This window comes from Streptomyces sp. SP18BB07 (assembly GCF_036322545.1).
Lineage (GTDB): Bacteria > Actinomycetota > Actinomycetes > Streptomycetales > Streptomycetaceae > Streptomyces > Streptomyces deccanensis.
Map to the genome: position 1 here is coordinate 1 of NZ_JAQYWT010000215.1, position 115,343 is coordinate 115,343.

Consider the following 115,343-nt stretch of genomic DNA (forward strand, 5'->3'; position numbering starts at 1 on the left):
CCGCCGGCCACACGAGGCGCGGCCGCCGGCCACACGAGGCGCGGCCGCCGGCCACACGAGGCGCGGCCGCCGGCCACACGAGGCGCGGCCGCCGGCCACACGAGGCGCGGCCGCCGGCCACACGAGGCGCGGCCGCCGGCCGCACCCGCTTGTGGCTCCGGGCGGCTAGACCCACGTATCCATCCACATCCGCGACCGCCAGCTGTCGATCGGGATGGGCTGGCCTGTGTAGAGGGGCCAGAAGTAGATGAAGACTCCGTTCTTCAGGAGTTCATGGCGTTGACCAGGGCGAATCGTTGCCTGTGCGGGCCGGGTAGGGCCTCTGGGCCGTCCTTGGGCCGTGATCTTGCTAAGTGTGCGTTCCGAGCGTATGGCGAGCTGCCTCGACGAAGGTGGATCTGGCCGCCGCTACGGTCGCGGTTGCGGTCCTGAGCCTGTCGCGGTGCCTGTGCATGGCGGTCGGATCATCCGAAGTGCGCACTGTGGGCCATTCCATCACTATTGTGTAAGTATTCCTGGCCTCTGTGGATAGCGTTGTAGCGCGCTCTACCAAGATCCTTGGGCCCCACAGCTCGGGTTGGGCAGCAGCCGCCTGCAGGGCATTGAGATGGCTCACCAGGCCCTTAACGTCATCAGGTGATATGGCTTGGCCATGCGCCATGCGCTTCTGGCAATGGTGGATGCTTGCCCAAAACGAGGTGTAGGCGTCGATCACGCTGCTGCATGCCTCGCGTCGGCGCTCTCGCACCCACTGCGTGTGCTCAGCTGCGGACTGATGTTGGACCTGGGTTTGGGCCGCTTCGATCGTCTTTTGCGCACCTATTCGCGCGCCGTAGGCGGTCGCGAAACCACCAATCCCGGCTCCGGCAAGTCCAACAATGCCAGCGACCAGTCCCGCGATCCCCTCGTCCATCACGTCATTCTCGCGACCAAGTGACGGCTCCGGAAGCAGGCTAGATGATGAAAACTGCGCCTATGTCATGTACAGGCTGTCTACTGCCTTCCGGGTACGGCCCTCACTACTTGGCATGAGGTGCGTGTATGTGCGCAGGGTGAACCCCGGATCGCTGTGCCCCAGGTACTGACTCAGGGCGCGGATGTTCTCGCCCGCGTCCAGCAGCACGGACGCGTAGAAGTGCCTGAGCGCGTGCATGCCGTCCTCGGGGGCCGACGCGTACGGTTCGCCGCGTTCGGGCTTCGGGATGACTCCTGCGCTTGCTAGGGCGGGCTTCCAGTAGCGAGCATTGAAGTGGCTGACGCGGACGTGATTGCCTTCGAACCCACTGAACAGGAGTCGTTTCGTCACGAGCGGGCCGTCTGGCGTGCGCCAGGGAAGCGTCACGTCGACCGGGGCGAACTCTTCGGAGTGGTCCCGCAGGGCGGTGGCCACAGCCTTCGGGAGGGGTACGTCACGAACCTTGCCGCCTTTTGGCAAGGCGAAGACGTACTTCCCGCGAATGCGCTTGAGCTGGTGGCCGACGGTCAACCAGCCTCCCTCGTAGTTGAGTTCGTCGACTGACAGGCCGAAGATCTCGCCCTGTCGCAAACCGCACCCCGCTCCGGGGTCGACGGTGGCCCGGTAGCGCAGCGGGAGGGCGGCCCGTACGCCGAAGACGTGCGCGGATGTCCACGGGACCACACGGGGCTTGCCAGGCTTCGGGAGTTGTACCGTGCGGGCCCGGCAGGGGTTCTTACTGAGTAGCCCGTCGTCCACCGCCGCACTGAGCGCTGCGGAGACGGTGCCGACGATGATGCGGCGGTGCGACTCGGCCGGCACGGTGTCTTCGAGGGCCGCGATCCAGGCTCGGATGTGTTCAGGCTTGAACGAGCCGAGCGGGCGCGTCCCGATGTGGGGATAGGCGTGCAGCCGAAGCCTACGCTCGGCAGCCTCACGGCTGTTGATCTCGCCCGTGTGGGAGTTGACCCAACGTTCCGCGTACTGCCGGAACGTGGTCCGTGCCGTGCGCGGGTCGATGTACTCCCCGCGCGCCATGTCCGCCTCAGTCTGGGCGAGCCACTGTTCAGCGAGTCGCTTCTGTCGGTCGGGGAAGCTCTTGGACTTTTCGGTGCCGTCGGGGCCGATGTACCGGGCCCGGTAGCGCATGCCGGTGCCGTGGCGGTCGGTCTTGACGCGGACGGTCTTGCCGCTGGTGTTCGTCTCGGTCTTGAACCAGCGGTCTTGGATGTGGCCTGCCATGTGGCGGCGGTCCTCTCGACATGCAGCAGGGAGAGCCGCCGGATGGCGGCTCTCCCTGCTGTCGCGGTGGGTGTGGTTAGGCGGCGTCCTGGTCGGTGCTCTTGCGTTCTGCTACGTGGGCGAGCACGTCGGCGGGGTCGTAGCGGATGTACTTGCCGATGCGGAATCCGGGCGGACCGATCCGCTTCTTTCGCCACTGATAGACGGTCTCTTTCGGCACCTCGAAGATCTCGGCGATGTCGTCGGTGGTGAGGTAGCGGTCTGGCAACCCGCTACGGAGTGTGGCGCGCGGGTCCGGCTGTTCACGTGGGGTGTTCATGGCGTCTCCTCCGTGCGGGTGCGAAGGGACATGCGTCGGGACGCGTCTGTCCGAGGTGGGGGATTTCTGCGTCACGGCGTCACGTGCGTCATGCAGGGGGTCTGACCTGCTGGTTTGTGGTGACGCAGAAGGTTGGGGGTGCGTCACCGGTGACGCAGGCGGTGCGTCACCGGTGACGCGGGTGACGCGGCGTGACGCAGCCGATGCCGTCTGCGTCACGGGCTGTTTGCGCAGGTCACCCGCTGTTTCCGGGGGGCCTTGTGACGCTGTGACGCAGCGCTTCCCTACTTAGGAAAAAAGGAGGGGGTGTCTGTGGTGGTGCGGTGCCGCTCAGAGCGTGAAGAAGGTGCCGCTTCGCGGCGCGTCCATCGCAGGGCGGCGCCGCCGCCGAACAGCAAGAAGAGCACGCTGCGGCGCGGGTGCTCTTCTTGCTTGTGCGGTCGGTCGGTGGCGGTCAGAACGTCTGCTGCTCGTGCAGGGTCAGGGCGGGTACGCGGGTCATCTCGATGTAGCGGCCCTCCCTGGTGCGGCCGGAGTCGATGAGGACGCCCCGTGCGGCGAGGGTGGGCTGTAGGCGCTTGAGCCGGTCGGAGAGCACCTTGCCGGTCGTCGGCCAGCCCTTGGGCAGTTGGCGGCAGTCCTCGCCGCTGTAGAGGCGGGTGAGGCAGTGCAGCCACTCCGTCGAGGTCATCCGCTGCTCGCCGCCCGGTTCGAGGTCGGCGGCATGCCGGAGCACGGTCTGCGCCAACAGGTCCCCCTCGATCACGTCGTCATTGAGGTCGTCCAGGCTGGCCCGGTAGGCGGTGAGAGCCCCGAGACCAGTGGCCGCGTCGAGCTGCGCACACAGGTGCGCAAAGTCCGCCATCCGCAGATCGGTCGGCGTCTCCGCCTGCACCGCGCGAACCTTGACCGTGAGGTCCAGGAGCGAGCCGAGGACGACGGGCAGCACCTCCGCGTACTCCGCCCACAACTCTGCCTCAGTCCGCCGCACACGGGGCCTGACGAGACGAAGCGGGAGGAGACGCTCGGCGAGGTCGGGCCGGATCACGCCGACGTCGATCCCAGTCAGCAGCATGGGGCGCCGATAGCGGGACCGGACGACGTCGCCGTCGGTGAACAGCGCGCGTTTGATGCTCTCGGCCCCGGTGACGATGCAGCACATGAGGTCGGACAGATCCGGGGGCAGATGGGAGAGGTTGTCCAGGGCCGTGACCCACCCGGCGGCCACGGCCGTGATCATGTTCTCCTCGTCCTTCGGTGCCCGGCGCAGGTCGCCGCTCATGCCCTCGATGATCCGCACGAGCATCCGGCCACCGGTGGACTTCCCCGCACCCTGCGGCCCGGTAAGGAACGGGGCCGGCACGGGCACGGACGGCTCCAGGCAGCCGATCAGCCAGGCGAGGGCCAGGCACTCGCTCTCGGCGTTGGCGAAGTTGCACAGCCTGAGCAGGAGGTCGATGCCCTTGCCGTCGGTGTCCTTGGCCGGCAGGGGCAGTTCACCGGTGAGCTGAGTCCGCCGCCAGCAGACTTCGCGGGGGTCGGGAATGCGCACGTCCCATCCGGTGGGGTGGATACGGACGGACTTGCCGTCATCACGACCCAGGTCGAGCCACGTCGCGCCGTCGAACCCGGGGGCCACGCGGATATGGGTGGGCTGGACGTCCTCGGTCAGCGCGAGTGCTTCGATCAAGTCCAAAGCCTCCTTGAGGGCGGTCCCGTTGAACACGCCATGCCCGTCCCTGAACAGTCCGACCATGAGTTCCTGGCGGTGACTGCCGGTGGTGCCCTGCGAGCGGATGGGGCGGGCGACGGGGTGGCCGTTGCGCTGCGCGTACACGGTCCCGTCGACGGTGCGGAAGTAGCGGAAGTGCGCTTGCGCGTAGTCGGTGATGACCTCGCGCGCCGGTGTCTTCTCCTCGTCGGACATGGTCACAGTCCCAACCGGGTCGCGGCGTTGGTCCACGCGTCGGTGCAGTGCCGCAGCGTTTCGCCCTTGGCCTGAGCGGCGGTGAACAGCCTGGTGACGTGGGTGTCGGTGAGGCAGCCGCACCGGCCATGGGCGGACAACACGGCCAGGAACGTCCGGTAGACGGTCGCGTGCACCGCGCTGGAGGCTTCGGTGATCCGCTGCTCGGCCATGGCGATGCCACGGTCCAAGTACGTGCGCGTGCGGTGCGGGCATCGCCCCTGGCCGCCCCTCAGAGGCGCTGTGAGCGTCTGTGGCGCCCTGCGGGGCGGGGAGGGTTCCTTTACTGCCAGCGCGCGCACAGCGTCCGGGAGGGCGGCCATGTCGCCGATGCCCGGTGAGAGCCAACGGGCGTACGACATAAGGGACTTGATGTCGACGCCCTCGCGGACGCCGTTCACGGACCGCATGGCGCCCCGGTAGATCCAGTGCTCACCGCGTGTGGTGGTCACAGTGCGGGTGGCGGGCAGCGTCCGTCGGGCCCACGCGACGGCGTCCGGGTTGTCGAGGTCGACGACGGTCAGGCCGGCGCCGCCGGGGTGGTAGGCGACGGCGGCGGCCCTGCGCCACGCGGACGCCCACGGCAGGGAGTTGAGGACACCGGGGTCGGTGGTGGCGGCGGCCCAGCCGTGGCACGGGTGCGGGCAGGTGCAGGGTCCGGGGGTCTTCATGTTCGGCCGGCCGCCGCACGTGTTGTCGGCGCAGTGGGGGCAGTTGCCGAACGGGACCTTTCCTGCCCGCAGGGGCAGCACGGGCACGCCGTGCGCGGCGAGCATGAGCGCGGTGTCCAGCAGCTCGGTTACGGCGGCCGCGCGGCCGCGCGGCTCTCGCCGGATGTCGGTGGGTTGCGTCATGCTGGGAGATCTCCAGTTCCTTGATGGGTGACTGGCTGGACAAGGGTGGCCCCGGATTCTTTGGCGAGATGCGGGGGCCGCCCTTGGCGTAGCTAGAAGGGGGGTTCGTTGCTGTAGCCGCCGGGGGCCCACGGGTCGCGGCCGGTGTGGCGGCGGCGCAGCCACCGGGGGCGGTGCGGGAGCGGCAGCAGGATCCTGCACCGGTTTTCGTCCCAGCAGGGGCAGGAGATCCATTCGGTGCCGGCGTACTCGCCGTTGTGGTCGCCGTAGTCGTGGTGGTGACCGCCCTCGCCCTGGCACTGCGGGCAGTTGGGGCGTGGGGTGTCGGTCAGGGCCAGCGCGGGGCGCGACCAGCAGACGACCTTGATACGGAGTCGGATCACGGGTGTTGGCTCCTTCTCAGCCGTAGAACTTGTTGCGCTTGATCACGGCCTTGCGGATGTTGACCGTTGTCCCGCCCTTGTCGCCGCTTCCGCTGAACACCTGGACGGCGATCCAGCCGCCGAAGATGACGGCGGCAAGGGTGATGAGCTGGGTGATGAGCGCCGTGAGCGCGGTGATGAACGTGGTGAGGATCAGCAGTCCGCCGCAGACGGCAAGGAACCCCACGCCGCCGAGCGCGACGTTCACGGCCGCGCGGGAGACGGGCGGTTTGGGCGCGGGCGGTTCGGTCTTGGCCGGCTCGATGGCGTAGCCGGTGACGACCCGCCCGTCCGGGAGGACGACGGACGCGACGGCCGGGACGGTGCCCGGCTGGACCGGCACGATCGGCGCCGCGTGGGGCGCGGTGGGGGTGATGGGGGTGGGGTGGTGGACTTCCACGGCCCGCTGTACGGGCGCGTGGTGGCCGTTCTCGGGGAACATGCGGAATCCCTTCCGGCGGTAGGCCAGGGAGGCGGAGACACCCCCTTGCCGGGGGCGTGTGGAGGGGGTTTCGAGGGCCTGACCTGGAGTGCCTCCCTGCCTCCCTGACTGATCATTTACGCAGGTCAGGTGCAGGGAGGCGGGTCAGGGAGGGGTTCAGGGAGTTCTCCCTGCCTCCCTGACCCGTCCGGGGTCGGCTCCCTGCTCTCACGCGGCAGAAGCGGAACCCTCGTCATCGCGATTGGCGAGGGCGCGAGTGAGGCGATCGCGGCCGACGACCATGCGGCCGTCGGACTTGTAGACGATCTCCGGACCGGCCGCGTCCAGCACCCGCTTGAGGTCGCTGTTCGTCCAGGCGCCGTAGGCGTCCTCGTTCAGCAGCGCGAGCCGCTTGAGGACGTCGGCGGTGAGCACCCGGGCAGCGTCCCCGAGGACGGACGCGATGTCCGCGAGGGGGTCGCGGTCCTCACTGGGCTCGATGGCGTGCAGGGTGGTGACGCCGTCCCGGAGCGCCTTGGCGCGGTCGGTGATGGCGATGGCCGCGTCGTCGTCGATGTAGTGCGTGCGCACCGTGATGGACGACTGACCCTTGGGGATCTTGATCCCCGAGGAGGCGACGACCAGGGTTCCCTGGTCGAGGCCGGGGCGCAGGAGGTTGGGGGCGGCGCCGCCGTCGACGGCCTTGTCCCCGAGCGCCATGCGGGCCTGTGACTCGGTGCCCAGGGCGAGGGATGCGCGGGTGTGGGCGCCCTCGCGGACGAGCTTGGGGAGGTTCTGGTCGGTGGGGTCCTGGGTGCCCTGCCACAGCAGCACGTCCACCGCGCGGCCTTGGTTGTGGAGTTTGCGGGCGGCGGTGAAGTACCGCGACTTGGCCTTGGACCCGCCGTAGGGGCGCTTGTCCTCGTCCACGGCCGGGCACATGAACGCCACCTGCGCCTCGTCCACGATCACGATCAGCGGCGGGAACGTCGTGCCGGGCGGGGCCTGGAGACGGCGGTTCATCTCCTCAACCGCCCCCTCCACCATCTCCGTCACCTGGATCACGTGCTCATCCGTGGGCCCTTGGATGAGGGTGGTGGCAAGGCCGTCGAACATGGCCCAGTCACCCGCGCCCTTGAGGTCGCCCATCAGGAACTGCACCGACTTGTCGAGTGCGACCCACAGCGCCAGGGAGCGCAGGGCCACGGTCTTGCCCTGGTTCGACAGACCGGTGATGAGCAGGTGGCGCTGGTAGAGGCTCAGGGCGGCGGCATCGCCGCGCAGGTCCTGGCCCCACGGGGCCTTGCCCTTGGCGTAGTCGGCGGTCATCGTCTCGTCGGTGACCAGCGGGGACGGGCCGATCGGCTCATCCAGCGCACCCGAGTCCGCGATCCACAGGCGCACGGTGCGGGCGGCTTCGGGGAGGGTGATGAAGACTTCGTGCTCGTGCCGGGTGAGGTTCTCGGCGAGCTTGCGGCGCCTGCTCTGGACTTCGTTGGTCGACACCCCGGAGGGAAGGGTGACGTCGACCTCGACGCCGCATCCGGCGATGGTGATGGGGCCCAGCATGGACGCGCCCGCGTCCCCCATCTCCTTGATGGCCTTACGCAGGGCAGAAATGCCCAGGTCGCGTAGGGCCTTGACCACGATCGAGGGGGTGATCGGCTCGCCCTCGCCGTTGCGGACGGTCGCCGGGAGCGCCCACTGGGGTGCGGCCTGCTGGTGGCGGCCGACGGTCCACATGCCCAGCAGGGCGAGGAACGGGCCGATGGTGACCAGCGGCCCCCACACCACAGACACGATGTAGATGAGCAGGCCGATGAACTCGATGGTGGCCGCGAGCGGGGTGATGACGTCCTTGATCTCGCCGTTGTTGATGGCCATCACCACACCGAGACCGATCAGGGTGCCGATGCTCATGCCGGTGCCCACGGCCATGCCCTTGGCGACCTCCACGGGGGAGTGCAGCAGGTCCATGCGGCGGCGGTGGCGGGCGTCGCGGAAGCGCTGCAAGCGCTCTTCCCACTCCTCGGCCGCTTCCAGGTTCCCCGCGGCTTCGGCCGTGCGCATCATCCGCTCGTAGCGCGAGGCGGTACGGCCGTCCCAGGTGCGGCGGGCCACGATCCGGGCCCCGCCCACGACGTAGGCGCCGTGGCGGACGACGACACGGCCGGCAGTCTTGGTGCGCTCGTCGGTGGCCACCCGCTTCACCGCGAGGCCGGAGCGCACCCACAGCGGCACCGGCCGCGCCGGCGGGGTGTCCGGGGTCTCGGGGACGACGGCCAGCACCGTAGGCGCCGCGCCGTCGGCGGGCGGGTCGGTGGGCTTGTGGAGGTTGACGACGTTCTCAGACATGCTGGAAGCGCTCCTGACTGCCCCTTCGGGGGCGGGTGTTGAGGGAGTGACGCCGGGGTGGCCGGGTCCGTGGCAGGGGCGGCCACCCCGGTGCGGCTGGTCAGAACCAGCCGGACTTCTTCTTGGGCGTGATGTACGGGCAGCCGTTGCGCATGTGGTCCACGCACTGCGGGCAGTCCTCACGGGGCCGCAGCTTGCGGTGGACGCGCGGGTCGTGGGCGTGCTGCCAGCACTGCGGGCACTGGCCCGGCGGCGTGGTCGCGGCCATGCTCACCACCACCCCGACGACTTCTTGGCCGCCTTGGCGCGCGCGGCCTCGGTGATCAGCCGCTGACGCTCCCCGTGCAGCGCCGTCAGCTCGGCGTTCAGCCGCGTCTCGACGGCGGAGCCGACGGAGTCCATGCGGTCCTCGGCGCCGCTCGTGCTGCGGCCCTTGTGGACGCTGCGCGCACCGCTCGCCATGGCGCGGGTCATCGACAGGCGCTCACGGCTGGTCAGCGGCCACCACTCGCCCCGGCGGACCGCTTCCAGCTTCTTCGTCGTCCGCTCGATCTCGCGGTCCAGACGGCGTATGTCGGAGTTGCCCATGGTCAGTGGCTCCCTTCCGGCCCGTGCGGGCCGGGGTAGGCGCAGGGCACGCAGGTGCCGAGCGAGGTGGGGATGCAGTAGCTGTAGGTGATCCGGCAGGCCGGGCAGGTGCGGCGGGCGAGCATCGCCAGCGCGAGGGCGCCCCACTTGCGCGACGTCATCGGCCGCACGGGCTTGGCGAGGTCGATGCGGTAGAGGTGGGCGACCAGCGGGCCGCGCCGGTAGCGCGGGCGCAGGAGCTGCGCGGCCACCGGCTGACCGCCCGGCCGCAACCCCTTGGCCCGGAGCTGACGGCGGGTGGCGTAGCCGTCGGGGGCGTAGCGCCACGGGAAGGTGGGGATGCCGTAGCGGGCACCGGTGGGGTCGTAGCACTTGCCGAACGAGTGCCCCATCACGCGGCCCTGCCGGCACGCTCGGCGAGCAACGTGTCCCGCAGCATGCGGGCGTTGGCCGGCGAGGTGCGCAGGGCCCGGCGGATGCCCTCCCCGGTCACCTCAGCGTCCGTCCATTCGGCCGTTGTCTTCCGCGCTTCCGCCATGAGTTGAGCTGCCGTACGGCGGGGCCGCTTGGGTCGGGCCACTTCCGGGAGTCGACCGGTCGCCCGGCGCGGGCGGGGCGAGTCGGCCGCCACCACGATCGGTGTGACCGGCTCGATCGGCCGCTCGATCGCCGGGATCGGCTTGAGCGGGAGAGTCGCCTTCACGTGGTCGACGGCCACCGGATCGGGCACTCGCACGAGGTTCGCGGTGATCGGCGTCAGGGTCGATTCCCGCAGGTCAGCCATAGACCGTTTCCTCACGGTCCCGGTGGATTCATCCGCATTCGCGGTCGGGGCGGGGATGGGGATAGTGCCGCCGAACATCGAGGCGAGCGCGGCGTTCGCACCGGCGGTGACCCGCTCGCGCTGGACGTCCAGCAGCCTCGATCCGAGCGCGGTGTCCCCGACCCCGACCTTGCGGGCCAGCCGCCACGACTTGCGCTCCGACCACTTCTTGACCCGGTTGCTGGGGTGGGCGGCGGCGCGGGCCTGGTGGTAGGCGAGGGCCTGCACGATGTCGGCGTTACGGCGCTCCGTCTCCGCGTCCCGGCCGTCGATGTGGACCACGATCCGGCGGGCGAGGAACGCCATGCCCTCCGCCGAGACGGACATGCCCATGGGGGTGAGGGCGTAGATGATCGTGCGGCCCAGGTCGGGGGCAGCCATGGCGCCCATGACCGACGCGGCAGCCGGCAACGCCCACAACCCCATGCGCACGACGTGCGGGGAGGACTGACCCAGCATCGTCAGACCCAGCAGCACGAGCGCGAGGACGGCGGTCGCACCCTCACCGGCGGCCAGCGCTCCGAGCGCGGTGCCCTTGCCGTAGGAATGGCCGATGTTGCTGTAGGTGCCGATACCGCCGATCACCCCGGTGGCCAGCATCGGCACGAACGCGGCCGTCAGCACACCGATCTGAGGCTTGGTCAAAGGCTTGCGGTTCACCGGGCACCGCCCCTCAGGGCGCGCAGCCGACGGCCGTGCAGCAGCCAACCGGCGACCTGGACGGCGCCACCGGCCGCGACCACGACCTTCCACACGTGCTCGTGCGTGACCGTCGAGGCGATGGTGGCGGTCAGCATGACCAGCCCACCCAGCACGATCAGCAGCAGGGCGAACCCCTGCGGCAACGGGTTGGCGCTCATGCCGCACCCCCCACCACAGCAACCAGCACCGCGACGGCCAGCAGGGCGCCGCCGACGCAGGTGAGGTCGATGGCGCGACGCAGACCGGTGAACTTGACGACCGCCAGCCGGGACAGACCCGCGATGTCCGCGCTCAGGTCGACCTCGGCGAGCGTGGCCGTGATCTCCTCGGCGGTCAGCGTCGCCCACAGCGGGAAACCGTGACGGCCCTTGAGGTTCGGCCGCACCGACCGCAGCAGCACACCGGCCGCCACGACCAGCACCACCATGCCGACCCCGCCGATGATGTAGGCGGGCAGGTTGAGCGGGGCGTCCTTGGCGATGGTCCACGCACCGGCCAGCACAGCGCCGATGAACGCCAGCAGCAGACCGGTCTTCGTGTCGGTCCGCGCGATCTCCGCCTTCACCTCGGCGTGCGCGGCGGTCAGGTTCCGCTCGGCGGCGCTCACGCGGCACCGCCCGCCGTGCGCTCGTCGGCGGTGCGGTTGGCCAGCGTCCGCCGCTCGTGCAGCACCTTGCCGAACGCCCGGCGCACCCGCTTGGCGTCCACCTCGTTCGGCGTGTGGTTGAGCGCGATGATCTGCGCGTCGAGCAGGTCGACCTCCGCCAGGATCGCGGGAATCTCCTGCTCGATCGCGTCCAGCTCGGCGTTCGTCGGCTCCATGAAGTCGGCGAACGCGGTAACAGCGTCCTGAACAGTCACGATGGGACTCATTGGGTCGTGTTCCTTCCACAGGTGGAACGGCCCGTCGCGGTCCCTGGGGTGCCACCTGGGGACCGCTCGCCGTTGGAGGAAACCGCGCATCACGCACGGCGCGACCGCAGAACAGCGGCCGGAGCGCCCCGGGCGGAATTCGATCCCGCGCCCTTCACGGCTGAGTGCCGGGGCTGAGTCTTGCGGTAGTGCAGATGTCTCCTTCGGGAACACGAGCTCCCGTTTGCAGGCGTATGGAGACGGTGGCCTTTCGGCCTTAGCCATCCGGTTGACCAGGGATCCGGTGCCCTCAGCCCGCTCTATCCCGGGCCCCTAGCCGCACGCGGAAGGGCAACCCGAAGAGGGCCCTTCCGCTCGCTGTCCTAGGACTGCGAGCGGCCTGAGATGAAGATGGCATGCAGTCCCAGGACTGTCAACAGTCCTGGGACTGTGCTTCACTGGGACGCGTCGGAGGGAGATCGGCTGTGGCACCGAAGTGGCGCGAGCTGGCAGATCGGCTCGGGGAGCAGATCAGGAACGGCGACTACGCGCCGGGGGCTCAGTTGCCCCAGATCAGGGACCTTGTCGATGCCGGGGAAGGCTCCAAGTCCACCGTTCATCAGGCGTACAAGGCGCTGGAGGCTGAGGGGCTGGTGACGTCGGTACGCGGGCGCGGCACGGTCGTGCGCCCGCGCACCCCGCTGAAGCGTCTGGGTATCGCCAGGTACGACAAGGCGAAGTGGCGTGACGGCGATGAAGTCGCGTTCATCGCGGACCGCGTGGCGTCAGGGCGGGAGTACAAGCGCAACGAGCAAACGCAGACCGTGAGCCGCGTCGAGGCAAGCGACGTCGTCGCTGATGGGCTCGGCATTCCGGTCGGCTCCGAGGTGTATGCGCGCGCCCGCTTGGTGAAGGAGGGTGCGCAGCCCACGCATACCCTGACCAGCTACTACCGGCCCGAGCACGTCGAGGGGACGCGCATTGTGGACCCCACGCCGGGCCCGGCCGGCCGTGGCGGCGGTTACCGGGTGCTGTATGACGCGGGGTACGAGATCGACCACATGAGAGAGGCGCTATTCGCCCGTGTCCCCACGGCGGACGAAGCGAAGCTCTTGCAGTTGCCGCCGGGAGAGCCGGTTGTGGAGCTGCATCGCACGACCTACACCGCCGATGGCACGGTGGTTGAGTACGCCATCGGCCTCCACGCCGCATCGCGCTTTGCGTGGGAGTACGACTTCAAGGTTCCGGACTCGGCAGACGATGAGGGGCAGGAATGATCTCGGCACAGGCGTGGGCGGACGCCCGGCTTCTCTGGGAGTACCACCGAATGCATCACGACCCACGGCCCTGTTCGGTCGCTATCGGTCTGGGCAGCCATGACCTTGGCGTCGCTGACGTGGCGGCTGGCTTGTACCACCAGGGCATGGCTCCGACCATCGTGTTCACCGGGGCCACTAGCCCTACGACCCGAGCGCGCATGCCGCGTGGGGAGGCTGTCCACTACCGCGAGCGCGCGCTTGAACTGGGAGTCCCCGACTCAGCCATTCTGCTGGAGACACGAGCGACCAATACCGGGGAGAACATCGACTTCAGCAAGTCCGTACTTGCGGAAGCGGGCATTTCGGTCTCGTCTGTCCTGCTCGTGAGCAAGCCCTACGAGGAGCGGCGCTCGTACGCGATGGTGCGGAAGCTCTGGTCGGAAGTGGACGTCGTATGTGCGTCCACGCCCATGGAGCTGGAGGAGTACGCCGACTTCATTGGGGACGCACGCATGGTGATCGACATGACCGTGGGCGCGCTGCAACGGGTTTCGGTTTTTCCCCGCTTGGGGCTGGCCATCGCACAGGGCGTATCTTCCGACTTGGTCGAAGCGTATGAGCGGCTGTGCCGGCAGGGATTCACCAGTCGACTTCTACCGAGTGAAGTGACGTCCGCACCTACTTCGTGAGCATCGGGTTCTCCACTTGAACCACAAGGCTCTCCTGGCGGCTGATGCGTGCATTTTTGAGTGGGGTGGCAAGAGAATCAGGAGCCGTGAAGCTCGAATCTCGGTTCCTTCCGTCGCGCGACCGACACTCATGCAGCCCTGCCGTAATCATCCAGATGGTGTGGTTTTCGTATTGCAACAAGTGTGCGCAGGAAACCCCGAAAGAGTGAACCGGTAGGCAATTCCGTACTGTTACTACTGCGTAGGCCGTTGTTACCGGACAGAGACACCTGCGCGCTCACTGGGGACAGCACGCCTAGCCTGCTCCCTCTTGTGGGAGCAGGCTAGGAAATGAATCTTCCTGAAGGAGGTCCTGGTGCTACTTCTTGCGACGCTTCCAGGGCTTCCCTGTGGCCGTAGACACCCTCACCGCTACTCCAGCGCTAACCATCATGACTACGGATGTCGCAATGGCCGCGATGAGACCTTGCCCTCCTGCGGTGATGGCGATCGCCAGAGTGGCAGGGCCCGAAGACACGATCGCGCCAGCGGTCCCTGCAGATCCACTACTGCCCAATCCACCGCTAAGGGGCATTTCCCGGCGAGGCGCGTTTTCCGTGCTTCTGACCCCGTTGTTCTCGTGTCCGCCGCAGGAATCGCGCCCTTCGGGGCGCCCCATTTCGCGGCCAGTAACAGGCTGGCCGTCGGGGGTTTGCGTCATGCATACCTCCGGTCTGGGGTATCTGAAACCGCCACGAAGCCGGGAGATCCGGCAAGATGTGTCCGACTTCGCAGCGATTCATTTACCAGTAACTGGTTCACGCGGATTATCCACGCTTCCTAGGTAACGAGTGCTGCAAGTCTGTTGATACTGATGAGACTTGGGGTGCCACGCTAAAGAGTGGTGGAGGCGCAAAGGTTGACACCAGTCGGCTTGCGCGCCGTGGTCCCGTAACCATGGCTGAAGCCCCGACCTTTGGGTCGGGGCTTCAGTCGTACTGCCCTTGTCTGAAGTAGCTGCCCCGCCTGGACGTGTGGTACCCGCATGGGGCATGGGTCTCAGTCGTGGTCCCACTTGCTGTGCGGTCCTCGATGATCCGTCGACGGCCCCGCTGGCACCATGGCTGTAGAGCAGCGCTCACCTGCACAGACGCCGTGGTGGCTGGGCCGTCGTCGGGCCGTCCGAGGGTGGCCAGTGACGACCACTGACGACCAGCAACGACCACCATGGCCCGGCGTTGTCGCCGGGCCATCAGGCTGTCTGCCCCAGCTAGACCCACGTGTCCAGCCACATCCGCGACCGCCAGCTGTCGATCGGGATGGGCTGGCCTGTGTAGAGGGGCCAGAAGTAGATGAAGTTCCAGGTGATGAGGAGGATCAGGACGCCGGCGGCTGCCGCGCCGGCTACTCGGCGGCGTTCCGGGGCGCCCGGGGGGCCGAGGATCGCGCCGATCATCATCGTGACCGCGAGGCAGAGGAAGGGGAGGAAGACGACGGCGTAGAAGAAGAAGATCGTGCGTTCCTGGTAGAGGAACCAGGGGAGGTAGCCGGCGGCGATGCCGCAGGCGATCGCGCCGGCGCGCCAGTCGCGGCGGAAGAACCAGCGCCACAGGACGTAGAGGACGGCGAAGGCGGCGGCCCACCAGAGGAGCGGCGTGCCGATGGCCAGGACCTCGCGGGCGCACTTGTCGACGGTGTCCGCCGCGCAGCCGTCGTTGCCGGGGGACGGGGACTCGTAGAAGTACGAGACCGGGCGGCCGAGGACGATCCAGCTCCACGGGTTCGACTGGTACGTGTGGGGCGAGGACAGGCCGACGTGGAACTCGTAGACCGCGTGCTCGTAGTGCCACAGGCTGCGCAGCCAGTCCGGCAGCCAGCTGAACCAGCCGCCCCTGCCCTCGGTCGCGGCCCAGTCGCGGTAGTAGCCGCCGTTGCCGTCGTCCGGGGAGAGGATCCAGCCCGTCCAGGAGACCAGATACGTGACGATCATGACCGGGACCGTGGAGAGGAACGCCAGGCCCAGGTCGCGTTGCATCGTCGCGATCAGCGGCTGGCGGGCGCCGGCGACCTTGCGGGCCGCGTAGTCCCAGAGCACCGTCATGATCCCGAAGAACACCATGAAGTACAGGGCGTTCCACTTGGTGCCGAGCGCCAGGCCCAGGCAGAGTCCGGCCAGCCAGCGGTACGGGCGCCAGCCCAGGCGGGTGGTCTCGGCGATGAGGGAGTTGGGGCGTACGACCCCGTCGCCGTCCGGGGGGAGGGCCGCGGCCAGGCGCCTGCGTGCCTTGTCGCGGTCGATGACCAGACAGCCGAACGCCGCCAGGACGAAGAACATCAGCACCTGGTCCAGCAGCGCGGTACGGCTCATCACGAAGTGCAGGCCGTCGACCGCCATCAGGCCGCCCGCGAGGCAGCCGAGGAACGTCGAGCGGAAGATACGGCGGCCGATACGGCACAGCATGAGGACGGAGAGCGTGCCGAGCAGGGCGGTCATGAACCGCCAGCCGAACGGGTCGAAGCCGAACATCAGCTCGCCCAGGCCGATCACGTACTTGCCGACGGGTGGGTGCACCACGTACGCCGGGTCCGTCGGGATCGGGACGTTCCCGTTGTTCTGGAGGATCAGCTCGTTGGCGTTCTTGGCCCAGTTGACCTCGTAGCCGCGGTGGACGATCGCCCACGCGTCCTTGGCGTAGTACGTCTCGTCGAATATCACCGCCTTGGGGCTGCCCAGGTTGTAGAACCGCATCAGCCCGGCGACCAGCGTGACCAGCAGGGGGCCGCCCCAGGACGACCAGCGCACGAGGCGGGTCGCGACCTCCTCGCGCAGCCCGAGGACGGCCCAGAAGCGCGGGCTGGGGCGGGTGTACGGGGGCACCAGCCGGCCGCTTACGTCGCTTCTCGGCGGTGCCGTGTAGCCGAAACGGCGCAGGCGGTGCTGCCACGACGGCCGCGGGTCTTGGGTGGCCTGGTCCTGCCGGGTGTCCGTGGAGGACGCGGTACTGGTCACCGCGCCATCGTAGGGAACACGGCTGTGGGAGTCGCGTGGGATGAGGATGTGGCCCCGTCCTCGTCGTCCCCGCGCCTCGGTTTCGTCCTGGTCCTCGTCGTGCCCGGCCCTCGGCTTCGCCCCGGTCACGGCGTGGCTGGGAGGATGGGGGTGTGACTGGAATCCTTGTGTTGGCAGGTACTCCCATCGGTGAGATCGCGGACGCGCCGCCCCGGCTCGCCGAGGAGTTGGCCGGGGCGGATGTGATCGCCGCCGAGGACACGCGCCGGCTGCGGCGGCTCACCCAGGCGCTGGGGGTGCAGCCGGGCGGGCGGATCGTCTCCTACTTCGAGGGCAACGAGGCCGCGCGTACGCCGGAACTCGTCGAGGCGCTGGTGGGCGGCGCCCGGGTGCTGTTGGTCACGGACGCGGGGATGCCGTCGGTCTCCGACCCCGGGTACCGGCTGGTCGCCGCCGCCGTGGAGAAGGACATCCGGGTCACCGCCGTACCCGGGCCCTCGGCCGTCCTCACCGCCCTCGCGCTGTCCGGGCTGCCCGTCGACCGGTTCTGCTTCGAGGGGTTCCCGCCGCGCAAGGCCGGGGAACGGCTCGCCCGGCTCCGCGAGGTCGCGGAGGAGCGGCGCACCCTCGTGTACTTCGAGGCGCCCCACCGCCTCGACGCCACGCTCGCGGCGATGGCCGAGGTCTTCGGCGCGGGGCGGCGGGCCGCCGTGTGCCGGGAGCTGACCAAGACGTACGAGGAGGTCAAGCGGGGGTCGCTCGGGGAGTTGGCCGAGTGGGCGGCGGCCGGTGTGCGCGGGGAGATCACCGTGGTGGTCGAGGGGGCGCCGGAGCGGGGGCCGGAGGAACTCGACGCGGAGGAGTTGGTGCGGCGGGTCCGCGTGCGCGAGGAGGCGGGGGAGCGGCGCAAGGAGGCGATCGCGGCGGTGGCGGTGGAGGCGGGGGTGCCGAAGAGGTTGGTCTTTGACGCTGTGGTCGCGGCGAAGAGGGCGGAGTAGGGGCTGGGCGCCTGATCGCTCGGGGCTGCGGGTTCGTCGGCGGGCGCGGGTCCGGTGGGGCTTCTCGCGCAGTTCCCCGCGCCCCTGAAAAGCAGGGGCTGCGCCCCATGCTTTTCGGGCCCGCCGGGCCTGGAGCTTTTAGGGGCGCGGGGAACTGCGCGAGAAGCCCCACTCGGCCGCACCCGAAAACGCACAGCCCATGCCCCGGCAAAGCCGAGCAAAGCACAGGCCTCGTACGGACGGGCTTCCCACAAGGGGAGGCCAAATGCCCTTCAACAGTCGGCAGATGGGGTGCACTCCAGGTCCGCCAGGGCGTCCACTGGGTGGTGAGGACGTACACGTCACGTCCCCACCGTCCAGCGGACAAGAGGAGCTGGCAATGACCGAGACCGCAGAGCGCGCAGTGCTGCGCGACACCGCCACCGCCGTCGTTCACGAGTCGTACGCCTTCGCGTGCATGCGTTGCGGGCACGGCTGGGAGCAGTCGTACGAGATAGAGCACCACAACGACGCCCAGGGGCGCGACTTCGTGATGTACGTGGCCGACGGCACGGTCGTGCCGTCCCCGCTGTCCAGGCCCACGTGCCAGAACTGCGACGGTCATGTCGTCCGGATCATGCGGGCGGGCCAGGTGTCGTCGGTGCGGGACGCCGAGCGTCGTCGGCACCTGCCAAAGCCCCGCCCGGTGGCGGACGCCGATGCCCCGGAAGCGGCGGAGGGACAGGACCAGCCGCACGACCACCACCACTGGCACCTGTCCGATCTGCTCCACCCGTTCCACCGCAAGGCGAGCTGACCTCCCCGCAGCGAGCCTGTGGGGCATGCCCCGATCGTGCGATGCGTGCGATTCGTAGGATCGGGGCATGCCCTCGAACGACAAGAACGCCGCGCCGCCGCTCCCCGAACCCCTCCGGGTGCCGGTCGCCGACTCGCACACCCACTTGGACATGCAGTCCGGCACCGTCGAGGAGGGCCTTGCGAAGGCCGCCTCCGTGGGGGTGACGACGGTCGTCCAGGTCGGCTGTGACATCAAGGGCTCCCGCTGGGCCGCCGAGACGGCCGAGCGGTACGAGGCCGTGCACGCGACTGTCGCTCTGCACCCGAACGAGGCGCCGCGCATCGTCCACGGCGACCCGGACGGCTGGTCCCGGCAGGGCGCGCGGACGCCCGGCGGCGACGCGGCGCTCGACGACGCCCTCACCGAGATCGACAGGCTGGCCGCGTTGCCGCAGGTCAAGGGCGTCGGGGAGACGGGGCTGGACTACTTCAGGACCGGGCCGGAGGGCAAGGCCGCCCAGGAGCGGTCCTTCCGCGCGCACATCGAGATCGCCAAACGGCACGGCAAGGCGCTGGTCATCCACGACCGCGACGCCCACGACGACGTGTTGCGGATCCTGAAGGAGGAGGGCGCGCCCGAGCGGACCGTCTTCCACTGCTACTCCGGCGACGCCGAGATGGCCGTGGTCTGCGCCGCGCACGGCTACTTCATGTCCTTCGCCGGGAACATGACCTTCAAGAACGCCCAGCCGCTGCGCGACGCCCTCGCCGTCGCGCCCCTCGAACTCGTCCTCGTGGAGACCGACGCGCCCTTCCTGACGCCCGCGCCGTACCGCGGACGGCCCAACGCGCCGTATCTCATTCCGGTCACGGTTCGGGCGATGGCCGAGGTGCGGGGCATCGACGAGGACGCCCTGGCGACGGCGATCGCGGCGAACACGGCGAGGGCGTTCGATTACTGACGGGTCACGTTCCGTCAGCCGTCCGAGGGACCCAAAAAGATGATCAGCGGCCCGTGTCGCGACACTGAGTGACCGCGTTGCTTTGGAGGGTGACCGGAGTCCGCTAGGTTCACGTCGCCCGACCCGGACCCGGATCCCCTCTGGAGCGTGTCGTCGTGAGCAATGCGCAGTCGCCGTACGAGGCCGAGACGCTGCCCTACGGGGTGTACGCGGACACCTACCGGCCCGCCTACGAGGATCGGCTCGGCCAGGAAGCCCCGGACGAGGGTGAGGATCCGCTAGGGGTCCACGATCCGGAAGGGGTCGACGATCCGGAAGGGGTCGACGATCCGGCCCGTGGGGGTGGTCGGAGCGTGTCCCGGCGGGCCGTGCGGCGACGCAGGCGGGCCGCCGCCGCCGACCGGCCCGGCTCGCTGCGGCGGCTGGTGCCGCAGGCCCTGGTGGTGGCCTTTCTCGCGGGCGGCACCTCCGCGTTCGTGGCGAAGGACAAGGCGATCGAGCTGACCGTCGACGGGCGGCCCCGCACGCTGCACACCTTCGCCGACGACGTCACCGAACTGCTCGCCGACGAAGGGGTCGCCTTCGGCGCGCACGATGTTGTCGCGCCCGCCCCCGGTACGGCGTTGAGCAGCGGGGACGAGGTCGCCGTGCACTACGGGCGACCCGTCGCCCTCACCCTCGACGGGCAGCGGCGCAGGGTATGGACGACCGCCCGCACGGTGGACGGGGCGCTTCAGCAGCTCGGGGTGCGTGCGGAGGGCGCGTACGTGTCGACCTCGCGCTCCCAGCGGATCGGGCGTGCGGGGCTGGAGCTGGACGTCCGTACCGAGCGCACCGTCACGATCATGGCGGACGGGCGGACGCGGACGATCCGTACGAACGCGGCGACCGTGGGGGAGGCCGTGGAGCAGGCCGGGGTCACCCTCCGCGGGGAGGACACCACCTCGGTCGAGTGGTCGAGTTTCCCCCGGGACGGGCAGACGGTGACCGTGTTGCGGGTGACCGGGTCCGAGGAGGTCCGGGAGACGCCGATTCCGTTCCGGGTGCGCCGGACCGAGGATCCCTCGCTCTTCCGGGGCACCGAGGTCGTGGAGCGGGCCGGTCGGCCGGGGGTGCGGCGGGTCACGTACGCGCTCCGGACGGTCAACGGGGTGCGGCAGCGGCCGCGGCTGGTGCGGAGCGAGGTCGTTCGTGAGCCGCAGGAACAGGTGGTGAAGGTGGGGACGAAGGCGATGCCGACGTCCGTGGCGGGGGCGGAGGGGTTGAACTGGGGTGGTCTCGCCGCGTGTGAGTCGGGAGGGCGGCCGAACGCGGTCGATCCCTCCGGGACGTACGGCGGGCTGTATCAGTTCGACACGCGGACGTGGCGGAGTCTGGGCGGGAGTGGGCGGCCTCAGGACGCGTCGGCGGCGGAGCAGACGATGCGGGCGAAGAAGTTGTATGTGCAGCGGGGGGCCAGTCCTTGGCCGCACTGCGGGGCTCGGTTGCGGGGTTAGGGCGCCTCATAACTCGGGGGTTCGGGTGCGATGGCGGGGGCGGCCCGGTGGGGCTTCTCGCGCAGTTCCCCGCGCCCCTAAAAACACCAGGCCCTGCGGGCCTGAAAGCCCAGGCCCTCGGGTCTGGAAGACCATGGTCCTGCGGGCCTGGAAAGCGACGGGGCTGCGGGCCTGAAAAGCGCGGGGCGCAGCCCCTGCTTTTCAGGGGCGCGGGGAACTGCGCGAGAAGCCCCACCGGGCCCGCACCCGCCGACGCACCCGCACCCCCGAGCTATCCGGCTCCCCCGTACCCTGGTGCCGTGAGCAGCCCCTCCCCCGACGCCCTCCTCGGCCCCGCCGACGTCCGCGAACTCGCCGCCGCGCTCGGCGTGCGTCCGACCAAGCAGCGCGGCCAGAACTTCGTGATCGACGCGAACACGGTTCGCCGCATCGTGCGGACCGCTGGCGTCCGCCCCGAGGACACCGTCGTCGAGGTGGGCCCGGGCCTCGGCTCGCTCACCCTCGCCCTGCTGGAGGTGGCGGACCGGGTCACGGCCGTCGAGATCGACGACGTACTCGCCGCCGCGCTGCCCGCCACGATCGCCGCCCGCATGCCCACCCGCGCCGGGCGCTTCGCCCTCGTCCACTCGGACGCGATGGACGTGACGGACCTCCCCGGCCCGGCCCCCACCGCCCTCGTCGCGAACCTCCCCTACAACGTCGCCGTGCCTGTGCTGCTGCACATGCTCGAGACCTTCCCCACCATCGAACGCACCCTCGTGATGGTCCAGGCCGAGGTCGCCGACCGGCTCGCCGCCGGACCGGGCTCGAAGGTGTACGGCGTGCCGTCGGTGAAGGCCAACTGGTACGCGGAGGTCAAGCGCGCCGGCGCGATCGGGCGGAACGTCTTCTGGCCGGCGCCGAACGTGGACAGCGGGCTCGTCTCCCTGGTCCGCCGTACGGAGCCGATCAAGACCACCGCCGCCAGGCGGGACGTGTTCGCGGTCGTCGACGCGGCCTTCGCCCAGCGGCGCAAGACCCTGCGGGCCGCCCTCGCCGGATGGGCCGGTTCCGCGGCCGCCGCCGAGGCCGCCCTCGTCGCCGCCGGGGTCTCCCCGCAGGCCCGCGGCGAGTCCCTGACGGTCGAGGAGTTCGCCGCCATCGCCGAGAACCGCGTCACCGAGGACGCCGGCGAGACCGGCCGATAAGCCGCCGCAAGCCAAGCCACCCCCAGCCCCACCACGAGGAGTCCCGTCAGTCGTGAGCGTCACCGTTCGCGTTCCCGCCAAGGTCAATGTGCAGCTCGCGGTCGGCGGTGCCCGGCCCGACGGGTTCCACGACCTGGCCAACGTCTTCCTCGCCGTCGGGCTGTACGACGAGGTCACCGCCACCCCCGCCGACGAACTGACCGTCACCTGCGAGGGCCCCGGCGCCGACCAGGTCCCCCTGGACCGGACCAACCTCGCCGCCCGCGCCGCGCTCGCGCTCGCGCGGCGGCACGGGATCGAGCCCGCCGTCCAGTTGCACATCGTCAAGGACATCCCCGTCGCCGGCGGCATGGCCGGCGGCAGCGCGGACGCGGCCGGCGCGCTGCTGGCCTGCGACACGCTCTGGGGCACGAACGCCTCCCGCAGCGAACTCCTCGACATCTGCGCCGAGTTGGGCAGCGATGTGCCGTTCAGTCTGGTGGGCGGGGCCGCCCTCGGGACGGGCCGGGGGGAGCGGCTTCGGCCCCTCGACGTGGGCGGGACCTTCAACTGGGTGTTCGCCGTCGCCGACGGCGGCCTCTCCACGCCCGCTGTCTACCGGGAGTTCGACCGGCTCCACGAGCACGACGTCGTCCCCGAGCCCGTCGCCTCCGAGGTGCTGCTCGACGCGCTCGCCAAAGGCGACGTGGACGCGCTCGCCGCGTTCCTGCCGGGCTCCAACGGCCTCCAGCCCGCCGCCCTCTCCCTCTTCCCGGAACTGGCCGACACCCTCGCCGCCGGCCACGCGGCGGGCGCGCTGGCCGCGCTCGTCTCCGGCTCGGGCCCGACCACGGCCTTCCTCGCCCGGGACGCGGAGTCGGCCCGTGCCGTCGCCGACGGTCTCCTGGCGTCCGGTACGTGCAAGTCCGCCCGCGTGGCCGCCTCGCCCGCGCCGGGCGCGACCGTGGTTCGGGGTGGACAACCGTAGGTGCTCAGACGTGAGTCGCGTACGGGAGCGTACTCAGACGTGAGGTGAGTACGGGAGCGCTGCCGCCCACCCCGGCGCCCGCGCGACCGTACTCCCATGACCGCAACAGCCAGCGCAACGGCCGGCGCGACAGCCGGCGCACGGGCCGGCGCGAGCGAACTCGCCGCCGCCACCCCGGCCACCCGGGACCGGTACGTCGACCTCCTCCGCGTCGCCTCCCTCGGCACGGTCGTCCTCGGCCACTGGCTGATGGCGGCCGTGACCACCGGAAACGGCGGCGGCGTCGAGGTGGGCAACCTGCTCGCCGTCGAGCCGGGCCTGCAGATCCTCACCTGGGCCCTGCAGATCATGCCGGTGTTCTTCTTCGTCGGCGGCTTCTCGCACGCCCTCTCCTACCGCTCGCTCAGCCGGAAGGCACCGGACGGCGCCTCCGTCTACCCCGCGTTCCTCCGGGCCCGCCTGCAGCGGCTGTTGCGGCCCACCATGGTCTTCATAGGCGTGTGGGGCGCCGCCGCCGTGCTCCTCCATCTCGCGGGCCGGGGCGGCGGACTGCTCGACGTGGCGCTGCGGCTCGTCGCCCAACCGCTGTGGTTCATCGGGATCTATCTGGCGATGGTCGCCTTCACGCCTCCGCTGTTGAGGCTGCACGAACGGTTCGGCTGGGGCGCGTTCGGCGGGCTGGTCGCGGCCGCCGCGCTCGTGGACGTCCTGCGCTTCACGCTCGATGTGCCCTTCGTCGAGTTCCTCAACTTCGCCTTCGTGTGGCTGGCGATCCACCAACTCGGGTTCCTGCGTGCCGACGGGCGGCTGACGCGGCCGTATCTGCTCGCCGGTGCCGGGCTCGCGGGGGCCGCGCTGCTGGTGGCGTACGGGCCGTATCCGCTGTCGATGGTCGGGATGCCGGGCGAGAAGGTGTCGAACATGGCGCCGCCGACCTTCGCGCTGCTGTGCCACGGGCTGTGGCTGGTCGGCGCGGTGGAGTGGGTGCGCGGGCCGGTCGCGCGGTGGCTGGAGCGGCCGAAGGTGTGGCGGACGGTCGTGGCGGCCAACGGCATCTCGATGACCGCGTTCCTGTGGCATCTTTCGGCCATGCTCGGGGTGTACGGCGTACTGCTCGCCCTGGACGTCGACCTGCCCACGCCCGCGACGGGTGCCTGGTGGGCCCAACTACCCCTGCGGATCGGGGCCGCGGCCGTCCTCACGGCGGTTCTCGTCGCCGCCTTCCGGAGCTTCGAACGGCCTGCGGCCCGCCCCTCCCGGACGCCGTCTCAGCCATCTCTGTCGAGCCGTTCCAGCAGGTCGGGGGCGTATTACGGGCCTGCCGCGGCTCTCGGGGTGACGCTGTGTCTGTTCGGGGTGCTGGGGCTCTCCATGGTCGGATTCGGTGGGTTGTTCGAGGGGCGTACGGCCCTGTTGATCGCCGTTCAGGTCAGCGCGCCGGTGGCCGTGGCCATGACGCTCGCCGGATGGGCGCTGGTGGAACTCATTGGTCGTGGCACACGGTCAAGTGCCTGACCGGAGGGGTCCGGTGGAGGAAATGTGCAGGTCACGCAATGGTCTGCCAAACCCCTCAGTTTGTAACCCACGCCACAGTACTTTAATGTTCACGGAAGTCCCTTCTGGTCCTCTTCGGGTGATTCGTCGCTCATTTTCGGGTGGCATGATCTCGATCCCCGGTGCCTCGTTACCGGCGGTACTTCCCGTGTGCGTGGTGTCGTCCCCGCGGCGGGCGAGAGGGGTTCCTCGTGGAACACATGGACCACTTCAGTGCCGGATGGGTCACTCCCGTCCTCTCCTACGTCATGGCCTGCGTCGGCTCCGCGCTCGGACTGCGCTGCACCGTCAGGGCACTTGAGGCCGAGGGCGCCTCCAAGCGGAACTGGCTCACGCTGGCGTCGTTCGCGATCGGCTCCGGCATCTGGACCATGCATTTCGTCGCGATGATGGGCTTCGGCGTGCAGGGCACCCCGATCCGCTACGACGTCCCCATGACCGTTCTCAGCCTGGTCATGGCGATCGCCGTGGTCAGCGCCGGTGTCTTCACCGTCGGTTACGGCCGCTCCCGGATCCGCGCGGTGGCCTTCGGCGGCCTAGGCACCGGCCTCGGCGTGGCCGCGATGCACTACACCGGCATGGCCGCGCTCAACCTGCACGGCGAGGTCAGCTACGACCCCTCCCTGGTCATCGCCTCCGTGGTGATCGCCGTCGTCGCCGCGACCGCGGCGCTCACGCTCACGCTGATCGTGCGGGGCGGGGTGCTCGCCGCGATCGCCGCGCTGGTCATGGGGCTCGCGGTGAGCAGCATGCACTACACCGCGATGTACGCCGTGAGCATCGATCTCGCGCCCAGTACGGCTCAGTTGGCGGGGGCGACCGCCACGGAGTTCCTGTTTCCGCTGGCCGTGCTGCTGGGGTCGTTCCTCTTCCTGACCTCGGCGTACGTGGCGCTTTCGCCGACGGGCAAGCGGGCGGAGTCCTCCTTCGCCGACGAGCTGTTGCGTGAGGTCGAGCTGTCGACGGCGTGAACGCTCCGCTGTGAGCGCCGTATTTGTCTGCGGGCCGGTGGGGGCTGGTCGCGCAGTTCCCCGCGCCCCTCACGGGGCGCTCCCCTAGCGAGGTCCCCACATGAAAATCTTCAGTGCAACCACCCGGCTCCTGCGTCCCAGATCCGTGCGGGCGAAGATCGTCGCCCTGTTGATGCTGCCGATCGTGTCGTTGATGGCGTTGTGGAGCTATGCCGCCGTGACGACCGTGGCCGCCATCGGTGACACCGAGCGGGCCAAGGACGTCAACAGCGAACTGCTGGCGCCGGTCGCCGAGTTCGTGACCGCGCTGCAGGGCGAGCGGACGGCCGCGATGCGGTACTCCGCCAAGCGCACCGAGACAGGTCTCGACGACCTGAGGGCCGATCAGCAGACCACCGACAAGGCCGTGACGGCGCTCCGCGCGGGCCTCAGCTCCTCCAGTTCGGACGCCGCCCTCATCGACCCGGGGCTGCCCGACCGCCTGGACACCCTCGAAGCCGACTTCAGCGACCTCGCCGCCCTGCGCGCGGACACCACCGGGTCGGGCGCGCGGGACGCGGTGTCGACGGCGTACACCAGGTACTCCACCGTCATCGACCACGCCTTCGCCGTGACCGGCGCGCTCACCAGCGAGAAGGGCACCGACGCGACCTCCGAGGCGCGGGTCGTCCTCGAACTCTCCCGGGCCCGCGACGCCGTGGCCCGCGAGCAGGCGCTGCTGGCCGCCGCCACCGCGTCCGGGACGCTGGGCAAGGAGCAGTACGCGCTGTTCGTCGGCGCCGTCGCCACCCAGCGCGAGCTGCTGAGGCCGGCCGTCGCCGACCTCAAGGCCGAGCACCGGCCCGCGTACGACGTGCTGCTGGACAGCGACAGCTACGCCGCCCTCGGCAAGGTCGAGGACGGGGTGACCGACGCCGGCGCGGGACCGGTGTCGACGGCCGTGCTGAAGGACTGGGATGCCTCCTCGAAGGCCGTGCTGGAGGGCCTGGCCGCGGCCGAGGAGGACGCGGGAACGGGCGCGGCGGCCAAGGCGGACGTCTTCGGCTGGGACACGCTCGGCGCGTCCGGCGTCGCCGTCGTCCTCGGCCTCGCCGGTGTGCTCCTGTCGCTGCTGGTCTCCGTGGGCGTCGGGCGCGGCCTCATCGTCGAGCTCCTCGACCTGCGCAACTCCGCCCTGGAGGTCGCCGGGCGCCGGCTGCCGCAAGCGATGCGCAAGCTGCACGCCGGGCAGGGCGTCGACATCGACGCCGAGGCCCCGATGCGGCGCCTCGCCGGTGACGAACTCGCCCAGGTGGGCACCGCGCTCACGGCCGTGCAGCGGGCCGCACTCAAGGCGGCCTCCGAGCGCGCCGAACTCCTCAGCGGCATCTCCGGGGTGTATGTCAGCCTCGCCCGCCGCAGCCAGGTGCTGCTGCACCGGCAGCTCGACCTGCTCAGCGTGATGGAGCAGCGCCAGCAGCAACAGCAGAACCACGCCGAGCTGTACGACCTGTACCGGATCGACTACCTCGCCACGCGGATGCGGCGCCACTCCGAGTCGCTGCTCATCCTGTCGGGGATCGCGCCCGGCCGGGGCTGGCGCGACCCGATCGCGCTGACGGACGTCCTGCGGGCCGCCGTCGCCGAGATCGAGGACGCGACCCGGATCCAGGTGTGGGCCGTACCGAAGGTGTCGCTGAACGGCGGTTCCGTCGCCGACGTCATCCATCTGCTCGCCGAACTCGTCGAGAACGCCGCCGCGTTCTCCCCGCCCTCCACCAAGGTGCAGCTGCGCGCGGCCCGGCTGCGGGACGGCATCCTCATCGAGGTCGAGGACAGCGGCTTCGGCATGAACGAGGAGGCGATGGCCGAGGCCAACGCCAAGCTCCGGTCCGAGAAGGTGGACCTCCTCGACGCCAAGCAGATCGGCCTGTTCGTGGTGAACCGGCTCGCCGACCGCCAGGGGCTGCGCGTCGAATTGCGGCAGTCGACCGACGGAGGCGTCGCCGCGGCCGTCTTCATCCCCGAGAACCTGATCCGCGACGACATGCCCGTCCACCGGGAGTCCGCCAACGACGGCCGTTCCCTGGCCCCGGCGGCGGCGCTGATCCAGCAGCGGCGGCGGTAGGGGGCTCACGAGGCCGCCGTGCGCCCCGGGAGGAGGTGTCCCCGGGGCGCACGGCCTTCGTGTGCGATCTCCCGTACGGCTACGCGTGGGCGACCGCCGCTCCGGTGGGGCTTCTCGTGCAGTTCCCCGCGCCCCTGAAAACCAGGGGCTGCGCCCGATGCTTTTCAGGCCCGCAGGGGCCTGAAGCTTTCAGGGGCGCGGGGAACTGCGCGAGAAGCCCCACCCACCCGCACCCGACGGTGTACCCCCACGCCGCCCCCACCCCCCGCCGTACTCCCCCCTCCGTACACCCGAATACTCCCGCCGGCAGACGCCCCGCCGCCCCACCCCCGGCACCGTGGCACACATGAAGACGAACCCCCGCCCCCTGCGCCGCCCCGCCCGCCGCGCCCTGCTCGTCGTGCATGTCGTCGTCTCCGCCGGCTGGCTCGGGCTCACCCTCGGCCTGCTCGTGCTCGGCGTCACCGCGGCTACCACGTCGTCCGCGGCCGCGGACGAGGCGTCCGTCCGTGCCATGAAGCTGTTCGCCGACTGGCTCCTGATCCCGGTCGGCCTGCTGACGTTCACCAGCGGTCTGGTGCTGTCGCTCGGCACCCCCTGGGGCCTGGCCCGCCACCGCTGGGTGTACACCAAGTTCTGGCTGACCCTGGCCACCCTCACCGCCACCGTCCTCGCCCTGCGCCCCGGCGTGAACGCGGCCGTCACCGCCGTCGCGGCAGGCGGCCCGCTGCCCGACGCCGGGGACGTCCTCATGGGCCCGGTCGTCTCCCTCTCCGCGTACGTCTTCATGACCGTGATCTCGGTGCTCAAGCCCTGGGGCCTCACCCGGCGCGGCCGCCGCCTGCGTGCGACCGCCCGCCGCCCCGTCACACCCGTGCGCCCCGCCGACTACCCTGGAGGGTCGATCGTCCCCGTGGCAGGAGAGTAATGGCCGTCAACCTGGTCAATGTCGAGAACGTCAGCAAGGTGTACGGCACCCGGGCCCTGCTCGACGGGGTCTCGCTCGGCGTCTCCGAAGGGGACCGGATCGGCGTCGTGGGGCGGAACGGGGACGGCAAGACCACCCTGATCCGGATGCTCGCCAAGCTGGAGGAGGCCGACACCGGCCGGGTCACCCACTCCGGCGGCATCCACGTAGGCGTGCTCACCCAGCACGACTCCCTCGACCCCACCGCCACCGTCCGGCACGAGGTCATCCGGGACATGGCGGACCACGAGTGGGCGGGCAACGCCAAGATCAGGGACGTACTGACGGGACTCTTCGGCGGCCTGGACCTGCCCGGCTTCCCGCAGGGCCTCGACACCGTCATCGGCCCCCTCTCCGGCGGTGAGCGGCGGCGCATCGCGCTCGCCAAGCTGCTCATCGAGGAGCAGGACCTGATCGTCCTCGACGAGCCCACCAACCACCTGGACGTCGAAGGCATCTCCTGGCTCGCGAACCATCTGCGCGAGCGCCGCTCCGCCCTCGTCTGCGTCACCCACGACCGCTGGTTCCTGGACCAGGTCTGCACCCGCATGTGGGACGTGCAGAAGGGCACGGTCTTCGAGTACGAGGGCGGCTACTCCGACTACGTCTTCGCCCGCGCCGAGCGGGAGCGGATCGCCGCCACCGAGGAGACCAAGCGGCAGAACCTGGTCCGCAAGGAGCTGGCCTGGCTGCGGCGCGGCGCCCCCGCCCGTACGTCGAAGCCGCGCTTCCGCGTCGAGGCGGCCAACGAGCTGATCGCGGACGTGCCGCCGCCGCGCGATACCAGCGAGCTGATGAAGTTCGCGTCGACCCGGCTCGGCAAGACCGTGTTCGACCTGGAGAACGTCACCGTGCAGGCCGGGCCGAAGGTGCTGCTGAAGCACCTGACCTGGCAGCTCGGGCCGGGCGACCGCATCGGCCTCGTCGGCGTCAACGGGGCCGGCAAGACCTCCTTGCTGCGGGCCATGGCGGAGGCCGCGCGCAGCGAGGGGGAGAAGCAGCCGGCCGCCGGGCGGGTCGTCACCGGCAAGACCGTCAAGCTCGCGTACCTCTCCCAGGAGGTCGCCGAGCTGGACCCGAACCTGCGCGTCCTCCAGGCCGTGCAGCAGATCCGCGACCGCGTCGACCTCGGCAAGGGGCGCGAGATGACGGCGGGGCAGCTCTGCGAGACCTTCGGCTTCAACAAGGAGAAGCAGTGGACGCCGGTGGGCGACCTCAGCGGTGGTGAGCGGCGGCGGTTGCAGCTGCTGCGGCTGCTGATGGACGAGCCCAACGTCCTCTTCCTCGACGAGCCGACGAACGACCTCGACATCGAGACGCTCACGCAGCTGGAGGACCTGCTCGACGGGTGGCCGGGGTCGATGATCGTGATCTCCCACGACCGGTTCTTCATCGAGCGGACCACGGACAAGGTGTTCGCGCTGCTCGGTGACGCGGCGCTGCGGATGCTGCCGCGGGGGATCGACGAGTACATCGAGCGGCGCCACGCGATGGAGGAGGCGGCGGCCGCGGCCGCGGGGGTGGCCGTGAAGCCCGCCGCCGAGGCCGCGCAGAAGAGTGCCGCCGACGCGCGTGCCGCGAAGAAGGAACTCCAGAAGATCGAGCGGCAGTTGGACAAGGTCTCCGAGAAGGAGGCGAAGTTGCACGCGCAGATCGCCGAGAACGCGACCGACTTCTCGAAGGTGGGAGAGCTGGACGCCGAGTTGAGGGCGTTGCTGGGCGAGAAGGAGGAGCTGGAGATGCGGTGGCTTGAACTGGCGGATGACGCGTAGCGGTCGAGCCGGGCGGCCACTCGTCGTTGGGGCTGGCGTTCGAGGCCGAGTGCCGACCGTCCGGGGCTGATCGCGCAGTTCCCCGCGCCCCTTCGGGGCGCTCCTCAGCCCTCTTGTTGGGCCTATCAAGACCCCGCGCACGTCCCGTGAAGGGGGCGTGAAGGAGCGTAACGGGCGTATCACGGGCCGGTTCTCCCTTGGGAACAGGGGAGCGACCGGCCCCATGTGCGAGCACGTCGCAGTGATAGAAAGAGCCGTCTGAGAACGGTCTGAGAAGCGACACCACGCGTGGTCACGGGTGGCTCGAAAGCAGCGAACAGGGGGAAAGCGCTGATGGTTCAGCCGCCCGATCATCCGCCGCAGGGTGGTTACGGAGTTCCGCAGAATCCACCACCGCCGTCGCAGCCGCAACAACCGCAGCAACAGCAACAGCCGTACGGCTACCCGCAGACGCCCCCGCCGCAGGGCCCGCCCGCACCCGCCCCCGGCTACGGCTACCCCCCTCAGCAGCAGCCGCCCGCGCAGCCGGGTCCGTACACCCAGCCCGGCCCGTACGGCCGGCCGCAGCAGCCCGGCCCGTACGCGCAGCCCGGCCCGTACAACCCGGCGTCGCAGGCCGGTTACGGCTACCCGCAGTCGCAGTACGCGGGCGCGCCCACGCCCCCGCCGGTCGGTGGCGGCGCCGGAGGGTCGAAGAACCCCTTCAAGGGCAGGCCCGCGATGGTCGTCGGGGCGGCCGTGGCCGCGCTGCTCGTGGTCGGCGGCGCCGTGTTCGCCGTCACGACCCTCGGGGACGACGGCGAGAAGAAGCCCGTCGCCAAGGAGAGCACCGGCCCGTCCGAGGACGACAAGCCCTCCGACGCACCCTCCGCGCCCGTCAACCCTGGCGACGGCAGCGGCGACGGCGGCGAGGACCTCGACATCTCCGATTTCAACGCCGACCGCAAGGACGGCGAGGCGAAGGTCCTCTGGTACAAGAGCGCGCCCGACGCCCCCGGTTCCGGCGCGAGCGCCCCCGGCCTGTGGGTCACCGACAAGGTCGCGGTGAAGCCCGCGTACAAGCAGCTGTTCGCCTACAACGTGGGTGACGGCGACCCGGCCTGGGACCCGATCGAGTTCCCCGGCAAGATCTGCGCGGTCACCCCGGAGGCGACCGCCGACGACCGGGCCGTGATCGCGTACCAGAAGAGCACCTCGAAGAACGCCGAGTGCGACCAGCTCCAGCAGATCGACCTGAACACCGGCGCCAAGGGGTGGTCGGCCCAGCTGGAGAAGGGCGACCTGTTCGACAGCGCCCACAGCGTCTCCCTGGCCGTCGCCGGCGACACGCTCATGGTGGGCCGTTCGCAGTCCGGGACGGCGTACGACATCAACTCCGGCAAGAAGCTGTTCGACAAGAAGACCTACGGCCAGTCCTGCTACCCGTCCGGGTTCGCGGGCGGCGCGCGGCTGGTCGTCGTCTCCTCCTGCGCGGTGACCACCGACAAGGAGCACGACGAGGTCCAGGAGCTGGACCCGAGGACCGGCAAGGCCAAGTGGACGCGCAAGATCCCCAAGGGCTGGAAGGTCGAGAACGCGTACTCCGTGGACCCGCTCGTCCTCTACCTCACCAACGAGGAAGAGAACACCTGGAACATCTCCACGTTCAAGGCCGACGGATCGACCCGTTCGCAGGTCGACTCCGACGCCTCGTTCGCCCCCGAGTGCGATGGCGGGATCCTTTCCGGGAACCTCGCCGGCTGCACCGGCGTGGCGAGCGACGCGAACACGCTCTACCTGCCGACCGAGGAGAAGGACGGCACGAACCAGATCGTCGCGCTGAACCTCGCCACCGGCAAGGAGAAGTGGCGCGTCAAGTCGCCCTCCGCCGACGCGGCCGTCGAGCCGCTGCGGACCGAGAGCGGGAAGCTGATCGCGTACGTCGGGCCGTCGTCGGACGCGGGCGGCCGGATCGTGTCGTTCCCGACCACGGGCGGCAGCCCCGCGGCCACCGAGCTGCTGCGGATGCCGGCGAGCGCCGCGGCGATCGAGAGTTCCTTCTACTCGAAGGCCATCGACTACGTGGACGGGCGCTTCTACATCTCCTCGACCCTGCTCAGCGGTGCCGACGAGTCGAAGGAGAAGTTGATGCTGGCCTACGGCAAGTGACAGCCCCGCTCGTCCCCCACCCGACCACCGAGATCCGCTCCGAGGTATCCACGTCATGACGCAGCCGCCGCCCCCGCCGAACCAGCCGCCGGGCCCGCCCCCGAACCAGCCGCCCGCCCAGTCCCTGTCCAAGGACCAGCCCCCGGCGCAGGGCCAGCCGCCCGCTCAGCCTCCGGCCCAGCCCCCCGCCCCGGGGCAGCAGCCCCCGCAGAGCCCCCCGCCGCAGGGTGGTTTCGGCGCGCCCACACCCCCGCCGGCCGGCGGCTTCGGCGCCCCGACGCCTCCGCCGCAGGGCCCGCCCGCGCCGGCCCCGGGCTACGGCTACCCGCAGACGCCCCCGCCGCAGCAGCCCGGCTACGGCTACCCGGGCCAGCCCGGCCAGCCGGGCCAGCCGGGTCCCTACGGCCAGCCGCAGCCCGGCCCGTACGGCCAGCAGCCGCAGCCGGGTCCCTATGGACAGCAGCCGTACGGCTACCAGCCGCAGACCATGCCGATGCAGCCGCAGGTGGGCCACCCGGGCGGTCCCGGCGGCCCCGGCGGCAAGAAGAAGCTGAACTCCGCGGCGATCATCATCACCGCGGCGGTCGCGGCCATCGCGCTCATCGTCGGCGGTGGCGTCTACATCGCCACCTCCAGCGGTGACGACGACAACGGCAAGAACGACACCGCCAGTTCGGAGGGCACCTCCGGCGGCAAGGACGACACCAAGGGCGACGACGACGGCGGCTCCTCGTCCGGCGGTTCGTCCTCCGGCGGCGTGGAGATCCCGAGCACCGCGCAGGAGAAGGCACCGGCCAGCCCCAGCGCGAAGATCCTCTTCCAGGTGCCCGCGCACGAGGTCAAGGAAAAGCTCCAGATCGACAGCGTCAAGGGCTCCTGGCTGACGAAGACCACGTACGCCAAGTCCGCGCTCAACAAGATCGTCGGCTACGACCCGGACAGCGGCAAGACCAAGTGGACGCTGGACCTGTCCGGCCAGACCTGCGCGGGCTCCCGTGAGATCACCACCGAGGGCATCGCCGTCGTGGTGACCGAGGCGGCCAAGCGCAAGAACAACGACGACCGCCAGCCCTGCACCGAGGTCACCGCGTTCAACGTCGAGACCGGCAAGGAGGTGTGGACCAAGAACGCCGACCTCAGCGGCAGCAAGGTGCCGTTCGGCGAGGTCACCATCTCCGGTACGACGGTCGCCGCGGCCGGCGGCTACTCCGGTGGCGCCGCGTTCGACGTCAACTCCGGCAAGGTGCTGTGGTCGCCGAAGGCCGGTCAGTGCACCGACGAGGGCTACGCGGGCGGCGCCCAGCTGATCGCGGTCCGCAAGTGCGGCGACTACGGCAGCGAGACCTTCGAGATCCAGCTGCTCGACCCGAAGTCGGGCAGCGTCAAGTGGACGTACAAGGTGCCCTCCGGCATCCAGCGCGCCAAGGTCATCTCCACCAACCCCGTCGTCTTCGGTGTGGTGACGGGCAGCGACGTCCCGCTGACCGGCACGACCGACATCTTCTCCCTCGACGACAAGGGCAAGCTGCGCGCCAAGATCTCCATCCCGGACGACAAGTACGAGTACGAGTGCCCGGTCCGCGGTGTCTGGGCCTGCCGGGGCATCTACGTCGGCAACGACAAGGTGTACATGCCGACCAAGAGCCACGACGGCACCGGCTCCTACAGCTCCACCAACGAGATCGTCTCCTTCTCGCTGGCCACGGGGAAGCCCACCGGTGACCGCGTGGACGCGGGCGACGACCACGAGCTGTTCCCGATCCGCATGGACGGGCCGAACATCATCGCCTACAAGGACGGCCCGTACGACAAGGGCGCCCAGATCGTCTCCGTCGACGGCAAGACGCTGAAGCAGACCAAGCTCCTGGAGACCCCGGCCACCGAGTCGGTGCTCCGCGCGATCAGCGCCATGACGCCGACGATGAGCGAGATGCTCTACACCGACGGACGCTGGTTCATCGGCTCCGAACTGGTCAGCAAGCCCTACTCGGACGACGAGAAGGAGTACACGGCGCTCGGTTTCGGGGCGAAGTAACCCCACGCGCCCCCTCGGCCTCGTTCCACGGCCCCGCCCCAGCTCAGGGGCGGGGCCGTGCACGTATCCCTCATCACGCTCGAATCGGAGGGAATTTCGGTAATCCGGGCACTTCTCTCCCGTAGGGGGAGCGCAACGTCGAACAAGCGTGTAGCTTCCGGGGGCATGAAGAGCGGGCGTCGACGGGCGAGTCGACGGGAAGTCGGGGGGCTTCTGTCCGCGAGGTCCGGTGGGCAGCCATAGTGGGCAACCATCTGGGGGACTGTGGGGGACTGGGGGGTGGGGTGGCTCGATGGGAGTGCGGCTCATGGTGGTCGACGACCACCGACTGCTGGCCGAGGCGTTGGCCTCGGCCTTGAAGCTGCGGGGACACCGGGTGCTGGCGGCGGCGGCGCCTGCCGCGGGCGCGGCGGAGCTGGTGATCACCAGGGCACCGGAGGTGTGCCTGATCGGTACGGCGACACCCGCCGAGCCGGGGATCTTCGACCCGGTGGTGAAGATCAAGCGCGAACGCCCGCAGGTGGCGGTACTGGTCCTCGGTCCGGTGCCCAACCCGCGCGGCATCGCGGCGGCGTTCGCCGCGGGAGCCTCCGGCTACGTGCGGCACGACGAACGCATCGAGGGCGTGGAACGCGCCATCATGAAGGCCCGAGCGGGCGAGGCGGCGGTAGCACCCCAACTCCTCCAGAGCGCCTTCGGTGAACTCCTCAACCCCGCCGCCCAGCCGGACGACGAGGGTCAGCGCCTGCTCCAGATGCTGACTCCGCGCGAGGTCGAGGTCCTGGTCCGCGTCGCGGACGGCGAGGACACGCGTCTGATCGCGGCGGGCATGGGCATCGCCCCGTCGACGGCCCGCACGCACGTCCAACGCGTCCTGATGAAGCTGGGCGTCGGCTCCCGCCTGGAGGCGGCGGCGCTCGCGGCCCGCACGGGGTTGCTGGACCGGGCGGGGCCGGTGCCCCCGGGGGTGCCCGGGGGCGGAGTGTAGGGCCGCTGCGCGGCCGGGTTGTTACGCCCCTGGCCGCGCGCACAGGGCGTGGTCGACCAGCTCCGTCATGGCCCCGATCTGCCGTACGGCGGTCCGCTCGTCGCCCGGCCGGCTGTGCACGGCGACGGTGACGGAGGTCCGGCCGTCCGGCGTGGTCCCGGGCCACGCCAGAAAGCCGAAGCCGCTGCCGCTGTGGCCCCAGTAGCCGCCGCCGCAGGTCAGGGGCGTCCAGCCGATGCCCAGCCCGTAGCGCGAGCCCGGCACCTCGCCGGGGGTGTCGGGCACGGCGACCGTACGCAGCATCTCGGCGAGCTGGGCGGGGGCGAGGAGCCTGCCGCCGAGCAGCGCGGAGAAGAAGCGGTTGGTGTCGGCGGTGGTGCTGATCATCGACCCGTCGGCGTCCCCGTCGAAGGGGAGGTAGGCGAGGGTGGTGTCGGTCATGGGGGCGTCGTCCCCCGCCTCGAACTGCTGGTAGTTACGGGCGTGGGGCCGGGGGAGACGAGGATCGTTGCCCGGCGCGAACGTCCGCGTGAGCCGCAACGGCCGCAGAATCCTCTCCCGCACCTCCTGATCCCATTTCTTCCCGCTGACCGCCTCGATCACCATCCCGGCGAGGATGTAGTTGGTGTTGGAGTACTCCCAGCGGGCGCCCGGCTCGAAGACGGGAGGATGCGTCATGGCGAAGGCGACGCGCTGCCGCGAGGTGTACGTGGTCGACCGATGCTTGAGATACCCGGCGGCGCTCAGCTCGGGGACGACGTCGGAGATGTAGTCCGGCAGCCCGCTGGTGTGCTGCAACAACTGCCGCACGGTGACCCGCCGGCCGTCGTTCCCGTTCCCCTCCACCACCCCCGGCAGCCATCGCTCCACCCGGTCCTCCAGCGACAGCCGCCCCTCATCGACGAGTTGGAGGAGGACGGTGGCGACGTAGGTCTTGGTGGTGCTGCCGATCCGGATGTACTCGGCGTGCGGCACCGGCGCGCCGGTCCGGAGATCGCCGACCCCGCTACGGACGGTCCGCGTCCCACGGGGCCGGTCGACCCGCACGGAGACACCGGTCACCCCGGTGTCCCGCAGGGCGTCGGCGTCTCGCTGGAGGGGGTCCGCCGCGGCGTGGGCCGGGGCGAGGGTGGCGAGGAGGGCGAGAGCGAGGGCGACGACGGTGGTCGAGGCGGTGCGACGGCTGTGGCGGGTACGCATGGAGCCACCGTAGAAACGCGGGCCCCCACGAGCCATGAGGCACACCCCCGTATGCCACCGGGGGCTTTCCTCAGCTCGTCGTACGAACCCCACCAGCCTTTATGTGGAGGAGGAGCCCGGCGAGGGGGGCGGGGGTGGTGCGGAGGTGGGTGGCGGGGGTGGTGGATTCGCGGAGGCGTATGTCCCCTGGGGCTGTGGCGATTTCGACACAAGTGTCACCTTCGCCACCGTCGGAGAACGTCGACTTCTGCCAGCGCGGGGTGTGTTTCATCGGTGTCTCACAGCTCCTTCGCCAAACGCTGGATGAAGTCCCGCGACGCCACGGGTTCGAGCGCCGCCTCCTCCACTCTACGAAGGAGTGTTCGGAGCCGTTGCAGCTGCGGTTCCTCATCGACGAAGACGACGCCGGTGGGGGCGTCCCGGAGGACGGTGTCCAGTCGCGGCACTGGTCCGCCGGTGTACATCATCGAGGCACCGGCACCAGCGAAGCCGTCCTGGTCGATGGGGATGACGCGCACGGTGACGTTGCCTTGTTCGATCCGGTCCAGGATCCATCGGAGTTGGGCCACGGAGGTCTGGCGGGTGGCCACTCGGACGCGCAAGGCGAACTCGTGGACGATCGTCTCGTACGGGGTAGGGGTGTTGCCTTCGATGACAGAGCGCCTCTTCAACCGGTACTCGACGCGAGGCGCGAGCTCACTCTCGGGTAGCTCGGGGCGCATGTACCTGAAGACCGCTCGGGCGTAGTCCGGGGTCTGGAGCAGCCCCGGGACGCGGTTGATGACGATCTCGCGCAGATACCTTGCATGGTGCTCCGCCTCCGCCACGTCCAGGTTCACCTGAGGCAGGACGCCCCGGTACCTGGTCCACCAGCCGCGGGCGCGATCGCCTGCCATAGCCGCGAGTGCGTCGATCAACTCCTCGTCGGTGCACGCGTAGTGAGCTGCGAGGCGGCGGATGCGTTCCGCACTCACGGCCGCGATGCCTGCCTCCACCTGACTCATCTGCGTCGAAGTCGAGTTCAGAAACGCCGCTACCTCGCGGGCCTTCAAACCGGCGGCCTCGCGCAACCTGCGCAGCTCCGCTCCCAGGCGCACTTGCCGCGCGGTGGGGTTGCTCCTCGCCGCCATGTACTCCCCAACGTCCTTGTCGGCATGCCACGTTCGGGTGCCAGATTACGGCAGCGGGTTGCAGAGGCCGAAATTAATGCCCTACCGTCAGTGATGCGTCGCACACGCTGCGAGGTCGCCAGCGCTCCGGAAGCGCATAACTCCGTCACGCCCCGACGGCTGAGGCAATGCCACCGGACCGACCCCTGAAGCCCACCCCCGAACGGAGTTCCCCCATGCCCGAAACGGCCGCCGAACCCTGGGAGTACGTCCTCCACATCCCCCACGACCCCCGAGCCGTGACCGTCTCCCGCCGCACCCTCCGTCTGATCCTGAACGCCCACGGCCTGGCCGCCCTCCTCGACCCCGCCGAACTCCTCGCCACGGAACTGATCGCGAACGCCGTACTGCACACCAAGGGCCCGGCGGCCCTACGCGTCCGCTGGTCGAACGGCACGCTCTGGATCGGAGCCTGGGACGCGGACCCCGAACCCCCGGAGCCCCCAGGCCACTTGGCGAAGCTCGACACGGAGACCGGCCGAGGTCTCGCCCTCGTGCGCGCCTCGACGGACATCTGGGGCTGGCAGCCGTCCTCCCGCTTCGGCCATCGCGGCAAATACGTGTGGTGCGAACTGCTGACCGCATAGCTCGTTGAGCATCCCGACAGAAAGGAGAGCCGATGGTCAGCTCGCCGCACGAGGCGCTGCATCAGATCTGCCAGAAGGACACCGAGGGCATGATCCGCAGCTTCAGGAGGCTGTTCCACGTGCCCTTCCCGGAGCCACGCTCGATCTCCGTGGTCAACACGGACCTGACGGAGATCGCTCCGGTGGAGCGCCGGGTGGACAGCCTGGTGCGGGTGGACACCGAGGAGGGCGCCTTCCTGCTGGTCCTGGAATCGCAGGGGGAGAAGGACGACCGGAAGCGCGGCAGCTGGCCGTACTACCTCGCCTACCTCCACGAGAAGTACCGCGTGGAGCCGGTGCTGATCCACTCGTCCTCGGACCGGACAACGTGCCGGTGATCGCGGATGAGGTGGAGGTGGCGCGGGATGTCACTCTCGCGGTGTTTTCGGCGATCACGCATGGTAAAGGCCGGGATGCCGCTGCGATACTGGAACCCCTCGCGGCGGTTCTGCGGACCGTGAACCCGGACACCGCGGCGGTGTTCGCGGAGCTTGTCGAGTCGGGCTTGGTGGACGCCCAGGCGAAGAAGATGTGGAAGGAACTGATGATGCCGGTCAACTACTTCTTCAAGAACCCGGTCGCGGTGAAGCTGCGAGAGGAAGGGCGTGTGGAGGAACGGATCGCGGAGCGGATCGCGAGCGTCCTGCGCACCCTGGACCGTCGGCACATCGACGTACCCGACGCGGTCCGCCGACGCGTACGCGCCTGCACCGACCCTGACATCCTCCAGATCTGGGTGGACCGGGCCTACGACGTCACCGACGCGGCCGAGCTTTTCGAGGAGTGACCAGGGTGTCCCACCGGGAGCGCGGTGGGACGTCAGACCCGTTCCAAGGGGCGGTGCGGCCCGTTCGGGAGTTCCGCCTTGATCGGGTCGCCCGGCCGCACCGCGCCACTCTCCTTCACGATGCTCATGATTCCGGCCCGGAGCACGACGTTCCCGGCCGCGTCGCGGCCGACCACCCGCTTCATCAACCCGGCCTGGAAGTTGTCGATCTGCACGCAGGGGTTGCGCAGGCCGGTCACTTCCAGGACCGCCTCGTCCCCGATGCGCAGCAGCGTGCCCACCGGGAGTCCGAGCAGATCGATGCCGGTGGTGGTGATGTTCTCACCGAGATCCCCGGGTGCCACCGTGAACCCCTCCGCGCCGACCTCCGCGAAGAGTTCTTCATGGATCAGGTGGACCTGGCGCAGGTTCGGCTGGGTGGGGTCCTGCGCGACCCGCGAACGGTGCTTGACCGTCACCCCGGCATGTACATCACCCTCCACCCCGAGCCCGGCGAGCAGCGTGATGCTCTCCCGGTTCGGCTTGGTGAACGAGTACTCGCCGTTGCTGCTGACCGCCGTCACTGTCCCGTACACCCTTGGATCCCCCTCCTCGGCGACTGTCACCAGCCACGACCCTAGCCGCGGTTCGGCGAGGCGCAAGGGCTGGACCGTCCCCGACCCCCGTCCCCGACCCCCGTCCCTGGCCCCCGCGCACGGCGTCACCCGGAGCCGCCCTCCTTCTCCTCCCCCAACCGCTGCCCCTCCACCGGCGGGGCCGCCGGCCGTAGCCACAGCCAGCCCAGGAAGAACAGGCCCAGGGCCAGCATGCCCAGCCCCGTCCACAGGTTGATGTTCACCCCCTCCGCCTTGTCGATCTCCGCGTCGGACGCCGTGATGCCGGCGAGGGTGACGATGACGCCGTAGAGCACGAAGAGGCCGCCGATGATGCGGCGGATGTCGAAGAGGCGGGCGGCGGTCGCGGACTTCCCCTGGAGCTCGGTGACCTCGCGCTGGACGTCACGCTCGGAGTATCCGGAGAAATCGGAGTGATCCGTCATGGTGCTCCTCGGTGCCTAGAACGAGAACGGGATGTAGCACGCCGCCGCCAGGACGATCGCGCCCCAGCCCAGCAGCGCCGGCTTCCGGTACCACGCGTCGTCGCCCGCACCCGGCGGCTCGTCCATCCCGGGGGAGCGCGTCCCGTAGACCAGGCCCTGGAGGTCCGCGTCCGGCTTCGGGGCCGTGAAGAGGGAGACGGCCACCATGACCACGGCGCCCGCCACGAACCCGGCGATCGCGGAGACGAAGTTCGCGCCCTGGTCGGTCGGGATGTCGATGACGTCCTGCTTGTAGAGGACGAAGTAGTTGACCATCGCGGCCGTGGTGCCCGCGAGCAGCCCCCAGAAGCCGGACTTCATCGAGGCCCGCCGCCAGAACATGCCGATGATGAAGACGACGAACATCGGCACGTTGAAGAAGGAGAACAGCGTCTGGAGGTAGCTCATGATGTTGGAGAAGGAGGAGGCCAGGAAGGCCGTGCCGATGGACGCCAGGACACCGATCGCCGTGATCAGGCGGCCGAAGCGCACGTAGTAGCCGTCCTCCCGGTCCCGCACCACGTACTTCGCCCAGATGTCCGTGGTGAAGACCGTGTTGAAGGACGAGACGTTCGCCGCCATGCCCGCCATGAAGGCCGCCAGCAGGCCGGTGACCGCGATGCCGAGGACACCGTTCGGGAGCAGGTCCTCCATCAGGTACGGGATCGCGTCGTTGTACTGGAGGTCGGACTCCGAGGTGCCGATCTGCGGGACCAGGACCGCCGCGACCAGGCCCGGGATCATCACCAGGAAGACGATGAAGATCTTCGGGAAGGCGGCGATGAGCGGGGTGCGCTGGGCCGCCGAGAGGTTCTTCGCGCTCAGCGCGCGCTGGACCTCCGCGAAGTTCGTCGTCCAGTAGCCGAAGGAGAGGACGAAGCCGAGGCCCAGGATGATCGTCAGCCAGTTCGCGCCGAGCGGGTTGTCGCTGCCGATGCCGGTGCCGCCCCACGCCGTGACGAAGTCGGGCCCTCGGCTCTCCGTCAGCGAGTCGGACAGGCCGTCCCAGCCGCCGACCTTCTTCAGCCCCAGCACCGTGATCGGGATCAGGGCCGCCAGGATCACGAAGAACTGGAGCACCTCGTTGTAGATCGCCGAGGAGAGTCCGCCGAGGGTGATGTACGCCAGCACGAAGATGCCGGCCACGACGATCGACACCCACTCCGGCCAGCCCAGCAGCGCCTCCACGACGATGGCGAGGGCGTACAGGTTCACCCCGGCGATCAGGATCGCGGCGAAAGCGAACAGGACCGAACTCAGCAGATGCGCGCCCCGGTCGAAGCGCAGCAGCAGGAACTCGGGGACCGAGCGGACCTTGCTGCCGTAGTAGAACGGCATCATCACCAGGCCGAGGAAGACCATGGCCGGGATGGCGCCGATCCAGTACCAGTGCGTGGTGTAGACGCCGTACTGCGCGCTGTTGGCGGCCATCCCGAGGATCTCGGTGGCGCCCAGGTTGGCCGCGATGAACGCGAGGCCCGTCACCCAGGCCGGCAGTGAGCGCCCGGAGAGGAAGAAGTCCAGGCTCGTCCGCACCGACCGCCGGGCGGCGAACCCGATGCCGAGGACGACGACGAACTAGACGGCCAGGATCGTGTAGTCGAGCCAGTCGACGGGGAGCCGCAGCTCGGCGGCGAGATCGGGGAGACCGGCGGTGCCGGAGGGGTCGGCGAGACCAGCGGGGTCGGCAGGGCCGGAGGTATCCGCGAGATTCTCCATGCGCAGCTCACTTCAGTTTGCATCTGGTGATCTTTGTTTGATTGTGATGGTGACGAACGTCGGAACTTGTGCTTTGATGTGTTTGGTTCTGTTTGATGGGTGGGATGGGGAGTCCGGCGTGAAGAAGACCTCGACCCGGCTGGCCGACGGTCGTGAGCTGATCTACTACGACCTGCGCGACGACACCGTGCGCGACGCGGTGGACAGGCGGCCCCTGGAGCGCACCGTCACCACTTCGGAGGTACGCCGGGACCCGCTGCTCGGCGACTCCGTCGCGATCGCCTCGCACCGGCAGGGCCGCACCTACCACCCCCCGGCGAACGAATGTCCGCTCTGCCCCTCCGAGGGCGACCGGCTGAGCGAGATCCCGGACTCGTCGTACGACGCCGTGGTGTTCGAGAACCGCTTCCCCTCGCTCGCCGGCGACTCCGGCCGCTGCGAGGTCGTCTGCTTCACCTCGGACCACAACGCCTCCTTCGCCGACCTGACCGAGGAGCAGGCTCGCCTCGTCCTGGAGGCCTGGACCGACCGCACGGCGGAGCTGTCCCACCTCCCCTCCGTCGAGCAGGTGTTCTGCTTCGAGAACCGTGGTGCTGAGATAGGCGTGACCCTGGGGCACCCCCACGGGCAGATCTACGCGTACCCCTTCACCACCCCCCGCACCGCGCTGATGCTGCGCTCCCTCGCGGCCCACAAGGACGCCACCGGCGGCGAGAACCTCTTCGACGCCGTCCTGGAGAGTGAACTCGCGGGTGAGCGGGTGGTCCTGGAGACCGAGCACTGGGTCGCCTTCGTGCCCTACGCGGCGCACTGGCCGTACGAGGTGCACCTGTACCCGCGCCGCCGGGTGCCGGACCTCCTCGGCCTCGACGAGGACGCCCGCTCAGAATTCCCCCAGGTTTATCTGGAACTCTTGAGGCGCTTCGACCGGATCTTCGGTGAGGGTGAGCCTCAGACGCCGTACATCGCGGCCTGGCACCAGGCCCCGTTCGGCACGCTGGAGGAGTTCGAGGGTGTCCAGCGCGAGGACTTCGCGTTGCATCTGGAGCTCTTCACCATTCGCCGCACCCCCGGCAAGCTGAAGTTTCTCGCGGGTTCCGAATCCGGCATGAACGTGTTCATCAACGACGTGCCGCCGGAGCGCGCGGCCGAGCGACTGCGAGAGGTAGCGAGTTCATGAGCGGTAAGTACCTGGTCACCGGTGGCGCGGGGTATGTCGGCAGCGTGGTCGCCCAGCATCTGCTGGAGGCGGGCCACGAGGTCGTCGTCCTCGACAACCTCTCGACCGGCTTCCGCGAGGGCGTGCCCGCCGGCGTGTCCTTCATCGAGGGCGACATCCGCGACGCCGGCAAGTGGCTCGACGGCTCCTTCGACGCTGTCCTGCACTTCGCCGCGTTCTCGCAGGTCGGCGAGTCCGTCGTGAAGCCCGAGAAGTACTGGGACAACAACGTCGGCGGCACCATGGCGCTGCTCGCCGCGATGCGCGAGGCGGGCGTCCGCAAGCTGGTGTTCTCCTCCACGGCCGCCACCTACGGCGAGCCGGAGACCACCCCCATCGTGGAGTCCGCGCCGACGAGGCCGACCAGCCCGTACGGCGCCTCCAAGCTCGCCGTCGACCACATGATCACCGGTGAGGCCGCCGCCCACGGCCTGGGCGCCGTCTCGCTGCGCTACTTCAACGTCGCCGGGGCGTACGGCACCTGCGGTGAGCGCCACGACCCCGAGTCGCACCTCATCCCGCTGGTGCTCCAGGTCGCGCAGGGCAGGCGGGACGCGATCTCCGTCTACGGCGACGACTACCCGACCCCCGACGGCACCTGCGTCCGCGACTACATCCACGTCGCCGACCTCGCCGACGCCCACCTGCTGGCGCTGGACGCCGCGCGGCCGGGCGAGCACCTCATCTGCAACCTGGGCAACGGCAACGGCTTCTCGGTGCGCGAAGTGATCGAGACCGTCCGCCAGGTCACCGGCCACCCGATCCCCGAGGTCGTCGCCCCGCGCCGGGCCGGCGACCCCGCCACCCTGGTCGCCTCCGCCGCCACGGCCCGCGAGCGGCTCGGCTGGAACCCGTCGCGCGCGGACCTCGCGGAGATCGTGGCGGACGCGTGGCGCTTCACGCAGGAGCGGGCGCAGTAAGGCGCGACAGCGCGCAGTGCAGCGAATGAGCGCGCAGTAGGGCGAAGTAGGGCGCGGCACGTCCCGGAGCGCGGGGCGCCCGCGCGTCGAAGGGGCGCGGATGCGCGCCCGTTCGCGCCCAGTAGTGTGCCGGCTCGGCCAGTTCATCGGCCGAGCCGGTTCGTCGGTCGAGTACGGAAAGGTCAGGGCAGGGGATGAGCGAGGCTGTCGTCGTCGCCGAGCGGTTCGAGGAGCTCTACGGGGCGGCGCCGGAGGGAGTGTGGGCCGCGCCGGGCCGGGTGAACCTCATCGGCGAGCACACCGACTACAACGACGGCTTCGTCATGCCCTTCGCCCTCCCGCACACCACGGTCGCCGCCGTCTCCCGGCGCACGGACGGCGTCCTGCGCCTGCACTCCGACGACGTCGAGGGCGGCGTGGTCGAGCTGTCCCTCGACGCGCTGACCCCGGAGGCCGACCGCGCCTGGACGGCGTACCCGTCGGGCGTGGTCTGGTCCCTGCGCGAGGCGGGCCACACGGCGGTGACCGGCGCGGACATCCATCTGACCTCCACGGTCCCGACGGGTGCCGGCCTCTCCTCCTCGGCGGCCCTGGAAGTGGTCGTGGCCCTCGCCCTCAACGACCTCTACGACCTGGGCCTCAAGGGCTGGCAGCTGGCCCGCCTGTGCCAGCGCGCGGAGAACGTCTACGTCGGCGCCCCGACCGGGATCATGGACCAGACGGCCTCCGCCTGCTGCGAGACCGGCCACGCCCTGTTCCTCGACACCCGGGACCTGTCCCAGCGGCAGATCCCCTTCGACCTGGCCGCCGAAGGCATGCAGCTCCTGGTCGTCGACACCCAGGTCAAGCACTCCCACAGCGAGGGCGAGTACGGCAAGCGCCGCGCCGGCTGCGAGAAGGGCGCCGCCCTGCTCGGCGTCGACGCGCTGCGCGACGTCGCCTACGACGAGCTGGACGCGGCCCTCGACCGCCTCGGCGACGACGAGGAGGTCCGCCGCCTGGTCCGTCACGTGGTCACCGAGGACCAGCGCGTGGAGCGCGTGGTCTCCCTCCTGAAGTCGGGTGAGACCCGCGCGATCGGCCCCGTCCTGGTCGAGGGCCACGCCTCCCTCCGCGACGACTTCCGTATCTCCTGCCCCGAGCTGGACCTCGTCGTCGACACCGCCCTCGCCGCCGGCGCCCTCGGTGCCCGGATGACCGGCGGCGGCTTCGGCGGCTCCGCGATCGTCCTCGTCGACGCCACCGACGCGGACGCGGTCACCAAGGCGGTGGAAGAGGCCTTCGCCGACGCCGCCTTCACGGCCCCCCGCGTCTTCGTGGCGGTCCCCTCGGCCGGAGCCCGCCGGGTCTCCTGACCCAGGCCCCTAGCCGAGCCGTTTGGTCAGGGTGTACTCGGTGATCCCCGGCGGATAGTCGGGGATCACGCACACCACCTCATAACCCAGGCGCTTGTAGAACTCCGGCGCCTGGAAGTCCCAGGTCTCCAACCGGACCGACCGGCAGGCGCGTTCGCGGGCGGCCAGGTGTTCGGCCCGGGAGAGGATGCGCGTGCCCAGGCCCGCCCCCCGGTGGCGTTCGTCGACCCAGAGGTGGACGACGTGCAGCCAGCCGGCCCAGGTGTGACCGACCAGGCCCCCGGCCAGTTCGCCCGCCTCGTCCAGGGCCCACACATGCAGCGGGACCTCCCGCGCGTTGGGGGTTCCGCGCAGGTCGCGCAGGACCGGCGACGCGGCGGTGTTGCTGGCGCGCAGCCGCGAAAGCAGCAATTGGCTTCGTTCCCTGTCGACTTCTGTCTCCATACGAAACATGCGGCACACGATAAACGCGCTGGACAACCAGTTCTGCAAATGAGCTTCCGCTTCTGCCCCCCGGCCTTACTCTGATGAACAGCGCCGGTGGGGGCCGGTGCTGATCAGGGGGCGACACAGTCGGGTACGACGCCCGGAGTGGGGGTAGCGGTTCAGCACGGCGGCGGCCGTGCGGCTGCGACGCCCCGTCCCAGGTGTAAACCGGGGCACGCTCCGAGCGTCGTACTCGCGCCGGTCGTCCCCCGACCAGTGGGGGTTTCAGTGGTTCGCATCCGAGTCCTGGTCGTCGACGACCACCGTATCTTCGCCGAGTCGCTCGCGGCGGCGCTGGCCGCCGAGCCGGACGTCGACGTGTCCGCGGCCGGCAGCAGCCCCGCCGCGCTGCGCTGTCTGGACCGCGCGGCGGCGGAAGGGCGCAAGTTCGACGTGCTCCTGGTCGACGCCGACCTGGGGTGCCATGCCCATGTCCCCGGTGCACGCCCGGCCGCCGTGCCCGTCCCGGAGGGCGGCGAGGACGGCCTCGTGGACGGCATATCGCTCGTCGCGGGCGTCCGCTCGGGACAGCCGAGCGTACGGACCGTCGTGCTCGCCGAGAAGGACGATCCGCGCCGGGCCGCGCTGGCCCTCCAGGCGGGCGCGTCCGGCTGGGTCGCCAAGGACTGCTCACTGTCCCGGCTGCTCACCGTCATCCGGGGCGTGCTGCGCGACGAGACGCATCTGCCGCCTGCGCTGCTCACGGGCGTCCTGCGGGAGTTGACCGCCGCGCGCAAGCACCGCACGGAGAGTGAGCGGCTCGTGGAGTCCCTCACCCCGCGCGAGCGGGAAGTGCTCCGGTGCATGGTGGCGGGGCTGGGGCGCAAGGCCGTCGCCGAGCGCCTGTTCCTCTCCCCGCACACCGTCCGCACGCATATGCAGAACGTCCTCGGAAAGCTGGGCGTGCACAGCACCCTCGCCGCGGTCGCCCTCGCGCGCCGGGCCGGGGTCGGGCCCGTGGACCTAGCCGGGGATGTTGTCGAACGGGGCGGTCAACTGGCGTAGCAGGCCCGCCAGTTCGCCGCGCTGGGTGCGGGACAGTTCGGCCAGGATCGCGCGTTCCTGGTCGAGCAGCCCGGCGAGCGCCTGGTCCGCCCGGTCCCGGCCCTCGTCCGTGAGCCGGACGAGCACGCCCCGGCGGTCACTGGGGTCGGGCAGCCGTTCGACCAGGCCCTTCTTCGTGAGCCGGTCGATGCGGTTGGTCATCGTGCCCGACGTCACCAGTGTCTGGGTCAGCAGCTGACCGGGCGAGAGCTGGTACGGGTTCCCGGCCCGCCGCAGCGCCGTCAGCACGTCGAACTCCCACGGCTCCAGCTGGTGCTCGGCGAACGCCAGCCGGCGCGCGCGATCCAGGTGCCGGGCCAGTCTGCTCACCCGGCTCAGTACTTCCAGCGGCTCCACGTCGAGGTCGGGGCGCTCCCGGCGCCACGCTGCGACCAGCCGATCGACCTCGTCCTCCATGGCGATCAGTGTAGTGGTTGTGTCGATGTGAAGTCTCTTGAGGTCAAGATGATTAGAGTCAAGTGTCTTGACTTCAAGATAAGTGCCGTCGAGAGTGGGGCCATGAATCCCCTTACCCCCACCTGGGACCCCCAGCAGTACCTGCGGCACGCCGGCCACCGCGCACGCGCCTTCGTGGACCTGCTCGCCCACATCCCCGACCCGCCCGCCACACACCCCCGCGTCGCCGACCTCGGCTGCGGCCCCGGCAACGTCACCCGGCTCCTCGCCGACCGCTGGCCCACCGCGCGCATCACCGGGTACGACAACTCGCCCGAGATGCTCGACCGGGCCCGGGCCGACCACGAGGGGCCCACCCCGGGCGGCGGCGGCATCGACTTCGCCGCGGCGGACGTCCGCACGTGGGCGCCCCCGGAGCCGTACGACCTGATCGTCAGCAACGCCACGTTCCAATGGGTGCCCGGACATCTCGACCGCTTCCCCGCCTGGATCGACGCGCTCGCCCCCGGCGGCACCTTCGCCTTCCAGGTCCCCGGCAACTTCGACTCGCCCAGCCATCGCCTCATGCGCGAACTGGCGCACTCCGCCCGCTGGAAGGACCGCCTCGGCGCCACCCTCCGCCACGACGACGCGGTCCACGCCCCCGTCGACTACCACGCCGCCCTCGCCGACCTCGGCTGCGAGGTCGACGCGTGGGAGACGACGTACGTCCACCTCCTCCAGGGCGAGGACCCGGTGCTCGACTGGGTCAAGGGCACAGGGCTACGCCCGATCCTCACCGAGCTGGGCCCGGACGCGGCCCCCTTCGTCGCCGAGTACCGCACGGCCCTGCGCGAGGCGTACCCGCCCACGACCCACGGCACCCCGTTCCCGTTCCGCCGCATCTTCACCATCGCCCACAAACCGACCACGACCGGGTGATCACCGCCGTCGACGCGCTCGCCGTACGGGGAGGGTGCTGGTTCGCGTCGGGGGACGTGTTGCTGCACCTGGGGGTGGAGGTGGGCTTCCGGTAGGGCGTTGTCATGGTGCGGGGCGGTGGGGCTTCTCGCGCAGTTCCCCGCGCCCCTGACGGGGCGCGGAAACGGGCCCCGCTGCCCACCGGATCGTTCGAAATTCCGTGGGTGAAACGGAGTTTTGTATTCCGTGCCGGTCGCTGCTCTGGGGCCTCTGGCGTGGGTGTGGCTGATATTGTTCTTTGGCTTTCCTTTGTTGAGGATATATTCTCAGTTCACTTTTTGATGTCTCCCGCCGGCAGTTCGGGGAAGCGGGAGTTCGTGCTGTGACCAGGGGGGATCTGGGCCAGTGAGCACTTGCTGAGCCACTCGGCGCGCTTGACGGGGTTTGTGACGCGCGCCACATAGGCTTTTTGTCGTCCGGTCGGGATTTCGTTCCGCGTATCGCCGCGCGGATTCCCCGGTCGGCCGATTTCCGCTGCGCCGAATCATTCATTTCTTGATTGTCGACCACGTATCGCGTATATGACCGCGCCCGCGCGCACCCCATGCCTGACCGCCAGGGGGTGCGGGCGCGATGCCGCCCGCGCCCGGGCGGGTCACCAGGGGGAAAAACATATGAAGATCGCGTTCCTGATCAACAACGCCTTCGGCATCGGAGGCACCATCCGCTCGACCGCCAACCTGTCCGCCGCGTTCGCCGACCGGCACGACGTGGAAGTCGTCAGCGTCCACCGTTCCCGCGACGAACCGGCCCTCCCGTTCGACCCGCGCGTCCGTCTGACCTCGCTGATCGACCTGCGGGACGGCAGCCCCGGATACGAGGGCGATCACCCGCTGACCAGGCGGCCCGGCACGATGTTCCCGTACACCGGGGCCACCGGGAATCTGCCCTACACCGGCCTCCAGGACGAACGCATCGGCGGCTTTCTCGCCGACACCCAGGCCGACGTCGTCATCGCCACCCGCCCCGACCTCAACGGCTACCTCGCCCGCGACGGCCGGCGCCACTACCTGCGGGTCGGCCAGGAACACCTCAGCCTCGACCAGTACCGCGAACCGCTGCGGAGCGACCAGAACCGGGCCATCGGCGGACTCGACGCCTACGTCACCGTCTCCGAGGCCGACGCCGCCCAGTACCGCGCCGCCCTGCCCGACGTCCGCACCACCATCGTGTGCGTCCCCAACGGGGTCCAGGCCCCCGCCGTCCAACGCTCCACCCTCGACTCCCGGGTCATCGTCGCCGCCGGCCGGCTCATCCCCATCAAGCGGTACGACCGGCTGGTGAACGCCTTCGCCAAGGTCGCCGCCGACCACCCCGGCTGGACCCTGCGGATCTACGGACGCGGCCCGCAGAAGGAGAACCTGCGCGAGCTGATCGACCGGCTCGGGCTACACGACCGGGCGTTCCTCATGGGGGCGGTCTCCCCGATCGAGACCGAATGGGCCAAGGGCGCCGTCGCCGCCGTCTCCTCCGACATGGAGTCCTTCGGCATGACCATCGTCGAGGCCATGCACTGCGGCGTCCCGGTCGTCGCCACGGACTGCCCGCACGGTCCCGGCGAGATCATCACCCATGGCGAGGACGGCATCCTCGTCCCGCTCGACGGAGACGTCGACGCCTACGCCGACGCGCTGAACCGCGTCGTCACCGACGAGGCCCTGCGCGCACGGCTCGGCAAGGCGGCCCTCACGAAGGCCGAGACCTACGCCCCGGCCGTCATCGCCCACCGCTACGAGACCCTCTTCGAGGAGCTCGCCGGCTCCCGGCGCCGCCGATGGGGCGGCGCCGCCCGGCTGAAACGACTCGCCGCCCTTGCTGTCCGGCCCCGCCCCACCAAGGCCGCCCCCGCCGCCGAGGCCGACGGGAGCGCTCCCACGCCCGGCGCACACGTCCGCGCCACCGGCAACGGCGGCCTCACCGTCCTCCTCGACCCGGCCGAGCTGCCGTCCGGGCCCCTCGACTTCATCGCCCGACTGCGCCGCGACCCCGGCAAACGGCAGGTCAGGGTGCCGGTGCTGCCGAGTGCCGACGCGCCGGACACCGTGGCGCGGGCGACCCTGCACCCCGCCGAGCACACCCTCGCCGAGGGCCGCTGGGACTGCTACGTCGCGCCGCGCGGCACCGACAAGCGGGTGCGGCTGGGCGCACGGCTGGTGGAACAGGCCGCGCTGGTCGGACGGGCCCCGCGGGTCGACGAACGGGGGGTCGGGGCGTGGATCCCGTACCCGACCGTCGACGGGTTCCTCGCCCTGCGGACATGGCTGCGGCCCGCGCACGCGGAGATCGACGCGGTCGAGGTGGGGGAGGGTGCGGTGACCGTGGCCGGAACGGTTCTGGGGGGCGCCGAGTCCCTGGCCGCCGGTGTCGGGGAGGGGGCCGTGGTGCGTGTGGTGTCCCGGGCCGACAGCGCCTACGACTTCACGGTGGCCGCGTGGGCTGTGGGGGAGCGGGGGTTCCGGTTCACCGTTCCGTACGCCGAGCTCATGGCTCGGCGGAGCGTCGAGCACGATCTGTGGGATCTGCGGCTGGGGGAGGTGCCGGTCGGCCGCATCGGGGGTGATGTGGTGGAGCGGCGGAAGACGGATCTGGTGCCTGGGCAGGTGTTCGAGCATGGTGAGCGGGGGGTGACGCGGGTGCGGCCCTACTTCACCGTGAACAACGAACTGGCGCTCAGTGCGAAGGATGTGGACGGGGGCGCCTAATGGGGTGGGGGTGCCTGTTTCGTGTGCGGGTGCGGGTGCGTGGGGGTTGCTCGCGCAGTTCCCCGCGCCCCTAAAAGACCAGGCCCCTGCGGGCCTGAAAAGCACGGGGCGCAGCCCCTGCTTTTCAGGGGCGCGGGGAACTGCGCGAGAAGCCCCACTCACCCGCACCCGACACCGCGCCGCAACCCCCCACGCACCCCCCGGCTCAAAACTTCCGGTGGCCGATCAGGCGGGGCTTCTGGTTGAGCCCGTCCAGCCCGTGCCACGCCAGGTTCACCAGATGCGCCGCCACCTCCGCCTTCTTCGGCCGGCGGACATCCAGCCACCACTGACCGGTCAGGGCGACCATGCCGACCAGCGCCTGCGCGTACAGCGGCGCGAGCTTCGGGTCGAAGCCGCGGCTCTTGAACTCGCGGCCGAGAATGTCCTCCACCTGCGTGGCGATGTCGGAGATGAGGGACGCGAAGGAACCCGTGGACTGCGGGATCGGCGAGTCGCGGACCAGGATGCGGAAACCGTCCGTGTACTCCTCGATGAAGTCCAGCAGCGCGAACGCGGCCTGTTCCAGCAGCTCACGCGGGTGCCCGGCCGTCAGCGAACTGGTCACCATGTCCAGCAGCCGGCTCATCTCACGGTCCACCACCACCGCGTACAGCCCCTCCTTGCCGCCGAAGTGCTCGTACACCACCGGCTTGGACACCCCGGCCTTCGCCGCGATCTCCTCCACCGACGTGGCCTCGAAGCCCTTGGCGGCGAAGAGGGCGCGCCCGACCTCCAGCAGCTGCGCCCGGCGCTCGGCGCCCGTCATCCGGGTGCGGCGAACACGCCGCGGCTTGTCATTGCTCGGGGTGCTGCTGGAGTCGGTCGCCACGGCGTCAATCATGCCGCCTCGGCGGGCGCCTTCCGGGCTTCGGAGCCGTCCTCACCCGTCTTACGCCTGGAATCGATACGCGAGCGTGACGGCCAGCGGACGTCGTACGCCCAGCCGAACACCTCGAACCACCGGATCAGCCGAGCGGAGGAGTCCAGCTGGCCGCGCTCCACCCCGTGCCGGGCGGAGGTGGGGTCGGCGTGGTGGAGGTTGTGCCAGGACTCGCCGCAGGAGAGGACCGCCAGCCACCAGACGTTGCCGGAGCGGTCGCGGGACTTGAAGGGGCGCTTGCCGACCGCGTGGCAGATCGAGTTGATCGACCAGGTCACGTGGTGCAGCAGGGCCACCCGGACGAGGGAGCCCCAGAAGAACGCGGTGAACGCGCCCCACCAGGACATCGTCACCAGGCCGCCGATCAGGGGCGGGAGGGCGAGGGAGAGCATCGTCCAGTAGATGAACTGGCGGGAGATCGCGCGCAGCGCCGGGTCCTTGATCAGGTCCGGTGCGTACTTCTCCTGCGAGGTCTGCTCCTCGTCGAACATCCAGCCGATGTGCGCCCACCACAGGCCCTTCAGCAGCGCGGGGAGCGTCTCGCCGAACCGCCACGGCGAGTGCGGGTCGCCCTCGGCGTCGGAGAACTTGTGGTGCTTGCGGTGGTCGGCCACCCAGCGCACCAGCGGGCCCTCGACCGCCATCGAACCGGCGATGGCCAGCGCGATCTTCAGCGGACGCTTGGCCTTGAACGAACCGTGCGTGAAGTGCCGGTGGAAACCGATCGTGATGCCGTGGCAGCCGAGGTAGTAGAAGAACACCAGCAGGCCGAGATCCAGCCAGCTCACGCCCCAGCCCCAGGCCAGCGGCACCGCCGCGAGGAGCGCCAGGAACGGGACGGTGATGAAGAGGAGCAGGGTGATCTGCTCGATCGAACGCTTCTGCTCGCCGCCCAGTGTGGCCGACGGCGTGGGGGAGTCGGTCGCGGAGCCTGGAGAACCTGTCGCATTCGGCGCGTCTTCGATCACATCGGACCTTGAGCTCATGGGGCGTCCCCTGGGGGGTCGAGGGTGGAGAGAGGGGGAGGTGCCTACGGCAACAGCGTGCGGGGGATACCTGACGGCTTTCCCTACGGTTCCGTAACCTACGGCATCGTAAGTATGGCAGCGCGGTGCCGGGCGGCAAGAGCCCACTGTCTGCGCGTCCAGGTGTAACGGGCGAGCTCGATGGACAGGTGGCACTCAGTGCCGCAAAAGTGGCACCTGTCGCCGGGGGCGCCCAGGTGGACGCCTATCCTGGACTCGTTCGGACAGCGCGGTCCGCTCTGAATCCTGCCCGGCCGCCGGGCCACACACCGCGGCCCAGACCGCCGGGCCCCCACCCGGGTTCCCCTCAGCCGAGCTTCAACACTGCAAGGAGCCGCACCTGTGAGCAGTGCCGACGACCAGACCACCACGGTCAGCAGCGAGCTGCGCGCCGACATCCGGCGCCTGGGTGACCTACTGGGCGAGACCCTCGTACGACAGGAGGGCCCCGAACTCCTGGAGCTCGTCGAGCGCGTCCGCCGCCTGACCCGCGAGGACGGTGAAGCCGCCGCCGACCTGCTGCGCGGCACCGAACTGGAGACCGCGGCCAAGCTGGTCCGCGCCTTCTCCACCTACTTCCACCTGGCCAACGTCACCGAACAGGTGCACCGAGGCCGCGAGCTGAGGGCACGCCGTGCCGCCGAGGGCGGTCTCCTCGCCCGTACCGCCGATCGCCTGAAGGACGCCGACCCCGAGCACCTGCGCGAGACGGTCGCCAACCTCAACGTCCGCCCCGTCTTCACCGCCCACCCCACCGAGGCCGCGCGCCGGTCCGTCCTCAACAAGCTCCGGCGCATCGCCGCGCTGCTGGAGACCCCGGTCATCGAGTCCGACCGCCGCCGCTACGACATCCGGCTGGCCGAGAACATCGACCTGGTGTGGCAGACGGACGAACTCCGCGTCGTCCGCCCCGAGCCCGCCGACGAGGCCCGCAACGCCATCTACTACCTGGACGAGCTGCACGCGGGCGCCGTCGGCGACGTCCTGGAGGACCTCACCGCCGAGCTGGAGCGCGTCGGCGTGACCATCCCCGACGCCACCCGCCCCCTCACCTTCGGCACCTGGATCGGCGGCGACCGCGACGGCAACCCCAACGTCACCCCCCAGGTGACCTGGGACGTCCTCATCCTCCAGCACGAACACGGCATCAACGACGCCCTCGACCTCATCGACGAGCTGCGCGGCTTCCTCTCCAACTCCATCCGCTACACGGGCGCCACCGAGGAACTCCTCACCTCGCTCCAGGCCGACCTCGAAGCGCTGCCCGAGATCAGCCCCCGCTACAAGCGCCTCAACGCCGAGGAGCCCTACCGGCTCAAGGCCACCTGCATCCGGCAGAAGCTGGAGAACACCAAGCAGCGCCTCGCCAAGGGCACCCCGCACGAGGACGGCCGCGACTACCTCGGCACCGCCGAACTGCTGCGCGACCTCACCCTCATCCAGACCTCCCTGCGCGAGCACCGCGGCGGCCTCTTCGCCGACGGCCGCATGAACCGCACCATCCGCACCCTCTCCGCCTTCGGCCTCCAGCTCGCCACCATGGACGTCCGCGAACACGCCGACGCCCACCACCACGCCCTCGGCCAGCTCTTCGACCGCCTCGGCGAGGAGTCCTGGCGGTACGAGGACATGCCCCGCGAGTACCGCCACAAGCTCCTCGCCCGAGAGCTGCGGTCGAGGAGGCCGCTGGCCCCCACGCCCGCGCCACTGGACGCCGCCGGCGCCAAGACCCTCGGCGTGTTCGAGACCGTCAAGAAGGCCCTCGCCGTCTTCGGCCCCGAGGTCATCGAGTCGTACATCATCTCGATGTGCCAGGGCGCCGACGACGTCTTCGCCGCCACCGTCCTCGCCCGCGAGGCCGGGCTCATCGACCTCCACGCCGGCTGGGCCAAGATCGGCATCGTCCCGCTGCTGGAGACGACCGACGAACTCAAGGCCGCCGACACGATTCTGGAGGAGATGCTCGCCGACCCGTCCTACCGGCGGCTCGTCGCCCTGCGCGGCGACGTCCAGGAGGTCATGCTCGGCTACTCCGACTCCTCGAAGTTCGGCGGCATCACCACCTCGCAGTGGGAGATCCACCGCGCCCAGCGCCGGCTGCGCGACGTCGCGCACCGCTACGGCGTACGCCTCAGGCTCTTCCACGGCCGCGGCGGCACCGTCGGCCGCGGCGGCGGCCCCTCCCACGACGCGATCCTCGCGCAGCCCTGGGGCACGCTGGAGGGCGAGATCAAGGTGACCGAGCAGGGCGAGGTCATCTCCGACAAGTACCTCGTCCCCTCCCTGGCCAGGGAGAACCTGGAACTGACGGTCGCCGCCACCCTCCAGGCCTCCGCCCTGCACACCGCTCCCCGCCAGTCCGAGGACGCCCTCGCCCGCTGGGACGCCGCGATGGACGTCGTCTCCGACGCCGCCCACGCCGCCTACCGCAAGCTCGTCGAAGACCCCGACCTGCCGACGTACTTCCTCGCCTCCACGCCGGTCGACCAGCTCGCCGACCTGCACCTCGGCTCGCGGCCCTCCCGCCGCCCCGGCTCGGGCGTCTCGCTCGACGGCCTGCGCGCCATCCCCTGGGTCTTCGGCTGGACCCAGTCACGGCAGATCGTGCCCGGCTGGTTCGGCGTCGGCTCCGGACTGAAGGCGCTGCGCGAAGCCGGCCTGGACACCGTGCTCGACGAGATGCACGAGCAGTGGCACTTCTTCCGCAACTTCCTCTCCAACGTCGAGATGACGCTGGCCAAGACGGACCTGCGGATCGCCCAGCACTACGTCGACACCCTCGTCCCCGACGAGCTCAAGCACGTCTTCGACACCATCCGCGCCGAACACGAGCTGACCGTCCGCGAGGTGCTCCGCGTCACCGGCGAGGGCCGGCTGCTCGACGCCAACCCCGTCCTGCAGCAGACCTTCTCCATCCGCGACGCCTATCTCGACCCGATCTCGTACCTCCAGGTCGCGCTGCTCAAGCGCCAGCGGGACGCTGCCGCTGCGGGGGAGGCCGCCGACCCCTTGCTGGCGCGGGCGTTGCTGCTCACGGTCAACGGGGTCGCGGCGGGTCTGCGCAACACGGGCTGACTTCGTGGGCTTCGATGGCGGCTGACGGCCCGGTGGGGCTTCTCGCGCAGTTCCCCGCGCCCCTGAAAGACCAGGCCCTGCGGGCCTGAAAAACCACGGCCCTGCGGGCCTGGAAAACCACGGCCCTGCGGGCCTGGAAAGCGGCGGGGCTGCGGGCCTGAAAAGCACGGGGCGCAGCCCCTGCTTTTCAGGGGCGCGGGGAACTGCGCGAGAAGCCCCACCGGCCGTCAGCCGAATGCTCGCCGCAAAGTCACAGCGCGACCCACGCCGCCGTGATCAGCGCCACACCCAACCCGCCCAACACCCACGCCGACCGCACCATCCGCAACCCCCCGGCCACCACCACCGCGGCGAGCAACAGCGCGCCGCCCAACGGCACCCACGCGTGCAGCAGACCCGCAGGCCCGGTCCGTACGACATCGCTGCTGCCCGGCTTCACGACCACCGTGTACGTCGCACCCGTCTCCACCGCCACCGACCGCTCGATGTCGACCCGCTCCCGGGCCCGCGACCCCGTCGACACCGGCTCGTACGGCCCCCAGCAGGTCTCATCGGCGCACCGGGACACCGTCATCGTGCCCTGCTCGCGCCCCTTGCTCAGCATCACGTGCTGCGCGCAGCCCCAGGAACCCCACACCCCGGCGATCAGGAGCACCACCGCGATCGCGCCCATGGCCACCAGCCGCCCGTACCGCAGCGCGGCCGACGCACCACCACCGCTCGGGCGCGCACGGCGCCGCGAACGGTGAGCGGGGGCTTTGCTGTCAGGCATGGCGGGGATCATTGGCCATGGCACTGCGGTCGGTCAACCCTCGGGGGCCGACGCGCAATGACGGACGAACCGGGACATGTACGGAGAACAGCTCAGGAGTTGTACGTCCCCTGCGCCCGCTCCAACCCCTCGATCACCAGGCACTCCACCGCGTCCGCCGCCCGGTCCACGAAGTAGTCCAACTCCTTGCGCTCCGTGGCGGAAAAGTCCTTCAGCACGAAGTCCGCGACCTGCATCCGGCCCGGCGGACGACCGATCCCGAACCGCACCCGGTGGTAGTCCGACCCCATCGCCTTCGTCATCGACTTCAACCCGTTGTGACCGTTGTCACCACCACCGAGCTTCAGCCGCAGCGCGCCGTAGTCGATGTCCAACTCGTCATGGATCGCCACGATGTTCGCCACCGGCACCTTGTAGAAGTCCCGCAACGCGGTCACCGGCCCGCCCGAGAGGTTCATGTACGACATCGGCTTGGCCAGGATCACCCGACGGTTCGCCGGACCCGGCGGCCCGATCCGCCCCTCGACCACCTGCGCCTGCGCCTTCCCGGCCCGCTTGAACCTCCCCCCGATCCGCTCGGCCAGCAGATCGGCCACCATGAACCCCACGTTGTGCCGGTTCGCCGCGTACTCGGGCCCGGGATTGCCGAGTCCGGCGATGAGCCAGGGGGCACTCGGATCGGTCGTCACGTGCATGTCTCCTTGATACGCGGGCGGATGCTCGGACACGCGCCAGCCGCCGCCCCCCGGAGGGAAGCAGCGGCTGACGAACCGATGACGGAGCCGGGGCTCAGGCCTCCGCGGCCTCGTCGCCCTCGGCGGCCTCCTCCGACGGCTCCTCCGCCTGCGCGGCCAGAACCTGGAGCACGACGGCGTCGCCGTCGACGGCCAGCGTGGTGCCCTTCGGCAGGGTGATGTCCTTCGCGAGGACGGACGCGCCGGCCGCCAGGCCCTCGACGGAGACCGTCACGGACTCGGGGATGTGCGTGGCCTCGGCCTCGACCGGCAGCGCGTTGAGCACGTGCTCCAGCAGGTTGCCACCCGCCGCCAGCTCACCCTCGGTGTGCACGGGGATCTCGACGTTGACCTTCTCGCCCCGCGTGACCAGCTGCAGGTCGACGTGCTCCAGGAAGCCCTTGATCGGGTCACGCTGCACGGACTTCGGGATCGCCAGCTCGTTGGACTTGCCGTCGATGTCCAGGGAGATCAGGACGTTCGGCGTACGCAGCGCGAGCAGCAGCTCGTGGCCCGGAAGCGTCAGGTGGATCGGGTCGGAACCGTGACCGTAGAGAACACCGGGAACCTTGGCGTCACGGCGGATACGGCGGGCGGCACCCTTGCCGAACTCGGTACGCGTCGACGCGCTGAGCTTCACCTCGGACATGATCACTCCTCGTAGAGAACTGGGGAAACGTGGTCACCCGGCCAAACCATCGGCCTGCTACGAAGAGCGCGTCGATAACGGACCGCCGTACCCACAGGTACGGCCTCCCTCGCCGAGCAACTGTGACAGCTTACGCAGCGGGAAGGCCGTACAAGAAATCGATCTAGACCAGGACTCTCACTGCTCGTCGAACAGGCTCGTCACCGAACCGTCCTCGAACACCTCACGCACCGCGCTCGCGATCGTCGGCGCGATCGACAGCACCGTGATCTTGTCCAGCTCCAGCTCGCTCGGCGTCGGCAGCGAGTTGGTGAACACGAACTCACTCACCTTCGAGTTCTTCAGGCGGTCGGCCGCCGGACCCGACAGCACACCGTGCGTCGCCGTCACGATGACGTCCTCCGCACCGTGCGCGAACAGCGCGTCCGCCGCCGCACAGATGGTGCCACCGGTGTCGATCATGTCGTCCACCAGGACACACACCCGGCCCTTGACCTCACCCACGACCTCGTGGACGGTCACCTGGTTCGCCACGTCCTTGTCACGCCGCTTGTGCACGATCGCGAGCGGCGCACCGAGGCGGTCGCACCAACGGTCCGCCACCCGCACCCGACCCGCGTCCGGAGACACGACCGTCAGCTTGTTCCGGTCCACCTTCGCGCCCACATAGTCCGCGAGCAGCGGCAGCGCGAACAGATGGTCGACGGGGCCGTCGAAGAAACCCTGGATCTGGTCCGTGTGCAGATCCACGGCCAGGATCCGGTCCGCACCCGCCGTCTTCATCAGATCCGCGACCAGGCGCGCCGAGATCGGTTCACGACCACGGTGCTTCTTGTCCTGCCGCGCGTAACCGTAGAACGGCACGATGACGGTGATCGAGCGGGCCGACGCACGCTTCAGCGCGTCGATCATGATCAACTGCTCCATGACCCACTTGTTGATCGGAGCCGTGTGGCTCTGGATCAGGAAGCAGTCCGCACCACGTGCCGACTCCTCGTAGCGGACATAGATCTCACCATTGGCGAAGTCGAAGGCCTTCGTCGGGACGACCCCGACACCCAACTGCTGGGCGATCTCCTCGGCAAGCTCGGGGTGGGCGCGGCCGGAGAAGAACATCATCTTCTTCTCGCCGGTCGTCTTGATCCCGGTCACAGCACTGTCTCCTCAGAGGTTCTCAGCCGGGCAGGCGGAAATCGCTGGCTCAGCTGGGGTGCGGGTGTGCACTTATCACGGTACGACGTCCTTGGCGCACCTGTTTCCAGTCAGCCTTCGCTCTCGCCCTCCCGAGAAGCCGCGTCGGCCGCCTTCGCCGACGCGCTCCCCGGACGCTTCCGTGCCACCCAACCCTCGATATTCCGCTGCTGGCCACGGGCCACGGCCAACGAACCGGGCGGCACATCCTTCGTGATGACGGACCCGGCGGCAGTGTACGCACCGTCCCCGACCGTGACAGGAGCCACAAACATGTTGTCCGAGCCCGTCTTGCAGTGCGAGCCGACGGTCGTGTGGTGCTTGTTCTCACCGTCGTAGTTCACGAACACGCTCGCCGCGCCGATGTTCGAGTACTCGCCGATCGTCGCGTCACCGACGTAGGAGAGATGCGGGACCTTCGTCCCCTCCCCGATGGTGGCGTTCTTGGTCTCGACGTACGTGCCGATCTTCGACTTCAGCCCGAGCCGCGTGCCGGGACGCAGATACGCGTACGGCCCGACCGTCGCCTGCGGCCCGACCTCCGCGCCGTCCGCCACGGTGTTGTCGACGCGCGCGCCGGCCCCGACCGTCGTGTCCTTCAGCCGGCTGTTCGGCCCGACCTCCGCGCCCTCGGCGAGATGCGTGGCGCCGAGGAGCTGGGTGCCCGGGTGGACGACGGCGTCCTGCTCGAACGTCACGGTGACGTCGACCCAGGTGGTCGCGGGGTCGATCACCGTCACCCCGGCGAGCATGGCCTCGGTGAGCAGCCGGTCGTTCAGGATGCGGCGGGCCTCGGAGAGCTGCACACGGTTGTTGATCCCGGCGATCTCCCGGTGGTCACCGGCCACCGACGCGCCGACCCGGTGGCCCGCCTCCCGCAGGATCCCGAGCACGTCCGTCAGGTACTCCTCGCCCTGGCTGTTGTCGGTCCTGACCTTCCCCAGGGCGTCCGCGAGCAGCTGGCCGTCGAACGCGAACACCCCGGAGTTGATCTCACGGATCGCGCGCTGCGACTCGGTGGCGTCCTTGTGCTCCACGATGGCCGTGACGGCACCGGAGGCGCCGTCCCGCACGATGCGGCCGTAGCCGGTGGCGTCCGGGACCTCGGCGGTCAGCACGGTCACGGCGTTGCCGTCGGCGGAGTGGGTGGCGGCGAGCGCCTGGAGGGTGGCGCCGGTGAGCAGCGGGGTGTCGCCGCAGACGACGACCACGGTGCCGTCGACGACGCCGCCCAGCTCCTCCAGGCCCATCCGTACGGCGTGCCCCGTGCCGTTCTGCTCCGCCTGGACCGCCGTGCGGACGCCGGGGTCGATCTCGGCGAGGTGCGCGGTGACCTGCTCGCGGGCGTGCCCCACGACGACGACCAGGTTCTCGGGCTCCAACTCGCGCGCGGCGGCGAGGACGTGGCCCACGAGGGAGCGGCCACTGATGCTGTGCAGAACCTTGGGTGTGGCCGACTTCATACGGGTGCCCTCACCCGCTGCGAGTACGACGACGGCTGCCGGGCGGGTTGCGCTCACGGGGATGCCCTTCGGCTGTGGGTGCGGTGGGGGTTGACATCCGCAGGATACCGGGGCGTTGTGAGGGGGAAATGTGAGCGGGTCCTGACCGTGGTGCTTGAGTCAGGACCCGAACTTGGCTTGGCTCCCCCGCCAGGACTCGAACCCGGACATATGGCACCAAAAGCCACAGTGCTGCCAATTACACCACAGGGGATCACTCGCGACTAAACCGGACATTTGGTCAGGCTGTCGGGCGGCGCCCTTCTACTATGCCGTACCAGGCGCCTTCCATGCGACGGTATAGATCAGCGCTCTTGCTGACGTAGATGACCAGGCAGCCCCGATGGCTCTCGGTCGGAGAGGGCGCCCACCTCGCGCATGGCGACGTCCTTGGTCTGGCGCCGTTCCTCGTCGCGGATGTTGAGCCTCGCCTCCCACCCACGTCGGGAGATCGCTGAAGCCTCCTCGGGCGAGCGCTTGCGCTCCGGCTTCGGTAGGTCCCGTACCCACAGGGAGATCGAGCTCTTCGAGCAGCCCAGCTCGAGCTGGATCTGGTCGTACGTCCAGCCCTGGAGGCGTAGGTCGCGGGCCCTCGCTCGGAGGTCGTCCTTGGCGTTGGGGCGGTTGGTCCAGGCGGGAGGGGGCTCGCCCTCCAGGAGGCGGTTGAGGATGTCGTTGTTGTCGACGTGGAGGCGGTCGCGGATCTGGCGGCGGCTGTGGCCCTCGCGGCGCAGCGCGACCGCCCGCTCCCGCAGCGTCTCGAAGTCGGCGTACTTGCTGTGTGGATGTGCCATGGGCATACCGTCCGGGCGGAATGTGGGGTTCCGGGGTCGAACGGTGGGCCATTCAGCAGTTCGAGGGAAACGGGGTGGTTTCGCTTCTGTTCGAGGGTGGGGCGTGGTGTGGGCCACTACGGGAAACTCGCCGGAAAAGCGGGGGCGCTCGAACGTAGGCTTGGGTGTATGACCACGACGGGGGAAGACCACACCGCGGCCGGGACGGGGGACAGGGCCGGACCGTGGTGGTGGGAGCGGTGGCGGGGTGCCGCCCTCGACGGCGGGCTGGCGCTGGTGTCGGCCGTCGAGTGTTCGATCGAGGGTGTCGAGTTCGCCCGGAACGCCGCGCTGCCGGAGGCCGTGGGGGTCGTGTTCGGGGCGCTCGCCGGTTCCGTGCTGCTGGTGCGGCGGATGTGGCCCGTCGCTGTCGTGCTGGTGTTCATCGCGGTCGCGCCCGCCCAGATGGGGTATCTGATGGGGCTCGTCGGGCTCTACACGCTGGCCGCGTCGGAGGCGCCGCGGCGGATCATCGGGGCGCTGTCGGGGATGGCGTTCGCCGGTGTGTTCATCGTGTGGTTCGTGGAGGCGACCCGGAGCAATCTGCAGGGGGACGGGGCGGTCGGCGGCGGGGACGCGTTCGCCGTGTTCCTCGCGTCCACGATGGCGATCGGGCTGACCGCGCCGCCGGTGCTGTTGGGGCTGTACGTCGGGGCGCGGCGGCGGTTGATGGAGAGTCTGCGGGAGCGGGCGGATTCGCTGGAGCGGGAGCTGCAGCTGCTCGCGGAGCGGGCGGAGGAGCGGGCCGAGTGGGCTCGGGGTGAGGAGCGGACCCGGATCGCGCGGGAGATGCATGACGTGGTGGCGCACCGGGTGTCGTTGATGGTCGTGCACGCGGCGGCGCTGCAGGCCGTGGCGCGGAAGGATCCGGAGAAGGCTGTGCGGAACGCGGCGCTGGTGGGGGACATGGGGCGCCAGGCGTTGACCGAGTTGCGGGAGATGCTCGGGGTGTTGCGGTCGGGGGAGGGGTTCTCGTCGATGGGGCGGGAGCGGCCCGCGTCGGCGCCTGCGCCCGTGCCTCTGGCGGCGGTGGGGGCGGCGGCTGCGGCGGCGGCTTCGCGGGCCGAGGACGAGGCGGCGGAGGGGCCTTGTCTGGCCGAGCTGGAGGTATTGGTGGGGCAGTCGGCGGCGGCGGGGATGGTCGTCGAGTTGTCGGTGGAGGGGGAGGTGCGGGTGTATGCGGCGGAGGTGGAGCAGACGGCGTACCGGGTGGTGCAGGAGGCGTTGACCAACGTCCACAAGCACGCGGCGGGGGCGAAGACGCGGGTGCGGCTGGCGCATCGGACGGCGGAGATCGCGATGCAGGTGGAGAACGGCCCGCCGCCGGAGCCTGGCGCGGCGGGGGCCGCGCGGCTGCCGAGCGGGGGGAACGGCCTGCTCGGGATGAAGGAGCGGGTGGCCGAGCTGGGGGGTGTCTTCGTGTCCGGGCCCACGGACGCCGGGGGCTTCCGGGTGTCGGCGGTGCTTCCGGCCGCGCCGTGAGGGGCGCAGCCCCTGCTTTTCAGGGGCGCGGGGAACTGCGCGATCAGCCACGTACGACGGGTGTCCGCCGATGTCCTGAGGCCCTATGGCGGGACGACACGAAACGGCGGATGGCGGCCGACGGTCGGAACTCTTACGGCGGCCGGAGCCCGGCGGCGGCCGGCGCCCGCGCCGTCCTCCTCAGCCCGCGGTCAGCCGTACCGGTGCCGAGCCCGCCAGGAGTGTCGTGAGGGCGGCGTCGACGTTGGGGCCCAGGTACCAGTCGCCGGTGTGGTCGAGCGCGTAGGCGCGGCCCTCGGTGTCGATGGCGATGAGGGCCCGTGTGGCGGTCTCGTGGCCGAGGGGGCAGACCTCGGTGTCGAGGGCGCGGCCCAGGTCGCCGAGGGTGCGGGCCATGTGGAGGCCGTGCAGCGGGTCGAGGTGCAGGTCGGCGGGGGCGAGCCGGCGGCCGGGGCCCTGGGCGGTGAGGTGCAGGCCGCCGAACTCGGCCCAGGCCTCGACCGCGGCCGGGAAGACCGCGTGGCGGTGTCCGGCGGGGGAGGTGTGCTCGCGCAGGGTGTCGGCCCAGATCTCGGCCTGCTTTATGTCCCAGCGGCCCGGTTGCCATCCGGCGGCCCGCAGGGCGGCGTCGACGGGAACGGAGAAGCGCGTGGTGGAGGTGCGGTCTGTGTGCATCTGCCCTTTGTTCGTCGGTGGTTCGTGGTGGTTCTGTTCTCAGGCGTTCGAGAGCGGTTCGTGCGCCGTTCGTGTTTCCTGACGCGTTCTTCGGGTGCCCGGGTTCCTAGTTGTCCTGGGCCGGGTCCACGACGCGGACGCCGAAGTGGGCGCTGAGGGCCGCGCAGGAGCGGCAGGGCGGGGCGAACGCGCCGTGCAGGGGGTCGCCGTCCTCGCGGATGTGGCGGGTGGTGAGCTTGGCCTGCTTGAGGGCCTTGCGGGCCTCGCCGTTGGACATGGGTCTGCGGGCGGCGCGCCTGCTGCGGGCCGCGTCGGCGCCGGTGATGTGGCGGGAGATGAGGATGGCCTCGGCACAGCGGCCGGTGAAGCGGTCGCGCCGGTCGGTGGCGAGGGAGTCGAGGAACTCCTGGACCAGGGGGTGCAGGGGCGGGGCCTGGTCGCCGCGGGCGGCGGTGCCGGTGAGGGTCTCGCCGCGTACGGAGAGGGCGGCGGCCACGGTCGGCAGGATGCCGTCGCGGCGGTGGAGGAGGGCGGGAGCGTGCGGCTGTTCCGCGGTGCTCCAGCCGATGCGGGGGTCGCCCGAAGGTCCCGCCTGCGTCGCGCTCATGGTCGTGTTCCCCTCCTGTTGCATCCCCCGCCAGGGGACACAGAGTGCCAAACGGCGTGCCCGGTGCGGAAGCTGGGGCAGTACGACACGCCCGTTCTTCGGCGTTGCGTGAGGGTGGTGTGACGGCTGGTCACGGTGGCGGAGGCCCGATGACCGGTGTCGCCGTACCGCATAGGCTGTCGACAACCGCGATCCATTCGGTCTTGCGATCGAGGGCGGACAGAACAGGCCGTACCAGGGCCTTTTCTGCTGTCGGGGAGCAGTACGACACAGCACAACGCAGCCAGAAACAGGTCTCACAGAACGCCGCAGGGGGCTACCGCCATGACGACAGGTCGGCTCGGGCAGCAAGCCGCGCCGCCGAACGCGGCCTACGCCGGGCAGGTCGTGCAGTTTCCGGACCCGGTCCGGGCGGCGCGTCATCCGAGGGGTGTCCGTGTTGACGCGCACGGCTTTCCGGACTTCTCGCCCTACGCGCGTGCCGCGGCGGAGATCGCCGATCCTCCGGAGGGGTTCGGGGTGGACGAGCTGCGGTTGACGGACTACGTGTCCGCGAACGCGGCGCTGGCGGCGTCGGGACATGAACTGTGGGACACGATCCCGCCGGTGGCGACGCCGCACGGCTGGACGTGGCACCACGCGCCGGGCGGTCGGCGGCTGGAGCTGGTGCCGGTCGAGGTGAAGGCGTTGCTGCGGCACCACGGTGGTATCGCGACGGCGCGTGTCGACCAGCACAAGCGCGGCACGCGGCCGTTGCAGGAGACCCGGCCGGCGCACTTCGGGCTGCCGAAGTCGTCGGCGGTGGCGGTGACCGAGACGCAGGTGCAGGGGGTCGAGGAGGACCTCGGGTACCGGTTGCCGGGCGCGTACCGGTCGTTCCTGAAGGCGGCGGGCGGTTGTGCTCCCGTGGGGGCGGCGCTGGACGCGGAGTTGGGGCTGCTGGTCGACCAGCCGTTCTTCACGGTGCGGGACGAGGCCGCGGTCAACGACCTGGTGTACGTCAACAAGTGTCTGCGGGACCACCTCACCAAGGACTATCTGGCCGTGGCGTTCGCGCAGGGCGGGATCCTCGCGGTGAAGGTGAAGGGCGACCGGATCGGGTCGGTCTGGTTCTGCGCGTACGACGACGCCCGGGACGTCGATCCGTCGTGGGCGCCGGCCGAGCGGGTGGAGCGGTTGCTGCTCCCCGCCGGTGAGGACTTCGACGCGTTCCTGTCCCGGCTGGCGGGCAATCCGCCGGAACTGGAGACGGTGGCCAACCTGATGGTGGACGGTGGCTTCGCGCGTGCCGTACCGGTCGCGGCGGGCGCCGCGGCGTCTTCGGGGTCCTCGGCGTCCTCGGTGGGGGAGTGAGTTTTCGATGGTGACGTTCGCTCAGGCGCAGGAGCGCGCCGAGGAGTGGATCAACGGTGATCTGCCGGGCTACCAGCACCGTGAGGTGCGGGTGCGGGAGTTCGACCTCGGCTTCGTGGTGTGGGCGGAGGACCGGGCGGACGGCCCGCGTTCCGACGGTGGCGCGCAGCGGCTGGTCATCGCCCGGGACAGCGGGGAGGCCACGCTGTGGCCGTCGCTGCCGGTGGGTGAGGTGATCCGCCGGTTCGAGGAGGAGTACGGCCGTACGGAGGCGGCTCCGGCCGCCGCGCCGGCGCCTCCGGCGCGGGTGGACCTGAACCAGACGTCGTTCCTGCTGACTCCGCCGGAGTGGTTGCAGGACGCGGCGGACAGGATGGGGATTCCGGACCACCGTGCGGGTGCGGGTGCGGGTGCGGGGGCCGGCTCCGGCTCCGGTGCCGGTGCCGGTGCGTCCGACGGTGCCGGGTCCCGTCCGGCTGCGGCCGGTGCCGCTGCCGCCGATTCCGGTGCCGGTACGGGTGGTTCCGGCTCGTTCGGGGCCAACGGGGCGCCCGGGGGCGGCGGTTCGCTGCCCGAGACGATGGCGGGGCCGGTCGGGCAGTCGCCCTCGGCCGGCCGTGGGACGCCCGACGCACCGGCCGACGCCACGCCGTGGCCGGCCGCCGCCTCGGCGGAGGACGAGGTGCGGGACGCGGTGCCGCCGAGGGACGCCGATCCGCACGACGCGGTGCCCGCCGGGGCGACGCCGTGGGCCGGGACGGACACCAACGCCGAGGCCGAGGACGACCGTTCGGTACCGCTGCCGGACACCGTGTTCGCGCCCCAGCTGTCCGAGGTGAGCGACACGGACGACGCCCCGCCGCCGCCGAGCGCGCTGCCGGAGGCCAAGACCGCGCTGATCTCCGGGGGCAGCCAGCTCCCGCGTACGACGGTGGCGCCGGCGCTGGGCGCCCCCGGCCCCGACTCGGGCGCACCGGGCGGCCCCGCGCAGCCGTCACAGCAACCGCCGTCCGGCCCGGGGACCCCGCCGCCGGGTGCGCCGCAGTCGTACGGCTATCCGCAGGGACCGGGTGCTCCGCAGGGGCCCGGTGCTCCGTCCGGTCCGGGGACTCCGCCGCCGGGTGCGCCGCAGTCGTACGGGTACCCGCAGGGGCCCGGTGCTCCGCAGGGGCCGGGGACTCCGCCGCCCGGTGTGCCGTCGTACGGGTATCCGCAGGGGCCCGGTACGCCGCCTCCGGGGCCTTCGTCGGCGCCCTACGCCGGTGACATCGCCGACGCCGCCACGAGCAAGGCCGCGCCGCCGCCGCGCCGGGGCGGTGCGGCCGGTGCGCCGCCGCCTCCGGCTCCGCCCGGGGCCCCGGGGACGCCGGGTGCCCGGCCGGGTGCCACGCCTCCGCCGCAGTCCGGTCCCGGTGCTCCGGGCACCCCGGCGGGTGGCTATGTGCCGACCCAACTGGTCTCCTCCCTCGGGCCGGACGGCCCGGGGGGCCCGGGGGCTCCCGGTGCGCCGAATCCGCCCGGGGGTACGCCCGCCGGTGGTGTGCACCACGCGGCGACGATGCTGGCCGGTCCCGCCGTGGGCGGACCGGGTGCGCCGCTGCCGCCGGGGCCCCCTGGGGCTCCGGGCCGGCCGGGTGTTCCCGGCGCCCCCGGCGTTCCTGGCGCTCCGGGGCAGCCCGGCGTCCCCGGTCAACAGGGCGGTCCGCACGCCCCTGGGGCTCCTGGTGTCCCGGGTGCTCCTGGTGCGCCGAATCCGCCGGGGGGTACGCCCGCTGGTGGGGTGCACCACGCGGCGACGATGCTGGCCGGTCCCGCCGTGGTCGGACCCGGTGCGCCCGGGGCCCCGCAGCCGCCCGGTCCGCCCGGGATGCCACCGGGGGCTCCCCACGGGATGCCCGGACAGCCGATGGCCGGTCAGCCGGGACAGCCCGGACCGGTTCCCGGTCAGCCGGGGCCGCCGATGGGGGCGCCGCCCGCGTACGGCTATCCGCAGCCGCCCGCCGGGCAGCCGACCGTGGGCCCCGGCTACCAGGCCGTCCTGCGTTTCCGCGCTCCGGACGGGTCCGAGCAGCAGGTCATCCGGCGTTCGGCGCCGGGTACGCCGCACCCGGAGTGGCAGATCTTCCACGAGCTGCGCGGGATGAACATCCCGCCGGAGGCCGTGCTGGAGCTGCACACCGAGTTGGAGTCGTGCGAACTGCCGGGGGCGTACTGCGCGCGGATGATCCGTGAGCAGTGGCCGAACGCGCGCATCACGTCCATCGCCCCGTACGGCAAGGACCACGCGAGCCGGCAGCAGGGTATGGCCCAACTGCTCGCCCACCAGGGCGAGTTGCACCAGGTCGCGGACGGCCCCGCGCGGCCCGCGCCGGTGCGGGCGCCGTTGCCGCCGGTGCCGCCGGCGCCGCCGGTCCCGCCGGAGGTGATCGGGCAGGAGCTGGCGGCGGCGTTCGGGCCGGGGGTGTTCCGGTTCGACCAGCAGGCGGTGTCGCGGCAGGGTGTTCCGCCGATCGTGGCGCACACGCTGGTCGTCGCCGGGCTGCCGGTGGACATGGGCCCGTTCTTCTGGGCGCAGGCCCAGCCGGGCCGTCCGGTGCCGACGCTGGCGGAGCTGGCGCAGGAGCGCGGGGTGCAGCCGGCGGCCGACGCGGGCTCGTACCTGGTGATGGGCAGCGACTTCGGCAAGGCGCTCTGTGTGCAGTACGGCACGGCGAACATCGTGGCCGTGCCGGTGGAGGCGGGGCCGGGCGGTGTGCCCGTACCGCCGCAGTTCGTGAACACGGGGCTGCCCGAGTTCGCGCGCTGCCTGGCGCTGCTGGGCCGGATGTGGCGACTGCGCTTCGGTCTCAACCAGGAGCAGGCGGGGCGCTGGACCGTCGACTTCCAGGCGCAGCTCGCCGCCCTCGACCCGGCGGCGCTGGCCTCGCCGGAGAGCTGGTGGTCGGTGCTGCTGGAGCAGATGTGGGACGGGTTGCTGTGACCCCTCGCGGCTGACCTCCACGTCGGCCGCCCCCCCCGGTACGCAGGACGAGAGGGCCCGGCCCGGACACGTAGGTGATCCGGGCCGGGCCCTTACGCGTGTCCCGCCGACTGCTCCCGTGACCTCGCACGGAGTGTCGCGTTATGAACCTTTTGGTCCGATCCATCAAGATGTGGCGCGAAATCATCATTTCGTGTGCGTCCGGCGGAGAGGGCCCAGCATGAGCAGCGCACCGACGTCACCCCATGACTTCGAGTTCGATGTCGTACGGCGTGGCTACCGTCCCGAGGAGGTCGACGCCCACGCGGCGGCCCTCTCCAGGGACCGGGACGCCGCCTGGGAGCGGGCCGCCCGGCTGACCGTGCTGGCCCGCGAGATGGGCACGGACCTCGCCCTGCTGCGCGAGACGGTCGCCGGGCTCACCCCGCAGACGTACGAGGCGCTCGGCGGGCGGGCGCGGGAACTGTTCGAACTCGGTGTCGCGGAGGCCGAGGCCGTCCGGGAGGGCGGGCGCGAGGACGCCCGGCGGATCGTCGCCGACGCGGAGGAGGCCGGGGAGCGGCTGCGGGCGGCTGCGCAGGCGTACGCCGACGGGGTGCGGGGCGAGGCCGAGGAGCGGGCCCGGCAGGTGTTGCAGGCGGCGCAGGCCGAGGCGGACGAGCTGCGGATCGAGGCCCGGCGTGGGGTGAAGGAGGGGCGGGGCGAGGCGTTGGCCGCGCTGCGGGAGATGCGGGAGCGGGCGGAGGGGATGCTCGCGGAGCTCCAGAAGGAGTACGACGAGCGGGTGGCCGGGATCGAGCGGGAGGTCGCCGAGCGGGAGGCCGCGATCGACGCGGGGCTGGCGGAGCGGGTGGCTCGGGCGGAGGCGGAGCTCGCTGCGGCCGAGCGGGGGTTCGCTGACGCGGAGGCCGATGTGGTGCGGATGGAGGAGGAGGCGGAGGAGCGGGCCTCGGAGGCGTTGGCGGAGGCTCGGCGGCGGGAGGAGTGGGTGGCTCGGGAGACCGAGAGGGTGTTGCGGGAGCACGGGGAGAGGTGGGACGACGTTCGGGCGCACATGGACTGCATCCGGGAGAGTCTGTCGGCGTTGACTGAGTGAGGGGGTGGGGGGTGGGGGTGGGGCGTTGGGTTGCGTCGTCGGGTGCGGGTGGGTGGGGCTTCTCGCGCAGTTCCCCGCGCCCCTGAAAAGCGCCGGTGCGCGGCGGTTTCAGGGCGGCCGGCGAACCGCTCGCCCTCGAAAAGCCCCTGCGTCCGGCGGTTTTAGGGCCGCGGGAGGCCCGGTCGCCCTTGAGAAGCCGCGGCGTCCGGCGGTTTCAGCGCGGCCGGAGAGCCGGTCGCCCTTGAAAAGCCCGCCGCTCCCTTGAGGCCGGGCCTTCCCTCGGTGTCAGTCGCCCCTTCTTGTTGCGCCTGCCAGGATCCAGCCCTCGACCGCCTCGTACTGCCTGCGTTGTTCTTCTGCCTTGGTGCGGCCGGAGAGGGTGGTGCCCAGCCAGCCGAAGGCGAAGCCCAGGGGGATGGAGAGCAGACCGGTGGTGGTGAACGGGAACCAGTTGAAGTCGGCTTCGGGGAAGGCCGCGTGGGGGGAGCCCGAGACCAGGTTGGTGCCGGTCATGAGGACGAGGACGGAGAGGGTGCCGCCGACGAGGGTGTACATCAGTCCCGTCCGGGTGTAGCGGCGCCAGAAGAGGCCGTAGACGAGCGCGGGCGCGATGGCGGAGGCGCCCAGGCAGAAGGAGAGGGTGACCAGGGGCTGGAGGTTGCGGTGCTGGACCATCGTGGCGAGGACGATCGCCGTGACGCCGACCGCGCCCGCCGACAGCCGGGCGATGGTCATCTCGCGGCGGGGCGTGAGCGGTTGCGTTGCGCGGGCCGCGAAGACGTCGTGGGCGAGGGAGTTGGCGCAGGCGAGGATCATGCCGGCCACGGAGGCGAGCAGCGTCAGGAAGACCGCCGTCGTCACCGTCGTGAGGAGCAGTGTCTCCGCCGTGGACACCTCCGTGCCGAACGCCGCCATCGACCCCAGCAGATAGGCCGTGTTGCCCTGGGGGTCGACCGCCGCGATCACCTCGCGGCCGACCAGGGCCGTCGCGCCGAAGCCGATCACCGAGATGATCAGGACGAAGAGGGCCACGGAGGGCACCGCCCACGACAGTGAGCGGCGGACCTGACGGGCGTTGTTCGCGGTGTACATGCGCATGGTGACGTGCGGCAGGCAGGCGCCGCCCAGGACGACCGTCAACTGGGCGCTGATCATGTCGAGTTCGGGGTGCGGGCCGCCCGAGAACTGCAGACCGGAGTGGAGGTAGCCGGTGCCGATGCCGCTCTTCTCCGCCGCCGCGCCGAGCAACAGGCCGGGGTTCCAGTCGAACTTGTGCAGGATCAGGACGGCGATGAGCGCCCCGGAGCCGAGCAGCATCACGATCTTGAGGATCTGGATGAGGGCGGTGCCCTTCATGCCGCCGATCGCCGCGTAACCGATCATCAGCGCGCCGACGATCACCACGACACCGGTCTTCAGGCTCTCGCTGGAGAAGCCGAGGATGAACGCCAACAGGTCGCCGGTGCCCGCGAGTTGGACCAGCATCATCGGCATCAGCGCGGCGATCGTGACGACGCAGGCGACGATGCGTACGGACCGGCCGGGCATCCGCCGGGCCAGCGCGTCACCCATCGTGAACCGGCCAGCGTTGCGCAGGGGTTCGGCCAGCAGAAACATCAGCAGCATCAGCGACAGGGCGGTGCTGAGGGCGAGGACGACGCCGTCGTAGCCGAAGAGGGCGATCACTCCGCCGGTGCCCAGTACGGTCGCCGCGGAGATGTAGTCGCCCGCGATGGCGAGGCCGTTGCGCATCGGGGAGAGCGAGCCGTAGCCGGTGTAGAACTCGTCGAGGTCGTCCCGGTCGGGGCCCGTCATCACGCACAGCAGGAGCGTGATGGTGGCGACCGCGGTGAAGCCCACGAGCGACATGGCGCGGGCCGAGCCGCTGAACTCGGCGAGTCCGCCCGCGGCCGTGGTCGAGGGGCCGCCGGCGGTGAGGACGGCGGTGGCGGTGACGTTCATCGAACCGTCCCCCGCCTCGCGTCGACCGCCGCGAGGTCGCGGATGCGGTCGGCCAGCGGGTCGACGCGCAGGCGGGCGGTGTGCTCGTAGAGCCAGATGGCGAGGCACGTCACCGGTACCTGGATGAGGCCGAGCAGCAGGCCCGTGGAGAGTCCGCCGCTGACCTCGCTCGTCATGAACGACGGGGCGAAGGCGGACAGGAGGAGGAACAGCACGAAGTAGCCGAGGGCCGTCAGTGTCGCCACCCGCCGCTGCCAGCGGTACGCGCCGCGCAGCACCCGCAGGTCGCTGTGGTGGCCGAGGGGGGCGTGGCGGGGGGTGTCCGACGTCGGGTGCGGTTGCGGTTCCTGGGAGGCCCAGGGGTAGGTCTGGTACGAGGGGGACGAGGTGTGCGGCGGGTACGGCGTCGGGTGCGGGGGTGACGAGAACGGGTCGGTCATCCCTTGGTCTCCTTGCGCGGCTCGGGTCCGGGTGCGGACCGCAGGGAGGGGGGCGGGCGTGAACGCTACTCGTGGGTTCGGCGAAGCGCGAGCCTTTCGGCAAACTGATCGGTCGGTATGCGCTTACTTGGAGGATCTGGCGCTGACCTGGGGTGTTACCCGGATTAACTCAGGTTTTTGAACGAGGGTCAGAAGGGGGTTGTGGGGAGCACGTCGCGGGCGAGCCATGGCGCCCTCAGCCCTTCAGCACCGGAAACCTCCGAGGCGCCGCCACCAGCAGGACCAGCAGTGCCGCTGTCGCCGCGCAGCCCGCGCCCAGGTACACCGCGCGGACCGCGTCCGCGATCGCCGCGCGGATCGGCTCGGGGGCCGGGCCGGTGCCGAGGCCGTGGGTCACCGCGTCGAGGTTTCCCGAGCCGCCCAGCCGGGACGCCAGCACCCCGTTCGCGACCGCGCCGAAGGCCGCCGCGCCCAGGGTCTGGCCCGTCTGGCGGCAGAAGAGGATGGAGGCGGTGGCGGTGCCCCGCTCCTCCCACTCCACCGACGACTGCACGCCGATGATCAGGGGCAGTTGGAAGAGCCCCAGCGCGGCCCCCAGCAGCAGCATCAGGAGCGTCGGCTGCCAGGGTTCGCCGGGGTAGGGGAGGAAGGCGAACGCGAAGAGGACGAGCGCGGCAGCCGTGATGCCGAGGACCGACGTGTTCCGGAAGCCGATGCGGCGGTAGACGTGCTGGCTCAGGGCCGCCGACAACGGCCAGGTCAGCGTCCAGACGGAGACCACGAAACCGGCGGCCACCGGCGCCAGGCCCAGCACCGACTGCGCGTAGGTCGCCAGGAACACCGTGGGCGCCACCATCAGCAGGCCCAGCGCGCCGAGCGCCAGGTTCACCGCCGCGATCGTGCGGCGGCGCCACACCCAGCCCGGGATGATCGGTTCGGCGGCTCGGCGTTCGATCAGCACCAGCACGCCGATCAGGGCGACACCCGTGCCCAGCAGGGTGATCGAGGGCCAGGACAGCCAGGACCAGGCCACCCCGCCCTGCACCAGCGCCGTCAGCAGGGCCCCACCGCAGGCGAGGATGGTCAGGGCGCCCGCCCAGTCGATCCGGGGCCGGCCGCCCGTCGACTCCCTCGGCGGCTCGTGGAGGTGACGGGCCAGCAGCCACAACGCCGCCGCGCCGAGCGGCAGGTTGATGAGGAAGATCCAGCGCCAGTCCGCGTACGCGGCCAGGGCTCCGCCCACGCCGGGGCCCGCTATCGCCGACACCGCCCACACCGTGGACAGTTTGGACTGGATCTTGGGCCGTTCCTCGAGCGGATACAGATCCGCCGCCAGCGTCTGCACCGTGCCCGCGAGGGCGCCGCCGCCCAGGCCCTGGACGACCCGGAAGGCGATCAGGGCGGCCATGTTCCAGGCCAGCGCGCACAACAGCGAGCCCAGCAGGAACAGGGCGGCGCCCACGACGAGGACCGGTTTGCGGCCGAAGGTGTCGGAGAGCCTGCCGTAGACGGGGAGGGTGACGGTGGCGGCGAGCAGATAGCCGGAGAAGAGCCAGGAGAAGACGGAGAAGCCACCGAGGTCGGCGACGATCTGCGGTACGGCGATTGCGACGATCGTGGCGTCCAACGCGGCCAGCCCCATGGCCAGCATCAGCGCGGCGGTGACGGCCCTGCGGCGACCGGATCCGGCGCCCCACCGCGCCGGACCGCGCGGCGCGGCCGACCCCATGCCACGGACCGGGTGGCTGTCTATGGGGCGGTTGCTGACCGGGTGGGCGTCCGCCGGGTGGTCGTTGACCGGGTGGCTGTCTATGGGGCGGTTGCTGACCGGGTGAGCGTCCGCCGGGCGTTCGCCGAACGCGTCACCGCCCACCGGGCGTTCGCCCATCGCGTGGCCGTCCAACCGGTGGTCGCCGCCCGGGCCGCCGTCCACCCGGCGGTCGTCGACCGGGTCGCCGTCCGCCCGGCGGTCGCTGAGCTGGCCGCCGTCCACCCGGCGGCCACCGACCCCGCCGCCGGCCACCGCGCGGTCGCCTTGCGCAGGGCCGGCCGCCGGGCGGTCGTCGACCGGATTGCCGTGCGCCGCTTTGTCGTCCACCAGATGCCTTCCCCTTGCACGTATCCGCCGCCGACCACCATGCCATTGACCCTGACGCCACGGCAGGGTGCAGCCTGGTCGCACCGGAGGGAGGAGGTGAACCCCGAGGTCGTCTCCTCCCGGCGGGCGAGATCCCCTAGGGGTACCTCCGTACTACGGCCGGGGGCGGGTTCGTACCGCCGGAGGACGAGACGGGAGGCCCCCGGTCCTTAACCTGGCTTTACGCCGCTGGGGGGCGGTGCACCGGAGCGGTGGGGGTGGGGTTTTCCCCAGCAGAAGACTGCGCCGGGCACCAGCGCGCCGGACCCCCTCCGGGGACCAGACTCATCGACGTACCGATCGGCAAGCCGCTACGAGCGTGGCGACACAGCAGCATCCGCTGCCCGACTTAGGAGACATACCGTGACATCGGCTGTGACCATCACCAGGCACGGGGGTACTGGAGGGACTACGGCCGTTGCCGCGCGGGCGCGGCAGGTCGTGAAGGCGTACGGGTCCGGTGAGACCCGTGTCGTCGCCCTCGACCACGTGGACGTGGACATCGCGCGGGGCCAGTTCACCGCGATCATGGGCCCCTCGGGGTCCGGCAAGTCCACCCTCATGCACTGCCTCGCCGGACTCGACACCGTGACGTCGGGTCAGATCCACCTCGACGACACCGAGATCACCGGGCTCAAGGACAAGAAGCTCACCCAGCTGCGCCGGGACCGGATCGGGTTCATCTTCCAGGCGTTCAACCTGCTGCCGACGCTGAACGCGATAGAGAACATCACCCTCCCCATGGACATCGCGGGGCGCAAGCCGAACAAGGAGTGGCTGGGGCGGGTCGTCGACACCGTCGGGCTCTCCGACCGGCTCAAGCACCGGCCCACCCAGCTCTCCGGCGGCCAGCAGCAGCGCGTCGCCGTGGCCCGCGCGCGGGCCGCCCGGCCGGAGATCATCTTCGGTGACGAGCCGACCGGCAACCTGGACTCCCGCGCCGGCGCCGAGGTCCTCGGCTTCCTGCGCAAGTCGGTCGACGAGCTGGGCCAGACCATCGTGATGGTCACCCACGACCCGGTGGCCGCCTCCTACGCGGACCGGGTGCTGTACCTGGCGGACGGCCGCATCGTCGACGAGATGTTCAAGCCGACCGCCGAGGCCGTGCTGGACCGCATGAAGGACTTCGACGCCCGGGGGCGTACGTCATGAGTGTCATGAAGACCTCCCTGCGCAATTTCTTCGCGCACAAGGGACGGATGGCGCTCTCCGCCATCGCGGTCATGCTGTCGGTGGCGTTCGTGACGGGGACCCTGGTCTTCACCGACACGATGGGCACCACGTTCGACAAGCTGTTCGCGGCCACCTCCTCCGATGTCACGGTCAGCGCCAAGGGCGCCTCGGACAGCGGTGAGACCCAGTCCGACAACGGCAAGCCGCCGGTCATGCCCGCGTCGGTCGTGGACAAGGTGGGCGGCGCGGACGGCGTGAAGTCGGCCGAGGGCACCGTCTTCTCCACCTCGGTGACGGTCGTCGACGCCGACAAGGACAACCTCTCGCCCACCAGCGGTGCCCCGACCATCGTCGGCAACTGGAACGCCAACGACGCCCGCACCATGAAGATCTCCTCCGGCAACGCCCCGCGCGGACCGGACCAGATCATGGTCGACGCGGACACCGCCGACAAGCACGACCTGAAGCTCGGCGACCCCATCGGTGTCATCAGCGCCGTCGGCACGCACGAGGCGAAGATCTCCGGCATCGCCGACTTCCAGGTCACCAACCCGGGCGCCGCGATCTTCTACCTCGACACCGAGACCGCGCAGAAGACCCTCGTCGGCGAGACGGGCGTGTACACCAATGTCAACATCACCGCCGCGAACGGCTTCACGGACGCGCAGGTGAAGAAGAACGTCTCCGCCGAACTCGGCGGCGCCTACAAGGTGCAGACCGCCAAGGAGATCGCGGACGCCAACGCCAAGGACGTCGGCGAGTTCATGAGCGTGATGAAGTACGCCATGCTCGGCTTCGCCGGGATCGCCTTCCTGGTCGGCATCTTCCTGATCATCAACACCTTCTCGATGCTGGTCGCCCAGCGGACCCGTGAGATCGGCCTGATGCGGGCCATCGGTTCCAGTCGCGGCCAGGTCAACCGGTCGGTCCTCGTCGAGGCGCTGCTCCTGGGTGTCTTCGGCTCGATCCTCGGTGTCGCCGGCGGTGTCGGGCTCGCCATCGGTCTGATGAAGCTGATGAGCGCCACCGGCATGAACCTGTCCACCGACGACCTCACCATCGCCTGGACCACCCCCGCGGTCGGTCTGCTCCTCGGCATCGTCGTCACCGTCCTCGCCGCCTACGTCCCGGCCCGGCGCGCCGGCAAGGTCTCCCCGATGGCCGCCCTGCGTGACGCCGGCGCCCCGCTGGACGCCAAGGCCGGCCTCGTCCGGGCCGTGATCGGCCTGGTCCTGACCGGTGCCGGCGGCTACTGCCTGTACCTGGCCTCCGCCGCCGACAAGGCGAGCGAGGGCTCGATGTGGCTCGGCGGCGGGGTCGTTCTGTCCCTCATCGGCTTCGTCGTCATCGGCCCGCTGCTGGCCGGAGCGGTGGTGCGGGTGCTGGGCGCGGTCGTCCTGCGGGCCTTCGGTCCCGTCGGCCGGATGGCCGAGCGCAACGCGCTGCGCAACCCCCGCCGTACGGGGGCCACCGGCGCCGCGCTGATGATCGGCCTCGCCCTGGTCGCCTGTCTCTCCGTCGTCGGCTCCTCCATGGTCGCCTCGGCCACCGAGCAGCTCGACAAGACGGTCGGCACGGACTTCATCATCCAGTCCGACACCGGCCAGCTGATCACTCCGCAGGCCGTGAAGGCCGCGAAGTCCGCCGAGGGCGTCAAGAACGTCACCGAGTACAAGTGGACCCAGGCCGACTTCACCACCCCCGACGGCAAGACGCTCGAGAAGACGGCGATCACCGCCGCCGACCCGAGCTACGCCACCGACCTCGCCACCGAGGTCGTCGCGGGCAAGCTGGCGGACGCCTACAAGCCCGACTCGATGTCCGTCCACGAGAAGTTCGCGAAGGACCACGACGTCACGCTCGGCTCGAAGATCGCCGTCGCCTTCAAGGACGGCCGCACGGCCGACCTGACGGTCCGCGCCATCACCAGCAGCGACGTCGTCATCGACGCCGGGGCGATGTACACCTCCATCGACACGATGGCGAAGTACGTCCCGGCCGACAAGATGCCGCTGGACCAGCTGCTCTTCGCCTCGGCGAAGGAGGGCCAGGACGCGGCCGCGTACAAGTCCCTCAAGGCCGCGCTGCACGACTACCCGCAGTACGAGGTCCGCGACCAGACCGACTACAAGGAAGCCCTCAAGGGCCAGATCGACCAGCTCCTGAACATGATCTACGGCCTGCTCGCCCTGGCGATCATCGTCGCCATCCTGGGAGTCGTGAACACGCTGGCCCTGTCGGTCGTCGAGCGGACCCGCGAGATCGGTCTGATGCGCGCCATCGGCCTCTCCCGCCGCCAGCTGCGCCGCATGATCCGCCTGGAGTCGGTCGTCATCGCCCTCTTCGGCGCGCTCCTCGGCCTGGGGCTCGGCATGGGCTGGGGCGCCACCGCGCAGCAGCTCCTCGCCCTGGAGGGTCTGAAGGTCCTCGACATCCCGTGGCCGACGATCATCGGGGTCTTCATCGGCTCGGCCTTCGTGGGCCTGTTCGCCGCGCTGGTCCCGGCGTTCCGGGCGGGCCGGATGAACGTACTCAACGCGATCGCCACCGAGTAGCCACCGACTGCCACCGAGCACGGGGGAACGGGGCACGGGGGACACGGGGGAAACCGGGGGAGAGCCCGGCGTCGGGAAGCGGAGGCTTCCGGGCGCCGGGCTCCACCCGTGTCAGGACGACGAGGGCTCGGTGGTGGCTGGAGAGGTGGTGGCTGGAGAGGTGCGCTTGAGGAGGACGAATCCCTGGATGACGCCCCGCAGGACGTACGTGTCGCGCGGATGCAGCTGTCGCGCGAACGCGGGGACGTCCTTCACCCAGCGCGAGTTGTTGTTGAAGACGATGTAGTCGGGGGCGAGGCCCTTGGTCCGGCCGATCCAGAAGACCCGGCAGCGGGAGGTCAGCCGGGCGATCGGGCCGATGTTGGCCTCGACGGTCGCCCCGTCGGGGATGGTGGCGATCATCCTGTCCACGGCCTTGACGCCGTCCGGCACCCGATAGGCGTCCGCCTCGGTCAGGTTGCCCAGCGGCAGCGCGGTCGTCAGCGCGAGCGAGGCCGCGAGGACGGCGGCGGGCAGCTGCTGCGCGTACGAGCGCAGCCACGGCCGGGAGCTGTGGCGGGCGGCCGGGAGCGCGTCGACGAGCGCGAGGGTGATGATCGGCATCAGGACGGCGCTGTAGTGCCAGGCCGTGCCCCAGTAGTTGTCGTCGGCGGAGACGAACCGCCAGCCCAGGGTGGGCAGCACGGCGATGAGGATCGGGGAGCGCAGGGCGAGCAGTCCGCTGGTCGGGATCAGCAGCCAGAGAACGGTGCGGATCTTGATGTCCAGGCCGTCGAGGGGGCCCGCACCGCCGACCTTGGTCAGATAGTCGGAGGAGCCGGTGGTGTTGAAGGCCGGGATGATCATGGTGAAGGCGAGCAGGGTGGCGACCGCGCCGAACGCCACGACACCGATGGCGTACGGCACCGCACGGGAGGCACCCTGCCGCCGGGCCCGGAACGCGACGACGACCGCGATCATCGCCAGCGTCAGCCCCTGGTCCTCCTTGACCAGCACCAGCGGCAGTCCCCACAGGAGCGCCGCCCGCCAGCGCCGGCGCAGCAGGGCCTCCAGGGAGAACGCGATCAGCGGGACCGCGAAGCAGATCTCGTGGAAGTCGAAGTCCACGGCGTTCTGGAGTCCCCACGACAGCCCGTACGCCACCCCGAGCGCGAGCCCCCGGGCCCGCCCCAGCGCCCAGGTCGCCGCGCGGGTCACCGGCACCGCCGACAGCGCGAACAGCGCGGCCTGGATCACCAGCAGCGTCACGGGTGACGGAAACACCCGGTAGAACGGCGCCAGCAGCATGGTGACCGGGCTGAAGTGGTCCCCGAGCACGTTGTACCCCGGCCCCTTCAGCTCCACGATCGGCGCCTGGAGGTGCGCGTACGCCCGCACCGCCTGCTCGTAGATCCCCAGGTCGTACGACCGCGTCCCCAGCCTCAGATACCGCCCGACCGACACCACCGCGTACGCCACGAACAGCACGACAGCGATCAGATACGGCTCCCGGCCCGCGAGGGAGAACCGCCGGCCGGAAGGCGGAACCGGTGGCGCCACCGGAACAGGCGCCGGTATGAGCGCCGGGGGCTGAGTGCTCGACGGGGGCATGGGACTCACGTTCGGATGGAGACAGGGGGTGCCCATAGAGACTAGGCGGGCCTGAAAAACAGGGGGCGCAGCCCCCGCTTTTTCAGGGGCGCGGGGAACTGCGCGAGAACCCCCACCGAACCCGCGCTCACCCACCCACCCCGCGCGGAGCGCGAAGGGGGTCGAAGGGGCGCAGCCCCTGGGGACGGGACGGGTAGGGGCGGCGGGGCGAGACAAAACCCGCCCGCACCCCCCGCACCGCTCGTCGTACCCTGGACACCCCCGGCCGTTCACACGAGTCCGGGCGTTCGTGTTGCCCCCGGCAACCCCGAACCGAAGCAGCCCAGCCAGCCCCACCCACCAGCCCCCCACCTTGCCCACCCGGACGGGAAACGCCCCGAATGAGCCTCCACGGCCTGCTAGACGCCGTAGTCCAGGACGCCCCCCTCGCGGAAGCGATCAGGGCGGCGACCGACGGCCACCGCACCCACATCGACCTGGTGGGCCCCCCGGCGGCCCGCCCCTTCGCCGTGGCGGCCCTCGCCCGCGACGCCGGCCGCCCCGTACTCGCCGTGACGGCGACGGGCCGCGAGGCCGAGGACCTGGCGGCGGCCCTGCGCTCCCTGCTGCCCCCGGACGGCGTCGTGGAGTACCCGGCCTGGGAGACCCTCCCGCACGAGCGCCTCAGCCCGCGCAGCGACACCGTCGGCCGCCGCCTCGCCGTCCTGCGCCGCCTGACGCACCCCCGCCCGGACGACCCGGAGACCGGCCCGGTGTCGGTGGTGGTGGCCCCGATCCGTTCGGTCCTCCAGCCGCAGGTCAAGGGCCTGGGCGACCTGGAGCCGGTCGCCCTGCGCACCGGCGAGACGGCCGATCTGAACCGTACGGTCGAGGCGCTGGCGGCAGCCGCGTACTCCCGGGTCGAGCTGGTCGAGAAGCGCGGCGAGTTCGCCGTGCGCGGCGGCATCCTGGACGTCTTCCCGCCCACCGAGGAGCACCCCCTGCGGGTGGAGTTCTGGGGTGACGACGTCGAGGAGATCCGGTACTTCAAGGTCGCCGACCAGAGATCGCTGGAGGTGGCCGAGCACGGCCTGTGGGCCCCGCCCTGCCGTGAGCTCCTCCTCACGGACGACGTACGCGCCCGCGCACGCGACCTCGCCGAGCGCCACCCCGAGCTGGGTGAACTCCTGGGCAAGATCGCCGAGGGCATCGCCGTCGAGGGCATGGAGTCCCTCGCGCCGGTCCTCGTCGACGACATGGAGCTGCTGATCGACGTCCTGCCGAAGGGCGCGATGGCGATCGTGTGCGACCCGGAGCGGGTGCGCACGCGCGCGGCGGACCTGGTCGCCACCTCGCAGGAGTTCCTCCAGGCGTCCTGGGCGGCCACGGCGGGCGGCGGCGAGGCGCCGATCGATGTCGGCGCGGCCTCCCTGTGGGCCATCGCGGACGTCCGTGACCGGGCCCGTGAGCTGGACATGATGTGGTGGTCGGTGTCGCCGTTCGCCGCCGACGAAGACCTCGACGCGGACACGCTGAAGCTCGGCATGCACGCCCCCGAGACCTATCGGGGCGACACCGCGAAGGCGCTCGCCGACACCAAGGGCTGGCTGGCCGACGGCTGGCGCACGGTGTTCGTGACCGAGGCCCACGGCCCGGCCGCCCGCACGGTCGAGGTGCTCGGCAGCGAGGGCATCGCGGCCCGTCTGGAGGCCGAGCTGGCGGAGATCTCCCCGTCGGTCGTGCACGTGGCGTGCGGCTCGATCGACTACGGCTTCGTCGACCCCGCCCTGAAGCTCGCGGTCCTCACCGAGACCGACCTCACCGGCCAGAAGGCGGCCGGCAAGGACGGCGCACGGATGCCCGCGCGCCGGCGCAAGACCATCGACCCGCTCACTCTGGAGCCGGGCGACTACATCGTCCACGAGCAGCACGGTGTCGGCCGCTACATCGAGATGGTCCAGCGGACCGTGCAGGGCGCGACCCGCGAGTACCTGGTCGTCGAGTACGCCCCCGCCAAGCGCGGCCAGCCCGGCGACCGCCTCTACATCCCCACCGACCAGCTGGAGCAGATCACCAAGTACGTCGGTGGCGAGGCGCCCACGCTGCACCGGCTCGGCGGTGCCGACTGGACGAAGACCAAGGCGCGCGCGAAGAAGGCGGTCAAGGAGATCGCCGCCGACCTCATCAAGCTGTACTCGGCCCGGATGGCGGCGCCCGGTCACGCGTTCGGTGCGGACACGCCCTGGCAGCGGGAGCTGGAGGACGCCTTCCCGTACGCCGAGACGCCCGACCAGCTGACGACGATCGCCGAGGTCAAGGAGGACATGGAGAAGACGGTCCCGATGGACCGCCTGATCTGCGGCGACGTCGGCTACGGCAAGACGGAGATCGCGGTGCGGGCCGCTTTCAAGGCCGTCCAGGACGGCAAGCAGGTGGCCGTGCTGGTGCCGACGACCCTGCTGGTGCAGCAGCACTTCGGCACGTTCAGCGAGCGGTACTCGCAGTTCCCGGTGAACGTGCGGGCCCTGTCCCGCTTCCAGACCGACACCGAGGCCAAGGCCACCCTGGAGGGCCTGCGGGAGGGCGGGGTCGACATCGTCATCGGCACCCACCGCCTGTTCTCCTCCGAGACCAAGTTCAAGGACCTGGGCCTGGTCATCGTCGACGAGGAGCAGCGCTTCGGCGTCGAGCACAAGGAGCAGCTGAAGAAGCTCCGTGCCAACGTGGACGTGCTGACGATGTCGGCGACCCCGATCCCGCGCACGCTGGAGATGGCGGTCACCGGCATCCGCGAGATGTCGACGATCACGACGCCTCCGGAGGAGCGCCACCCGGTCCTGACCTTCGTCGGCCCGTACGAGGAGAAGCAGATCGGCGCGGCGATCCGCAGGGAACTCCTGCGCGAGGGCCAGGTCTTCTACATCCACAACCGGGTGGAGTCCATCGACCGCGCGGCGGCCCGGCTGCGCGAGATCGTCCCCGAGGCACGGATCGCGACGGCCCACGGCCAGATGTCGGAACAGGCCCTGGAGCAGGTCGTCGTCGACTTCTGGGAGAAGAAGTTCGACGTGCTCGTCTCGACGACGATCGTGGAGTCGGGCATCGACATCTCCAACGCGAACACGCTGATCGTGGAGCGCGGCGACACCTTCGGTCTGTCGCAGCTGCACCAGCTGAGGGGGCGGGTGGGCCGAGGACGCGAGCGCGGCTACGCGTACTTCCTCTACCCGCCGGAGAAGCCGCTGACGGAGACCGCCCACGAGCGTCTCGCGACCATCGCCCAGCACACGGAGATGGGCGCCGGTATGTACGTGGCGATGAAGGACCTGGAGATCCGGGGCGCGGGCAATCTGCTGGGCGGCGAGCAGTCCGGCCACATCGCGGGCGTCGGCTTCGACCTGTACGTGCGGATGGTCGGCGAGGCGGTCGCGGACTACCGCCGCCAGCTGGAGACCGGGGAGATCGAGGAGGAGCCGCCGCTCGAGGTCAAGATCGAGCTGCCGGTCGACGCGCACGTCCCGCACGACTACGCGCCGGGGGAGCGGCTGCGGCTGCAGGCCTACCGGGCCATCGCCTCCGTGAACACCGAGGCCGACATCGCCTCCGTGCGCGAGGAACTCGTCGACCGCTACGGCAAGTTGCCCGAGCCGGTGGAGAACCTGCTGCTGGTGGCCGGGCTGCGGATGCTGGCCCGCGCCTGCGGCGTCGGCGAGATCGTCCTCCAGGGCACCAACATCCGCTTCGCGCCGGTGGAGTTGCGGGAGTCGCAGGAGCTGCGCCTGAAGCGGCTCTACCCGGGCACGGTCATCAAGCCGTCCGCCCACCAGGTGCTGGTGCCGCGTCCGAAGACGGCGAAGGTGGGCGGCAAGCCGCTGGTCGGGCGTGAGCTGCTGGGCTGGACCGGGGAGTTCCTGGCTTCGATCCTGGGGTCGTGAGGGCGTTCGCCGGGCGCCGCCGGGCGTCCGGCGGCGATCGCTTGCGGCAGCGACCCGGTGTCCCGTACCGCGGCCCCGGCCGGAGAAGTCCGGTCGGGGCCGAGGGCAGGAACGTGCGGGCTGCGCGTGTGATCAGGCGCCGCGCTTGAACTGCTGGTTGGTGCCGCTGCCACAGCCCCACTGGATGAGCTTGGCGCCGTCGGCGGTGGACTTGTCCAACACGTCGAGGCACTTGCCGCTGCGCCGCGAGACGAGGCGGAGCCAGCCGTCACCGGCGTCCTGGAGCTGCCACTGCTGGTTGCTGCCGGTGCCGCAGGTCCACTGGATGATCGGGTTGCCGTCGGCGGTGGAGTTGTTGGCCACGTCGAGGCACTTGCCGCTGTGCCGGGCGACGACCTGGACGTATCCGCTGCCCATGTCCTTGAACCACCATGCCTGGTTCATGCCGCCGTTGCAGGTGTACTGGGTGATCTGGGTGCCGTCGTCCTGGGACCGGCTGGGGACATCGAGGCACTTGTTGCTGTGGCGGGCGGTGATCGTCTCCCAGGGGCCGCCGACGCCGTCGACCTTCCCGGCCGCGGTGTCAATGTTGATCTGCGCGAACCAGTCCATGGTCATCGTGGTGTCGGTGGGGAACTCCAGCGGCAGCCAGACGTACTTCGAGGCGTTGACGTTCTGGTTGAAGGAGTTGCCCCAACGGTCGCCCATGTAGAGGTACTCGGTGCCCGTGCTGCCCTGGACGGGAAGGACGAACGTGGTCTGCGAGCCGTAAGCGGTGGCGTCTCCGACGTTCTGCAGGGCACTCCAGGTGCCGGTGATGCTGGAGGCGGTCGCGTACATCTGCTGGTTGGGCCGCCAGCCGGTGGCGCCGGAGGTGAGCAGGAAGTAGACGCCGTTGCGCTTGAACAGTGCAGGGGCCTCGCGCAGTTGGCCGGGCCAGAGCAGCTGCACACGGGTTTCGACGGTGAGGTAGTCGGGGCTGAGGCGGTAGATGTGCAGGTCGCGGTTCTCGCGCGCGGCCGAGATCATGTAGCCGGTGCCGTCGTCGTCCGTGTAGACGGTGATGTCGCGGGACATGTGGCCCAGCGGGCGGAAGCTGCCCTGGTAGGTGTAGTCGCCGTCGACGGTGTCGGATACGGCGACGGCGGCGCGGGCCTGGGTGTAGTCGGTGGCCAGCTCCTTGTGCATCCACATGACGAACTTGCCGGTGGACGCGTTGTACATGACCTTGGGGCGCTCGATGTTGGCCGAGGCGAGCTCAGGGTCACTGGCCTGGGTCAGGACATGGCGCCGGAACTCCCAGGTCTTCAGATCGGTCGAGCGGTACGCGGACACATACCGGAATGAGTTGTCCTCGTTGCGGTTCTCCCCGAACCAGTAGTAGTACGAGCCGACCTTGATGACGCCGCCACCGTGCGCGTGCACGACGGCACCTGTGGTGTCCGTGAACTGGGTGGCGTTGGGGATGGTGACGGTGGCCGCGTGCGCGGTGCCCATCAGAAGGGTTTGCGGGAGGAGACCTATCAGCACGGCAAGCAGGAAGAGCCAGACACGACGCATCGGGGGTTTCCATTCACGACAGGACAGCACGAGAACAACCAAAAGCTGGCTGAAACCAACGTGCAGCATGAGAATGCTTGCGGTAGATGCGTGTCAAGAGTGTGAACGTGTTGAATCGCGCGGATGTCATTCAAGCGCCGCAAAGTACTGAATTGTCCCGCCTGTACTGGCAAGTTGGCCGACCTGGGGCTGTGCGGCAGGTCGAATGCTCACGGAGGGCCGGTTCGCGGAATGTTTGAGCGAGTCGATTTCTGTTCGAAGTTTCGGCTCCCCGGCGTCGCGTTTCGGCCTGGCCTCGGCGCCCTCGGTGGTGAATCGCCGTCAGGTGTCCCGACATACGCTGACCGATCTTCTCCCGTGCCTGGGGTCTACGGTGTCGAGCAGGGGAGACGGGGAACCCCACGCAGGACCGCGTGCGAGCACAGACAGAGGAGAGGGGTGTCGCGTGGTGCGTCTGAGGGGTGGGATCGCCACCGTCGCTCTGGTGCTGGTCGCCGCGACCGGCTGTGAACTGGACAACGCCGACGGCTCGGCGGGGCCGCAGGAGAACCCGGGCGGGGGCGGTGCCGCGTACGCCGCGGCGGAGGCGCTGACCGTCAAGGGCCGTGCGCCCAAGAACAATTACGACCGTGGCGAGTTCGGCAGCCCCTGGGCCGACACCGACTCCAACAGCTGCGGCACCCGCGACGACATACTCAAGCGCGACCTGGACCAGGTGAAGTTCCGGGCCGACGACTGCACGGTGGTCTCCGGTGTGCTCGACCCGGACCCGTACACCGGGGAGGACGTGCCGTACGTCCGGGGCCGTAGCAAGATCGACGTGGACCACATCGTGGCCCTCTCCGACGCCTGGCAGAAGGGCGCCCAGCAGTGGGACGACAGCAAGCGCATCGCGCTGGCCAACGACCCGCTCAACCTGCTGGCGGTGGACTCCGGCACCAACCGCGGTAAGGGCGACGGTGACACGGCCACCTGGCTGCCGCCCAACAAGGCCTACCGCTGCACCTATGTGGCCGCCCAGGTCGCTGTGAAGACGAAGTACGGCCTGTGGGTCACCTCCGCCGAACAGGACGCCATGAAGCGCGTCCTGAGCACCTGCCCGGAGCAGAAGCTGCCCACCGGCGGCAACCCGACGAAGGCGCCGGCCCGCTTCCACGCGGACTGACGCCCCGGCGGTGCCGCCCGTCGGCGGGGCGGGTCAGCTGAAGTCCTCGTCGAGGTCGATGACCTTGCCCTTGGGGGCCTCGGCCGGCACGGGCTTGTCGAAGTCGGTGAAGACGAGGTCGCCGGGTTCCTTGGCGGACTTGCTGACGACCCGCAGCAGGTACGGCTTGCCCTCGGTGGCGACGTAGAGGGTGTAGCTGTCCTTGCCGTCCTTCTCCTTGAGGGTGATCGCGGGGGTGCCGTCGACCTCGGCGGTCTTGCCGCGCGTGGCGTCGGAGTTCACGTCGTCGAAGTCGGCGAGGACGGTGTCGAGGTCGCAGAAGCTCGCGATGTCCTTGGAGTCAGCGGACTTCGCGGACGTCTTGGTCCACTTGCCGGCGAGCATGTCGACGACCATGTCGGCCTCCTCCTTCGAGGAGTCCTTCGACTGGGCGCGCAGGAAGGCCTCGTCGTACTTCATGTAGAGGGTGTCGCCGACCTTGATCAGCTCGGCCTGGCCCTCGCCGCCCATGCTCATGGTGCCGGCGCAGTCGCCCTTCTTGTTCATCGCCATGTCCATCTGGACCGTGCCGCCGGCGGCGTCGTCCTGGATCTCGCCCTTCATCCGGAGCGATTCGGCGTCCGAGGTCGCCTTCACGGCCTTGTCGGCGATCTCACCGCCGGTCAGGCCCGGGAAGGGGCCGTCGGCCTTGTCCTCGCCGGGCAGGCAGCCGGTGAGGGAGAAGGTGGCCGCGGCGGCGATGCAGAGAGCGGCGAGAGCGGTGCGACGCATGGGAGTTCCCCCCTGGGAATCGATGAGTGGAGCTGATCGGCGTGCGCCGGTGCACGACGCAGTGACGTGTGGCCATCCGATTCGGGTGGCCCGTCGTTCGATGGGTCAATGACAGCAGAGCTTGTGAACCGAGTCAACACGGTTCACGGATCCTTGTGTGTACACGGCGTGAAGGGGTAGATCTTGCGTGCGTCGGTATGCTCGACGTCACACCACCAGGTACGAGGGGAGCCGGGCGCGTGCAGGGGAACGGGACAGAGGTCACGGCCGCGGACATCGCGCGGCTCGCCGGGGTGGGGCGTGCCGCCGTCAGCAACTGGCGCCGACGGCACGCCGACTTCCCCAAACCGGTCGGCGGCACCGAGACCAGCCCGGCCTTCGCGCTCGGCGAGGTCGAGGCATGGCTGCGCGACCAGGGCAAGCTCGCCGAGGTGCCCCTGAAGGAGCGCGTCTGGCAGCAGGTCACCGGCCACCCGGAGGGCCCCGTCGCCGCCCTGGTGCGCACGGGCTGCGCCCTGCTCCTGCTCCACGAACGGCCCCTGGCCTGGCTGGAGTTGAGCGCCGTCCCCGACGACGGGGAACTGGCCCGCGCGCTGTCCGGGGCGCTGGCGGAGGTCCTCGCCCCGCGCTTCGGCCCGGCCCGCGAACCCGCCGTGCCCGCGCCGCGGCCCGCCGAACTCGTGCCCTCGGTCCCCCTGCTGCGCGGCGCCACCGAACTCGCGGCCGACCTCGGCGCACGGCAGACCTTCGAGTTCCTGCTCGCCCGGCACCTCGACGCCAACCCCCGCCAGTACACGCTCACTCCGGGCGAGCTCGCCGAGCTGATGGCCGAACTCGCCGGGCCCGCCCGGTCGGTGCTCGACCCGGCCTGCGGCACCGGCGCCCTCCTGCGCGCCGTCGCCGCCCGCCCTGACCAGGAGCTGTACGGCCAGGACAGCGCCGGCGAACTGGCCGCCCTCACCGCGCTCCGCCTCGCCCTGCGCACCGGGAGCACCGTCCGCACCGCCCCGGGGGACAGCCTCCGCGCGGACGCGTACGAGCACCTCAGGGCCGAGGCCGTCCTGTGCCACCCGCCGTTCAACGAGCGCAACTGGGGCCACGACGAACTCGCCTACGACCCACGCTGGGAGTACGGCTTCCCGGCCCGCACGGAGTCCGAACTCGCCTGGGTGCAGCACGCGCTGGCCCGCTTGGAGGACGGCGGCACCGCCGTGCTGCTGATGCCGCCCGCCGCCGCGAGCCGCCGTTCGGGGCGGCGGATCCGCGCCGACCTGCTGCGCCGGGGCGCCCTGCGCGCCGTGATCGCCCTGCCGGTCGGCGCGGCACCCCCGTACAACATCCCGCTGCACCTGTGGGTGCTGCGCAGGCCCGGCAGGGCTGCCGTGCCACCGCAGTTGCTGCTCGTCGACACCGGGCGGCTCGTGCCCGAGGGGCGGAGCGGGTTCGACTGGCCGGCCGTGCGCACCGCCGTGCTCGACGCCTGGCGGCCCTTCGACCGCGCGGGCGAGACGACGCACCGGCCGGGGCTCAGCCGTGCGCTGCCGGTCATCGACCTGCTCGACGACGACGTGGACCTGGCCCCCGCCCGCCATCTGCCGCCCCCGGCCGCCGGCGGCGGCGCCGAGGAACTGGCCGCCGTACGCGAACGCCTCGGCGAGACCCTCCGGTTGACCGCCGACCTGACGCCCCCGCTCGCCGAGGAGGCGCGGACCGCGCGCTGGCCGCTCACCACGGTCGGCGAACTCGCGCGCGGGGGAGCCCTGCTGCTGCGCACCGGCGGGAACGGCCCCCACGCGCGCGTGCTCACCGACCACGACGTCCTGGCCGGCACGGCACCCTCGGGCACGCTGCCCGAGACCGGGGGCGAGAACCCCGTGCTCGTGGTGCCCGGCGACGTCGTCGTCCCCGTCCTCGGCGGCGGAGGGGTCGCGCGGGTGATCGACGAGGAGACCGCGGGCGCCGCCCTCGGCCGCAACCTCACCCTGCTGCGCCCCGACGCGGCCGCGCTCGACGCCTGGTTCGTCGCCGGCTTCCTGCGCTCCACCGCCAACAGCCGCCAGGCCAGCAGCTACGCCTCCACCGCGACCCGGCTCGACGTCCGCCGCCTCCAACTGCCCCGCCTGCCCCTGGACCAGCAGCGCCGCTACGGCGAACGGTTCCGCGCCCTGGCCGCCTTCGAGGACGCCCTCCGCCGGGCCGGCCGCCTCGGCGAACGCCTGGTGCGCGGCATGTACGACGGCCTCACGGACGGCACGGTCGCCCCGGACTGAGCCGCCGTCCGGCTGCCCCGGCTCGCCAACTCGCCCCGCGCCCCCGCCTTCAGGCTCTAGGGGGTGTTTCGAAAGTCCTGTGCGGTGCCCGCGGTGTCCGGTGCGTGCTCTCGGCGTGCCGGACGAAAGCCCTCGTACTGGACGTACTTGGGTTTTCGGCCGGTGCGGCGAGAGGGCGTGCCGGGCGCCGTGGGTGCTGTGCGGGACTTTCACAACACCCCCTAGTGGACGGAACCGCTCCGCTCGGGGGCGGCGTGACCAGCACTGCGGTACTACAACGGTTGTCCACAACCCTGGACCTCATGTCGTGGTCGACCGATACCCTCGGGACGACATCGAACGTCCGCCCTCACCAGGCCCTCAGGAGCAGCCATGCAAGGCCACGGCTACGCGCCGACACCGCCCCCCGGCCCCGATCAGGGGGGCCAGGTCACACTCCGTGTGATCTTCGTGGTGGTCGCCGTCATGAGCTGCGGTCTGCTCGCGTGGGCCTGCCTGCTGCGGCTCGCCTCGGTGACCCGCAGGCCCCATGACTGGTGCCTGTTCGCCCTGGCGATCATCCACATCATCGTGACGCTCTACATCATCGGCACCGACCCGGGCAAGGACGAGTTCACCACCTGGCGCGGTGACGTCGGCATGGGGCTGCTCCTCGGCGGACTCGCGGCGATCGTCGCGTACTACCTGTACGCGGACATACGTCACTTCAGCCGCGCCCGGACGGTCCAGCCGTCGCCGTACGCCCAGACCACGCTGTACTCGGGGCAGACCGGGTACGGCCCCCAGCAGTCCGGCTACAGCTACCCGCCGGTCCAGGTCCCGCAGCCCTACACCCCGACCCCGCCGGTCCCGCAGCCGCCCGTGCAGCAGCCCCCTCAGCAGCACCAGCAGGCCCCTGAGCCGGGGCGTCCCGGCCCGGCCCGTATCGACCAGGTCCGCGCCGAGCTCGACGAGCTCAGTGACTATCTCCGCAACCACGAGGGAGACCGGTGACCCAGGGGCCGGGGACCGGACGCCTGATCACCGGCCGCTACGAACTGTCCACGCTCATCGGACAGGGCGGCATGGGCCAGGTGTGGACGGCCTACGACCAGCGCCTCGACCGGCGGGTGGCGGTGAAACTGCTGCGCCCGGACAAGGTCGCGGGCCAGGAGGCCGACGAACTGCGCCGCCGCTTCGTGCGCGAGTGCCGCGTCACCGCCCAGGTCGACCACCCCGGCCTGGTGACCGTCCACGACGCGGGCAGCGAGGGCGAGGAACTCTTCCTCGTCATGCAGTACGTCGACGGGGCAGACCTCGCCGACCACCTCGCCGAGCACGACCCCTACCCCTGGCAGTGGACCGTCTCGGTCGCCGCCCAGCTGTGCGCCGTGCTCTCCGCCGTGCACGCGGTGCCGATCATCCACCGCGACCTCAAGCCGCGGAACGTGATGGTCAAGCAGGACGGCACGGTCACCGTGCTCGACCTCGGCGTCGCCTCCGTCATGGACACCGACACCACCCGCCTCACCCACACCGGCTCACCCATCGGCAGCCCCGCCTACATGGCCCCCGAGCAGGCCATGGGCGGCGCGGTCGGCCCGTACACCGACCTGTATGCCCTCGGTGTGCTGATGCACGAACTGCTCAGCGGGAACGTCCCGTTCACCGGCTCGACCGCCCTCGGCGTGCTGCACCGCCACCTCTACGAACCGCCGGTCCCGGTCCGCAGACTGCGCCCCGAGGTCCCCGAGAACCTGGAGGCCCTGGTCCTGCGGCTGCTCTCCAAGGACCCGCAGCACCGCCCATCCTCCGCGCAGGAGACCTACGAACAGCTCCTCCCGCTGCTGCCCGCGCGCGGGATGCCCACCGGCTCGCCGCTCGACCCCACGCGCCCCTTCCTGCGCCCGCACGCCCCCTGGCCGGACCGCGCCCGCATCCCCGCGCCGCAGCCGTCCGCCGCCCCAGAGGCCGCGCCCGCCGCCGACAAGCCCGATGTGGCGGGCGCCGTCGATGAGGTCAAGCGGCTCCTCGGCGAGGGCCGGATCACCCAGGCCGTCGACATCCTCGGCGCGATCCTCCCGGCCGCCGCCGCCCAGCACGGCGAGCACTCACCCGTCGTCCGCACCCTCCGCAAGCAGTACGCGGCCACCCTCATGGACGACGGCCAGTACCGCCGCGCCCTGCCCGAGCTGCGCCGCCTCGCCGACGAGCGCGCCGCCGAGGCCGGCCAGGCCGACACCCAGGCCCTGCGCTACCGCTACGACTCCGCCCAGTGCCTCGAACAACTCGGCGAACCGGCCGCGGCCCTCGCCGAGTACCGCTCGCTCCTGCCGTACTACGAGAACCAGTACGTCGGCGGCGACCCCGAGCTCTCCCTCGACGTCCGCCGCCGCATAGGCCACCTGCTCCTCGCCCTCGGCGACCGCGGCGCCGCCCACGAGACCCTCGGTCGGCTGCTGCTCGACGTGGAACGGCTACGGGGACCGGGCCACCCGCTGGCGAACGAGGTCCGGCGCACACTGCAGTGGCTGGGCCAGGTACGGGGCTGAGCCGGACGGGCACGAGGGGGTGCCGGAAGTCGGCGTGAATCGTTGGTCGAATGGCTGGCCGAGAGCAGGGCCACTGCCTACCATCGATCACCGCAAGACTTTGTGCTCCGCCGCACAATCTCCTCGGGAGGCTCACTTGCACCGCCGCCGTCGCACCGCGCTCCTCCTCACCGCCGCGCTCACCGCCGCGGCCCCGCTCCTCACCGCCTGCGGGGGCGACGCCCATCCCGGCGCGGCGGCCGTCGTCGGCGACGACCGGATCACCGTCGCGCAACTGGAGAACCGGGTGAACGAGGTGCGCGCCGCCCAGCGCGCCGCCAGCACGGACGAGAGCCAGTACCAGCAGGCCGTCGCCCAGAGCAGCGCCCTCACCCGCAACACCCTGAACGGCATGGTCCTGGAGAAGGTCCTCGACCAGGCGCTCGAGGACGCGGGCGTGACGGTCTCCCGCAAGGAGGTCCAGCAGTACCGTTCCGGCCTGGAGGCGGACGCCGGCGGCGCCGAGGCCCTCGAAACGGCCTATCTGCAGCGCTACAGCGTCGCCCCCGAGCAGCTGGAGGACAGCCTCCGCAGCGATGTCGAGGTCCAGAAACTCGCCACCGCCCTCGGCGCCGACCTGAACAGCCAGGAGGGCGGCGCGATCTTCTGGAAGGCCCTCTCGGAGGCCTCCCGGAAACTCGACGTCGACCTCAACCCCCGCTACGGCAGCTGGGGCATCGACAAGGCCTCCGGCCGCGTGGGCCTGCTGGAAGCCAAGACGCCCTGGCTGAAGGAGGTCACGGGGACGGGGTCGCAGCAGCCGGCGTGACGGGCGGGCCGACCTGCGTTTCCGCAGCCTGCATGACGAGCGGGCCGCCCAGCCTCTCCGCAGCCTGTGGATAACTTCCGGGGCCGTCGGTGACGTGGGTTACGTTCGTGGGGTGAACGCACACCGCCCCGACGGCGACCCCGTCCCCACGGCCCCCGACACGCCGTCCTCCGACCCCGGCCGGGTCGTCCTGCTGACCACCAGCCACCGCGTCGCGCCCGGTCTGCTGTCCTGGCCCGCCTGGCAGGCGCTGCATGGGGCGGACCGTGTCCTGTGTGCGGACGAGGCGCACCCCCAGCTCCCCTATCTGCGCGAGGCCGGCGTCACGGTCGAGCGTGCGACCCCGACCGCCGAGGAACTGGTCGACGCCTGCGCCGGCGACCGCACGGTGGTCGTGGTGGCCACGGCCGAGGGCGAACCCCGCCTCACCGACGGCCTCGCCCGCCTCGCCGGCTCGGGCCGCCTCCGGATGCCGTCCCTGGAGCTGCTCCCCGCCTCGTACGACCTCCCCGGCGCCCGCCTCCTCGACCTCGTCCAGGTCATGGACCGCATCCGCGCCGAGTGCCCCTGGTCCTCGCAGCAGACCCACAAGGGCCTGGCCAAGTACGGCATCGAGGAGGCGTACGAACTCGTCGAGGCCATCGAGGAGGGCGACCGCGACGAACTCCGCGAGGAACTGGGCGACGTCCTCCTCCAGGTCGTCTTCCACGCCCGCATCGCCGAGGACGACCCGGACACCCCCTTCTCCATCGACGACGTCGCCGCCGGCATCATCACCAAGCTCATCCACCGCCACCCCCACGTCTTCGGCGACGCCACGGCGACCACCCCGGAGGAGGTCAAGGCGCACTGGATGCGCACGAAGGCTATAGAGAAACGCCGGGAGTCCGTGACCGACGGCATCCCCCTGGGCCAGCCCGGCCTCGCCCTGGCCGCCAAACTCTCCTCCCGCGTCCGCATGGCCGGCCTGTCCGTCCCGATACCCCAGGGCCACGACATCGGCTACGAACTCCTCACCCTCGCCGCCCAGGCCGAAGCCCAGGGCGTCGACCCCGAAGCGGCCCTGAGAGCGGCGTCCCGCACCTACCGCGACGCGATCCGCTCCGCGGAGGGCCTGGACGAGCGCTGACAAACCCCAGAGCGAGAACACCCCCGACCTGGCGCGAGGGAGGCCGGGCCGAGACGGCGGTCGTCGGGGGGCCCGCTACCGTCGACGGGTGACCGACCACCCCTCGTCCCTCAGCAGCCCCGCGCCCTCCCTCTTCACCTGGGAGTTCGCCACCGATCCGTACCCGGCGTACGCCTGGCTCCGGGAGCACGCCCCGGTGCACCGGACGCGGTTGCCCAGTGGTGTGGAGGCCTGGCTGGTCACCCGCTACGCCGATGCCAAGCAGGCCCTCGCCGACGCGCGCCTGTCGAAGAACCCCGCGCATCACGACGAGCCCGCCCACGCCAAGGGGAAGACCGGCATCCCCGGCGAGCGCAAGGCCGAGCTGATGACCCATCTGCTCAACATCGATCCACCGGACCACACGCGGCTGCGCCGTCTCGTCTCGAAGGCGTTCACACCCCGCCGGGTCGCCGAATTCGCCCCCCGGGTGCAGGAGTTGACCGATCAGCTCATCGACCGCTTCGCGGAGACGGGCGAGGCCGACCTCATCCACGACTTCGCCTTCCCCCTCCCCATCTACGCGATCTGCGACCTCCTCGGCGTCCCCCGCGAGGACCAGGACGACTTCCGGGACTGGGCGGGCATGATGATCCGCCACGGCGGCGGCCCGAGGGGCGGCGTCGCGCGGTCGGTCAAGAAGATGCGCGGCTACCTCGCCGACCTCATCCACAGGAAGCGCGAAGGCCTCACCGAGCACCCCGCCCCCGGCGAGGACCTCATCTCCGGCCTCATCCGCGCCTCCGACCACGGCGAGCACCTCACCGAGAACGAGGCCGCGGCCATGGCGTTCATCCTGCTCTTCGCCGGCTTCGAGACGACCGTCAACCTCATCGGGAACGGCACCTACGCCCTGCTCACCCACCCCGACCAGCGCACCCGCCTCCAGACCTCCCTCGCAGCAGGGGAGACCGCGCTGCTCGAAACCGGCGTCGAGGAACTCCTGCGCTACGACGGCCCCGTCGAGCTGGCCACCTGGCGCTTCGCGACCCGCCCCCTCACCGTCGGCGGACAGGACATCGCCCAGGGCGACCCCGTCCTCGTCGTCCTCGCGGCCGCCGACCGCGACCCCGCCCGGTTCGAGAACCCCGACACCCTCGACCTCTCCCGGCGTGACAACCAACACCTCGGCTACGGCCACGGCATCCACTACTGTCTCGGCGCCCCTCTCGCCCGCCTCGAAGGCCAGACCGCGCTGGCGACGCTGCTCACCCGCCTCCCGGATCTCCGACTCGCGGTGGATCCGGCCGACCTGAGGTGGCGCGGCGGGCTCATCATGCGCGGACTGCGCACATTGCCAGTGGAGTTCACCTGATTCGGTTTCAGGAGGGCTGGCCAGAAGAAGCAGGGAAAACGAACGATTGTCCTGAGGTTCGCCCGTCATGGTGGCCGTGAGTCGAGTGGCGGCCGTATGTGCGGCTGTCGCACTACGGTCCGATGCCATGAAGCTGGTGGTGCAGGTGAAGCTGCTGCCGACGCCCGAGCAGGCGTCGGCGCTGGACGTGACCCTGAGTGCCTGCAACCGGGCTGCCACCTATGCCTCTACCGTTGCCTTTGCCAAGGACTTGACGGACCGTAACGGTCTACAGAAGGACGTGTATGCGGATCTGAAGGCGACCTTCGGGTTGTCCGCACAGCCGGTGGTGCGGGTGGTGAAGAAGGTGGTCGACGCCTACGCGACTCTGAAAGCCAATCTGAGGGCTGGCAATTTGGGGCCGTCCGCCTCGAAGCGGTACCTCAAGGCGATCGGCGCCCCGATCGTCTTCCGGCCGGAGGCGGCGCAGCCGTTCGACGACCGCTGCCTGTCCTGGCAGTGCGACGCACGCACGGTGTCCATCTGGACGGTGAATGGGCGGATGAAGGGCATCCGTTTCGCCTGCTTGCCCGACCAGCTCAAGATGCTCATGGCGCATCGCAAGGGTGAGAGCGACCTGGTCCAGCGGGGTGGCAAGTGGTTCCTCATCGCTACCTGCGAGATTTCCGAGCCGGACGTTTACGAGCCAGCCGACTGGATCGGGGTGGATCGGGGCATCGTGAACCTGGCCACTACCTCCGACGGCGCCAACCATCAAGGGCGCGGCTTGACTCGCTATCGACGTTGGCAGGCATGCAAGCGCGCTGAGTTGCAGCAGAAGAACACCCGATCGGCCCGGCGGCGCCTGGCTTGCCGCAGGCAGAAGGAGAAGCGCCATACCACTCACGTGAACCATCGGATCAGTAAGGAGATCGTGTCCGTCGCCCAACGCACTGGTCGCGGCATCGCTGTCGAAGCACTCGGCGGCATTCGCGAGCGGGTACGGCCACGAGGCGACCAGCGGGACAGGCTCTCCTCCTGGCCTTTCCACCAGCTCGGGCAGCATCTCGCATACAAGGCCCGCCGGGCCGGGGTGCCATTCCTGGAGGTGGATGCGGCCTACACATCGCAGCGTTGTCCGCGCTGCGGCCACACCGAGCGGGCCAACCGGCCCGACCGGGATCACTTCCGTTGTCGTCGGTGCGGCCTCGCTGGGCCTGCCGATGTCGTCGCCGGGGTCAACGTGCGCAACCGCGCACGCTCGGCGTGGGCATTCGTCACCATGCCCGTCCCGTCACCGGCGTAGCCGACAGCGGGAGATGCGACCCGTGACCGTCCTGTCGTAGGGGGCAGTCGGGAGCGCGACGCGGTGTGAACTGTCATGCGGCAGCCTGATGGTTCACGGCCGAGATGATGACGTGATCTGTGCTGCATCGACTTGTTATAAACGATCGTCTACGACTACGTTCACACGTCAGTGCGAAGGGGTCATTACATCCTTCACACCGGTCACTGCTGTCGTGTGAAAGGCAACCGCATGCTCTCCGGGAACGGTCGTCACCGTCGCCCCCGTCAGGCACCCGCCCTCCTCGTCGCGGCCGGAGTGACAGGCTCGGCCATCGCGATCCCCCTGCTCGGCGCCACCGGCGCGAGCGCGGCCAGCGGAACCACCTGGGACCAGGTGGCGGAGTGCGAGAGCGGTGGCTCCTGGAGCGCGGACACCGGGAACGGGCGCTACGGCGGCCTCCAGCTCACCCAGGCGAACTGGGAGAAGTACGGCGGCCTCGACTACGCCACGACCGCCGACCAGGCCAGCCGTTCGCAGCAGATAGCCGTCGCCGAGAAGGTGCTCGCCGACCAGGGCGTCGGCGTCTGGTCCACCTGCGGCCTGCTCCACAACCTCGGCGGTGACTCCGGTTCCGCCGACGTGGACACGGGCGTCGCGGACGACTCGACGAAGGCGGGCAGTTCATCCGGCTCGTCAGACTCGTCCAGCTCATCCGATTCATCCGGTTCGTCGGATTCCTCCACTTCGACCGGCGGGGCCGACTCGGCCAAGTCCGGCGACTCGGGCGACTCCGGCGCGCCCGGCGACTCGACCTCCGATGTCTTCGACGGGTCCACCAAAGCCAAGACCGGCTCGGGGTCCGATGCCGACTCGGGCGACTCGAGTGACTCGGACGGGTCCGCGAGCCCCGAGGCCACGAAGTCACCCAAGTCGGACAATTCATCGCAGAGCGACGACTCTTCGGACGGCGAGAGCGAGACCGGCACCGGTCGTCACCGCGGCGCCAGCGCCGACGAGAGCGCCGCCGCGGGCACGGAGGCCGACGCGGACGCGGCCGACGACTCCCGCGCCGACTCCACCCCCTCCGGCCGTCACGCCTCCCGTGGCGGCGACGCGGCGCGCGAGGGTGTGGACGGCGCCTACACCGTCCGCGCGGGCGACAGTCTGACGCGGATCGCGAACTCGCTCGACCTGGACGGCGGGTGGCGCACGCTCTACTCCGAGAACGAGGGCACGGTCGGAACTGACCCGGACCTTATCCTTCCCGGTCAGACCCTCGAAGTCGGTGCCGAAACGGGCGAAAAGTAGCGACAGTTCGGGTCACTGTTCGCCCCTGAATGCCCGTTTTGATCTAGGTGGGAGATGAATCACAGACCCCCTGATCGTCTTTGAAATCCGGGCAATCACGTGTTTACGGTCGTGACCGCTCGCCACAGCGGGCCCCTGCGGTCGGTACGCCGAATCCTGCCAACGGCCGCAAGGAACAGTCGTCGCGTCAAGCGCCGTAGGCAGGAGCGGGGGACCCAAGGTAAGTGCCGGGTCCGGTGGTTGCGGCCCTTCGGGGGCGCACGTCCGGAACCGGCTCGGGGTGAAGCCGCGCGAAGTGAGCCGAGAGGCGCACGAGCGCGGCCGGGCAACTCAACCGGCCCGAACCCGACAGCTCACCTCGCAGGCGTCGGTGAGGGGATCTCTCCATGCTGTTTTCCAGCAAGGGCAAGCACCGTCGTCCGTCCAAGGCCGCTCGCGCCATCGCCGTCGCCGGTGTCACCGGCGCCGCGGCGGTCGCCGCTCCGCTGATGGCCGCCGGCAGCGCCTCCGCCGCCACCGCCTCCGAGTGGGACGCCGTCGCCCAGTGCGAGTCCGGCGGCAACTGGTCCATCAACACCGGCAACGGCTACTACGGCGGTCTGCAGTTCTCGGCTTCCACCTGGGCCGGGTACGGCGGCACGAAGTACGCCTCCACCGCCGACCAGGCCACCAAGGCGCAGCAGATCGAGATCGCCGAGAAGGTCCTCGCGGGCCAGGGCAAGGGTGCCTGGCCGGTCTGCGGCAAGGGCCTGTCCGGCGCCGCGTACAACGGCGCCGCCGCCTCCTCCGGCTCCTCGAACTCCGGCTCCTCGCAGCAGAGCACGCAGGAGAGCACCAAGAAGAGCACCGAGGACACCCGCGCCTCCCGCTCCTCCGAGCGCGCCACCGTCGAGACCCCGACCGGCAAGAAGGTCAAGAAGGGCGACGGCGAGTACAAGGTCGTCACCGGCGACACCCTCAGCGCCATCGCCGCGAAGAAGAACGTCAAGGGTGGCTGGGAGAAGCTCTTCGAGCTGAACAAGGACATCATCGACGACGCCGACTTCATCTACCCGGGTCAGCAGCTCCACCTGAGCTGACCCGTCACAGCCGTGGGGACGGGTCAGGCTGGGCCGAAGAATCCGGCCGCTCCCCAGCTGAACCACAGCCCGCTCACATCCGTGTCCTCCATAGTGAAGACCCCGTGAGGGCCGTCCCCCCGTCCCCACGGGCTCCCCGCCCCGGTGCGCATTCCCCCGTACGCACCGGGGCGGGGCTTTTTCATGCCCGCCCCTTCCTTCTGTTCACTTTCCGGCCCACCCCCCTTTGTTCCGAGCTGGAACAATAGGTACGGTCTCTCTGTCCACGGGACGGTCGGTCGGCTGCCGACGAGCCCGGGGCGGTTAGGCTCTAGTCGCAAGGCCCGCGGGCCCCGCACTTCCGCGTCACATCCCATGAAGGAGATGCTCGTGCCGTCCATCGACGTCGTCGTAGCCCGGGAAATCCTCGACTCGCGAGGCAACCCCACCGTCGAGGTCGAGGTCGGCCTCGACGACGGCAGCACGGGTCGTGCCGCCGTTCCGTCCGGCGCCTCCACCGGTGCCTTCGAGGCCATCGAGCTCCGTGACGGCGACCCCAACCGCTACCTCGGCAAGGGCGTCGAGAAGGCCGTCCTCGCCGTGATCGAGCAGATCGGCCCGGAGCTCGTCGGCTACGACGCCACCGAGCAGCGCCTGATCGACCAGGCGATGTTCGACCTGGACGCCACCGACAACAAGGGCTCGCTCGGCGCCAACGCCATCCTCGGCGTCTCCCTCGCCGTCGCCCACGCCGCCTCCGAGGCCAGCGACCTGCCGCTCTTCCGCTACCTGGGCGGCCCGAACGCGCACCTGCTGCCCGTTCCGATGATGAACATCCTGAACGGCGGCTCGCACGCCGACTCCAACGTGGACATCCAGGAGTTCATGATCGCCCCCATCGGCGCGGAGTCCTTCTCCGAGGCGCTGCGCTGGGGTGCCGAGGTCTACCACACCCTCAAGAAGGTGCTGAAGACCAAGGGCCTGTCCACCGGCCTCGGCGACGAGGGCGGCTTCGCCCCGAACCTGGAGTCCAACCGCGCCGCCCTCGACCTCATCCTCGAGGCCATCAAGGAGGCCGGTTACACCCCCGGCGAGCAGATCGCCCTCGCGCTGGACGTCGCCGCCTCCGAGTTCTACAAGGACGGCGTCTACACCTTCGAGGGCAAGGAGCGCTCCGCCGCCGAGATGACGGAGTACTACGCCGACCTCGTCGCGTCGTACCCGCTCGTCTCCATCGAGGACCCGCTGTTCGAGGACGACTGGGCCGGCTGGAAGACCATCACCGAGAAGCTGGGCGACAAGGTCCAGATCGTCGGCGACGACCTCTTCGTCACCAACCCCGAGCGTCTCGCCCGCGGCATCGAGGAGGGCTCCGCCAACGCCCTGCTCGTCAAGGTGAACCAGATCGGTTCGCTGACCGAGACCCTGGACGCCGTCGAGCTGGCCCAGCGCAACGGCTTCAAGTGCATGATGTCCCACCGCTCCGGCGAGACCGAGGACGTCACCATCGCCGACCTCGCCGTCGCCGTGAACTGCGGTCAGATCAAGACCGGCGCCCCGGCCCGCTCGGACCGCGTCGCCAAGTACAACCAGCTGCTGCGCATCGAGGAGATCCTCGACGACGCCGCGGTCTACGCCGGCCGCAGCGCGTTCCCGCGCTTCAAGGGCTGAGCCGCCGGCTGACCCGTTGAGGGTCAAGCCCGAGCCAGTCGTACGTACGTCCCCGTACCGGTCCCGTACCGTGTGCGGGGACGTACGCGCATGCGCGGGAGAAGGCAGCAGCGGAAGGGGACGCGGGACATGGCCGTGAAGGACCGGGACCGGGACCGTTTCTCCACCGCGACCCGGCTGAAGGTGCTCGGTGAGCAGACGGCCGCCCGGGTCTACCGTTCCCAGGCCAAGCGCCAGGTCCGCCGCTCCCGGCTGACCGGCCGGGCGGCGCTGCTCGCCCTCGTCCTCTGCTCGATGATCGTGGCGCTCGCCTATCCCATAAGGCAGTACGTCTCCCAGCGCGCCGAGATCGCCGACATGCAGCGGCAGCGCGAGGAGGCGCGCGAGCGCGTCGAGGAGTTGCGCGACCTCAAGGCGCGCTGGCAGGACGACGCGTACGCAGAGCAGCGCATCCGAGAGCGGCTGCACTATGTGATGCCGGGCGAGACCGGTTACACGATGATCGACCCGGACGCGGCGAAGCAGTCCCGTACGACGCAGGGGGCGGCCGACCGCCCCTGGTACACCAATGTCTGGGACGGGGTCGACAAGGCCGACGCCGCCGACAGCTGAACGGCCACCTTCGTGACCGTCAACCGATGAGCCACACCGAGGACTTGAGTAGCAGGTATGCAGATCCCTCCGCCGCCCACCCCGCGCACCGAGCCCACCGACGCCGACGTCGAGGCCTTCCAGCAGCAGCTCGGCCGTCCGCCGCGCGGCCTGCGCGCCATCGCGCACCGCTGCCCCTGCGGACAGCCGGACGTCGTCGAGACGGCGCCGCGCCTGCCGGACGGGACACCCTTCCCCACGACGTACTACCTGACGTGCCCGCGCGCGGCCTCCGCGATCGGCACGCTGGAGGCGAACGGCGTGATGAAGGAGATGACGGAGCGCCTGGCGACCGACCCCGAACTGGCCGCCGCCTACCGGGCCGCGCACGAGGACTACATCGCCCGCCGCGACGAGATCGAGGTCCTGGAGGGCTTCCCCAGCGCGGGCGGCATGCCGGACCGGGTGAAGTGCCTGCACGTCCTCGTCGGCCACTCGCTGGCCGCCGGTCCCGGCGTCAACCCGCTGGGCGACGAGGCCATCGCGATGCTCCCCGAGTGGTGGGCCAAGGGCCCGTGCGTCACGCTGCCCGAGGGGGACGACCAGTGACCCGGGTCGCCGCCGTCGACTGCGGTACGAACTCCATCCGGCTCCTCGTCGCCGACGCGGACCCGGCCACCGGTGAACTCGTCGAGCTGGACCGGCGGATGATCATCGTCCGGCTAGGCCAGGGCGTCGACCGCACGGGACGGCTGGCCCCCGAGGCGCTGGAGCGGACCTTCGCGGCCTGCCGCGAGTACGCGGCCGTCATCAAGGAGCTGGGCGCCGAGCGGGTCCGTTTCGTCGCCACCTCCGCCTCCCGGGACGCCGAGAACCGGGACGAGTTCGTGCGCGGGGTGTTCGACATCCTGGGCGTCGAGCCCGAGGTGATCTCCGGCGACGCGGAGGCCGAGTTCTCCTTCACCGGCGCGACCAGGGAACTGACGGGCCGTACCGATCTCACCAGGCCGTACCTGGTCGTGGACATCGGCGGCGGCTCCACCGAGTTCGTCGTCGGCGACGACCATGTGCGCGGCGCCCGCTCCGTGGACATCGGCTGCGTACGGCTGACCGAGCGGCACCTCGTCCGGGACGGGGCGGTCGTCGACCCGCCCGGGCCGGAGCAGATCGCCGCGATCCGCGCCGACATCGAGGCGGCCCTCGACCTCGCCGAGCGGGACGTGCCGCTGCGCGAGGCGCACACCCTGGTCGGGCTGGCCGGTTCGGTCACCACCCTGTCCGCGATCGCCCAGGACCTGCCCGCGTACGACTCGGTGGCCATCCACCACTCCCGGATCCCCTACGACCGGGTCCGGGAGATCACCGAGTGGCTGCTGCGGTCCACGCACGCCGAGCGGGAGGCCGTCCCCTCCATGCATCCCGGGCGGGTGGACGTGATCGCGGCGGGGGCCCTCGTCCTGCTGTCGATCATGGAGCGGATCGGGGCGACGGAGGTCGTGGTGAGCGAACACGACATTCTGGACGGCATCGCCTGGTCCGTGGCGTAGCTCGCGGGCGGCCGCCGGGGTCCTCCCGGCGGTCGGCGGGCGCCTGTGAGGGAGTGTTTACTACTCGCCGGTAGCCTCGCTTGAGCTGTTCGGATAACGTATGAGCGCGTCCGACGGGTGCTCCGATGCCCCTCGTCGACCCGGCGCCGAGAAAGTTCGTGAAGTTCTTCACAAGAGAATCGCCCCTGTTGAGCGATGTTTTGAGGCTCCGCAGAGCGTTCCGGGGCTCCAGGGGGTCAACAGGGCGTCCCCGAGCGGGTTTCGCGGGGGTCTCGTCCGTGTGAAACCGAAGGGTGGTCCAGAGCCCTCGGGAGACCGGAACGGCAGTTCACGCGGCCTTGACAACGGTCAAACCCCCCGGCCGGTCCCCTGGTGGACCGGGGGCCCGGCGAAAGGGGCCGCGCAGTGTAGCAGAGGGGGTGGGGAAGCTTGTGAAGGGGCGCACGAGCGACCCCCGTATGGCGGGTACATACTCGATGGCATGAGCACCACGGAGCGTCCCAGGATCCTCGTAGTAGGCGGTGGGTACGTAGGCCTGTACGCAGCTCGGCGCATCCTCAAGAAGATGCGCTACGGCGAGGCGACCGTCACGGTCGTCGACCCCCGGTCGTACATGACCTACCAGCCCTTCCTCCCCGAAGCCGCCGCCGGCAGCATCTCCCCCCGGCACGTCGTCGTCCCGCTGCGACGCGTGCTGCCGAAGGCGGAGGTCCTCACCGGTCGGGTCACCACCATCGACCAGGACCGCAAGGTCGCCACCGTCGCGCCGCTGGTCGGCGAGGCGTACGAGCTGCCCTTCGACTACCTGGTCATCGCGCTCGGCGCGGTCTCCCGCACCTTCCCGATCCCCGGCCTCGCCGAACAGGGCATCGGTATGAAGGGCATCGAGGAGGCCATCGGCCTGCGCAACCACGTCCTCGAACAGCTCGACAAGGCCGACTCCACGACCGACGAGGACGTCCGCCGCAAGGCGCTCACCTTCGTCTTCGTCGGCGGTGGCTTCGCCGGCGCCGAGACGATCGGCGAGGTCGAGGACATGGCGCGCGACGCCGCGAAGTACTACAAGAACGTGTCCCGTGAGGACATGCGCTTCGTGCTCGTCGACGCCGCCGACAAGATCCTCCCCGAGGTCGGCCCGAAGCTCGGCAGCTACGGCAAGGAGCACCTGGAGGGCCGTGGGGTCGAGGTCTACCTCAACACCTCCATGGACTCCTGCGTCGACGGCCACGTCGTGCTGAAGAACGGCCTGGAGGTCGACTCCAACACGATCGTCTGGACCGCCGGCGTCAAGCCCAACCCGGTCCTCTCGCGCTACGGTCTGCCGCTCGGCCCGCGTGGCCACGTGGACGCGTCGCCGACGCTCCAGGTCACCGGCACCGACTACATCTGGGCCGCCGGCGACAACGCCCAGGTCCCGGACGTCGCCGCCCGCAAGGCCGGTGTCGAGAACGCCTGGTGCCCGCCGAACGCGCAGCACGCGCTGCGTCAGGCCAAGGTCCTCGGCGACAACGTGGTCTCCGGTATGCGGGGCTTCCCGCAGAAGGAGTACGCGCACTCCAACAAGGGCGCGGTGGCGGGTCTCGGCCTCCACAAGGGCGTCGCGATGATCGTCATGGGCAAGATGAAGATCAAGCTGCGCGGCCGCCTGGCGTGGTACATGCACCGTGGCTACCACGGTCTCGCGATGCCGACCTGGAACCGCAAGATCCGGGTCTTCGCGGACTGGACGCTGGCGATGTTCCTCAAGCGCGAGGTCGTCTCCCTCGGCGCGATCGAGACTCCGCGCGAGGAGTTCTACGAGGCGGCGAAGCCGGCGCCGGTCGCTGCCGCTCCGGCCAAGACCGAAGAGAAGGCCAAGGCCTCCTGACCTCCGGTCACCGCTCCATCCGAAGGGCCCCCGCCATCCGTGGTGCGGGGGCCCTTCGGCGTTCCCGGGGGGCGTGGCCCACACCACCCGGGCCGTGCCGTCGCGCCCATCTCCAGTGGGGCTCTAGCCGCGTGCGATCACCGGGGAGCAGGGTCGGCGGGTGCGCCGAACAGGGAAGGTGGACCGATGACGACGTTCGTGTGGGATTACCGCGAGGAGTACGCGAAAGAGCGGGAGGACATCCTCGATGCCGTGGACATGGTCTTCGGCTCCGGTCAGCTGGTGCTCGGGGAGAGTGTGCGGGGCTTCGAGGAGGAGTTCGCGGCGTACCACGGTGTGGGCCACTGCGTAGGCGTCGACAACGGGACCAACGCGGTCAAGCTCGGCCTGGAGGCCCTCGGTGTGGGGCCGGGCGACGAGGTGATCACGGTGTCCAACACGGCCGCTCCGACGGTGATCGCCATCGACGGGGCGGGCGCGACGCCGGTCTTCGTCGATGTGCACGAGGACACGTATCTGATGAACACCGATCTGGTCGCGGACGCCATCACTCCGCGGACCAAGGCGCTGCTGCCCGTACACCTGTACGGGCAGTGCGTCGACATGGCTCCGCTCAAGCGCCTGGCGGCCGAGCACGGGCTGGCGCTCCTGGAGGACTGCGCGCAGGCGCACGGTGCCCGCCACCACGGCGAGTTGGCCGGAACCATGGGCGACGCGGGTGCCTTCTCCTTCTACCCGACCAAGGTGCTGGGGGCGTACGGCGACGGCGGCGGTGTGATCACCACGGCCGACTCCGTGGACGCGAACCTGCGGCGGCTGCGCTACTACGGCATGGAGAAGACCTACTACGTCGTCCGCACCCCCGGCCACAACAGCCGGCTGGACGAGGTCCACGCGGAGATCCTGCGGCGCAAGCTGCGCCGGCTGGACGACTACATCGCGGCACGCCGGGCGGTGGCACGCCGCTACGCGGAGGGCCTCGGCGACCTCACCGCGTCGCACGGGCTCGTCCTGCCGGCCCTGGCCCCGGGCAACGACCACGTGCACTACGTGTACGTGGTGCGGCATCCTCTGCGCGACCGGGTCATCGAGGAGCTGAAGAGCTACGACATCTCGCTCAACATCAGCTACCCGTGGCCGGTGCACACCATGAGCGGCTTCGAGCATCTCGGATACGCCCGCGGCTCGTTGCCGGTGACGGAGGCGCTCGCGGGGGAGATCTTCTCGCTGCCGATGTACCCGTCCCTCTCCGAGGACCTTCAGGACAAGGTGATCAGTGCCGTGCGAGAGGTGGTGACCGCGCTGTGAGCATACGGACGGACCGTATCTACGACCGTGCCGACGTCTACGAGGCCATCTACCGGGGACGGGGCAAGGACTACCGTGCCGAGGCCGCCCTGGTGGCCCGGCACATCGAGGAGCGCAGGCCGGGCGCGGACTCGTTGCTCGACGTGGCCTGCGGAACGGGTTCGCACCTGACGCACTTCGCCGGGATGTTCGGCCATGTCGAGGGCGTCGACCTGTCGGAGGACATGCTGCGGGTCGCCAAGCAGCGCGTCGGGGACGTACCTCTGCACCAGGGCGACATGCGCGATTTCCGGCTGCCGCGCACCTTCGACGCGATCACGTGCATGTTCAGTTCTGTCGGCTATCTGCCCGACAGCGCCGCACTGGACGCCGCCCTGGGCTGCTTCGCCCGCCATCTCACGCGCGGCGGAGTGATCGTCGTGGAGCCCTGGTGGTTCCCCGGCACCCTCGTCCCGGGGTACGTGGGCGGGGACGTGGTCACGGTGGACGGGCGCACCGTCTCCCGGGTCTCCCACACCGTGCGGGACGGCGGGGCGAGCCGGATGGAGGTGCACTACGTCGTGGCCTCGCCCGAAGCGGGCATCAGCCACTTCACCGACACCCACGTCATGACCCTGTTCGAACCGGAGGTCTACGAGGCGGCGTTCCGGCGGGCCGGCTGCACCGTGGAGTACCTGACGTACGAGCACACCGGGCCCGGCCTGTTCGTCGGCGTCAAGGAGGGCTGAGCCCGCATGGACGCACGCAGGCTGAAGGTCGAGGGGGCCGTGGAGTTCACCCCGCGGGTCTACCCGGACGACCGGGGGCTGTTCCTCTCCCCGTTCCAGGAGGAGGCCTTCACCGAGGCCGTCGGGCACGGTTTCCCCCTCGCCCAGTTCAGCCACAGCACGTCGCGGCGCGGGGCGGTGCGCGGAATCCACTTCACCTCCACCCCGCCGGGGATGGCCAAGTACGCCTACTGCCCGCGGGGCAGGGCACTGGACATCGTCGTGGACCTGCGGACCGGTTCGCCGACCTTCGGCGTGTGGGACGCGGTGCTGCTCGACCAGGAGGACTTCCGGGCTGTGTACTACCCGCTCGGCGTCGGCCACGCCTTCGTCGCGCTGGAGGACGACACGGTGGTGTCGTACCTCCTCTCGACCGGCTATGTCGCCGAGCGTGAACATGCCGTGTCCGTGCTGGATCCCGCGCTCGGACTGCCGATCCCCGACGGGATCGAGCCCGTGCTCTCGGAGCGGGACCGGCTCGCGCCCACGCTGGAGGAGGCCGCGGCGAGGGGCCTCCTCCCCGACTACACCGTCTGCCAGGAGACCGAGGCCGCACGATGGGTATGAACCGAGGCCGCACGGCGGGTATGCGCCGTAAGGGCGACACGAACGACCTCGCCGGTACGGCCGGGCCGCCGCACGAGCCGCCCCTGGTCGTCGTCCTGGGCGCCTCGGGGTTCATCGGGTCCGCCGTCGTCCGGGAACTGGCCCGGCGCCCGATCCGGCTGCGCTGCGTGGCCCGGGGGCCGGTCCCGGTCCCCGCGGCCGCGACGGCCCGGATCGAGGTGCGGTCGGCCGACCTCGGTGCCCCGGGGGAACTGGCCCGGGCCGTCGAGGGCGCCGACGCGGTCGTCCATCTGGTCGCGTACATCGCGGGCCCGGCGACCTGGCGGGTCGCCGAGGGCGACACGGCTGCGGAGCGGGTCAACGTGGGCCTGGCGCACGATCTCATCGAGGCACTGCGCGCCCGGCGCGAACGGCGCCCGGCCGCCCCGCCCCCGACCGTGGTGTTCGCGGGCACGACCACCCAGGCGGGCCCCACCGCGCCGGTCCGTATCGACGGCAGTGAACCGGACGCGCCCACGGGCACGTACGACCGGCAGAAACTCGCGGCCGAGCAGGCACTGAAGCGGGCCACGGCGGAGAACGTGCTGCGCGGCGTCGTGCTGCGGCTGCCCACCGTCTTCGGGTACGGGCCCGCTTCCACCGCCACCGACAAGGGCGTGGTGTCGGCGATGGTCCGCCGGGCGCTCGCCGGTGAGCCGCTCACCATGTGGCACGACGGTACGGTCCGCCGCGACCTGCTCTACGTCGACGACGTGGCCCGTGCCCTCGTCACTTCCCTGGACCACGCGGACGCCCTGGCCGGACGGCACTGGCTGCTGGGCACCGGCCACGGTGAGCCCCTGGGCGAGGTGTTCGCCCGGATCGCGCGGATCGTGGCGGACCGCACCGGGCGGCCTCCCGTGCCGGTGGTCTCCGTCACCCCGCCCGAGCACGCCGAGGCCTCCGACTTCCGCAGCGTCGAGGTGGACGCCACGGCGTTCCGCACGGCCACCGGCTGGCGGCCCGTCACACCGCTGAGCGAGGCCCTGGAGCTGACCGTGGCGGCCCTGGCCCGGCAGGTCTCCGCCCGCGCCTGACCTCGGCGCACAGGGAGATCGCGGGCACGCCTTGACAGGGGTGCGCGTGCTTGCCCTAGCCTCTTTCTCACGGTGTCGCGTGTCGCTGACGAGAAGGAAGTCGGCGGTTGGAGGCACCGGAACCATGGGATCCTCAGTGAGTTCAACGAGCTCTTCCCCTTCTTCCTCTTCCCCTTCTTCTTCCTCTCCTCCTGCCGCCGTGCCCCGGGCCGGCCGGCGCGAGTGGATCGGGCTGGCGGTGCTCGCCCTGCCCACCCTGCTCATCGCACTGAACAACTCGGTGCTGCATCTGGCGCTGCCGCATCTGAGCGCCGATCTCAAGCCCAGCGGCGCGCAACTGCTGTGGATCATGGACATCTACGGCTTCGTGATCGCCGGTTCGCTGATCACCCTGGGCACGCTGGGCGACCGGATCGGCCGCCGCAAACTGCTGCTGGTCGGCGCGGCGGCGTTCGGGGTGGCCTCGGTGCTCGCGGCCTTCGCGGACAGTGCCCCGCTGCTGATCGTGGCCCGCGCCCTGCTGGGCCTGGCCGGCGGCACGCTGATGCCGTCGACGCTCTCCCTGATCAGCACGATGTTCCAGGACGCCCGGCAGCGCACGTTCGCCATCGGCGTCTGGATGACCTGCTTCTCGGTCGGCTCGACCCTGGGCCCGCTGCTCGGCGGTCTGCTGCTGGGACACTTCTGGTGGGGCTCGGTCTTCCTGCTCTCCGTCCCGGTGATGCTGCTGCTCCTGGCCATGGGCCCGGTGCTGTTGCCGGAGGCCCGTGATCCCGCTCCGGGCCGGCTGGACCTGGCCAGCGCCGCCCTGTCGCTGGCCGCCGTGCTCGGGGTGGTGTACGGCCTGAAGAAGCTGGCGGAGGACGGCTTCGGCGGTCGGGCGGTGCTGATCCTCGCGGTCGGACTCGCCGTCGCCGCGGCCTTCGTGGTCCGTCAGCGACGGCTGGCCGAACCCTTCCTGGACCTGCGGCTGTTCGCCCGGCCCGGATTCAGCGCCTCGCTGATGACGATGACCCTGGGCATCCTCGCCATGGCGGGCACCCAGCTCTTCGTGACGCAGTACCTCCAGCTGGTGGAGGGCCTGTCGCCGCTGGTGGCCGGCCTGTGGATGATTCCCGGCGCGCTGGGCCTGATCGCCGGCACCAACCTGGGTCCTGCGGTGGCCCGGCGGGTCCGGCCCGCGTTCGTCGTCGGATCGGGCCTGCTGGTCGCCGCGGCCGGCTACGGCGCCCTGTCCCAGGTGCCCTCCTCCTCCGGGTTGGCGCTGCTGGTCACCGGGAACTTCGCCGTCGGGCTCGGCCTGGGGCCGATGATGACCCTGAGTACCGATCTGATCCTCAACTCCGCGCCGCCCGAGAAGGCCGGGGCGGCGTCGGCGATGTCGGAGACCAGCGGCGAACTCGGCATGGCTCTGGGGATCGCGGTCATCGGCAGCGTGGGCAACGCGGTCTACCGCTCGGAGGTGACCGGCGCGGTTCCGGCCGGCGCCCCGACGGAGGCCGCCGAGGGCGCGCGCGACACCCTCGGTGGCGCCGTGGACCTGGCGGCGCGGCTGCCGGAGGCGGCCGGTGCCGACCTGCTCGACGCCGCCCGCGCCGCCTTCACCGAGGGGCTGCACGTCAACGCGGCGATCAGCGGTTGTGTTCTCGTCGCTGTCGCGGTGCTCACGATGATCGTGCAGCGCCATGTCCGCGCGAGCGGCACCGGCACGGAGGAGCCACCCCCGGGCCCGGACCGCGCCGCCGAGGCAGTGGGCGCACGGGACTGAGCCGCACCCGCGGCTGAGCCCCGAACCGGCCCCCGCCGCACTGCTGTCCGGCCGCCGTCCGCTGCCCGCGACACCGCGCGGAGCGGCCCCGGCCGGCCCAGCCGCCCGCGACCGCCGAACGAGCCCTGCTCACCGGCGGTCGTCGGGCACCGGGGCGGGGGCGCTCCAGGGGGTCTTGAGCGGTGTTCGAGGGGGTCTTGAGGGGCGCTTTCTAGTGTGCGCGGGCATGAAGATCCTTTTTGTTGCCGCCGGCAGCCCGGCCACGGTCTTCGGCCTGACGCCCTTGGCCCACGCGGTGCGGACCGCCGGGCACCACGTCTTCATGGCCGCGACGAGGGAGATGATGCCGGTCGTCGCGGGGACCGGGCTGACCGCTCTGCCGGTCGCGTCCCGGTCCATGCGGGAGTATTTCGCGACCGACCGCGAGGGGCGGCCCCTGGAGCTGCCTGATCACCTGCCGGGCGAGCTGCGTTACACGGGCCGGGGCTTCGGCCGGCTGGCCGCGGCGAGCCTCGACGCGCTGACGGCCCTCGCGGAGTCCTGGCGCCCCGACCTGGTGGTCGGCGGAGCGCTGAGCTTCGCGGCGCCGCTGTTCGCGGCCCGCCTCGGCGTCCCGTACGTACGTCACGCCTGGGACCTGGGCGAGCCGCCGGAGATCGACCGGCACGCCGCCGAGGAACTGGCCCCGGAGCTGCGGCGGGCCGGCCTGGCGGAGCTGCCCGCTCCCGACCTGCGGATCGACCTCTGCCCGCCGAGCCTGGCCCCTGCCGACGCCCCGCCCGCCCGGACCATGCGCTATGTGCCCTGTGCCCTCCAGAAACCCCTGGAGCCCTGGATGTACACCCGGGGAGACCGGCTGCGGGTGTGTGTCACCACCGGCAGCCGGGTCTCGCTCGACCACGAGGTCGAACACCTCAGGGAACTGGTGGACCGGGTCGCACAGCCGGGCACGGAGGTCGTGGTCGCGGCCCCCGAGGAGGTGGCGGCGAAACTCGGCACCGCGGCGGGGCGGGTCCGGGCCGGCTGGATCCCGCTGGACGTGGTGCTGCCCACCTGCGACCTGCTCGTCCATCACGCGGGCGGCAGCACCGCGCTGACCGGCATCGCCGCGGGTGTGCCCCAGCTCCTCCTGCCGGATCTGCACAAGATGGTCGAGCCCTCCGTGCGGCACGCGGGTTCCGGCGCAGCGCTCCTGGTGCACCGGGACGAGGCCACCCCGAGCCGCGTCGCCGAGGCCTGCCGCGAGCTGCTGCACGACCCGTCGTACAGGAGGCGGGCCCACGCCCTGGCCGAGGAGTACGCGGCGCTGCCCGCACCGTCGCGGCTGGTGCCGGTCCTGGAGGAACTCGCGGGCAGGCCGGGCGGGTTCAGCGCGCCCACATCAGACAGGCCAGCAGGGTTCGCGCCTGCACGTTGACCGTGTTGCCGTACCCGATCAGGGCGCGGGCCTGGGGGAGCGTCACCCAGCAGTAGTCCTCGGGCACGGCGGCCCGGTGGTCGTCGGACACCTCGACGATCAGATACCGGGTGACCGCGTGGTGGAAACGGCCGCCCTCCTCCGACAGCAAGGTGTCGTACAGCGTGTGCTCCGGCGGTGCCGAGAGCAGCCGGTCCACGAAGGGGTGGCGGGCGCCCGGCGCACGGTCCGGGGAGGGAAGCGCGGCGCACTGCACGGTGGGCGCGAACTCGGCGACGTTCAGACAGCCCGCCTCGACCCTGGTGTGCAGCAGGACCTGGGGGACTCCGCCGACGCGCCGGACGAGCAGCCCGGCCAGGCCGGGGGCGGGAGCGAGCAGTGGCTGGGCCCAGCGGGCCACCTCGCGCTCCTCGGCCTCGACGGTGACCCCGAGCACCGAGAAGTGCCGCCCGTCGGTCCGCGAGACCACGTCCGGGGAACGGTGCCAGCCGTCGCCGAGCACCTCGTCCAGGGGAATCCTCTCCTGGAGGAGCTGGTAGCGGAAGCGGGCGTCGGTGAGCCGGCTGAGGACATCGGGCAGGGGGAGCGGGGCGTCCTGGTCGAGCGCCCCGCGCACCCTGCCCGCGAGGGTGGGCCCGGCTTCCCGGACGTCCTCGGAGTCCGCGCCGGGCAGGGTCGCGAGGACGGTGCGGGTGTCCATGTTCACGAGGTGGTCCCGCCGCAGCAGCGCACCGAGCTGGCCCAGCGTGAGCCAGCGGAACCCGTCCACCAGGGGCACCTCCCGCTCCGTCTCCACCACCATGTTGCGGTTCCTCTTGTGCAGGAACCACCAGCCCTGCTCGGACTGGAGGGAGTCCGCCACGACGGTGCCCCGGCCCGGGCCCGTGAAGTACTCCAGATAGGGCACGGCACGGCCGTGGTGCGCACCGGTGTAGTTGCTGCGGGTGGCCTGCACGGTGGGCGAGAGTTGCAGGGAGTTCACGTTGCCGGGCTCCATCTTGGCCTGCACGAGGCAGTGGAGCACGCCGTCGAAATCTTTGAGCAGGAGGCCGAGCATTCCCACTTCGGGCTGGCTGATGATCGGCTGACGCCATTCCCGGGCCCCGCCGAAATCCGTGCCGACCCGAAGCCCGGTCACCGAGAAGAATCTTCCGCTCTCGTGGACCAGGTCGCCGGTGCCGGGCTGGAACGACCATCCCGGAAGACCGTTCAACGGCGCCCGCAGGACGCGGTAGTGACGGGTCCGCGCATACTCCGCGAACCATCGCCGAAAACCTGCCGCGGGAGAGGTGGCCGTATCGGTGGCGGCCCGCGAAACGGCCAGCCGCGCACCGATGCTGAGCTGCTGTGATGTCGCGATGTCAGTGGGGAGCACACCGTCAACCTGGGCCCCCGCACTCGATTCGCGCTTGAACAGCGGTGCTCAAGTTTGCGTCCACCGAGAATTGAGAGGGAATCCGCAGAGTGGCGGTCCATGAAGGCACTGGTACTTTCCGGGGGAACGGGATCGCGTATGCGCCCCTTCACTCATTCCATGGCCAAACAATTGTTGCCGGTGGCCGGCAAACCCGTGCTCGTGCACTGTGTCGAAAACATTCGCGATGCCGGTGTCACCGAGATCGGGGTGGTGGTCGGCAGTCGCGCGGAGCAGATCGCCGACACGTTGGGCGACGGTTCGCGCTGGGGCGTGGACCTCACCTACATCCGGCAGGAGGCGCCCCTCGGGCTCGCCCATGGCATCGCCGTCGCGGGCGACTTCCTCGCCGACGACGACTTCGTGCTGTACCTGGGCGACAACGTGCTGGCCGGCGGCATCGAGAAGGAGACCGCCCGGTTCCGGGCGGACCGCGTCGCCGCCCACCTCATGGTCAGCCGCGTGGACGACCCCCGGGCCTACGGCGTGGCCGAGGTCACCGAGGAGGGCGTGGTGCGCCGGCTGACGGAGAAGCCCGCGCACCCGGCGAGCGACCTGGCGGTCATCGGCGTCTACTTCTTCACACCGGCGATCCACGAGGCGGTCCGGTCCGTCGTCCCGAGCGCACGGGGTGAGCTGGAGATCACGGACGCGATCCAGCATCTCGTCGACACCGGGCAGCGGGTCACCGCCGGGGAGTACGACGACTTCTGGAAGGACGCCGGGAACCCCGGCGACCTCCTGACCTGCAACCGGACGCTGCTGAGCCGGCAGACCGGCCGCCGTCTGGAGGGCGAGATCGACCACGCGAGTACGGTCCAGGGCGCGGTCGTGGTCGAACCCGGGGCCAGGGTCCTGGGCTCCCGGCTGGTCGGCCCCCTCGTCGTCGGGGCGAACAGCACGATCCGCGACAGCACACTCGGCCCGTACACCGCCGTGGGTTCGCACTGTGTCGTGGACGGCTCACGGATCAGTGAAGCGATCCTGCTGGAAGGTGCCGCGGTCCGGGACGTCCCCATGCTGCGCCACTCCGTCGTCGGCCCCCGCGCCTCCTTCGGCGGTGACGGCGACGCCCGACGGCCCGGCCGTGTCCTCGACAACCATGCCGACGCGGAGGTAGGGGCGTGAAAGTACTGGTCACCGGCGGGGCGGGCTTCATCGGCTCGCACTACGTCCGGACGATGCTGTCCGGCGGCTACCCCGGCTACGAGGACGCCGAGATCACCGTCCTCGACAAGCTGACCTACGCCGGCCGCACCGAGAACCTCCCCCTGGACCACCCGCGGCTCACCTTCGTGCGCGGGGACGTGTGCGACGAGGACCTGCTGCGGCTGCTGCTGCCCGGCCACGAGGACGTCGTCCACTTCGCGGCGGAGAGCCATGTCGACCGCTCGCTGTCCGCCGCAGCCGACTTCGTGCGGACGAACGTCGGCGGCACCCAGAGCCTGCTGGAGTCCTGTGTGCGGACGGGGGTGCGCCGGGTGGTGCACATCTCGACGGACGAGGTGTACGGCTCGATCGACCACGGCTCGTGGGACGAGTCCGAGCCCCTGCTGCCCAATTCGCCCTACGCGGCGTCCAAGGCGGGCAGCGATCTCGTCGCGCGCGCCTACTGGCGCAGCCACGGCCTCGACGTGCGCGTCACCCGCTGCTCCAACAACTACGGCCCGTACCAGCACACCGAGAAGTTGCTCCCCCGATTCATCACCAACCTGAGCAGCGGGCTGCCGGTCCCGCTCTACGGCGACGGGCGCAACGTCCGCGAGTGGCTGCACGTGGACGACCACTGCCGCGCCGTACACCTGGTGCTGACCCGCGGCGCGGCCGGAGAGATCTACAACATCGGCGGCGGTACCGAACTCGACAACCGTGAGGTCACCGCCCGGCTGCTGGACCTGTTCGGGCTCGACTGGGACATGGTCACCCAGGTCGAGGACCGCAAGGCTCACGATCTGCGGTACTCGGTCGACGACTCCAAGATCCGCCGAGAACTCGGCTACGCGCCGCGGTGGACGTTCGTGGAGGGTCTGGCGGACCTCGTCACCTGGTACCGCGACAACCCCTGGTTCTGGAAAGGGCCCGTGCTGGCCGCCCGGTGACGTCCGGTCACCGGCACCGGACCGGGCACTCGGCCTGCAGGGAGAACCAGTTGTCGCCGTGGGCCCAGGTCAGGGTGCCGCCCACGGCGGCGACCCGGTCGGCGAGATTGCGCAGACCGGTGCCGGCACCGGTGCCGGCACCGGACTCGTAGCCGTCGTTGGACAGCCGCAGCGTCACCCGGCCCCCCTCTTCGCGCAGGGTGATCCGGCAGCTGCGGGCCCGGCTGTGGCGCAGGAGGTTGGTCGTTCCCTCGCGGAGCACGGCCGCCAGTGCGGCCTCCGCGTGCGGGTCCGCCATGGCCGGTGAGAGGCCCTC

General features: G+C 70.7%; 96 protein-coding genes, 1 tRNA gene, 3 pseudogenes and 1 riboswitch (1 of these 101 running past the window's edge). Of the genes and pseudogenes, 58 read left to right on the top strand and 42 right to left on the bottom strand.

Annotation, left to right across the window (positions count from 1 at the left end; translation table 11 throughout):
• Window positions 1-646: 646 nt before the first annotated feature.
• A complete protein-coding gene (locus PUR53_RS03545; RefSeq protein ID WP_329907349.1) occupies window positions 647-937 on the top strand; it encodes a hypothetical protein in 291 nt (96 codons plus the stop codon).
• A gap of 36 nt (window positions 938-973) precedes the next feature.
• Here the strand turns inward: PUR53_RS03545 and PUR53_RS03550 are convergent, their stop codons facing one another.
• From PUR53_RS03550 to PUR53_RS03615, 14 genes are all read right to left on the bottom strand, one after another.
• Window positions 974-2,197 carry a tyrosine-type recombinase/integrase gene (locus PUR53_RS03550; RefSeq protein WP_329907351.1) on the bottom strand — a complete coding sequence of 408 codons (1,224 nt, stop codon included), beginning with the start codon at window positions 2,195-2,197 and terminating at the stop codon, window positions 974-976.
• 76 nt (window positions 2,198-2,273) lie between these two features.
• Window positions 2,274-2,516 (bottom strand): helix-turn-helix domain-containing protein, encoded by a 243-nt coding sequence (locus PUR53_RS03555; RefSeq protein ID WP_329907352.1) that lies wholly within the window; start codon window positions 2,514-2,516, stop codon window positions 2,274-2,276.
• Window positions 2,517-2,970: 454 nt separating this feature from the next.
• Window positions 2,971-4,443 carry an ATP-binding protein gene (locus tag PUR53_RS03560; protein ID WP_329907354.1) on the bottom strand — a complete coding sequence of 491 codons (1,473 nt, stop codon included), beginning with the start codon at window positions 4,441-4,443 and terminating at the stop codon, window positions 2,971-2,973.
• Between the two features lie 2 nt (window positions 4,444-4,445).
• Window positions 4,446-5,336 (bottom strand): bifunctional DNA primase/polymerase, encoded by an 891-nt coding sequence (locus PUR53_RS03565; RefSeq protein ID WP_329907355.1) that lies wholly within the window; start codon window positions 5,334-5,336, stop codon window positions 4,446-4,448.
• Window positions 5,337-5,428: 92 nt separating this feature from the next.
• A complete protein-coding gene (locus PUR53_RS03570; protein WP_329907356.1) occupies window positions 5,429-5,719 on the bottom strand; it encodes a hypothetical protein in 291 nt (96 codons plus the stop codon).
• A gap of 16 nt (window positions 5,720-5,735) precedes the next feature.
• A complete protein-coding gene (locus tag PUR53_RS03575) occupies window positions 5,736-6,200 on the bottom strand; it encodes a hypothetical protein (protein WP_329907357.1) in 465 nt (154 codons plus the stop codon).
• A 207-nt stretch (window positions 6,201-6,407) separates the two neighbouring features.
• Complete coding sequence (locus PUR53_RS03580) at window positions 6,408-8,534, bottom strand: FtsK/SpoIIIE domain-containing protein (RefSeq protein WP_329907358.1); 2,127 nt, start codon at window positions 8,532-8,534, stop codon at window positions 6,408-6,410.
• A gap of 100 nt (window positions 8,535-8,634) precedes the next feature.
• Window positions 8,635-8,802, bottom strand: coding sequence for a pRL2-8 (locus PUR53_RS03585; protein ID WP_329907359.1), 168 nt, complete (start codon window positions 8,800-8,802; stop codon window positions 8,635-8,637).
• 2 nt (window positions 8,803-8,804) lie between these two features.
• Window positions 8,805-9,122 carry a hypothetical protein gene (locus tag PUR53_RS03590; RefSeq protein ID WP_329907360.1) on the bottom strand — a complete coding sequence of 106 codons (318 nt, stop codon included), beginning with the start codon at window positions 9,120-9,122 and terminating at the stop codon, window positions 8,805-8,807.
• A gap of 2 nt (window positions 9,123-9,124) precedes the next feature.
• Complete coding sequence (locus tag PUR53_RS03595) at window positions 9,125-9,514, bottom strand: RRQRL motif-containing zinc-binding protein (protein ID WP_329907361.1); 390 nt, start codon at window positions 9,512-9,514, stop codon at window positions 9,125-9,127.
• Window positions 9,514-10,545 carry a conjugal transfer protein gene (locus tag PUR53_RS03600; protein ID WP_329907406.1) on the bottom strand — a complete coding sequence of 344 codons (1,032 nt, stop codon included), beginning with the start codon at window positions 10,543-10,545 and terminating at the stop codon, window positions 9,514-9,516. Before PUR53_RS03600 ends, PUR53_RS03595 begins: the two co-directional genes overlap by 1 nt.
• A gap of 56 nt (window positions 10,546-10,601) precedes the next feature.
• A complete protein-coding gene (locus tag PUR53_RS03605; protein ID WP_329907362.1) occupies window positions 10,602-10,805 on the bottom strand; it encodes a hypothetical protein in 204 nt (67 codons plus the stop codon).
• Window positions 10,802-11,254 (bottom strand): Pycsar system effector family protein, encoded by a 453-nt coding sequence (locus tag PUR53_RS03610; protein WP_329907363.1) that lies wholly within the window; start codon window positions 11,252-11,254, stop codon window positions 10,802-10,804. Before PUR53_RS03610 ends, PUR53_RS03605 begins: the two co-directional genes overlap by 4 nt.
• Window positions 11,251-11,520: a DUF6284 family protein gene (locus tag PUR53_RS03615; RefSeq protein ID WP_329907364.1), complete on the bottom strand. Its 270-nt coding sequence runs from the start codon at window positions 11,518-11,520 to the stop codon at window positions 11,251-11,253. Before PUR53_RS03615 ends, PUR53_RS03610 begins: the two co-directional genes overlap by 4 nt.
• 464 nt (window positions 11,521-11,984) lie before the next feature.
• On the opposite strand from PUR53_RS03615, the gene PUR53_RS03620 reads away from it, so the two are divergent.
• Entirely contained in the window at window positions 11,985-12,776 is a 792-nt protein-coding gene (locus PUR53_RS03620; protein WP_329907365.1) for a GntR family transcriptional regulator, read from the top strand.
• Window positions 12,773-13,447, top strand: a complete 675-nt coding sequence (locus PUR53_RS03625; protein ID WP_329907366.1) for a YdcF family protein — start codon at window positions 12,773-12,775, stop codon at window positions 13,445-13,447. Before PUR53_RS03620 ends, PUR53_RS03625 begins: the two co-directional genes overlap by 4 nt.
• A gap of 1,249 nt (window positions 13,448-14,696) precedes the next feature.
• Here the strand turns inward: PUR53_RS03625 and PUR53_RS03630 are convergent.
• The gene (locus PUR53_RS03630) at window positions 14,697-16,436 is read right to left on the bottom strand and encodes a dolichyl-phosphate-mannose--protein mannosyltransferase (RefSeq protein ID WP_329907367.1); all 1,740 of its coding nucleotides are present in this window, start codon (window positions 16,434-16,436) and stop codon (window positions 14,697-14,699) included.
• Between the two features lie 152 nt (window positions 16,437-16,588).
• Here PUR53_RS03630 and rsmI point away from each other — a divergent pair, with 152 nt between their 5' ends.
• The 15 genes and pseudogenes from rsmI to PUR53_RS03700 all read left to right on the top strand — a co-directional run bounded on the left by rsmI (window position 16,589) and on the right by PUR53_RS03700 (window position 35,365).
• Window positions 16,589-17,434, top strand: a complete 846-nt coding sequence (rsmI, locus tag PUR53_RS03635; RefSeq protein WP_329907368.1) for a 16S rRNA (cytidine(1402)-2'-O)-methyltransferase — start codon at window positions 16,589-16,591, stop codon at window positions 17,432-17,434.
• A gap of 379 nt (window positions 17,435-17,813) precedes the next feature.
• Window positions 17,814-18,230, top strand: coding sequence for a hypothetical protein (locus PUR53_RS03640; protein WP_329895427.1), 417 nt, complete (start codon window positions 17,814-17,816; stop codon window positions 18,228-18,230).
• 67 nt (window positions 18,231-18,297) lie between these two features.
• Entirely contained in the window at window positions 18,298-19,173 is an 876-nt protein-coding gene (locus PUR53_RS03645) for a TatD family hydrolase (protein WP_329895428.1), read from the top strand.
• 155 nt (window positions 19,174-19,328) lie between these two features.
• Window positions 19,329-20,669, top strand: coding sequence for a ubiquitin-like domain-containing protein (locus PUR53_RS03650; protein ID WP_329895429.1), 1,341 nt, complete (start codon window positions 19,329-19,331; stop codon window positions 20,667-20,669).
• A 299-nt stretch (window positions 20,670-20,968) separates the two neighbouring features.
• Entirely contained in the window at window positions 20,969-21,856 is an 888-nt protein-coding gene (gene rsmA, locus PUR53_RS03655) for a 16S rRNA (adenine(1518)-N(6)/adenine(1519)-N(6))-dimethyltransferase RsmA (RefSeq protein ID WP_329907369.1), read from the top strand.
• Between the two features lie 52 nt (window positions 21,857-21,908).
• On the top strand, window positions 21,909-22,823 hold the full coding sequence (locus PUR53_RS03660; RefSeq protein WP_329907370.1) for a 4-(cytidine 5'-diphospho)-2-C-methyl-D-erythritol kinase: 915 nt from the start codon (window positions 21,909-21,911) through the stop codon (window positions 22,821-22,823).
• A gap of 96 nt (window positions 22,824-22,919) precedes the next feature.
• The gene (locus PUR53_RS03665; protein ID WP_329907371.1) at window positions 22,920-24,338 is read left to right on the top strand and encodes an acyltransferase family protein; all 1,419 of its coding nucleotides are present in this window, start codon (window positions 22,920-22,922) and stop codon (window positions 24,336-24,338) included.
• Between the two features lie 230 nt (window positions 24,339-24,568).
• Complete coding sequence (locus PUR53_RS03670) at window positions 24,569-25,348, top strand: MHYT domain-containing protein (protein ID WP_329895433.1); 780 nt, start codon at window positions 24,569-24,571, stop codon at window positions 25,346-25,348.
• Window positions 25,349-25,448: 100 nt separating this feature from the next.
• On the top strand, window positions 25,449-27,455 hold the full coding sequence (locus PUR53_RS03675; RefSeq protein WP_329907372.1) for a sensor histidine kinase: 2,007 nt from the start codon (window positions 25,449-25,451) through the stop codon (window positions 27,453-27,455).
• A gap of 346 nt (window positions 27,456-27,801) precedes the next feature.
• Window positions 27,802-28,383, top strand: coding sequence for a DUF2269 domain-containing protein (locus tag PUR53_RS03680; protein ID WP_329907373.1), 582 nt, complete (start codon window positions 27,802-27,804; stop codon window positions 28,381-28,383).
• Window positions 28,383-28,799 (top strand): annotated as a pseudogene (locus PUR53_RS48065) (ATP-binding cassette domain-containing protein); the annotation flags it as partial. The gene PUR53_RS03680 and the pseudogene PUR53_RS48065, both read left to right, overlap by 1 nt.
• A 171-nt stretch (window positions 28,800-28,970) precedes the next feature.
• Entirely contained in the window at window positions 28,971-30,194 is a 1,224-nt protein-coding gene (locus PUR53_RS03685; protein ID WP_443078049.1) for an ABC-F family ATP-binding cassette domain-containing protein, read from the top strand.
• A gap of 333 nt (window positions 30,195-30,527) precedes the next feature.
• The gene (locus PUR53_RS03690) at window positions 30,528-32,342 is read left to right on the top strand and encodes an outer membrane protein assembly factor BamB family protein (RefSeq protein ID WP_329907374.1); all 1,815 of its coding nucleotides are present in this window, start codon (window positions 30,528-30,530) and stop codon (window positions 32,340-32,342) included.
• A 55-nt stretch (window positions 32,343-32,397) separates the two neighbouring features.
• Window positions 32,398-34,377, top strand: coding sequence for an outer membrane protein assembly factor BamB family protein (locus PUR53_RS03695; protein ID WP_329907375.1), 1,980 nt, complete (start codon window positions 32,398-32,400; stop codon window positions 34,375-34,377).
• 292 nt (window positions 34,378-34,669) lie between these two features.
• A complete protein-coding gene (locus PUR53_RS03700) occupies window positions 34,670-35,365 on the top strand; it encodes a helix-turn-helix transcriptional regulator (protein WP_329895439.1) in 696 nt (231 codons plus the stop codon).
• A gap of 21 nt (window positions 35,366-35,386) precedes the next feature.
• On the opposite strand, the gene PUR53_RS03705 is transcribed toward PUR53_RS03700, so the two are convergent.
• The 3 genes from PUR53_RS03705 to PUR53_RS03715 form a co-directional block, all read right to left on the bottom strand.
• Window positions 35,387-36,565, bottom strand: a complete 1,179-nt coding sequence (locus PUR53_RS03705; protein WP_329907376.1) for a serine hydrolase domain-containing protein — start codon at window positions 36,563-36,565, stop codon at window positions 35,387-35,389.
• 70 nt (window positions 36,566-36,635) lie between these two features.
• Entirely contained in the window at window positions 36,636-36,956 is a 321-nt protein-coding gene (locus PUR53_RS03710; protein WP_329907377.1) for a DUF397 domain-containing protein, read from the bottom strand.
• Window positions 36,844-37,695: a helix-turn-helix domain-containing protein gene (locus PUR53_RS03715; protein WP_329907378.1), complete on the bottom strand. Its 852-nt coding sequence runs from the start codon at window positions 37,693-37,695 to the stop codon at window positions 36,844-36,846. Before PUR53_RS03715 ends, PUR53_RS03710 begins: the two co-directional genes overlap by 113 nt.
• 215 nt (window positions 37,696-37,910) lie before the next feature.
• Here PUR53_RS03715 and PUR53_RS03720 point away from each other — a divergent pair, with 215 nt between their 5' ends.
• The 3 genes from PUR53_RS03720 (at window position 37,911) to PUR53_RS03730 (ending at window position 39,147) form a co-directional block, all read left to right on the top strand.
• On the top strand, window positions 37,911-38,321 hold the full coding sequence (locus PUR53_RS03720; RefSeq protein WP_329895443.1) for an ATP-binding protein: 411 nt from the start codon (window positions 37,911-37,913) through the stop codon (window positions 38,319-38,321).
• 32 nt (window positions 38,322-38,353) lie between these two features.
• Entirely contained in the window at window positions 38,354-38,698 is a 345-nt protein-coding gene (locus PUR53_RS03725; protein ID WP_329895444.1) for a hypothetical protein, read from the top strand.
• A gap of 119 nt (window positions 38,699-38,817) precedes the next feature.
• Window positions 38,818-39,147 (top strand): hypothetical protein, encoded by a 330-nt coding sequence (locus PUR53_RS03730; protein ID WP_329907379.1) that lies wholly within the window; start codon window positions 38,818-38,820, stop codon window positions 39,145-39,147.
• Window positions 39,148-39,179: 32 nt separating this feature from the next.
• Here PUR53_RS03730 and PUR53_RS03735 read toward each other — a convergent pair whose 3' ends face one another.
• The 3 genes and pseudogenes from PUR53_RS03735 to PUR53_RS03745 form a co-directional block, all read right to left on the bottom strand.
• Entirely contained in the window at window positions 39,180-39,722 is a 543-nt protein-coding gene (locus PUR53_RS03735) for an MOSC domain-containing protein (RefSeq protein ID WP_329895446.1), read from the bottom strand.
• 125 nt (window positions 39,723-39,847) lie between these two features.
• The gene (locus tag PUR53_RS03740; protein ID WP_329895447.1) at window positions 39,848-40,186 is read right to left on the bottom strand and encodes a hypothetical protein; all 339 of its coding nucleotides are present in this window, start codon (window positions 40,184-40,186) and stop codon (window positions 39,848-39,850) included.
• Window positions 40,187-40,201: 15 nt separating this feature from the next.
• Window positions 40,202-41,944, bottom strand: a pseudogene (locus PUR53_RS03745) (sodium:solute symporter family protein).
• Window positions 41,945-42,062: 118 nt separating this feature from the next.
• Between PUR53_RS03745 and galT the strand changes: the two are divergent.
• The 3 genes from galT to galK all read left to right on the top strand — a co-directional run bounded on the left by galT (window position 42,063) and on the right by galK (window position 45,438).
• Window positions 42,063-43,124, top strand: coding sequence for a galactose-1-phosphate uridylyltransferase (gene galT / locus PUR53_RS03750; RefSeq protein WP_329907380.1), 1,062 nt, complete (start codon window positions 42,063-42,065; stop codon window positions 43,122-43,124).
• Entirely contained in the window at window positions 43,121-44,083 is a 963-nt protein-coding gene (galE, locus tag PUR53_RS03755; protein WP_239755073.1) for a UDP-glucose 4-epimerase GalE, read from the top strand. Before galT ends, galE begins: the two co-directional genes overlap by 4 nt.
• 194 nt (window positions 44,084-44,277) lie before the next feature.
• Window positions 44,278-45,438 carry a galactokinase gene (gene galK, locus PUR53_RS03760; protein ID WP_329907381.1) on the top strand — a complete coding sequence of 387 codons (1,161 nt, stop codon included), beginning with the start codon at window positions 44,278-44,280 and terminating at the stop codon, window positions 45,436-45,438.
• A 9-nt stretch (window positions 45,439-45,447) separates the two neighbouring features.
• On the opposite strand, the gene PUR53_RS03765 is transcribed toward galK, so the two are convergent.
• Entirely contained in the window at window positions 45,448-45,891 is a 444-nt protein-coding gene (locus tag PUR53_RS03765; protein WP_329895452.1) for a GNAT family N-acetyltransferase, read from the bottom strand.
• Window positions 45,892-46,152: 261 nt separating this feature from the next.
• On the opposite strand from PUR53_RS03765, the gene PUR53_RS03770 reads away from it, so the two are divergent.
• Window positions 46,153-46,929, top strand: coding sequence for a response regulator transcription factor (locus PUR53_RS03770; RefSeq protein WP_329907382.1), 777 nt, complete (start codon window positions 46,153-46,155; stop codon window positions 46,927-46,929).
• Here PUR53_RS03770 and PUR53_RS03775 read toward each other — a convergent pair.
• Window positions 46,888-47,385, bottom strand: coding sequence for a MarR family winged helix-turn-helix transcriptional regulator (locus PUR53_RS03775; protein ID WP_329895454.1), 498 nt, complete (start codon window positions 47,383-47,385; stop codon window positions 46,888-46,890). The two genes, PUR53_RS03770 and PUR53_RS03775, sit on opposite strands and share 42 nt — an antisense overlap.
• A 102-nt stretch (window positions 47,386-47,487) precedes the next feature.
• On the opposite strand from PUR53_RS03775, the gene PUR53_RS03780 reads away from it, so the two are divergent.
• Together PUR53_RS03780 and PUR53_RS03785 are read left to right on the top strand one after the other, a co-directional pair.
• Window positions 47,488-48,306 (top strand): trans-aconitate 2-methyltransferase, encoded by an 819-nt coding sequence (locus tag PUR53_RS03780; RefSeq protein ID WP_329907383.1) that lies wholly within the window; start codon window positions 47,488-47,490, stop codon window positions 48,304-48,306.
• Window positions 48,307-48,959: 653 nt separating this feature from the next.
• Window positions 48,960-51,047, top strand: coding sequence for a glycosyltransferase family 4 protein (locus PUR53_RS03785; RefSeq protein ID WP_329907384.1), 2,088 nt, complete (start codon window positions 48,960-48,962; stop codon window positions 51,045-51,047).
• 205 nt (window positions 51,048-51,252) lie between these two features.
• Here PUR53_RS03785 and PUR53_RS03790 read toward each other — a convergent pair whose 3' ends face one another.
• The gene (locus PUR53_RS03790; protein WP_045556264.1) at window positions 51,253-51,930 is read right to left on the bottom strand and encodes a TetR/AcrR family transcriptional regulator; all 678 of its coding nucleotides are present in this window, start codon (window positions 51,928-51,930) and stop codon (window positions 51,253-51,255) included.
• Window positions 51,927-52,955 carry an acyl-CoA desaturase gene (locus PUR53_RS03795; protein ID WP_329895458.1) on the bottom strand — a complete coding sequence of 343 codons (1,029 nt, stop codon included), beginning with the start codon at window positions 52,953-52,955 and terminating at the stop codon, window positions 51,927-51,929. Before PUR53_RS03795 ends, PUR53_RS03790 begins: the two co-directional genes overlap by 4 nt.
• 381 nt (window positions 52,956-53,336) lie before the next feature.
• Here PUR53_RS03795 and ppc point away from each other — a divergent pair, with 381 nt between their 5' ends.
• Window positions 53,337-56,069 carry a phosphoenolpyruvate carboxylase gene (ppc, locus tag PUR53_RS03800; RefSeq protein ID WP_329895459.1) on the top strand — a complete coding sequence of 911 codons (2,733 nt, stop codon included), beginning with the start codon at window positions 53,337-53,339 and terminating at the stop codon, window positions 56,067-56,069.
• 250 nt (window positions 56,070-56,319) lie between these two features.
• Here ppc and PUR53_RS03805 read toward each other — a convergent pair whose 3' ends face one another.
• The 7 genes and pseudogenes from PUR53_RS03805 to PUR53_RS03835 form a co-directional block, all read right to left on the bottom strand.
• Complete coding sequence (locus tag PUR53_RS03805; protein WP_329895460.1) at window positions 56,320-56,853, bottom strand: hypothetical protein; 534 nt, start codon at window positions 56,851-56,853, stop codon at window positions 56,320-56,322.
• Between the two features lie 80 nt (window positions 56,854-56,933).
• Entirely contained in the window at window positions 56,934-57,536 is a 603-nt protein-coding gene (pth, locus tag PUR53_RS03810; RefSeq protein ID WP_329895461.1) for an aminoacyl-tRNA hydrolase, read from the bottom strand.
• 94 nt (window positions 57,537-57,630) lie between these two features.
• Window positions 57,631-58,224, bottom strand: coding sequence for a 50S ribosomal protein L25/general stress protein Ctc (locus tag PUR53_RS03815; protein ID WP_329895462.1), 594 nt, complete (start codon window positions 58,222-58,224; stop codon window positions 57,631-57,633).
• A 177-nt stretch (window positions 58,225-58,401) separates the two neighbouring features.
• The gene (locus PUR53_RS03820) at window positions 58,402-59,376 is read right to left on the bottom strand and encodes a ribose-phosphate diphosphokinase (RefSeq protein WP_239755057.1); all 975 of its coding nucleotides are present in this window, start codon (window positions 59,374-59,376) and stop codon (window positions 58,402-58,404) included.
• 110 nt (window positions 59,377-59,486) lie between these two features.
• Window positions 59,487-60,935 (bottom strand): bifunctional UDP-N-acetylglucosamine diphosphorylase/glucosamine-1-phosphate N-acetyltransferase GlmU, encoded by a 1,449-nt coding sequence (glmU, locus tag PUR53_RS03825; protein WP_329907385.1) that lies wholly within the window; start codon window positions 60,933-60,935, stop codon window positions 59,487-59,489.
• Window positions 60,936-61,056: 121 nt separating this feature from the next.
• Window positions 61,057-61,131, bottom strand: a tRNA-Gln gene (locus tag PUR53_RS03830).
• A 133-nt stretch (window positions 61,132-61,264) separates the two neighbouring features.
• Window positions 61,265-61,711 (bottom strand): annotated as a pseudogene (locus tag PUR53_RS03835) (helix-turn-helix domain-containing protein); the annotation flags it as partial.
• A gap of 168 nt (window positions 61,712-61,879) precedes the next feature.
• Here PUR53_RS03835 and PUR53_RS03840 point away from each other — a divergent pair.
• Window positions 61,880-63,232: a sensor histidine kinase gene (locus PUR53_RS03840; protein WP_329895464.1), complete on the top strand. Its 1,353-nt coding sequence runs from the start codon at window positions 61,880-61,882 to the stop codon at window positions 63,230-63,232.
• Window positions 63,233-63,412: 180 nt separating this feature from the next.
• Here PUR53_RS03840 and PUR53_RS03845 read toward each other — a convergent pair whose 3' ends face one another.
• Complete coding sequence (locus tag PUR53_RS03845) at window positions 63,413-63,907, bottom strand: SUKH-3 domain-containing protein (protein WP_329895465.1); 495 nt, start codon at window positions 63,905-63,907, stop codon at window positions 63,413-63,415.
• 106 nt (window positions 63,908-64,013) lie between these two features.
• On the bottom strand, window positions 64,014-64,514 hold the full coding sequence (locus PUR53_RS03850; RefSeq protein WP_329895466.1) for a YwqJ-related putative deaminase: 501 nt from the start codon (window positions 64,512-64,514) through the stop codon (window positions 64,014-64,016).
• A gap of 324 nt (window positions 64,515-64,838) precedes the next feature.
• On the opposite strand from PUR53_RS03850, the gene PUR53_RS03855 reads away from it, so the two are divergent.
• The 3 genes from PUR53_RS03855 (at window position 64,839) to PUR53_RS03865 (ending at window position 69,943) form a co-directional block, all read left to right on the top strand.
• The gene (locus PUR53_RS03855; RefSeq protein ID WP_329895467.1) at window positions 64,839-65,867 is read left to right on the top strand and encodes an SMI1/KNR4 family protein; all 1,029 of its coding nucleotides are present in this window, start codon (window positions 64,839-64,841) and stop codon (window positions 65,865-65,867) included.
• Between the two features lie 7 nt (window positions 65,868-65,874).
• On the top strand, window positions 65,875-68,847 hold the full coding sequence (locus PUR53_RS03860) for an SUKH-4 family immunity protein (RefSeq protein ID WP_329907386.1): 2,973 nt from the start codon (window positions 65,875-65,877) through the stop codon (window positions 68,845-68,847).
• Window positions 68,848-69,067: 220 nt separating this feature from the next.
• Entirely contained in the window at window positions 69,068-69,943 is an 876-nt protein-coding gene (locus PUR53_RS03865) for a cellulose-binding protein (RefSeq protein ID WP_329907387.1), read from the top strand.
• Between the two features lie 285 nt (window positions 69,944-70,228).
• Here PUR53_RS03865 and PUR53_RS03870 read toward each other — a convergent pair whose 3' ends face one another.
• The 3 genes from PUR53_RS03870 to PUR53_RS03880 all read right to left on the bottom strand — a co-directional run bounded on the left by PUR53_RS03870 (window position 70,229) and on the right by PUR53_RS03880 (window position 74,074).
• Window positions 70,229-71,812 (bottom strand): sodium/solute symporter, encoded by a 1,584-nt coding sequence (locus PUR53_RS03870; RefSeq protein WP_329895480.1) that lies wholly within the window; start codon window positions 71,810-71,812, stop codon window positions 70,229-70,231.
• Window positions 71,813-71,901: 89 nt separating this feature from the next.
• Window positions 71,902-72,345 (bottom strand): DUF485 domain-containing protein, encoded by a 444-nt coding sequence (locus PUR53_RS03875; protein WP_329907388.1) that lies wholly within the window; start codon window positions 72,343-72,345, stop codon window positions 71,902-71,904.
• Between the two features lie 235 nt (window positions 72,346-72,580).
• A complete protein-coding gene (locus PUR53_RS03880; RefSeq protein WP_329907407.1) occupies window positions 72,581-74,074 on the bottom strand; it encodes an MFS transporter in 1,494 nt (497 codons plus the stop codon).
• Window positions 74,075-74,845: 771 nt separating this feature from the next.
• On the opposite strand from PUR53_RS03880, the gene PUR53_RS03885 reads away from it, so the two are divergent.
• Window positions 74,846-75,634 carry an ABC transporter ATP-binding protein gene (locus PUR53_RS03885; RefSeq protein WP_329907389.1) on the top strand — a complete coding sequence of 263 codons (789 nt, stop codon included), beginning with the start codon at window positions 74,846-74,848 and terminating at the stop codon, window positions 75,632-75,634.
• Complete coding sequence (locus PUR53_RS03890) at window positions 75,631-78,210, top strand: ABC transporter permease (RefSeq protein WP_329907390.1); 2,580 nt, start codon at window positions 75,631-75,633, stop codon at window positions 78,208-78,210. The genes PUR53_RS03885 and PUR53_RS03890 overlap by 4 nt, the downstream gene beginning before the upstream one ends.
• 111 nt (window positions 78,211-78,321) lie before the next feature.
• Here the strand turns inward: PUR53_RS03890 and PUR53_RS03895 are convergent, their stop codons facing one another.
• Window positions 78,322-79,800 carry a DUF2079 domain-containing protein gene (locus PUR53_RS03895; RefSeq protein WP_329907391.1) on the bottom strand — a complete coding sequence of 493 codons (1,479 nt, stop codon included), beginning with the start codon at window positions 79,798-79,800 and terminating at the stop codon, window positions 78,322-78,324.
• A gap of 380 nt (window positions 79,801-80,180) precedes the next feature.
• Between PUR53_RS03895 and mfd the strand changes: the two genes are divergently transcribed.
• Complete coding sequence (gene mfd, locus PUR53_RS03900; RefSeq protein ID WP_329895475.1) at window positions 80,181-83,714, top strand: transcription-repair coupling factor; 3,534 nt, start codon at window positions 80,181-80,183, stop codon at window positions 83,712-83,714.
• A 132-nt stretch (window positions 83,715-83,846) separates the two neighbouring features.
• Here the strand turns inward: mfd and PUR53_RS03905 are convergent, their stop codons facing one another.
• Entirely contained in the window at window positions 83,847-85,274 is a 1,428-nt protein-coding gene (locus PUR53_RS03905) for an RICIN domain-containing protein (RefSeq protein WP_329895476.1), read from the bottom strand.
• 445 nt (window positions 85,275-85,719) lie between these two features.
• On the opposite strand from PUR53_RS03905, the gene PUR53_RS03910 reads away from it, so the two are divergent.
• A complete protein-coding gene (locus tag PUR53_RS03910) occupies window positions 85,720-86,439 on the top strand; it encodes an HNH endonuclease family protein (RefSeq protein ID WP_329895477.1) in 720 nt (239 codons plus the stop codon).
• A 33-nt stretch (window positions 86,440-86,472) separates the two neighbouring features.
• On the opposite strand, the gene PUR53_RS03915 is transcribed toward PUR53_RS03910, so the two are convergent.
• Window positions 86,473-87,210, bottom strand: coding sequence for a hypothetical protein (locus PUR53_RS03915; protein ID WP_329895478.1), 738 nt, complete (start codon window positions 87,208-87,210; stop codon window positions 86,473-86,475).
• A 239-nt stretch (window positions 87,211-87,449) separates the two neighbouring features.
• Here PUR53_RS03915 and PUR53_RS03920 point away from each other — a divergent pair, with 239 nt between their 5' ends.
• From PUR53_RS03920 to PUR53_RS04015, 20 genes are all read left to right on the top strand, one after another.
• Window positions 87,450-89,480 (top strand): N-6 DNA methylase, encoded by a 2,031-nt coding sequence (locus tag PUR53_RS03920; RefSeq protein WP_329907392.1) that lies wholly within the window; start codon window positions 87,450-87,452, stop codon window positions 89,478-89,480.
• Between the two features lie 372 nt (window positions 89,481-89,852).
• Window positions 89,853-90,473: a hypothetical protein gene (locus tag PUR53_RS03925; protein WP_329897599.1), complete on the top strand. Its 621-nt coding sequence runs from the start codon at window positions 89,853-89,855 to the stop codon at window positions 90,471-90,473.
• Window positions 90,474-90,517: 44 nt separating this feature from the next.
• Complete coding sequence (locus PUR53_RS03930; protein ID WP_329897602.1) at window positions 90,518-92,011, top strand: serine/threonine-protein kinase; 1,494 nt, start codon at window positions 90,518-90,520, stop codon at window positions 92,009-92,011.
• 136 nt (window positions 92,012-92,147) lie between these two features.
• A complete protein-coding gene (locus PUR53_RS03935; RefSeq protein ID WP_329897598.1) occupies window positions 92,148-92,819 on the top strand; it encodes a SurA N-terminal domain-containing protein in 672 nt (223 codons plus the stop codon).
• 112 nt (window positions 92,820-92,931) lie between these two features.
• The gene (locus PUR53_RS03940) at window positions 92,932-93,948 is read left to right on the top strand and encodes a nucleoside triphosphate pyrophosphohydrolase (RefSeq protein ID WP_329907393.1); all 1,017 of its coding nucleotides are present in this window, start codon (window positions 92,932-92,934) and stop codon (window positions 93,946-93,948) included.
• An 88-nt stretch (window positions 93,949-94,036) separates the two neighbouring features.
• The gene (locus PUR53_RS03945) at window positions 94,037-95,302 is read left to right on the top strand and encodes a cytochrome P450 family protein (protein ID WP_329907394.1); all 1,266 of its coding nucleotides are present in this window, start codon (window positions 94,037-94,039) and stop codon (window positions 95,300-95,302) included.
• Between the two features lie 127 nt (window positions 95,303-95,429).
• A complete protein-coding gene (locus tag PUR53_RS03950) occupies window positions 95,430-96,587 on the top strand; it encodes an RNA-guided endonuclease InsQ/TnpB family protein (RefSeq protein ID WP_329897595.1) in 1,158 nt (385 codons plus the stop codon).
• A gap of 231 nt (window positions 96,588-96,818) precedes the next feature.
• The gene (locus tag PUR53_RS03955) at window positions 96,819-97,877 is read left to right on the top strand and encodes a transglycosylase family protein (protein WP_329907395.1); all 1,059 of its coding nucleotides are present in this window, start codon (window positions 96,819-96,821) and stop codon (window positions 97,875-97,877) included.
• Between the two features lie 182 nt (window positions 97,878-98,059).
• Window positions 98,060-98,259, top strand: a riboswitch (cyclic di-AMP (ydaO/yuaA leader).
• A 4-nt stretch (window positions 98,260-98,263) separates the two neighbouring features.
• On the top strand, window positions 98,264-98,956 hold the full coding sequence (locus PUR53_RS03960) for a transglycosylase family protein (RefSeq protein ID WP_329897593.1): 693 nt from the start codon (window positions 98,264-98,266) through the stop codon (window positions 98,954-98,956).
• A gap of 369 nt (window positions 98,957-99,325) precedes the next feature.
• A complete protein-coding gene (gene eno, locus PUR53_RS03965; protein WP_443078125.1) occupies window positions 99,326-100,606 on the top strand; it encodes a phosphopyruvate hydratase in 1,281 nt (426 codons plus the stop codon).
• 129 nt (window positions 100,607-100,735) lie between these two features.
• Entirely contained in the window at window positions 100,736-101,218 is a 483-nt protein-coding gene (locus PUR53_RS03970) for an FtsB family cell division protein (RefSeq protein ID WP_329897591.1), read from the top strand.
• A gap of 57 nt (window positions 101,219-101,275) precedes the next feature.
• Window positions 101,276-101,806 carry a DUF501 domain-containing protein gene (locus PUR53_RS03975; protein WP_329897590.1) on the top strand — a complete coding sequence of 177 codons (531 nt, stop codon included), beginning with the start codon at window positions 101,276-101,278 and terminating at the stop codon, window positions 101,804-101,806.
• Complete coding sequence (locus PUR53_RS03980; protein ID WP_329907396.1) at window positions 101,803-102,744, top strand: Ppx/GppA phosphatase family protein; 942 nt, start codon at window positions 101,803-101,805, stop codon at window positions 102,742-102,744. The genes PUR53_RS03975 and PUR53_RS03980 overlap by 4 nt, the downstream gene beginning before the upstream one ends.
• A 481-nt stretch (window positions 102,745-103,225) precedes the next feature.
• Window positions 103,226-104,611, top strand: coding sequence for an NAD(P)/FAD-dependent oxidoreductase (locus PUR53_RS03985; RefSeq protein ID WP_239755024.1), 1,386 nt, complete (start codon window positions 103,226-103,228; stop codon window positions 104,609-104,611).
• A 186-nt stretch (window positions 104,612-104,797) separates the two neighbouring features.
• A complete protein-coding gene (locus PUR53_RS03990) occupies window positions 104,798-105,919 on the top strand; it encodes a DegT/DnrJ/EryC1/StrS family aminotransferase (RefSeq protein WP_329897588.1) in 1,122 nt (373 codons plus the stop codon).
• Window positions 105,916-106,647, top strand: a complete 732-nt coding sequence (locus PUR53_RS03995; RefSeq protein WP_329897587.1) for a class I SAM-dependent DNA methyltransferase — start codon at window positions 105,916-105,918, stop codon at window positions 106,645-106,647. Before PUR53_RS03990 ends, PUR53_RS03995 begins: the two co-directional genes overlap by 4 nt.
• Before the next feature lie 6 nt (window positions 106,648-106,653).
• Window positions 106,654-107,253, top strand: coding sequence for a dTDP-4-dehydrorhamnose 3,5-epimerase family protein (locus PUR53_RS04000; protein WP_329897586.1), 600 nt, complete (start codon window positions 106,654-106,656; stop codon window positions 107,251-107,253).
• A complete protein-coding gene (locus tag PUR53_RS04005) occupies window positions 107,244-108,329 on the top strand; it encodes an NAD-dependent epimerase/dehydratase family protein (protein ID WP_329907397.1) in 1,086 nt (361 codons plus the stop codon). Before PUR53_RS04000 ends, PUR53_RS04005 begins: the two co-directional genes overlap by 10 nt.
• A gap of 124 nt (window positions 108,330-108,453) precedes the next feature.
• Complete coding sequence (locus PUR53_RS04010; protein WP_443078124.1) at window positions 108,454-110,097, top strand: MFS transporter; 1,644 nt, start codon at window positions 108,454-108,456, stop codon at window positions 110,095-110,097.
• Between the two features lie 226 nt (window positions 110,098-110,323).
• Complete coding sequence (locus PUR53_RS04015; protein ID WP_329897583.1) at window positions 110,324-111,514, top strand: nucleotide disphospho-sugar-binding domain-containing protein; 1,191 nt, start codon at window positions 110,324-110,326, stop codon at window positions 111,512-111,514.
• Here the strand turns inward: PUR53_RS04015 and PUR53_RS04020 are convergent.
• Window positions 111,465-112,889: an NDP-hexose 2,3-dehydratase family protein gene (locus tag PUR53_RS04020; protein ID WP_329897582.1), complete on the bottom strand. Its 1,425-nt coding sequence runs from the start codon at window positions 112,887-112,889 to the stop codon at window positions 111,465-111,467. The two genes, PUR53_RS04015 and PUR53_RS04020, sit on opposite strands and share 50 nt — an antisense overlap.
• Before the next feature lie 99 nt (window positions 112,890-112,988).
• On the opposite strand from PUR53_RS04020, the gene PUR53_RS04025 reads away from it, so the two are divergent.
• The gene (locus PUR53_RS04025) at window positions 112,989-114,056 is read left to right on the top strand and encodes a glucose-1-phosphate thymidylyltransferase (protein WP_329897581.1); all 1,068 of its coding nucleotides are present in this window, start codon (window positions 112,989-112,991) and stop codon (window positions 114,054-114,056) included.
• Window positions 114,053-115,027 (top strand): dTDP-glucose 4,6-dehydratase, encoded by a 975-nt coding sequence (gene rfbB / locus PUR53_RS04030; protein WP_329897580.1) that lies wholly within the window; start codon window positions 114,053-114,055, stop codon window positions 115,025-115,027. The genes PUR53_RS04025 and rfbB overlap by 4 nt, the downstream gene beginning before the upstream one ends.
• Window positions 115,028-115,034: 7 nt before the next feature.
• Here rfbB and PUR53_RS04035 read toward each other — a convergent pair whose 3' ends face one another.
• Window positions 115,035-115,343 carry the end of a sensor histidine kinase gene (locus PUR53_RS04035; protein ID WP_329907398.1) on the bottom strand. Its footprint extends 822 nt past the window's final position, so only the last 309 of its 1,131 coding nucleotides appear in the window; its start codon lies off the right edge, out of view — the gene reads right to left on this strand; the stop codon is at window positions 115,035-115,037.

Bases quoted from the DNA above. Each gene is read 5' to 3' on its own strand.
- PUR53_RS03560 (WP_329907354.1), bottom strand. From the start codon at position 4,443: ATGTCCGACGAGGAGAAGACACCGGCGCGCGAGGTCATCACCGACTAC.
- PUR53_RS03680 (WP_329907373.1), top strand. From the start codon at position 27,802: ATGAAGACGAACCCCCGCCCCCTGCGCCGCCCCGCCCGCCGCGCCCTG.
- PUR53_RS03805 (WP_329895460.1), bottom strand. From the start codon at position 56,853: ATGATCCCCGCCATGCCTGACAGCAAAGCCCCCGCTCACCGTTCGCGG.
- PUR53_RS03765 (WP_329895452.1), bottom strand. From the start codon at position 45,891: ATGTTTCGTATGGAGACAGAAGTCGACAGGGAACGAAGCCAATTGCTG.
- galK (WP_329907381.1), top strand. From the start codon at position 44,278: ATGAGCGAGGCTGTCGTCGTCGCCGAGCGGTTCGAGGAGCTCTACGGG.
- PUR53_RS03990 (WP_329897588.1), top strand. From the start codon at position 104,798: ATGACGACGTTCGTGTGGGATTACCGCGAGGAGTACGCGAAAGAGCGG.
- PUR53_RS03555 (WP_329907352.1), bottom strand. From the start codon at position 2,516: ATGAACACCCCACGTGAACAGCCGGACCCGCGCGCCACACTCCGTAGC.
- PUR53_RS03695 (WP_329907375.1), top strand. From the start codon at position 32,398: ATGACGCAGCCGCCGCCCCCGCCGAACCAGCCGCCGGGCCCGCCCCCG.
- PUR53_RS04015 (WP_329897583.1), top strand. From the start codon at position 110,324: ATGAAGATCCTTTTTGTTGCCGCCGGCAGCCCGGCCACGGTCTTCGGC.
- PUR53_RS03845 (WP_329895465.1), bottom strand. From the start codon at position 63,907: ATGCACACAGACCGCACCTCCACCACGCGCTTCTCCGTTCCCGTCGAC.
- PUR53_RS03860 (WP_329907386.1), top strand. From the start codon at position 65,875: ATGGTGACGTTCGCTCAGGCGCAGGAGCGCGCCGAGGAGTGGATCAAC.
- PUR53_RS03880 (WP_329907407.1), bottom strand. From the start codon at position 74,074: ATGGGGTCGGCCGCGCCGCGCGGTCCGGCGCGGTGGGGCGCCGGATCC.
- PUR53_RS03590 (WP_329907360.1), bottom strand. From the start codon at position 9,122: ATGGGCAACTCCGACATACGCCGTCTGGACCGCGAGATCGAGCGGACG.
- PUR53_RS03595 (WP_329907361.1), bottom strand. From the start codon at position 9,514: ATGGGGCACTCGTTCGGCAAGTGCTACGACCCCACCGGTGCCCGCTAC.
- mfd (WP_329895475.1), top strand. From the start codon at position 80,181: ATGAGCCTCCACGGCCTGCTAGACGCCGTAGTCCAGGACGCCCCCCTC.
- PUR53_RS03955 (WP_329907395.1), top strand. From the start codon at position 96,819: ATGCTCTCCGGGAACGGTCGTCACCGTCGCCCCCGTCAGGCACCCGCC.
- PUR53_RS03950 (WP_329897595.1), top strand. From the start codon at position 95,430: ATGAAGCTGGTGGTGCAGGTGAAGCTGCTGCCGACGCCCGAGCAGGCG.
- PUR53_RS03675 (WP_329907372.1), top strand. From the start codon at position 25,449: ATGAAAATCTTCAGTGCAACCACCCGGCTCCTGCGTCCCAGATCCGTG.
- PUR53_RS03700 (WP_329895439.1), top strand. From the start codon at position 34,670: ATGGGAGTGCGGCTCATGGTGGTCGACGACCACCGACTGCTGGCCGAG.
- PUR53_RS03740 (WP_329895447.1), bottom strand. From the start codon at position 40,186: ATGACGGATCACTCCGATTTCTCCGGATACTCCGAGCGTGACGTCCAG.
- PUR53_RS03785 (WP_329907384.1), top strand. From the start codon at position 48,960: ATGAAGATCGCGTTCCTGATCAACAACGCCTTCGGCATCGGAGGCACC.
- PUR53_RS03780 (WP_329907383.1), top strand. From the start codon at position 47,488: ATGAATCCCCTTACCCCCACCTGGGACCCCCAGCAGTACCTGCGGCAC.
- PUR53_RS03685 (WP_443078049.1), top strand. From the start codon at position 28,971: ATGTGGGACGTGCAGAAGGGCACGGTCTTCGAGTACGAGGGCGGCTAC.
- PUR53_RS03600 (WP_329907406.1), bottom strand. From the start codon at position 10,545: ATGCTGGCCACCGGGGTGATCGGCGGTATCGGCACCTACAGCAACATC.
- PUR53_RS03645 (WP_329895428.1), top strand. From the start codon at position 18,298: ATGCCCTCGAACGACAAGAACGCCGCGCCGCCGCTCCCCGAACCCCTC.
- galE (WP_239755073.1), top strand. From the start codon at position 43,121: ATGAGCGGTAAGTACCTGGTCACCGGTGGCGCGGGGTATGTCGGCAGC.
- PUR53_RS03815 (WP_329895462.1), bottom strand. From the start codon at position 58,224: ATGTCCGAGGTGAAGCTCAGCGCGTCGACGCGTACCGAGTTCGGCAAG.
- PUR53_RS03710 (WP_329907377.1), bottom strand. From the start codon at position 36,956: ATGAGGAACCGCAGCTGCAACGGCTCCGAACACTCCTTCGTAGAGTGG.
- PUR53_RS03855 (WP_329895467.1), top strand. From the start codon at position 64,839: ATGACGACAGGTCGGCTCGGGCAGCAAGCCGCGCCGCCGAACGCGGCC.
- PUR53_RS03690 (WP_329907374.1), top strand. From the start codon at position 30,528: ATGGTTCAGCCGCCCGATCATCCGCCGCAGGGTGGTTACGGAGTTCCG.
- PUR53_RS03865 (WP_329907387.1), top strand. From the start codon at position 69,068: ATGAGCAGCGCACCGACGTCACCCCATGACTTCGAGTTCGATGTCGTA.
- PUR53_RS03915 (WP_329895478.1), bottom strand. From the start codon at position 87,210: ATGCGTCGCACCGCTCTCGCCGCTCTCTGCATCGCCGCCGCGGCCACC.
- PUR53_RS03725 (WP_329895444.1), top strand. From the start codon at position 38,354: ATGGTCAGCTCGCCGCACGAGGCGCTGCATCAGATCTGCCAGAAGGAC.
- PUR53_RS03970 (WP_329897591.1), top strand. From the start codon at position 100,736: ATGGCCGTGAAGGACCGGGACCGGGACCGTTTCTCCACCGCGACCCGG.
- PUR53_RS04005 (WP_329907397.1), top strand. From the start codon at position 107,244: ATGGGTATGAACCGAGGCCGCACGGCGGGTATGCGCCGTAAGGGCGAC.
- PUR53_RS03640 (WP_329895427.1), top strand. From the start codon at position 17,814: ATGACCGAGACCGCAGAGCGCGCAGTGCTGCGCGACACCGCCACCGCC.
- PUR53_RS03890 (WP_329907390.1), top strand. From the start codon at position 75,631: ATGAGTGTCATGAAGACCTCCCTGCGCAATTTCTTCGCGCACAAGGGA.
- PUR53_RS03625 (WP_329907366.1), top strand. From the start codon at position 12,773: ATGATCTCGGCACAGGCGTGGGCGGACGCCCGGCTTCTCTGGGAGTAC.
- PUR53_RS03605 (WP_329907362.1), bottom strand. From the start codon at position 10,805: ATGAGCGCCAACCCGTTGCCGCAGGGGTTCGCCCTGCTGCTGATCGTG.
- PUR53_RS03615 (WP_329907364.1), bottom strand. From the start codon at position 11,520: ATGAGTCCCATCGTGACTGTTCAGGACGCTGTTACCGCGTTCGCCGAC.
- PUR53_RS03705 (WP_329907376.1), bottom strand. From the start codon at position 36,565: ATGCGTACCCGCCACAGCCGTCGCACCGCCTCGACCACCGTCGTCGCC.
- PUR53_RS03850 (WP_329895466.1), bottom strand. From the start codon at position 64,514: ATGAGCGCGACGCAGGCGGGACCTTCGGGCGACCCCCGCATCGGCTGG.
- PUR53_RS04000 (WP_329897586.1), top strand. From the start codon at position 106,654: ATGGACGCACGCAGGCTGAAGGTCGAGGGGGCCGTGGAGTTCACCCCG.
- PUR53_RS03840 (WP_329895464.1), top strand. From the start codon at position 61,880: ATGACCACGACGGGGGAAGACCACACCGCGGCCGGGACGGGGGACAGG.
- PUR53_RS03585 (WP_329907359.1), bottom strand. From the start codon at position 8,802: ATGGCCGCGACCACGCCGCCGGGCCAGTGCCCGCAGTGCTGGCAGCAC.
- PUR53_RS03870 (WP_329895480.1), bottom strand. From the start codon at position 71,812: ATGTCGCTCGTGGGCTTCACCGCGGTCGCCACCATCACGCTCCTGCTG.
- PUR53_RS04025 (WP_329897581.1), top strand. From the start codon at position 112,989: ATGAAGGCACTGGTACTTTCCGGGGGAACGGGATCGCGTATGCGCCCC.
- PUR53_RS03565 (WP_329907355.1), bottom strand. From the start codon at position 5,336: ATGACGCAACCCACCGACATCCGGCGAGAGCCGCGCGGCCGCGCGGCC.
- PUR53_RS03875 (WP_329907388.1), bottom strand. From the start codon at position 72,345: ATGACCGACCCGTTCTCGTCACCCCCGCACCCGACGCCGTACCCGCCG.
- PUR53_RS03795 (WP_329895458.1), bottom strand. From the start codon at position 52,955: ATGAGCTCAAGGTCCGATGTGATCGAAGACGCGCCGAATGCGACAGGT.
- PUR53_RS03575 (WP_329907357.1), bottom strand. From the start codon at position 6,200: ATGTTCCCCGAGAACGGCCACCACGCGCCCGTACAGCGGGCCGTGGAA.
- PUR53_RS03905 (WP_329895476.1), bottom strand. From the start codon at position 85,274: ATGCGTCGTGTCTGGCTCTTCCTGCTTGCCGTGCTGATAGGTCTCCTC.
- PUR53_RS03665 (WP_329907371.1), top strand. From the start codon at position 22,920: ATGACCGCAACAGCCAGCGCAACGGCCGGCGCGACAGCCGGCGCACGG.
- PUR53_RS03720 (WP_329895443.1), top strand. From the start codon at position 37,911: ATGCCCGAAACGGCCGCCGAACCCTGGGAGTACGTCCTCCACATCCCC.
- PUR53_RS03790 (WP_045556264.1), bottom strand. From the start codon at position 51,930: ATGATTGACGCCGTGGCGACCGACTCCAGCAGCACCCCGAGCAATGAC.
- PUR53_RS03975 (WP_329897590.1), top strand. From the start codon at position 101,276: ATGCAGATCCCTCCGCCGCCCACCCCGCGCACCGAGCCCACCGACGCC.
- PUR53_RS03960 (WP_329897593.1), top strand. From the start codon at position 98,264: ATGCTGTTTTCCAGCAAGGGCAAGCACCGTCGTCCGTCCAAGGCCGCT.
- PUR53_RS03895 (WP_329907391.1), bottom strand. From the start codon at position 79,800: ATGCCCCCGTCGAGCACTCAGCCCCCGGCGCTCATACCGGCGCCTGTT.
- PUR53_RS03775 (WP_329895454.1), bottom strand. From the start codon at position 47,385: ATGGAGGACGAGGTCGATCGGCTGGTCGCAGCGTGGCGCCGGGAGCGC.
- PUR53_RS03715 (WP_329907378.1), bottom strand. From the start codon at position 37,695: ATGGCGGCGAGGAGCAACCCCACCGCGCGGCAAGTGCGCCTGGGAGCG.
- PUR53_RS03925 (WP_329897599.1), top strand. From the start codon at position 89,853: ATGCAAGGCCACGGCTACGCGCCGACACCGCCCCCCGGCCCCGATCAG.
- PUR53_RS03580 (WP_329907358.1), bottom strand. From the start codon at position 8,534: ATGTCTGAGAACGTCGTCAACCTCCACAAGCCCACCGACCCGCCCGCC.
- PUR53_RS04010 (WP_443078124.1), top strand. From the start codon at position 108,454: ATGGGATCCTCAGTGAGTTCAACGAGCTCTTCCCCTTCTTCCTCTTCC.
- PUR53_RS03985 (WP_239755024.1), top strand. From the start codon at position 103,226: ATGAGCACCACGGAGCGTCCCAGGATCCTCGTAGTAGGCGGTGGGTAC.
- PUR53_RS03550 (WP_329907351.1), bottom strand. From the start codon at position 2,197: ATGGCAGGCCACATCCAAGACCGCTGGTTCAAGACCGAGACGAACACC.
- pth (WP_329895461.1), bottom strand. From the start codon at position 57,536: ATGCACGTGACGACCGATCCGAGTGCCCCCTGGCTCATCGCCGGACTC.